At 67.5% G+C, this 114034-nt stretch carries 93 protein-coding genes and 3 tRNA genes (1 of these 96 cut by a window edge); 39 read left to right on the top strand and 57 right to left on the bottom strand.

All coding sequences use genetic code 11. From position 1 onward, the window contains the following. Window positions 1-1008: the 3' portion of a 5-demethoxyubiquinol-8 5-hydroxylase UbiM gene (ubiM, locus tag DX03_RS13560; RefSeq protein WP_244880122.1), read on the top strand. Its footprint begins 213 nt before the window's first position; only the last 1008 of its 1221 coding nucleotides appear in the window; the start codon falls outside the window, past its left edge; the stop codon is at window positions 1006-1008. Between the two features lie 6 nt (window positions 1009-1014). Here the strand turns inward: ubiM and DX03_RS13555 are convergent, their stop codons facing one another. Beyond that, window positions 1015-1245, bottom strand: a complete 231-nt coding sequence (locus DX03_RS13555) for an RNA-binding S4 domain-containing protein (RefSeq protein ID WP_038689530.1) — start codon at window positions 1243-1245, stop codon at window positions 1015-1017. Window positions 1246-1510: 265 nt separating this feature from the next. On the opposite strand from DX03_RS13555, the gene DX03_RS13550 reads away from it, so the two are divergent. From DX03_RS13550 to DX03_RS13530, 5 genes are all read left to right on the top strand, one after another. After that, entirely contained in the window at window positions 1511-3484 is a 1974-nt protein-coding gene (locus DX03_RS13550; protein WP_038689528.1) for a DEAD/DEAH box helicase, read from the top strand. 175 nt (window positions 3485-3659) lie between these two features. Continuing rightward, window positions 3660-6089: a putative bifunctional diguanylate cyclase/phosphodiesterase gene (locus tag DX03_RS13545; protein WP_038689526.1), complete on the top strand. Its 2430-nt coding sequence runs from the start codon at window positions 3660-3662 to the stop codon at window positions 6087-6089. A 141-nt stretch (window positions 6090-6230) separates the two neighbouring features. After that, window positions 6231-7895 carry a sensor domain-containing diguanylate cyclase gene (locus DX03_RS13540; protein WP_038689525.1) on the top strand — a complete coding sequence of 555 codons (1665 nt, stop codon included), beginning with the start codon at window positions 6231-6233 and terminating at the stop codon, window positions 7893-7895. Between the two features lie 45 nt (window positions 7896-7940). Continuing rightward, window positions 7941-8663 (top strand): pseudouridine synthase, encoded by a 723-nt coding sequence (locus DX03_RS13535; RefSeq protein ID WP_038689523.1) that lies wholly within the window; start codon window positions 7941-7943, stop codon window positions 8661-8663. Between the two features lie 70 nt (window positions 8664-8733). Beyond that, the gene (locus DX03_RS13530; RefSeq protein ID WP_038689521.1) at window positions 8734-9804 is read left to right on the top strand and encodes a sensor domain-containing diguanylate cyclase; all 1071 of its coding nucleotides are present in this window, start codon (window positions 8734-8736) and stop codon (window positions 9802-9804) included. Between the two features lie 40 nt (window positions 9805-9844). Here DX03_RS13530 and DX03_RS13525 read toward each other — a convergent pair whose 3' ends face one another. Next, the gene (locus DX03_RS13525) at window positions 9845-10792 is read right to left on the bottom strand and encodes a DMT family transporter (RefSeq protein WP_038689519.1); all 948 of its coding nucleotides are present in this window, start codon (window positions 10790-10792) and stop codon (window positions 9845-9847) included. A gap of 70 nt (window positions 10793-10862) precedes the next feature. Between DX03_RS13525 and DX03_RS13520 the strand changes: the two genes are divergently transcribed. Beyond that, complete coding sequence (locus DX03_RS13520; protein ID WP_051598865.1) at window positions 10863-11543, top strand: Pr6Pr family membrane protein; 681 nt, start codon at window positions 10863-10865, stop codon at window positions 11541-11543. Between the two features lie 64 nt (window positions 11544-11607). Here the strand turns inward: DX03_RS13520 and DX03_RS13515 are convergent, their stop codons facing one another. Beyond that, a complete protein-coding gene (locus DX03_RS13515; protein WP_038689517.1) occupies window positions 11608-12423 on the bottom strand; it encodes a DUF72 domain-containing protein in 816 nt (271 codons plus the stop codon). After that, a complete protein-coding gene (locus tag DX03_RS13510; RefSeq protein ID WP_038689515.1) occupies window positions 12420-12860 on the bottom strand; it encodes a VOC family protein in 441 nt (146 codons plus the stop codon). The genes DX03_RS13515 and DX03_RS13510 overlap by 4 nt, the downstream gene beginning before the upstream one ends. Window positions 12861-12992: 132 nt before the next feature. On the opposite strand from DX03_RS13510, the gene DX03_RS13505 reads away from it, so the two are divergent. Both DX03_RS13505 and smrA read left to right on the top strand, forming a co-directional pair. Then, window positions 12993-14570 carry a serine hydrolase gene (locus tag DX03_RS13505; RefSeq protein ID WP_038689514.1) on the top strand — a complete coding sequence of 526 codons (1578 nt, stop codon included), beginning with the start codon at window positions 12993-12995 and terminating at the stop codon, window positions 14568-14570. A gap of 87 nt (window positions 14571-14657) precedes the next feature. Next, window positions 14658-16490 carry a multidrug efflux ABC transporter SmrA gene (gene smrA, locus DX03_RS13500; protein WP_038689512.1) on the top strand — a complete coding sequence of 611 codons (1833 nt, stop codon included), beginning with the start codon at window positions 14658-14660 and terminating at the stop codon, window positions 16488-16490. A 128-nt stretch (window positions 16491-16618) separates the two neighbouring features. Here the strand turns inward: smrA and DX03_RS13495 are convergent, their stop codons facing one another. Beyond that, on the bottom strand, window positions 16619-18430 hold the full coding sequence (locus tag DX03_RS13495) for a DUF885 domain-containing protein (RefSeq protein WP_038689511.1): 1812 nt from the start codon (window positions 18428-18430) through the stop codon (window positions 16619-16621). Between the two features lie 103 nt (window positions 18431-18533). On the opposite strand from DX03_RS13495, the gene DX03_RS13490 reads away from it, so the two are divergent. Next, on the top strand, window positions 18534-18890 hold the full coding sequence (locus DX03_RS13490; RefSeq protein WP_038689509.1) for a GFA family protein: 357 nt from the start codon (window positions 18534-18536) through the stop codon (window positions 18888-18890). Next, window positions 18891-19703 (top strand): DUF4349 domain-containing protein, encoded by an 813-nt coding sequence (locus DX03_RS13485; protein WP_425598279.1) that lies wholly within the window; start codon window positions 18891-18893, stop codon window positions 19701-19703. It begins immediately after the preceding gene. A gap of 44 nt (window positions 19704-19747) precedes the next feature. Here the strand turns inward: DX03_RS13485 and DX03_RS13480 are convergent, their stop codons facing one another. After that, on the bottom strand, window positions 19748-20041 hold the full coding sequence (locus DX03_RS13480; RefSeq protein ID WP_038689504.1) for a hypothetical protein: 294 nt from the start codon (window positions 20039-20041) through the stop codon (window positions 19748-19750). 69 nt (window positions 20042-20110) lie between these two features. Further along, window positions 20111-21058, bottom strand: a complete 948-nt coding sequence (locus DX03_RS13475) for a LysR substrate-binding domain-containing protein (protein ID WP_038689501.1) — start codon at window positions 21056-21058, stop codon at window positions 20111-20113. Window positions 21059-21219: 161 nt separating this feature from the next. On the opposite strand from DX03_RS13475, the gene DX03_RS13470 reads away from it, so the two are divergent. Further along, entirely contained in the window at window positions 21220-22101 is an 882-nt protein-coding gene (locus DX03_RS13470) for a DMT family transporter (protein ID WP_038689499.1), read from the top strand. Between the two features lie 89 nt (window positions 22102-22190). Here DX03_RS13470 and DX03_RS13465 read toward each other — a convergent pair whose 3' ends face one another. Further along, window positions 22191-23090, bottom strand: a complete 900-nt coding sequence (locus DX03_RS13465; protein WP_038689497.1) for a peptidylprolyl isomerase — start codon at window positions 23088-23090, stop codon at window positions 22191-22193. Window positions 23091-23244: 154 nt separating this feature from the next. On the opposite strand from DX03_RS13465, the gene DX03_RS13460 reads away from it, so the two are divergent. Together DX03_RS13460 and DX03_RS13455 are read left to right on the top strand one after the other, a co-directional pair. Then, window positions 23245-23610 carry a PadR family transcriptional regulator gene (locus DX03_RS13460; protein ID WP_038689494.1) on the top strand — a complete coding sequence of 122 codons (366 nt, stop codon included), beginning with the start codon at window positions 23245-23247 and terminating at the stop codon, window positions 23608-23610. After that, window positions 23607-24608, top strand: a complete 1002-nt coding sequence (locus DX03_RS13455) for a sensor domain-containing protein (RefSeq protein ID WP_038689492.1) — start codon at window positions 23607-23609, stop codon at window positions 24606-24608. The genes DX03_RS13460 and DX03_RS13455 overlap by 4 nt, the downstream gene beginning before the upstream one ends. A 330-nt stretch (window positions 24609-24938) precedes the next feature. Here DX03_RS13455 and DX03_RS13450 read toward each other — a convergent pair whose 3' ends face one another. Both DX03_RS13450 and DX03_RS13445 read right to left on the bottom strand, forming a co-directional pair. Then, window positions 24939-26255: a polyhydroxyalkanoate depolymerase gene (locus DX03_RS13450; protein ID WP_038689490.1), complete on the bottom strand. Its 1317-nt coding sequence runs from the start codon at window positions 26253-26255 to the stop codon at window positions 24939-24941. A gap of 97 nt (window positions 26256-26352) precedes the next feature. After that, window positions 26353-26949 (bottom strand): class I SAM-dependent DNA methyltransferase, encoded by a 597-nt coding sequence (locus DX03_RS13445; protein WP_038692386.1) that lies wholly within the window; start codon window positions 26947-26949, stop codon window positions 26353-26355. A gap of 162 nt (window positions 26950-27111) precedes the next feature. On the opposite strand from DX03_RS13445, the gene DX03_RS13440 reads away from it, so the two are divergent. Next, window positions 27112-27567 carry a CopD family protein gene (locus tag DX03_RS13440; protein WP_038689489.1) on the top strand — a complete coding sequence of 152 codons (456 nt, stop codon included), beginning with the start codon at window positions 27112-27114 and terminating at the stop codon, window positions 27565-27567. A 200-nt stretch (window positions 27568-27767) separates the two neighbouring features. On the opposite strand, the gene DX03_RS13435 is transcribed toward DX03_RS13440, so the two are convergent. The 17 genes from DX03_RS13435 to DX03_RS13350 all read right to left on the bottom strand — a co-directional run bounded on the left by DX03_RS13435 (window position 27768) and on the right by DX03_RS13350 (window position 49708). Next, window positions 27768-29002 (bottom strand): IS3 family transposase gene (locus tag DX03_RS13435; RefSeq protein WP_244880121.1). Its coding sequence is split into 2 segments (ribosomal slippage): window positions 27768-28651 and window positions 28651-29002, totalling 1236 coding nucleotides; the frame shifts between segments, so codons are not numbered across the junction. 119 nt (window positions 29003-29121) lie between these two features. Beyond that, window positions 29122-30081 (bottom strand): acetyl-CoA carboxylase carboxyltransferase subunit alpha, encoded by a 960-nt coding sequence (locus DX03_RS13425; protein ID WP_038689484.1) that lies wholly within the window; start codon window positions 30079-30081, stop codon window positions 29122-29124. A gap of 113 nt (window positions 30082-30194) precedes the next feature. Beyond that, a complete protein-coding gene (locus DX03_RS13420) occupies window positions 30195-31067 on the bottom strand; it encodes a hypothetical protein (protein WP_038689483.1) in 873 nt (290 codons plus the stop codon). A gap of 56 nt (window positions 31068-31123) precedes the next feature. Further along, window positions 31124-34705 (bottom strand): DNA polymerase III subunit alpha, encoded by a 3582-nt coding sequence (gene dnaE, locus DX03_RS13415; RefSeq protein WP_038689481.1) that lies wholly within the window; start codon window positions 34703-34705, stop codon window positions 31124-31126. Window positions 34706-35248: 543 nt separating this feature from the next. Continuing rightward, complete coding sequence (locus DX03_RS13410) at window positions 35249-35893, bottom strand: ribonuclease HII (RefSeq protein ID WP_038689479.1); 645 nt, start codon at window positions 35891-35893, stop codon at window positions 35249-35251. After that, on the bottom strand, window positions 35890-37158 hold the full coding sequence (gene lpxB, locus DX03_RS13405) for a lipid-A-disaccharide synthase (RefSeq protein WP_038689478.1): 1269 nt from the start codon (window positions 37156-37158) through the stop codon (window positions 35890-35892). The genes DX03_RS13410 and lpxB overlap by 4 nt, the downstream gene beginning before the upstream one ends. After that, entirely contained in the window at window positions 37155-37946 is a 792-nt protein-coding gene (gene lpxA / locus DX03_RS13400) for an acyl-ACP--UDP-N-acetylglucosamine O-acyltransferase (RefSeq protein ID WP_038689477.1), read from the bottom strand. The genes lpxB and lpxA overlap by 4 nt, the downstream gene beginning before the upstream one ends. A gap of 18 nt (window positions 37947-37964) precedes the next feature. Beyond that, entirely contained in the window at window positions 37965-38423 is a 459-nt protein-coding gene (gene fabZ, locus DX03_RS13395) for a 3-hydroxyacyl-ACP dehydratase FabZ (RefSeq protein WP_038689474.1), read from the bottom strand. Further along, a complete protein-coding gene (lpxD, locus tag DX03_RS13390; RefSeq protein WP_038689472.1) occupies window positions 38420-39442 on the bottom strand; it encodes a UDP-3-O-(3-hydroxymyristoyl)glucosamine N-acyltransferase in 1023 nt (340 codons plus the stop codon). Before lpxD ends, fabZ begins: the two co-directional genes overlap by 4 nt. 525 nt (window positions 39443-39967) lie before the next feature. After that, entirely contained in the window at window positions 39968-42388 is a 2421-nt protein-coding gene (gene bamA / locus DX03_RS13385) for an outer membrane protein assembly factor BamA (protein ID WP_038689471.1), read from the bottom strand. 73 nt (window positions 42389-42461) lie between these two features. Beyond that, window positions 42462-43820, bottom strand: a complete 1359-nt coding sequence (gene rseP, locus DX03_RS13380; protein ID WP_038689469.1) for an RIP metalloprotease RseP — start codon at window positions 43818-43820, stop codon at window positions 42462-42464. A 34-nt stretch (window positions 43821-43854) separates the two neighbouring features. Further along, window positions 43855-45045: a 1-deoxy-D-xylulose-5-phosphate reductoisomerase gene (gene dxr / locus DX03_RS13375; RefSeq protein ID WP_038689467.1), complete on the bottom strand. Its 1191-nt coding sequence runs from the start codon at window positions 45043-45045 to the stop codon at window positions 43855-43857. A gap of 2 nt (window positions 45046-45047) precedes the next feature. Next, window positions 45048-45872, bottom strand: coding sequence for a phosphatidate cytidylyltransferase (locus DX03_RS13370; RefSeq protein WP_038689465.1), 825 nt, complete (start codon window positions 45870-45872; stop codon window positions 45048-45050). Then, window positions 45869-46639: a polyprenyl diphosphate synthase gene (gene uppS, locus DX03_RS13365; RefSeq protein ID WP_038689463.1), complete on the bottom strand. Its 771-nt coding sequence runs from the start codon at window positions 46637-46639 to the stop codon at window positions 45869-45871. The genes DX03_RS13370 and uppS overlap by 4 nt, the downstream gene beginning before the upstream one ends. Before the next feature lie 5 nt (window positions 46640-46644). Then, window positions 46645-47202: a ribosome recycling factor gene (gene frr / locus DX03_RS13360; protein ID WP_038689461.1), complete on the bottom strand. Its 558-nt coding sequence runs from the start codon at window positions 47200-47202 to the stop codon at window positions 46645-46647. A 151-nt stretch (window positions 47203-47353) separates the two neighbouring features. Beyond that, a complete protein-coding gene (gene pyrH / locus DX03_RS13355) occupies window positions 47354-48085 on the bottom strand; it encodes a UMP kinase (protein WP_038689459.1) in 732 nt (243 codons plus the stop codon). A gap of 123 nt (window positions 48086-48208) precedes the next feature. Next, entirely contained in the window at window positions 48209-49708 is a 1500-nt protein-coding gene (locus tag DX03_RS13350; RefSeq protein ID WP_038689457.1) for a GGDEF domain-containing protein, read from the bottom strand. Window positions 49709-49945: 237 nt separating this feature from the next. On the opposite strand from DX03_RS13350, the gene DX03_RS13345 reads away from it, so the two are divergent. Continuing rightward, on the top strand, window positions 49946-50641 hold the full coding sequence (locus DX03_RS13345; protein ID WP_038692384.1) for an AIM24 family protein: 696 nt from the start codon (window positions 49946-49948) through the stop codon (window positions 50639-50641). An 822-nt stretch (window positions 50642-51463) separates the two neighbouring features. Here the strand turns inward: DX03_RS13345 and tsf are convergent. The 7 genes from tsf to DX03_RS13310 form a co-directional block, all read right to left on the bottom strand. Further along, complete coding sequence (tsf, locus tag DX03_RS13340; RefSeq protein WP_038689454.1) at window positions 51464-52342, bottom strand: translation elongation factor Ts; 879 nt, start codon at window positions 52340-52342, stop codon at window positions 51464-51466. Between the two features lie 126 nt (window positions 52343-52468). Then, window positions 52469-53311, bottom strand: coding sequence for a 30S ribosomal protein S2 (rpsB, locus tag DX03_RS13335; RefSeq protein WP_038689452.1), 843 nt, complete (start codon window positions 53309-53311; stop codon window positions 52469-52471). A gap of 211 nt (window positions 53312-53522) precedes the next feature. Beyond that, window positions 53523-54221, bottom strand: coding sequence for a fimbrial biogenesis chaperone (locus tag DX03_RS13330; RefSeq protein WP_102100634.1), 699 nt, complete (start codon window positions 54219-54221; stop codon window positions 53523-53525). A 361-nt stretch (window positions 54222-54582) separates the two neighbouring features. Then, window positions 54583-55632: a Csu type fimbrial protein gene (locus tag DX03_RS13325; RefSeq protein WP_038689450.1), complete on the bottom strand. Its 1050-nt coding sequence runs from the start codon at window positions 55630-55632 to the stop codon at window positions 54583-54585. Next, on the bottom strand, window positions 55629-57977 hold the full coding sequence (locus DX03_RS13320) for a fimbria/pilus outer membrane usher protein (protein ID WP_038689448.1): 2349 nt from the start codon (window positions 57975-57977) through the stop codon (window positions 55629-55631). Before DX03_RS13320 ends, DX03_RS13325 begins: the two co-directional genes overlap by 4 nt. A 7-nt stretch (window positions 57978-57984) precedes the next feature. Beyond that, entirely contained in the window at window positions 57985-58731 is a 747-nt protein-coding gene (locus DX03_RS13315) for a fimbrial biogenesis chaperone (protein ID WP_038689445.1), read from the bottom strand. A 9-nt stretch (window positions 58732-58740) separates the two neighbouring features. After that, the gene (locus DX03_RS13310) at window positions 58741-59265 is read right to left on the bottom strand and encodes a Csu type fimbrial protein (RefSeq protein WP_038689443.1); all 525 of its coding nucleotides are present in this window, start codon (window positions 59263-59265) and stop codon (window positions 58741-58743) included. 264 nt (window positions 59266-59529) lie between these two features. On the opposite strand from DX03_RS13310, the gene map reads away from it, so the two are divergent. Genes map through dapE form a run of 5 tightly spaced genes read left to right on the top strand, consistent with a single transcriptional unit; the run spans window position 59530 to window position 65510 of the window. Beyond that, the gene (map, locus tag DX03_RS13305; RefSeq protein WP_038692380.1) at window positions 59530-60303 is read left to right on the top strand and encodes a type I methionyl aminopeptidase; all 774 of its coding nucleotides are present in this window, start codon (window positions 59530-59532) and stop codon (window positions 60301-60303) included. 20 nt (window positions 60304-60323) lie between these two features. Beyond that, complete coding sequence (locus DX03_RS13300) at window positions 60324-62942, top strand: [protein-PII] uridylyltransferase (RefSeq protein WP_038692378.1); 2619 nt, start codon at window positions 60324-60326, stop codon at window positions 62940-62942. Further along, a complete protein-coding gene (gene dapD, locus DX03_RS13295; RefSeq protein WP_038689441.1) occupies window positions 62942-64015 on the top strand; it encodes a 2,3,4,5-tetrahydropyridine-2,6-dicarboxylate N-succinyltransferase in 1074 nt (357 codons plus the stop codon). Before DX03_RS13300 ends, dapD begins: the two co-directional genes overlap by 1 nt. Before the next feature lie 8 nt (window positions 64016-64023). Beyond that, window positions 64024-64386 carry a Spx/MgsR family RNA polymerase-binding regulatory protein gene (locus tag DX03_RS13290; protein ID WP_038689439.1) on the top strand — a complete coding sequence of 121 codons (363 nt, stop codon included), beginning with the start codon at window positions 64024-64026 and terminating at the stop codon, window positions 64384-64386. Further along, entirely contained in the window at window positions 64383-65510 is a 1128-nt protein-coding gene (dapE, locus tag DX03_RS13285; RefSeq protein WP_038689437.1) for a succinyl-diaminopimelate desuccinylase, read from the top strand. The genes DX03_RS13290 and dapE overlap by 4 nt, the downstream gene beginning before the upstream one ends. A 196-nt stretch (window positions 65511-65706) precedes the next feature. On the opposite strand, the gene DX03_RS13280 is transcribed toward dapE, so the two are convergent. Together DX03_RS13280 and DX03_RS13275 are read right to left on the bottom strand one after the other, a co-directional pair. Beyond that, window positions 65707-66390 (bottom strand): pentapeptide repeat-containing protein, encoded by a 684-nt coding sequence (locus tag DX03_RS13280; RefSeq protein WP_038689435.1) that lies wholly within the window; start codon window positions 66388-66390, stop codon window positions 65707-65709. Between the two features lie 359 nt (window positions 66391-66749). Then, window positions 66750-67628 (bottom strand): tetratricopeptide repeat protein, encoded by an 879-nt coding sequence (locus tag DX03_RS13275; RefSeq protein WP_038689433.1) that lies wholly within the window; start codon window positions 67626-67628, stop codon window positions 66750-66752. A gap of 338 nt (window positions 67629-67966) precedes the next feature. On the opposite strand from DX03_RS13275, the gene asnB reads away from it, so the two are divergent. Together asnB and DX03_RS13265 are read left to right on the top strand one after the other, a co-directional pair. Further along, on the top strand, window positions 67967-69658 hold the full coding sequence (gene asnB / locus DX03_RS13270; RefSeq protein WP_038689431.1) for an asparagine synthase B: 1692 nt from the start codon (window positions 67967-67969) through the stop codon (window positions 69656-69658). 71 nt (window positions 69659-69729) lie between these two features. Continuing rightward, on the top strand, window positions 69730-71112 hold the full coding sequence (locus DX03_RS13265) for a cation:proton antiporter (protein ID WP_051598861.1): 1383 nt from the start codon (window positions 69730-69732) through the stop codon (window positions 71110-71112). Between the two features lie 210 nt (window positions 71113-71322). On the opposite strand, the gene DX03_RS13260 is transcribed toward DX03_RS13265, so the two are convergent. Continuing rightward, the gene (locus DX03_RS13260; RefSeq protein ID WP_038689429.1) at window positions 71323-73680 is read right to left on the bottom strand and encodes a penicillin acylase family protein; all 2358 of its coding nucleotides are present in this window, start codon (window positions 73678-73680) and stop codon (window positions 71323-71325) included. A 154-nt stretch (window positions 73681-73834) separates the two neighbouring features. Here DX03_RS13260 and bfr point away from each other — a divergent pair, with 154 nt between their 5' ends. Continuing rightward, entirely contained in the window at window positions 73835-74323 is a 489-nt protein-coding gene (bfr, locus tag DX03_RS13255) for a bacterioferritin (protein WP_038689427.1), read from the top strand. Window positions 74324-74751: 428 nt separating this feature from the next. Here the strand turns inward: bfr and parC are convergent, their stop codons facing one another. Together parC and DX03_RS13245 are read right to left on the bottom strand one after the other, a co-directional pair. After that, on the bottom strand, window positions 74752-76995 hold the full coding sequence (parC, locus tag DX03_RS13250) for a DNA topoisomerase IV subunit A (protein WP_038689425.1): 2244 nt from the start codon (window positions 76993-76995) through the stop codon (window positions 74752-74754). 58 nt (window positions 76996-77053) lie between these two features. Then, entirely contained in the window at window positions 77054-77932 is an 879-nt protein-coding gene (locus tag DX03_RS13245; protein WP_038689423.1) for an AraC family transcriptional regulator, read from the bottom strand. Window positions 77933-78079: 147 nt separating this feature from the next. On the opposite strand from DX03_RS13245, the gene DX03_RS13240 reads away from it, so the two are divergent. From DX03_RS13240 to emrB, 4 genes are read left to right on the top strand one after another with little or no spacing between them, the layout of a single operon-like run. Then, complete coding sequence (locus DX03_RS13240) at window positions 78080-78523, top strand: MarR family winged helix-turn-helix transcriptional regulator (RefSeq protein ID WP_038692375.1); 444 nt, start codon at window positions 78080-78082, stop codon at window positions 78521-78523. Beyond that, window positions 78520-80013 (top strand): efflux transporter outer membrane subunit, encoded by a 1494-nt coding sequence (locus tag DX03_RS13235; protein WP_038689421.1) that lies wholly within the window; start codon window positions 78520-78522, stop codon window positions 80011-80013. Before DX03_RS13240 ends, DX03_RS13235 begins: the two co-directional genes overlap by 4 nt. A 10-nt stretch (window positions 80014-80023) precedes the next feature. Next, the gene (gene emrA / locus DX03_RS13230) at window positions 80024-81205 is read left to right on the top strand and encodes a multidrug efflux MFS transporter periplasmic adaptor subunit EmrA (protein ID WP_038689419.1); all 1182 of its coding nucleotides are present in this window, start codon (window positions 80024-80026) and stop codon (window positions 81203-81205) included. 7 nt (window positions 81206-81212) lie between these two features. Further along, window positions 81213-82799 carry a multidrug efflux MFS transporter permease subunit EmrB gene (emrB, locus tag DX03_RS13225; protein ID WP_038689417.1) on the top strand — a complete coding sequence of 529 codons (1587 nt, stop codon included), beginning with the start codon at window positions 81213-81215 and terminating at the stop codon, window positions 82797-82799. A 671-nt stretch (window positions 82800-83470) separates the two neighbouring features. On the opposite strand, the gene DX03_RS13220 is transcribed toward emrB, so the two are convergent. Both DX03_RS13220 and DX03_RS13215 read right to left on the bottom strand, forming a co-directional pair. After that, window positions 83471-83557, bottom strand: a tRNA-Leu gene (locus DX03_RS13220). Between the two features lie 187 nt (window positions 83558-83744). After that, window positions 83745-83831, bottom strand: a tRNA-Leu gene (locus DX03_RS13215). 154 nt (window positions 83832-83985) lie between these two features. Here DX03_RS13215 and DX03_RS13210 point away from each other — a divergent pair. Next, entirely contained in the window at window positions 83986-84672 is a 687-nt protein-coding gene (locus DX03_RS13210) for a glutathione S-transferase family protein (RefSeq protein WP_038689415.1), read from the top strand. Between the two features lie 75 nt (window positions 84673-84747). Here DX03_RS13210 and DX03_RS13205 read toward each other — a convergent pair. Beyond that, window positions 84748-84834 (bottom strand) — tRNA-Leu (locus DX03_RS13205). An 86-nt stretch (window positions 84835-84920) separates the two neighbouring features. Here DX03_RS13205 and rnr point away from each other — a divergent pair. The 3 genes from rnr to rlmB all read left to right on the top strand — a co-directional run bounded on the left by rnr (window position 84921) and on the right by rlmB (window position 88914). Further along, entirely contained in the window at window positions 84921-87431 is a 2511-nt protein-coding gene (rnr, locus tag DX03_RS13200; protein ID WP_425598278.1) for a ribonuclease R, read from the top strand. Window positions 87432-87603: 172 nt separating this feature from the next. Further along, the gene (locus tag DX03_RS13195; RefSeq protein ID WP_038689411.1) at window positions 87604-88062 is read left to right on the top strand and encodes a GFA family protein; all 459 of its coding nucleotides are present in this window, start codon (window positions 87604-87606) and stop codon (window positions 88060-88062) included. Window positions 88063-88167: 105 nt separating this feature from the next. Beyond that, the gene (gene rlmB / locus DX03_RS13190; RefSeq protein WP_038689409.1) at window positions 88168-88914 is read left to right on the top strand and encodes a 23S rRNA (guanosine(2251)-2'-O)-methyltransferase RlmB; all 747 of its coding nucleotides are present in this window, start codon (window positions 88168-88170) and stop codon (window positions 88912-88914) included. A 133-nt stretch (window positions 88915-89047) separates the two neighbouring features. Here the strand turns inward: rlmB and DX03_RS13185 are convergent, their stop codons facing one another. From DX03_RS13185 to DX03_RS13175, 3 genes are read right to left on the bottom strand one after another with little or no spacing between them, the layout of a single operon-like run. Continuing rightward, entirely contained in the window at window positions 89048-90487 is a 1440-nt protein-coding gene (locus tag DX03_RS13185) for a TolC family protein (protein WP_038689407.1), read from the bottom strand. Further along, window positions 90484-92454, bottom strand: coding sequence for a MacB family efflux pump subunit (locus DX03_RS13180; protein ID WP_038689405.1), 1971 nt, complete (start codon window positions 92452-92454; stop codon window positions 90484-90486). Before DX03_RS13180 ends, DX03_RS13185 begins: the two co-directional genes overlap by 4 nt. Next, on the bottom strand, window positions 92451-93692 hold the full coding sequence (locus DX03_RS13175) for an efflux RND transporter periplasmic adaptor subunit (RefSeq protein WP_038689403.1): 1242 nt from the start codon (window positions 93690-93692) through the stop codon (window positions 92451-92453). The genes DX03_RS13180 and DX03_RS13175 overlap by 4 nt, the downstream gene beginning before the upstream one ends. Before the next feature lie 201 nt (window positions 93693-93893). Between DX03_RS13175 and DX03_RS13170 the strand changes: the two genes are divergently transcribed. From DX03_RS13170 to DX03_RS13160, 3 genes are all read left to right on the top strand, one after another. Next, complete coding sequence (locus DX03_RS13170; RefSeq protein WP_038689401.1) at window positions 93894-94622, top strand: response regulator; 729 nt, start codon at window positions 93894-93896, stop codon at window positions 94620-94622. Then, window positions 94619-96022, top strand: a complete 1404-nt coding sequence (locus DX03_RS13165; RefSeq protein ID WP_038689399.1) for an ATP-binding protein — start codon at window positions 94619-94621, stop codon at window positions 96020-96022. Before DX03_RS13170 ends, DX03_RS13165 begins: the two co-directional genes overlap by 4 nt. Before the next feature lie 153 nt (window positions 96023-96175). After that, window positions 96176-99199: a ligand-binding sensor domain-containing diguanylate cyclase gene (locus tag DX03_RS13160; protein WP_051598860.1), complete on the top strand. Its 3024-nt coding sequence runs from the start codon at window positions 96176-96178 to the stop codon at window positions 99197-99199. Between the two features lie 148 nt (window positions 99200-99347). Here DX03_RS13160 and rnt read toward each other — a convergent pair whose 3' ends face one another. The 11 genes from rnt to pstS (DX03_RS13105) all read right to left on the bottom strand — a co-directional run bounded on the left by rnt (window position 99348) and on the right by pstS (DX03_RS13105) (window position 109701). After that, the gene (gene rnt / locus DX03_RS13155) at window positions 99348-99998 is read right to left on the bottom strand and encodes a ribonuclease T (RefSeq protein WP_425598277.1); all 651 of its coding nucleotides are present in this window, start codon (window positions 99996-99998) and stop codon (window positions 99348-99350) included. Window positions 99999-100038: 40 nt separating this feature from the next. After that, the gene (locus DX03_RS13150) at window positions 100039-100548 is read right to left on the bottom strand and encodes an HvfX family Cu-binding RiPP maturation protein (RefSeq protein WP_038689397.1); all 510 of its coding nucleotides are present in this window, start codon (window positions 100546-100548) and stop codon (window positions 100039-100041) included. A 22-nt stretch (window positions 100549-100570) separates the two neighbouring features. Further along, window positions 100571-101326, bottom strand: coding sequence for an HvfC family RiPP maturation protein (locus tag DX03_RS13145; protein WP_038689395.1), 756 nt, complete (start codon window positions 101324-101326; stop codon window positions 100571-100573). Beyond that, complete coding sequence (locus DX03_RS13140; protein ID WP_038689393.1) at window positions 101319-102191, bottom strand: HvfB family MNIO-type RiPP peptide maturase; 873 nt, start codon at window positions 102189-102191, stop codon at window positions 101319-101321. The genes DX03_RS13145 and DX03_RS13140 overlap by 8 nt, the downstream gene beginning before the upstream one ends. Then, window positions 102178-102555, bottom strand: coding sequence for an HvfA family oxazolone/thioamide-modified RiPP metallophore (locus DX03_RS13135; protein ID WP_038689391.1), 378 nt, complete (start codon window positions 102553-102555; stop codon window positions 102178-102180). Before DX03_RS13135 ends, DX03_RS13140 begins: the two co-directional genes overlap by 14 nt. A gap of 653 nt (window positions 102556-103208) precedes the next feature. Further along, the gene (gene phoU / locus DX03_RS13130) at window positions 103209-103916 is read right to left on the bottom strand and encodes a phosphate signaling complex protein PhoU (protein WP_038689389.1); all 708 of its coding nucleotides are present in this window, start codon (window positions 103914-103916) and stop codon (window positions 103209-103211) included. 31 nt (window positions 103917-103947) lie between these two features. Further along, on the bottom strand, window positions 103948-104778 hold the full coding sequence (gene pstB, locus DX03_RS13125) for a phosphate ABC transporter ATP-binding protein PstB (protein ID WP_038689387.1): 831 nt from the start codon (window positions 104776-104778) through the stop codon (window positions 103948-103950). A gap of 19 nt (window positions 104779-104797) precedes the next feature. Beyond that, entirely contained in the window at window positions 104798-105673 is an 876-nt protein-coding gene (gene pstA / locus DX03_RS13120) for a phosphate ABC transporter permease PstA (protein WP_038689386.1), read from the bottom strand. Then, the gene (gene pstC / locus DX03_RS13115) at window positions 105673-106641 is read right to left on the bottom strand and encodes a phosphate ABC transporter permease subunit PstC (RefSeq protein ID WP_038689384.1); all 969 of its coding nucleotides are present in this window, start codon (window positions 106639-106641) and stop codon (window positions 105673-105675) included. Before pstC ends, pstA begins: the two co-directional genes overlap by 1 nt. Before the next feature lie 109 nt (window positions 106642-106750). After that, window positions 106751-107842: a phosphate ABC transporter substrate-binding protein PstS gene (gene pstS, locus DX03_RS13110; protein ID WP_038689381.1), complete on the bottom strand. Its 1092-nt coding sequence runs from the start codon at window positions 107840-107842 to the stop codon at window positions 106751-106753. Between the two features lie 839 nt (window positions 107843-108681). Beyond that, the gene (gene pstS / locus DX03_RS13105; protein WP_038689379.1) at window positions 108682-109701 is read right to left on the bottom strand and encodes a phosphate ABC transporter substrate-binding protein PstS; all 1020 of its coding nucleotides are present in this window, start codon (window positions 109699-109701) and stop codon (window positions 108682-108684) included. Between the two features lie 362 nt (window positions 109702-110063). Here pstS (DX03_RS13105) and DX03_RS20730 point away from each other — a divergent pair, with 362 nt between their 5' ends. Genes DX03_RS20730 through DX03_RS13095 form a run of 4 tightly spaced genes read left to right on the top strand, consistent with a single transcriptional unit; the run spans window position 110064 to window position 112908 of the window. Further along, window positions 110064-110162 (top strand): pantocin A family RiPP, encoded by a 99-nt coding sequence (locus tag DX03_RS20730; RefSeq protein WP_185753352.1) that lies wholly within the window; start codon window positions 110064-110066, stop codon window positions 110160-110162. Window positions 110163-110220: 58 nt separating this feature from the next. Beyond that, on the top strand, window positions 110221-111348 hold the full coding sequence (locus tag DX03_RS13100; RefSeq protein WP_038689377.1) for a HesA/MoeB/ThiF family protein: 1128 nt from the start codon (window positions 110221-110223) through the stop codon (window positions 111346-111348). Continuing rightward, window positions 111332-112015 carry a 2OG-Fe(II) oxygenase gene (locus DX03_RS21195; protein ID WP_185753351.1) on the top strand — a complete coding sequence of 228 codons (684 nt, stop codon included), beginning with the start codon at window positions 111332-111334 and terminating at the stop codon, window positions 112013-112015. The genes DX03_RS13100 and DX03_RS21195 overlap by 17 nt, the downstream gene beginning before the upstream one ends. Then, window positions 112012-112908 (top strand): DMT family transporter, encoded by an 897-nt coding sequence (locus DX03_RS13095; protein WP_038689375.1) that lies wholly within the window; start codon window positions 112012-112014, stop codon window positions 112906-112908. The genes DX03_RS21195 and DX03_RS13095 overlap by 4 nt, the downstream gene beginning before the upstream one ends. Before the next feature lie 30 nt (window positions 112909-112938). On the opposite strand, the gene DX03_RS13090 is transcribed toward DX03_RS13095, so the two are convergent. Further along, window positions 112939-113715 (bottom strand): PA3715 family protein, encoded by a 777-nt coding sequence (locus DX03_RS13090; RefSeq protein ID WP_051598859.1) that lies wholly within the window; start codon window positions 113713-113715, stop codon window positions 112939-112941. Window positions 113716-114034: the final 319 nt, after the last annotated feature.

The following is a 114034-nucleotide window of genomic DNA, read 5'->3' as shown; positions in this document are numbered from 1 at the left end:
CTGGAGACGCTGGGCATCTGGCAGCGGCTGGACCCGGCCGAGATCTCCCCGCTGCGCGACGCCAAGGTGATGGACGGCAGCTCGCCGTTCGCGCTGACCTTTGCCGCCACCCAGCGCGATACGCAGGATCTGGGCTGGCTGGTACCCAACCATCTGATCCGCCGCGCCGCCTGGGCCAGCGTGCAGGACCAGCCGGGCCTGCAGATCCTGGATGAAACGCGCGTGGCCGGCATCGTGCCGGGGGCAGGGCGCAGCGTGGTCACCCTGGCCGATGGTCGCCGCCTGGCCGCGCGCCTGGTGGTGGCCGCCGACAGCCGCTTCTCCAGTACCCGGCGCATGCTCGGGATCGGGGCGCGCATGCGCGACTTCGGCAAGTCGATGCTGGTCTGCCGCATGCAGATCGAGGTGCCGCACCAGCACACCGCGTGGGAGTGGTTCGGGTACGGGCGCACGATGGCGCTGCTGCCGCTCAATGGCGACCAGGCCTCGGCGGTGATCACCCTGCCGCCGCGCCAGATCGAGGCCTTGATGGCGCAGGAGCCGGCCCGCTTCGGGCACAGCATCAGTGGCTTGTTCGAGCAGCGGCTGGGGGCGATGGTGCCCAGCGCGGCCCCGGTGGCCTACCCGCTGGTGGGGGTATATGCCCATGCGTTCGTGGGCGATCGCTGCGCGTTGATCGGCGATGCGGCGGTGGGCATGCACCCGGTCACCGCGCATGGGTTCAACCTGGGGCTGGCCGGCGCGCACCGGCTGGCCCGCGTGCTGAACCAGGCGGCGGCCCGCGGCGGCGACATCGGCGCACCGGCCGGGTTGGCCAGTTTTGAGCGCGGCCACCGGCTGGCCTCGCGCCCGCTGTACGAGGCCACCAATGCCATTGCCACGCTGTACACCGATGACCGCCTGCCCGCGCGGATGCTGCGCCGGGCCGGGTTGCGCCTGGCGCACGGGGTGGCCCCGTTCCGCCAGTTGATCGCCGCCCACCTGACCCAGCGCGACGCGCGGGTCTGAGGTGGGTCAGGGGGCGTCGCTGTCGGCCAGTACGTTGATGGTGGTGTCGCCGAACTGCACCACCTGGCCGCCGCGGATCTTGCAGGCCTTGCGCAGCTCGACCTCGCCGTCGACCAGGACCTGGCCGTCGCCGATCACGGTCTTGGCCTCGCCGCCGCTGGTGACCAGGTCGGCCAGCTTGAGCAGCTGCTTGAGCTCGACGTAGTCGCGGTCCAGTTCAAATTCGAGGGTCTGCATGGAACGGGTATCCTGGGAAGGGGCGCGGACGTGGGACCGGGCCGGGAGAGGGCGCGTATTGTGCGCCAGCAGGCGGCAGAACGGCATCCATGCGGAAATCTGTACGCGTTGTTCAGGAACGATGGAGTATCATCGCGGCCTGAGCGAGTGAATTCTCCTCCGACCGAGCAGCGCTAGGGCACGCGATAAGAAAGGGCGCCCAAAGCGCGGACCATCCCCTTTTTTATCTCACTGCCTCCTCAACGGCAGTGCTTTGGAGTTCCCCATGTCCCAAGAAACCTCCGCGCCGCTGCTGTTCGCAGACCTCGGCCTGTCCGACGCTGTGATGCAGGCCGTCGCCACCGTCGGTTACGAAACCCCGTCGCCCATCCAGGCTGCCACGATCCCGGCGATGCTGGAAGGCCGCGACGTGCTCGGCCAGGCCCAGACCGGTACCGGCAAGACCGCCGCCTTCGCGCTGCCGGTGCTGTCCAACCTCGATTTCAACCAGACCAAGCCGCAGGTGCTGGTGCTGGCGCCCACCCGCGAACTGGCCATCCAGGTCGCCGAGGCGTTCCAGACCTATTCGTCGGGCATTCCCGGTTTCCGCGTTCTGCCGGTGTACGGCGGCCAGCCCTACGGCCAGCAGCTGCAGGCCCTGCGCCGTGGCGTGCACGTCATCGTCGGCACCCCGGGCCGCGTGATCGATCACCTCGAGCGCGGCACCCTGGACCTGTCCGAGCTGAAGACGCTGGTGCTGGACGAAGCCGATGAAATGCTGCGCATGGGCTTCATCGACGACGTCGAAGCCGTGCTGAAGAAGCTGCCGGAGACCCGCCAGGTCGCCCTGTTCTCGGCCACCATGCCGTCGCAGATCCGCCGCATCGCGCAGACCTACCTGAAGAACCCGGCCGAAGTGACCATCGTCAGCAAGACGACGACCTCGGCCAACATCCGCCAGCGCTACTGGTGGGTGAGCGGCATGCACAAGCTGGACGCGCTGACCCGCATCCTGGAAGTGGAACCGTTCGACGCGATGATCATCTTCTCGCGTACCAAGGCGGCCACCGAAGAGCTGGCCGAGAAGCTGCAGGCCCGTGGCCTGGCCGCGGCCGCCATCAACGGCGACATGCAGCAGGCCCAGCGCGAGCGCACCATCGGCATGCTGAAGGAAGGCAAGCTGGACATCCTGGTGGCCACCGACGTGGCCGCCCGTGGTCTGGACGTGGAGCGCATCAGCCACGTGCTGAACTACGACATCCCGTACGACACCGAAAGCTACGTGCATCGCATCGGCCGTACCGGTCGTGCCGGCCGCACCGGTGACGCGATTCTGTTCGCCACCCCGCGTGAAAAGGGCATGCTGCGTGCCATCGAGCGCGCCACCCGCCAGCCCATCGAAGAGATGCAGCTGCCGAGCGTGGACGCGGTCAACGACACCCGCATCACCAAGTTCATGAGCCGCATCAGCGATGTACTCGATGCCGGCGGCACCGAGTTCTACCGCGACCTGCTGCAGCGCCTGGAAGGCGAGAAGAACGTGCCGGCCATCGAGATCGCCGCCGCGCTGGCCAAGCTGCTGCAGGGCGATTCGCCGTTCCTGCTGACCCCGCCGGTCCGTGGTGCCCGTGAAGAGCGTGCCCCGCACCAGCGCAACGAGCGCAGCAACGACCGTGGCGAGCGTCCGGCCCGTTTCGAGCCGCGCTTCGAGCGTGGCCCGCGTCGTGAAGACGACCGCGGCCCGCGTCCGCCGCGTCCGGAAGGCGACTTCGGCAACAGCGACGGCGGCTTCGAACGCGCCCCGCGCCGTGACATCGCCCCGCGCGGTGCCGCCGAGCCGGGCATGGAAACCTTCCGCATCGAAGTGGGCCATGTGCACGGCGTCAAGCCGGGCAACATCGTCGGCGCGATCGCCAATGAAGCCGGGCTGGAAAGCCGCTTCATCGGCCGCATCGACATCCACGACGACTTCTCGGTGCTGGACCTGCCGGCCGAAATGCCGCAGGACCTGCTGACCCACCTCAAGAAGGTGTGGGTCTCGGGCCAGCAGCTTCAGATGCGCAAGGTCGAGCCGGGTGAAGACCTGACCCCGTCGGCGCGCCCGGCCTTCAAGCCGAAGTTCGGTGGCAAGCCGCGTGGTCCGGGTGGTCCGGGTGGTCCGGGTGGCCCGGGTGGCCATCGTGGTCCGGGCGGCCCGGGCGGCAATGATCGCCCGCCGCGTCGCGACGGCTTCAAGCCGCGCGGTCCGCGCAACGGCTGATCGCCCACGCGATCCAGACAACGCCAGCCTTCGGGCTGGCGTTGTCGTTTCCGGGGGGCGGAAATGCCGCAACGCGCCGCCGCTCGGTTTCGCACCGTTTCAACATCCCCCGATCTAGCCTGAAGGTTGATGGGCTCGATACACCACCCACTCCACGGCTCCGGGGGGATCCGCGATGCTGGCAACTGGCAGGGATGTTGGTGCAACAGCGGTACCGTATCTCACGCGGGGATTGACCCTGCGCTTCGTCCTGCTGACCGGCATGGCGATTGGCCTGGTGGGCATTTCCGCGCTGATCCAGGAGCTGCAGGCCGCGTCCACCGCGTGGATCGTCGGCCAGAGCCACTGGTCGCGGAGCCAGCAGCAGGCCAGCTTCGCGCTCAGCCGCTATATCAACCACGGTCGACCGCGTGACTTGGCTGAAGCCCGCCAGGCGCTGACCGTGCCGTTGGGCGACCTGGACGCGCGGCGCGCGCTGGAGCAGGACGACGCCGACCTGGCCCGGGCCCGGCGCGGGTTCCTGGCCGGCGGCAACGCGCCGGGTGACATCAACCGCCTGATCCTGTCGTTCCGGTACCTGGGCCACCTGGGCTATTTCAAGGACGCGGTGCGGCTGTGGCGACAGACCGACGCCCCGTTGCTGGAGCTGGCCGGCCTGGTCGGCGCGGCGCAGGTCCTGCACGCCCGCCGCGACGTGGAACCGGTGACCCAGGCGCTGTTGCTGGACCAGCTGCAGGCCCTGGATCGTGACCTGCAGGCCCGTGCCAAGGCCTTTTCGATGTCGCTGCAGCGCACGGCCTCGATCGTGCGCATCACCACCTTGCTGGTGGGCGGATTGTCGGTGCTGTTGATCACCCTCGTGGCCGTGATGCTGTCGCGACGGGTGCGGCACGATCTGCTGGAACAGGAAAGCCGCTTCCGTGCGGCCTTCTACCAGGCCACGGTGGGCATGCTCAAATTCGACCAGACCGGTGGTGTCATGGAGGTCAACCAGGCCATGGCCGACATCCTGGGCTACTCGCGCGATGCGCTGCTCGGGCTGTCCATCCAGGACCTGGTGGCCGAGGGCGAACTGGTGCTCGACGACGCGGGCCAGATCGACTGGGGGCGCCAACTGCGCCCGGCCGAGCTGCGCTTCCGGCGCGCCGATGGCGGGCTGATGTGGGGCCGCTGGAGCGGCACGCTGGTGCGCACGGCCGGCCGCGAGGTGTCGGTGTTCGCCATCGTGGAAGACGTGTCGCAGAACCATGCGCTGGCCCGCGAGGTGGAACACCACGCCAGCCACGATCCGTTGACCGGGCTGATCAACCGGCGCGAGATCGAACGCCTGCTGGAGCAGGCCCTGATCGACGTGCGCAACCATGGCGGCGTGCACAGCCTGTGCTACATCGACCTGGACTATTTCAAGCTGGTCAACGACGGGCTGGGCCACGCCGCGGGCGACCAGTTGCTGCGCAACTTCGCCGATTACCTGGTGGGGTCGGTGCGCGAGGGTGACTGGGTAGGGCGGCTGGGCGGCGACGAGTTCGCGCTGTTCCTGGCCAATGCGGCCCAGGAAGAGGCCAAGCAGGTGCTGCAGCGGATCGTGCGTTCGCTGGGCCAGGCCAACTTCCAGCATGGCGACGGCAGCCTGCGGGTCAGTTGCAGCGTCGGCGTGGTGGAGGTCACCCGCGAGGCGGTGGACGTCAACTGGCTGATGAGTGCGGCCGACAGTGCCTGCTATGCCGCCAAGGAAGCCGGGCGCAACCGCGTGCACTGCTACAACGAAAGCCGCATGGCGCTGGACGAGCGCCGGCAGGAAGCCGAACGCCTGGCGCGGGTGACCAGTGCCATCGCCGAGAACCGCATGCTGTTGTATGCGCAGCGCATCGAGCGCGTCGGCGATCCGGGCTTCCTGCATTACGAAGTGCTGGTACGCATGCGCAACCCCGACGGGGTACTGCAGGCCCCCGGTGAGTTCATGCCGGCCGTGGAGCGCTATGGCATGGGCATGGCACTGGACCGGCACGTGCTGGGGCTGCTGTTCCGCCACCTGCAGGTGTGCCCGGCGCACGTGCAGCGGCTGGGCCTGTGCAACGTCAACGTGTCGGCGCAGTCGATTGCCGAGCCGAGTTTCCTGGCCTTCGTCTGCGACCTGCTGGAACGCAACCGCGGGCTGGCGCGCAAGCTCTGCTTCGAGGTCACCGAAACCGCCGCCATCAGCAGCCTGGCCCAGGCGCGCAGCTTCATCGAAGCGGTCAAGGCGCGGGGCTGCCAGGTAGCGCTGGATGACTTCGGCTCGGGGCTGTCCTCGTTTGGCTACCTGCGCCAGCTGCCGGCGGACATGCTCAAGATCGACGGTGTATTCGTGCGCGACATGGACATCGATCCGGTCAGCCGCGCCGCGGTGCGCGCGATCACCGAGATTGGCCGTGAGCTGCACATGACCGTGATTGCCGAATGGGTGGAATCGACCGAGGTGGCCGAACAGCTGCAGGTGCTGGGGGTGGACGGGCTGCAGGGGTATGCGATCGAGCGACCGATGGCGCTGGAGCGGATGACCCAGCCGGCGCTGTGGCCAGGGCGCAGCGCGCTGCCTTCGGAGGGCCGGCCGGGCCTGCCATGAGACCAATGGCCCGCGCCGCCCGCCGCGATGGGCTGCGTGAAAGCGCCAGGTTCGGGCGATAATCCCCGCCAGGGGCGGCACGCGACCTGCGTGGCGGCATCGAGGTTGGGGCAGGGTGTGAGGGGATGGCGCGGCAGGTGGATGGAATGGGGCGCAGTGCAGGTACTGCTGGCCCTGCTGTTGCTGCCGGCCTGGGCGGCCGCCGACACCGTGCTCGCCGCCACCACCCGGGTGGGCACCGACGTGCTGCTGCTGGGCGCCGCTACGGCTGAACGCACCCCCCAGCGCGCCTGCACTGCCGAAGTGCTGGCCCGCCACCAGCAGGTGCTGCACGTGCCCGCGCCCGCGGGCGGCTGGTCCGGTGAGCCGCAGGCGGTGGACGTGTTCGGGGTGCTCGCCGGCGAGGTGCGGATCAGCCACGGCGACCGCCAGATCTGCGGCAGCATGCATGATGCGCGCACCCGTGATTCCCGCTTCCGGGCCGGGGTGGGCATGGTGGTGGTGCCCACTGCCGGCGATCACGAACCGATCGTGGTGTCCTGGGCCGCGCCGATCAAACCCCGCTGGATTCCCACCGTACAGCTGGGCGCGCCCAGCCCGGTGCAGCAGGACGACACCGCCCGGCTGCTGGTGCGCGCGGCCTGCGTGGCGGTGGCCATTGCCTTGGCGCTGTCGGCGCTGATGGGCTATGTGACCACCAAGGACCGCTCGTTCCTGATCTACGTGGCCATCTGCCTGCTGCTGGTGCTGTGGCAGGCCGTGCTGGGCGGGTTGAGCGGGTATCCCGAGCCGTGGTTGCCGGTCGAGAACCGGGCCTCGTGGTGGCTGGTGTCGCTGACCGCGTTCACCGAGGCAGTGCTGCTGCCGGTGCTGTGGCGCCTGTGTGGCGGCGACCGCCGCTGGCCAGGGTCACGGCCGGCCCAGCATGTGCTGCTGTGGGGCTTGTTCGCGCTGGGTCTGGGCGTGCCCTGGATGCACTTTGCGGTGTTGCCGGGCGTGGCCGCCGGACTGGAAGCGTTGTTCGTGCTGGGCTGCGTAGCCTGCCTGGCGGCCGGCAGCTGGGGCGTGCTGCACCGCGACCGCTACGCGCTGGCCGGGCTGAGCGCGCTGCTGCCGTGGTGGATCATGATCATGGCCGATGCGCTGCACGCGCAGTGGCTGGTGGCCTACCGGATCGAGTCGCTGCAGCTGGGCACGACCTGGTTCCTGATGATGGCCGCCTACGCGCTCAACCTGCGCCTGGGCCGGCTGCGCCAGCAGCGCGACGAACTGCGCCAGCTGGCGGATACCGATGCCCTGACCGGCCTGCCGAACCGACGCGCCGGCCTGCGCAAGCTGGCCCACTACCTGGAACGTGCCGTCCAGGACGAACAACCGCTGGCGATCGGGTTCCTGGACATCGACCTGTTCAAGGACATCAACGACCAGTTCGGCCATGCCGTGGGCGACCAGGTGCTGGTGGCGGTGGCGCGCCAGCTGCGCGATTCGGTGCGCAACCACGACGATGTGATCCGCATGGGCGGTGAGGAGTTCCTGGTGCTGCTACCGGGCGCCAACCGGGCCAGCGCCTTCGCCCGCCTGGAAACCGTGCGCCAGCAGGTGCAGGCGGTGACCCGGGTGCTGGCCGTGCCGGGGTTGGAGGTGTCGGGCAGCATCGGCCTGGCCGTGCTGCGCGGGGACGGCGACGACCTGACCTCGCTGCTGCGCCGCGCCGACCACGCCATGTACTGCGCCAAGCGGGCCGGCCGCAACCAGGTATTCGACGCCGACCAGGCCGCCCCGGCCGACGCGCCGCTGCGTGTGTGAACAGCCGGCGCCCTGCGCGGGCCGGGTTTGCCGGATAATGGGCCGATGACAATCCGACTCAACAAACATATCGCCGAAACCGGCTTCTGTTCCCGGCGTGAAGCCGACCGCCTGATCGGCGAACGCCGCGTCACCGTCAACGGCCACCCGGCCGGCACCGGTGCGGTGGTCGGCGAGGGTGACGTGGTGCTGGTCGACGGCCAGCCGCTGCGTGCCCGCGAAGCCAAAAAGGCCGGCGGCCGCAAACACGTCTACATCGCGCTGAACAAGCCGGTCGGCATCACCTGCACCACCGAAAGCACGGTCAAGGGCAACATCGTCGAGTTCGTCGGCCACGAGCAGCGGATCTTCCCGATCGGCCGCCTGGACAAGGATTCCGAAGGCCTGATCCTGCTGACCAGCAACGGCAACATCGTCAACCAGATCCTGCGCGCCGAGAACGGCCACCAGAAGGAATACATGGTGGCGGTCAACAAGCCGGTCACCGACGAGTTCCTGCGTGGCATGGCCCGCGGTGTCCGTATCCACGATGAAACCACGCTGCCGTGCCGCACCAGCAAGCTGGCCAAGTTCGGCTTCCGGATCACCCTGCAGCAGGGCCTGAACCGGCAGATCCGCCTGATGGCCGCGGCCTTCGGCTTCCGCGTCACCCAGCTGCGTCGCGTGCGCATCGACAACATCAAGCTGGGCGCGCTCAAGCCGGGCCAGTGGCGCAACCTGACCGACGCCGAGCTCAAGGGCCTGCTGCCCAAACAGCTGGAATGGTAAGGACGCGCATCACGCGGTGAGCTGGCCGTCCGGCTAGACTGCGCAGGCACAACCCGCCTGCCTGCCGCCGATGATCAAGCCGTCCCTGCCGGACAACGAAGAGCAGCGCCTGCTGGCGCTGCAGCGCTACCAGATCCTGGATACCGCCAAAGAGCGGTCCTTCGAGGATCTGGTCACCATTGCCACGGCATTGTGCGGCACCCGCATGGGGGCGGTGACCCTGGTCGACCGCGACCGCCAGTGGTTCAAGGCGCGCCAGGCGCTGGATGCCACCGAAACCTCGCGCGACATCTCCTTCTGCGGCCATGCGATCCTGCAGCCCGACCAGGTCATGGTGGTGGAAGACGCGCAACAGGACCCGCGGTTCTTCGACAACCCGGTGGTGGTCGACGACCCGCATATCCGCTTCTATGCCGGCGCGCCGCTGCTCAGTTTCGATGGCCTGCCGCTGGGCACGCTGTGCGTGTTCGACGCCAACCCGGGGCACCTGCGGCCCGACCAGGCCCAGGCGCTGGTGGCGCTGTCGCGCCAGGTGTCGCTGGTGATGGAGCTGCGCCGCTACGCGTATGAGATCCAGCAGCACATGCGTGACCGGGCCTGGTACGAACAACGCCTGTCCGAATACAACGCCCTGCTCGAACAGCAGAACGCCGACCTGGCCGAGCAGAGCCGCACCGATCCACTGACCGGGCTGCCCAACCGGCGGGCGATGAGCCTGGCGCTGGAAGCGGCGGTCACCGATGCGGACGGACAGCCGCGGCAGACCGCGGTGGCACTGCTGGACATCGACCATTTCAAGAACGTCAACGACCTGTACGGCCACGCCACCGGCGACCACGTGCTGGCCGAACTGTCGCGCCTGCTGCGCGCGCATTTCGCCGGGCAGGGCCTGGCGGCACGTTACGGGGGCGAAGAGTTCGTGGTGCTGATGCCCGACACCACGCTCGGCACCGCCGAGCTGCAGTGCGACTTCCTGCGCATGGCCGTGGCCGACCTGCCGCTGGGCATTCCCTTGACGATCAGCATCGGGGTGGCCGCGCATCGCCATGGCGACGGCGTGGACCAGACCCTGGCACGTGCCGACGCGGCGCTGTACCGGGCCAAGCATGAAGGCCGCAACCGGGTGGTGCGCGCGGAGTAGGCGCGCGTCATGCGCCGGCCAACGGCCGGGCCACGCCGGTTCAGTCGATGATGTTGCGTGCTTCGGCGGTGGCCAGCAGTTCGGGGTGTTCCACCTTCCTGCGCCGGTTCAACAACGGGTGCAGGAACACCGCGCCGACGATGATGGCCACGCCGACGTAGAACACCGGGGTCAGTTCACGCTGCTCGCTGAGCAGCACCATCGCCAGCAGGATCGCGTACACCGGCTCCAGGTTGGTCACCAGCTGCGAGGTGTAGGCGCTGATATGGCGCAGCGCGACCAGGGCCAGCGCAAACGGCAGCAGGGTGCAGACCCCGGCCAGCACCAGCAGCAGCACGCCGTCGTGCAGGCTGGGCACTACCCACAACGGGCCGGCCAGTGGCGGCAGCAGGAAGGGCAGCAGCGGTGCCAACAGGGTCAGGGTGACGGTACCGGCACCCAGTTCCAGCGCCGTCACCGTGAGCGGGTCGGCATGGCTCACAAGACGCTTGTTGAGCGACCCGAACACCGCCACCAGCAGCGCCGACAGCGCCCCGATCAAGACGCCCAGGCGCATGCCATGCGGCACGCCACCCACCACCAGCGCCACGCCCGGCAGCACGGCGATGCCGAAGGCCAGTTCGCGCAGCTGGAACGGCCGCTTGGCCACCCACGGTTCGATCACTGCGGTGAACACCGGGGCCAGCGCGATGCAGGTGGCGGCCACCGATGCGTTGGCCAGCTTCACCGCGCCATAGAAGGTCAGCCAGTGCAGCGCGACCAGCGCGCCGACCCCGCAGTAGCCAGCAAACAGCGCCGGTGACAACTGGCGCAGGCCACGCCAGACCCGCGGCAGCACGGCCAGCATCGCCACCACCAGCAGCATCCGCCACCACACCAGTGGCAGCGCGGGCAGGGTGATCAGCTTGCCGAGGATGGCGGTAATGCCCCACAGCAGCACACAGAAATGGATTTGCAGCAGCGCGCGGCGGGTATCGGTCATCGGCATCGCGATATTGTGCGGCAAGCCGCGGCCGACCGCGACAACCGCGCGGCAGCTGGCATGGCATCCTGCGCACATGCAGCCCCATGTCCACGCCCCGCGTCCGCCCGCCGCCGCACCTGCCGTGCCGTCCGCCAGGGCGCGCGCGTGGGCCGGCCTGACCGCCGTCGTCGCCGTCGCCGCGATCACGCTGCAGTACGCGGTGCTGCTGGCCTCGGTGGGGGCCACCGCCGGCAGCGGTCAGGCACTGCTGCGGCTGCTGGGCTACTTCACCATTCTCAGCAACATCGGCGTGGCTGCCGTCTGTCTGGCGCGCCTGCGGGGACGCACCGGCGGCATGGCCGCCCCGGCACCCAGCGCCGCGGTGGCGGTGTACATCGGCATCACCGGCCTGGTCTACGTGCTGGTGCTGCGCACGCTGTGGCACCCGCAGGGCCTGCACTGGTGGGCCGACACCGGGCTGCACTATGTGGTGCCCGTGCTGTACCTGCTGGGCTGGCTGGCCGGCCCGCATGGGCAGCTGCGCTGGCGCCAGCTGGGCGGCGTGCTGCTGTTCCCGGCGCTCTACCTCGGCTGGGCGCTGCTGGTGGGGCGATGGAGCGGGCAGTACCCGTATCCATTCCTGGATCTGGCGGCGCTGGGTGCGGTGGGCGTGGCACGCAACGCGGCCGTGGTGGGGCTGGCCTTCGTGGCCCTGGCCGCGTTGCTGTGGCGGATCGACATGCGGATGGGCGCGCGATCACGCACCGTGCGGTAGGTATCGACCGTTGGTCGATACGGGTTTGACGCAGGGCGCAAAGGCAGCCGACCAACGGTCGGCTCTACGTGGCGCCTACGCGCGCCAACTGGTCGCGCAACGCCATCGCCGCGCCGGGATTGCGCTGCTTGGCCGCACCAATGAACAGCATGTACACCGCGCGCGGGCCCGAGGTCGGCGCTTCGGCGGCTACATGCGGCAGGTCCGGATTGTCCTCGCCGCGGGCCCAGCGCATCGCACGCAGGCACCACTGTTCCAATGCGCGCTCCGGGTAGCCCGCACGCAGGTTCGCGCGCGCATGCATCAGCCGCGCGTAGACGAAGTCCGCGGTGGGGTCGGCAAAGCTCGGGTAGTCGTTGGAGCCGCTGAACACCAGCGCGGCGTTGTGCGCGCGCGCCACCGCCACCAGTTCCGCGCTCCACGCGGCCGGGTTGCGCACCTCCAGCGCGTGCTGCAACGCGCGCCCGTCGGCCGTGCGCGGCAGCTGCGCCAGGAACCGGTCGAACTCCTGCGCGCCCGCCGGATGGGTGTCGCCGAACTGCCACACCAGCGGTCCCAGCCGATCGCCCAGCGCGACGATGCCGTCGATGAAGGCCTCCGCACGCGCGCCTACCGTCGTCAGGTCATGGGTCTGGGTGACGGTGCGGGGCGCCTTGGCCGAAAAACGGAACCCGGGCGGCGTCTGCTCGCGCCACTGCGTGTAGATGGCCGGCTTCTGCGCCCGGTAGAACGTGCTGTTGATCTCGATGCAGCCCAGCGCCCGGCTGGCGTGCGCCAGCTCTTCGCGTTGCGCCAGGCCGGCCGGATAGAACGTTCCGCCGCGCCAACCCGGAAACACCCAGCCGCCGATGCCGGTACGGATGCGTCCTGCCGCCGTCATGCGTCGCCCGCGTGGGCGCGCCACGGGTCGTAACTGCCGAACCACCACAGGTAGCCTTCCAGGTCGCGGCACGCGTAGCCGCGGCCGCCATAGGCCTGGTCGGCGATGTCCATCACCACCTGCGCGCCGGCGGCCACGGCGCGCGCGTAGTGCGCATCCGGGTCGGCCACGATCACGCAGGCACTCTGGGTCTGGCGCCCGTCCACCTCGTCGGGGTGCACGCTGTAGCGCCCCCACTCGCTGGCGTTGTCGACCGAGCCGAGCATGATCATGCCGTGGCCGTACACCAGCTGCGCGTGGTGAACGACCTCGCCATCGGCATACACCGCCTGCGGCTCGAAGCCGAACGCGCGCTGCAGCCAGCCAATGGCGGCGTGCGCATCGCGATAGCGCAGGCAGGGAATGACGGTGGATATGGTGTCGGCAGGCGCGGTCATACAGGGCTCCGGGGCGGTCCGCCTTCTGGCACAGGCGAGCCTGAGCGCCCCCGCGTTACCATCGTGCGAAACCCGGCCCAAGGCGCGCCTGCGCGCCTCAACGCCCCCGCGACACGCAACTGGAGACACTGCTTGAACACATCCTGGATCGGAGGCGTTGTGCTGCTTGCATGCGCACCTTTGGCATCGGCGGCGGTGCCGGCCGAACTGCAGCGGCTGGACGCCACGGTCGAGCGTGCGCGCAGCACATTCGACGTACCCGGCATCGCGGTGGCGGTGGTCAAGGATGGCCAGGTGGTGTTCGAGCGCGGCTACGGCGTACGCGAGCTGGGCAAGCCGGCACCGGTGCAGGCCGATACTCTGTTCGCCATCGCCTCCAACACCAAGGCGTTCACCGCCACCGCGCTGAACCTGCTGGCCGAGCAGGGCAAGCTGAAGATGGACGACCGGGTGATCGACCACCTGCCCGGGTTCCGCATGTCCGACGCCTACGTCACCGGTGAGATGCGCATCCGCGACCTGCTCTCGCACCGCAGCGGGCTCAGCCTGGGCGCGGGCGACCTGCTGTTCTGGCCGACCACCACCTACAGCAACCAGGAGGTGGTCGCGCGCCTGGCCAAGGTGCCGCTGAAGGCCGGTTTCCGTGACCGCTACGCGTACGACAACATCCTGTACGCGGTGGCCCAGCAGGTGATCGAGCAGGTGTCCGGGCAGTCCTACGCCGATTTCCTGCAGCAGCACATCTTCACCCCGGTTGGCATGGCCGGCACCCGCTACAACGCCGACCACCTGCAGCCGGGCGACAACGCCGCCGTTGGCCATGCCAAGTACGACTTCAAGGCCCTGCGCACGGTGGCGCCGCTGACCTGGTCCAACAATGCCGGTGCGGGCGGCATCTATTCCAGCGTGCATGACATGGCGCGCTGGATGAACGTGCAGCTGGCCCACGGCACGCTGGAAAACGGCACGGCGCTGTTCAGCGCAAAAAGCCAGCAGGGCATGTGGCAGATGATCACCCCCCAGGTGGTACCCGAACCGAGCGTGCCGCAGCTGGCGGCCGCGCGTCCGAACTTCGCCGGCTATGGCGAAGGCTGGAGCCTGAGCGACTACCGGGGCCAGAAACTGGTCTGGCATACCGGCGGCTGGCCGGGCATGGTGTCGCGGGTGACGCTGGTGCCCGAACAGAAGCTGGGCATCGTGGTGCTGACCAACCAGGAAGTGGGCGCGGCCTTCAACGCCATCACCATGGACGTGCTGGACGCCTACCTGAGTGCACCGCAGACCGACTGGGTGGCGGCCTATGCCGCGGCCGTGGCCAAGGCGCAGGACAAGGCCGATGAAGGCTGGGCCACCCACCAGGCCGCACGCGACGCGAAATCCACGCCCTCGCTGCCGCTCGCAAGCTACGCGGGCGGCTACCGCGACGCGTGGTATGGCGACGTCTTCGTCGAGCAGAGCGCGGGCAAACTGCGCCTGCGCTTCGGCAAGACCGCGCAGCTGGTGGGCAAACTGGAGCACTGGCAGCACGACACCTTCATCGTGCGCTGGGACGACCGCTCGCTCAACGCCGATGCCTTCGTCACCTTCAGCCTGGACCCGGACGGCAAGGTTCGCGATGTGCGCATGCAGGCCATCTCGTCGTTGACCGATTTCAGCTTCGATTTCCAGGATCTGCTGCTGGTGCCGATCAAGACCGACGTCAAGGGCTGAACCGCACGCGCGGCGTGAGCTGCAGGTAAAGGCATGCAGCAGGCCGCGGTGGGATAATCGCGGCCTGCTTTGCTTCGGGGTAATGGAATGTTCCGCTGGTTCGAGTCGCTGATTCCGGTTTTTCCGCCCATCGATGGGCGCATGCCACCGCGCAAGGTCGTGCCGTTCTACATCCACTACCTGCGCCCGGTGTGGCCGGTGCTGCTGGCCACGCTGATTGCCGGGCTGCTGCTGGCGCTGGTGGAAGTGGCGATGTTCGACTTCCTCGGCCGCATCGTGGACATGGTGGCCGAACAACCCGGTGCCGGGTTCTTCCAGCGCCACGCCAACGAGTTGCTGTGGATGGTGGTCATCACCGTGCTGCTGCGCCCGGTGCTGGTGGGGCTGCACAACCTGCTGGTCAACCAGGCCATCGTGCCGGGGCTGAGCAACCGCTCGCGCTGGCTGATGCACAACTACGTGGTGCGGCAGAGCCTGAGCTTCTTCCAGAACGATTTCGCCGGCAGCATGGCCAACCGGGTGATGCAGACCGGTACCTCGCTGCGCGAATCGGCCGTGCAGATGGTCGATTCGCTCTGGTACATCGTGGTGTACACCGGCACGGCGCTGTACCTGTTCGCGCAGGCCGACTGGCGGCTGATGATTCCGCTGCTGCTGTGGATGGTCGCCTACGTGGTGATCATGTGGTACTTCGTGCCGCGTGCGAAGGAACGCGCCTGGATCGCCTCCGAAGCGCGTTCCAAGGCGATGGGCCGGATCGTGGACGGCTACACCAACATCCCCACGTTGAAGCTGTTCGCCCACGGCGGGCGCGAGCAGGCGTATGTGGCCGAGGCGATCGACGAGCTGGCGGCCAAGCACCGCCGACAGACCCGGGTGACCACCGGCATGGACCTGACCATCGCCATCGTCAACGGCTTCCTGATCGCCGGCACCTGCGGCCTGGCGCTGTGGCTGTGGAATGGCGGGCACATCAGCGTGGGCGCCATCACCCTGGCAACGGGGCTGGTGATCCGCATCCACAACATGTCCGGCTGGATCATGTGGACCATCAACGGGATCTTCGAGGACATCGGCACGGTGCAGGACGGCATCACCACCATTTCCCAGCCGTTGACCGTGCAGGATCGCGATGACGCGACCGCGCTGCAGGTGACGCAGGGTGGGGTGCATTTCGACCACATCCACTTCCACTACGGCAAGACCGGCGGGGTGATCGCCGGGCTGGACCTGGACGTGAAGCCGGGCGAGAAGATCGGCCTGGTCGGGCCATCGGGTGCGGGCAAGTCCACGTTGGTGAACGTGCTGCTGCGTCTGTATGACCTGGAAAGCGGGCAGATCCGCATCGACGGCCAGGACATCGCCAGCGTCACCCAGGAAAGCCTGCGCCGACAGATCGGCGTGGTCACCCAGGACACCTCGCTGCTGCATCGTTCGATCCGCGACAACCTGCTGTACGGCCGCCCCGACGCCACCGACGCGCAGCTGCGCGCCGCCGTGGCCAAGGCGCGTGCGGAAGCGTTCATCGACACCCTGCGTGATGGCGAAGGCCGCCAGGGCTACGACGCGCACGTGGGCGAGCGCGGGGTGAAGCTGTCCGGTGGCCAGCGCCAGCGCATCGCAATCGCGCGCGTGCTGCTCAAGGACGCGCCGATCCTGGTGCTGGACGAGGCGACCTCGGCGCTGGACTCGGAAGTGGAAGCGGCCATCCAGGACAATCTGGACGAGCTGATGGCGGGCAAGACGGTGATTGCCATCGCACACCGGCTGTCCACCATCGCGCGCATGGACCGGCTGGTGGTGATGGACCAGGGCCGCATCGTGGAAACCGGCACGCACGCCGAGTTGATCGCGGCCGGCGGCCTGTACGCGCGCTTGTGGGCGCGCCAGACCGGCGGCTTCGTCGCCGCCGACGCCTAACCGACGCCGACGCTGCCGGGGGGGGTAGAGCCGACTGTCAGTCGGCTGCTCCGGCTCTACGAAACCACACAAAAAAACGGCCCGGTTCGCACCGGGCCGTTGCCTGTCTGACGAGGAACCAGGCGGGTTTACTCGATCGGCTGGTCCAGCATCAGCTGGCGCGCGAAGCGCACCGGCGGGGCGCCGTAGGACAGCATCTGGTCGTGGTAGGCCTTCAGGTTGAACTTCGCGCCCTGCTTGTCCTGCACGGCCTTGCGGGTGTCGAAGTGTTCCTGCGCACCGACGAAGTAGGTCGGCAGCTGCGCGGAGGTCAGCTGCGCGCGCACCCACTTGCCCGACGCTTCGCTTTCCTGCTGGAAGGCATCGTGGGTCATCAGCTGCATCGCCTGCTCACGCGTCCAGTTGTCCACGTGCACGCCCTGGTCCAGGATCGCGTTGGAAATGGTGCGCAGGTAGAACTTCAGCTGCACCAGGTGGAACAGCGGATCGTTGTCCAGGTAACCCTGCTCCTGCATCATCCGCTCGGTGTACACCGCCCAGCCTTCGGCGAACAGGCCCGAACGCAGCACCGCGCGCAGCGTGGAGGGGAACTTGCCCGAATGCCAGCCTTCCAGGTAATGGCCCGGCGTGCCTTCGTGGATGCTCAGCAGGTGGATCATGCGGCTGTTGTATTCGCGCAGGAACGAGTCGACCTGCTTGTCGTTCCAGTCGTCGGGAATCGGCGAGACCGCGTAGAAGGTCTTCAGGTTCTTGTCCAGCGGGCCCGGCGAATCGCAGTAGGCCACGGCCACGCCGCGCTGGAACTCCGGCATCAGGATGATGTCCACCGGCGAATCGGGCAGGGTCATCAGGTCATGCTTGCGCACGAACTCGGTGGACTGCGCCAGCGCGGCCTTGGCATCGTCGACCACCTTGTCGCGGGCCGGCTTGTCGGCGTAGGCCAGTTCCAGCGCCGCTTCGATCGCGGCCTGCTGCTGTTCATCGCTCGGGTTGGCCGGCAGTGCCGGAGCACCCGGCTTGTCCTTGAGCACGGTCTGCGCGATGCCGTACATGTCCTGGCGCACGCGCTTGAGTTCGGCGCGCGCGCGCTCGCCGATCTCGGCGCGCGACAGCGACGAGTTCAAGGCGAACTTCAGCTTCTGGTCGTACAGCTCCGCACCGATGCGGAAGTCGCCCTTGGCATTCGGCACCAGGGTCTTGTCCAGCCAGGTCTGCTGTTCTTCAACGGCCTTCTTCAAGCCATCGATGGCCGCCTGCAGGCGCTTGCCATCTTCGGCCGGCAGCTCGCCGATGTGCGGGGTGATGAAGGTATCGACGATGCTCAGGATGCCGCGGTTCTGCTTGGCCACGGTCTCGGCATGGATCTTCGGCACGCGGGCCGGGTCCAGGTTCTCACGGGCCTGGGCAAAGATCTGCGGCAGCTTCTCCATGCGCGCGGTGGCCGACTTCAGGCGCTCGGGCAGCGGTGCGAACTCGCGTGCCATCAGGCCGTAGATCGCGCTGCCGGCCACGCCGTTGTAGATCTGCGGGTCCCACTTGGACGACTGCAGCACCTCGGCGCTCCAGATTTCCGACTGCAGCTGGTTGCGCAGGATCGCCGCGTCCACCTGGTTCTCGCGCGAAAGCTTGCTGACGTCGATGCGGTCCAGGTCGGCGACAAGGCCCTTGTAGGCCGTCAACATCTTCTGCTGGCCGGCGGCGCTCAGGTCGTCGATCTCCGCATCGTAGCGGTGGTCGCCGATCTGGGTGGCGCTGATCGGCGACAGCTGCATCCAGGTATCCAGCGCGCGCTTGGACAGGTCGGCGAAGGCGGCGTCCACGGCGGCGTCGCCAGCGGGGGCAGCGGCGGCCGGCGTACCGGGTGCCGCGGGCGGGGCGTCGGCCTGCTGGCAGCCGCCGAGGGCGGCGATCAGGGCGAGGGCGAGAAGATGCTGGCGCATCGGCGATCCTGTGCTGTGGTCAATCGCCGAGCATAGGCCCCCGCGCCCGGCCGCGCCCGTGCCATTGGATTACCATGGCCCTTTCCCAGCCGGAGGGTGCGCCATGCAGTACGAAGGGAGCTGCCATTGCGGGCAGATCGCGTTCGTGGTCGAGGCGGCCGAGCCGATCACCGAGGCCCTGGACTGCAACTGTTCGCTGTGCCGTCGCCGCGGTGGCCTGCTGTGGTTCGGCCCGCGCGAGGCGCTGCGGCTGACCACCGATCCGGCCGACGTGGCCACCTACCAGTTCAACCAGCACCACCTGGAACACCACCATTGCCGTACCTGTGGCACCGCCCCGTTCAGCGAGGGCGTGGACCCCCGCAGTGGAAGCAGGATGGTGGCGGTGAACGTACGTTGCCTGCCCGGGGTGGACCTGGACGGGCTCACGATCAATCGCTTCGACGGAGCAAGCAAATAAATGAAACGGACGATGTGGCACCCCAAGGGTGCATGGGCAGGGATGCTGGTGCTCGGGCTGGCCGGCTGTGCGGCCCAGAATCACGGCGAAGCGGCCGCCGACGCGGGCGCCGGTGCACTGGCGTCGCCGGAAGGGGCGATGTTGGCCTACGAACACGATCTGGACATCACCCTGGACGCGGCCGGTATCGCCCCGCGCGTGAAGCAGATCGCCGAGGCGTGCCAGTCCGCGCGATTCGGTGACTGCGCGGTCCTGCAGGTGGGCCAGCAGGGCGGCGAATACCCCAGCGGTTCGGTCAAGGTGCGGATCGCGCCCAAGGGGGTGGAGCCGCTGATCGGGCTGGCCGGGCAGGGCGGTGAGGTGGCCTCGCGCAACACCCATGCCGAAGACCTCGCCCAGCAGGTGGCCGACACCGCGCTGACCAAGGCGCGCCTGCAGAAGGAACATGAACGGCTGCTGGCCTACCAGGACAGCAAGGACATCAAGCTCGCCGACCTGCTCACCATCACCCAGCGCCTGTCGGAAATCGAGGCCGGGGTGGAGCAGGCCAACAAGGAGGCGGCCCAGCAGCACCGCCGTATCGACACGCAGCTGGTGACGATGCAGTTCCACACCCCGTCCGGGCAGCGCAGCCGCAGCCAGATCGGTGAAGCGCTGAGCGAGTCCGGCGCCGTGCTGACCACCAGCGTGGCCTTCCTTATCCGCGCCCTGTCGGCGTTGCTGCCGTGGGCCGTGGTGGCCTGGGTGTTCGCCTGGATCGGCAGCGTGCTGTGGCGCCGCCGCAAGCGCCGCCTGGCCGCACGGGCCAGCTGACGCGGCAAGGCGCGGTGCCGGTCAAACCCGGCACCGCGCAGCCATCAGCCTTCGTCGTGTTCGTATTCCACGAACACGTCCAGCTCCAACGCCAGTTCCTGCACCGCATCGCGCACGCGCTGGGCGGCAAGCGCATTGCCCACCTCCACTTCCAGCTCGTGGATGCCCGGGCCGATGTCGTCGGACAGGCCGGCCGAACTGGAATCGTCATCGTCCATGTGCGGCATCAGGTCGTCGGTTTCTTCGACATGCTCGATGCCTTCGATGCTCTGCAGCAGGTCGGTGATGGCACGCGCGTCGTCATCGCTGCCGGTAATTCTGAGTCGCAACAGGGCCATGGAACACGCCTTGGGGGAAAGGAACTCCAGCCTAGCCAGCGCGTGGACAAGGCCGGGTGAGGATGGGCGCTACCGCGCACCGGACAATGCGGGCCGGCCCAGCAGTTCATCCGGCAGCGCCGGTATCGGTGTGCGCTCATCCAGCGCTTCGCGTTTGAGCCAATCCATGAAGGCCACCGCGGTAGGGCTGAGCGGGCGGTGTTCGGCGTGCACCACGTAATAGGCATAGCGCGCCTTCAGGGCCGGGCCGGGCAACCGCACCAGTTCATAGCGTTGCAGATACGGCTGGGCGATGTGCTTGCGCGCCAGCACCGCGCCGATGCCATACACCGCCGCGCGCATCGCGTCGGTGCTGTCGCTGAATGAATGCACCGACGGCAGTTCCAGACCGCGCACCCCGGCGGCGCGGAACCAGTCGCGCCAGCCCTGCGGCGACATGTCGCTGATCAGGGGCAACGCCGCGATCTGCGCCGGTTCGCGCAGGGCCGCCACGCCGGCCAACGCGGGCGACGCGACCGGGCACAGCTCGTCGTCCATCAGGTGATGCGCGCGCAGGCCGGGCCATTGCCCCAGCCCGTAGCGGATGCCCAGTTCCGGCCCGGTGTCGTCGAAGCGCACCAGCTCGGTACTGGTCTGCAGTTCGATGCGCACCTGCGGGTACTGGGCGGTGAAGCGGGCCAACCGGGGCACCAGCCAGCAGTACGACAGCGAGCGGATGGTGGTCACCCGCAGCGGCACGATGTCGGCCTGGGGATGCAGGTTGCCGGCCACCGCATTGAGATCGCTCAACGCCGCGGCGGCGGCATCGGCCAGCTGGCGGCCTTCGGCGGTCAACCGCACCCCGCGCGCGTGGCGCTGGAACAGCACCGTGCCCAGCAGCACTTCCAGCTTGCGCACGTGGTGGCTGACCGCACTGGCGGTCAGGTGCAGCTCTTCGGCGGCATGGGCGAAATTCTGGTGGCGCGCGGCGACCGCGAAGACCCCCAGCGCTGGCAGCAGGGAAGGGCGCAGGATCATGGACAAGACCCAAATAAGATTTGTGGCTTGCCCGGATACTACGCGCTTGTGGGCCCCTTCCGGTAGGCGGATGCTGTGCCCCTGTCCCCTGGAGCCGCCCCCATGTTGCCGTCCGCGACCGCCATTCAGCCACGCATCTGCCTGTTGTCCGGGGTGCGTCCATGAGCGGCGCACCGCTGGCCAGCGCCGTGGTCGAACGCGACTGGCGCACCCCGCTGGAACTGACCGTGTTGGGCGCGATCTGGGGCTGCTCGTTCCTGTTCATGCGCGTGGCGGTGCCCAGCTTCGGCCCCTATGCGCTGGTGGAAGTGCGGCTGCTGCTGGGCGCGTTGGTGCTGCTGCCGTTCCTGTGGCAAGCCCGCGCGCAGTTCCCGGCGCGGCGCTGGTTGTGGCTGGCGCCCATCGGCGTGATCAACTCCGCGATCCCGTTCGTGCTGTTCGCCTGGGCCGCGCAACACGCCCCGGCTGCGATCGGGGCGATCTGCAATGCCATGACCGTGCTGTTCGCCGCGCTGATTGCCTTCCTGTTCTTCGGCGAAAAGATCGGCATGCGCCGCGCCATCGCGCTGCTGGTCGGCTTCGCTGGCGTGGTGGTGCTGGCCACCGCCAAGGTGTCGGGGCTGAGCATCGGCGCGGCGGTCATCGCCGGCGTTTTGGCCGCGCTGCTGTACGGCTTGGGGGTGAACCTGGTGAAGCGGCACATGACCGGCTTGCCGCCCGCCGCATCCGCGGGGGCCACCCTCGGCTGCGCCGCCATCGCGCTGCTGCCGATGGCGCTTACCCACTGGCCCACCGGCCCGATCCCGACGGTGTCCTGGGTTTGCGCCATCGCCTTGGGCGTGGTGTGCACTGGCCTGGCGTTCCTGATGTTCTACCGCCTCATCGCCCGCATCGGCCCGGCCCGCGCCTCGACCGTCACCTACCTGGTCCCGATGTTCGGCGCGCTGTTTGCGTGGTTGTTCCTGGGCGAAGCGGTGACCGGGGCGATGGTGATTGCCGGTGCGTTGATCCTGGGTAGCGTGGCCGCGTCGCAGAAGCGGTAGGTCGTGCGGTCGCGGGCAGGGGCAGCCGACCAACGGTCGGCTCTACCCGGCCGCGCGCGCAGACAATCAAAACGCCAACGCGTGTGCCGTTACCGCACCGGCACCGCGATATTGCACAGGTCGATGTGCCCCGCCGGGCGCTTGTAGAAATCATCCACCCGGTTGCGGCGTGCCTCCACCACATCGGCGAACGTCTTCGACTCGGTGCGCAGCACCTCCAGCTTCGGCCGTTGCGCCGCCGGCACATCGCTGGCGCGCTGGATCGACTGGATCGCCGTGCGCTGCGCGGCGTCGGCATAGAAGCCCATCGGCGCCGGACCACGCGGCAGCGCACTCAGCAGCTCCATGCCCTGCAGCACCCGTCCCACCACCGTGATGTTGCGGTCCAGCTGGCGCGGCGACTGCCCCGTCACCACGTACAGCTCCGCCCCGATGCTGCTGTCTTCCTCGTTGCTGCGGCCCGCACCCAGCGCGCCGTAACAATGCGCCAGCCAGGTCTTCCCGTCCTGCCGGTCCTGGCCCACCGGGAAGCCATCGACGAAGCCGGTCTGGTCGGCCCAGCCGTCACGGTCGGGCAGCATGCTCACCTTCAACCCCTTGCTGTCGCGCTGGAACTCGGCCGGGAGCGTGCGCTTGGCACTGCCCAGGGGCTTGGCCTTGGCCGCATCGTCGGCATCGGCGTCGCCGAACTGCACCACGAAGTTGTCCTGCGCCCGGTAGATGCTCTCGCCATCCCAGAAATGTTCGTGCGCCAGCGTCTGGATGTTGGCCACGTGCTGGGGCGCGAACGCCGGGGCCAGTTCGATCGTGACGCGCCCGGCCGGCAGGTTCATGTACAGCACGTTGGCCGGCTCCGGCGTGCGCCAATCGCTGGCCGGGGAGGCATCCAGAATCTGCTGGGGGCTGCGGTAGGGCGTGGCCGCGCCAGCGGTGGCGGGCAGCGCGCAGGCAAGGGCGAGGGCAAGCAGGGCAGTGCGGCAAGGCGACATGGCGAACCCGTTCAGGAAGTGTCTGCCGATTGTGCGCGAAGCGCGGCCGCTGCGACCAGCGGCGGCGCGGTGACCAACCGGCACGGTGACTAAGGGCACATTCGCTATACCGGACTTCACACTAGTGTTGACTCCACGCTAGTTGGAGAACGCGATGAGCGACCACGATGCCTACCTGAAGAAGTTCCAGAAGGAGCTCAGCTCCGGCACGGTCTCGCTGGCCTTGCTGGCGGTGCTGGCCAAGGCCGGCGAGCCGCTGTACGGCTACCTGATCGCCAAGGAGCTGGAGCGGGTCGGCGAGGGCGTGCTGAGCGGCAAGCAGAGCGCGCTGTACCCGGTGCTGCGCAACCTGGAAGGGGCCGGGTTGCTGGAAAGCCATGTTGAACCGTCGATGGCCGGTCCGCCGCGACGCTACTACCGCATCAATGACACGGGCCGTGAGGTGCTCCGGCAATGGACCGCCGCGTGGCGCGCTACCCGTGATTCCGTCGATTCCGTCCTGGAAGGGGTAATTGAATGAACATCGCGTCCGTGGCCGGTCGGGCCTTGCCGACCACCATTCCCGAGTACCTGGCGCAGCTGCGCGCCGCCCTGCATGACGCCGACCCGGCAATGGTGCAGGACGCGTTGTACGACGCCGAGGAGTACCTGCGTTCCGAACTGGCGGCCCAGCCCGGCCGCAGCGAGGCCGAGGTGATCGCCGACGTCGCCAGCAGCTACGGCGCACCGGAAGAAGTGGCCGACATCTACCGCGAAACCGAAATCACCGTGAACCGCGCGCTGCGGACGCCCAGCGCGGGTGCCGCGCCGCTGCGCCGGGCCGTTGTGGCCACTGGCACTGTCGGTGGGGCGGCGGCTGCGGCAAGCATCGGCACGCCGCCGGCTGCCACGCCCAAGCCGCGTTCGGCGCTGGCCCGGTTCTTCGGCGTAGCGCTGGAAGCACGCACTTATGGGGCGCTGTTCTACATGCTGCTGTCGCTGGCTACCGGCACGTTCTTCTTCACCTGGGTGGTAACCGGGTTGTCGCTGTCGCTGGGGTTGATGGTGCTGATCATCGGCATTCCGATCACCGTGCTGTTCTTCGGATCGGTCCGCGGCCTGTCGCTGCTGGAAGGGCGGCTGGTGGAAGCGCTGCTGGGCGAGCGCATGCCGCGCCGGCCGACCTATTCCGACCGCAGCCGCAGCTGGCTGCAGCGGGTGGGCGACATGTTCACCGATGGCCGCACCTGGCTGACGCTGCTGTACTTCGTGCTGATGCTGCCGCTGGGCATCGTGTACTTCACCATGGCGGTGACCTTGCTGTCGATCTCGCTGAGCTTCATCTGGGCGCCGGTGGCGGCGTTGTTCACCGGTGAGATACCGGGCATCTACATCGAAGGCGAGCAGATGCTGTCGATGTGGGCCACGCCGCTGCTGGCGGTGGCCGGGGTGCTGCTGCTGTTCGTCACCCTGCACCTGGCACGCGGCATCGGCCGCCTGCACGGGATGATGGCCAAGCACCTGCTGGTGCGGCTGTAGATCCCGACGGTTGCCCGGTGAACGAAACCCGGTAGTGCCGGCCGCTGGCCGGCTCCAGGCAATGCAGAACGAAACCAGGTAGTGCCGGCCGCTGGCCGGCTCCAGGCAACGCAGAACGAAACCAGGTAGTGCCGGCCGCTGGCCGGCTCCAGGCAACGCAGAACGAAACCCGGTAGTGCCGGCCGCTGGCCGGCTCCAGGCAACGCAGAACGAAACCCGGTACTGCCGGCCGCTGGCCGGCTCCAGGCAATGCAGGATGTACGAGGAGCCGGCCAGCGGCCGGCACTACCGGATGCGATGCGGCTGCGCCGCACGCATGGCAAGGCGGTCTTAGCCCGCCTTGCGCCGCAACGGGGTGACGTTGCTGGTGATCTTGGCGGCCTTCTTCGGCTTGGTCGCGGCGGTCTGCGCATGGGCCGCGAAGAAATCACGCACCTTCGGGTACACCGTTTCGCGCCAGCGACGGCCGCTGAAGATGCCGTAATGGCCGGCGCCTTCCACGATGAAATGCTCACGGTGCTCGGCCGGAATGCCGCTGCACAGCGCCTGCGCCGCTTCGGTCTGGCCCAGCCCGGCGATGTCGTCCAGCTCGCCCTCGATGCTCAGCAGGGCCGTCCCGGTGATCGCCGCCGGGTTCACGTGTTCGCCGTTGACGTACCACTCGCCACGCGGCAGCAGGAACTGCTGGAACACCACCTCGATGGTGTCCAGGTAGTACTTGGCCGGCATGTCCAGCACCGCGTTGTACTCGTCGTAGAAACGACGGTGCGCGTCGGCGTCTTCCATGTCGCCCTTGACCAGGTCGGCGTAGAAATCCCAGTGCGAACTGAAGTGCCGGCTCGGGTTCATCGACAGGAACCCGGCATGCTGCAGGAAGCCGGGGTACACGCGGCGACCGGCGCCGGGGTAGGTGCCCGGGACGGTATGGATGACGTTGTTCTCGAACCACGACAACGGGTTCTGCGTGGCCAGGTTGTTCACCGCGGTGGGGCTGCAGCGGGCATCGATCGGGCCCCCCATCATCACCAGCGTGCGCGGCGTCGGTTCGCCACGGCTGGCCATCAGCGATACCGCCGCCAGCACCGGCACGGTCGGCTGGCACACACTCACCACGTGCAGCTTGTCCGCGCCCAGGTGGCGGATGAATTCCTGCACGTAGGCGATGTAATCGTCCAGGCCGAACTCGCCTTCGCTGCCCGGCACCATGCGCGCGTCCACCCAGTCGGTGACATACACGCGGTGGTCGCGCAGCAGCGTGCGCACGGTGTCGCGCAGCAGCGTGGCGTGGTGGCCCGACAGCGGCGCCACCACCAGCACGAACGGCTGGTTGAGCATGGTGTGCAGCTGGTCGGCTTCGTTGCTGTGGCGCTTGAAGCGCAGCAGCTTGCAGAACGGCTTGCTGACTTCCTCGTGCACCACGATCGGCACGCGCTCGCCATCGACCTCGATTTCGTTGATGCCCCACTCGGGCTTCTCGTAATCCTTGCCGATGCGATGGAACAGCTCGTTGACCGCCGACAGGCGATCGGCACCGGGCATCTGCGACCACCAGTGACCCTGGTTGGCGAAGAACTTGGCGTTGGCCTGGGCCTGGTGAACCCACGGGGCGAGCATGTTGCGGGTCAACTCATGCAGTTGATAGAGCATGGCGTCCGAATATGTATGGTCTTATGTTGCCGCGCAGCATAGCCTACCGGCGGGATCGGCGCGTTAATACGGGGTCAGTCTCAGTTGTTATCGAGATTCAGCGGTCGGCACGTTCCAGCGCGGCGGCATGCCCGGCCAGGGCCGGAGACAGCCAGCAGTGCGAGCCCAGCGCGGTGAAGCCGGCGTTCTTCAGGCCGCTGCGGTACCAGCGCGCCGGACGCGCCTGGAAGCCCTCATGGTCGCCGTCGAATTCGTCCTCGGCGCTGAACGCCTCCAGGAACGCCACGCCGCCCGTGAGTTCGGCAAAACCGTCCAGCGCCGGGCGCAGCTCGCGGCTGGGCACGTAATGCATCACGTCAGAACAGACCAGCAGGTCGACCGGCGCACACGGGCGCAACCAGGCGAAGTCGCCGACCTTGGCCATGTGCAGGTTGCGGCTGCGGCCATAGCGCTGGATGGCGTACGCGCTGCTGTCGAAGCCCAGGTACTGCACGCGCGGACGCAGCTTGAGCAGCGGTGCGCGCCAGGCGCCTTCGCCGCAGCCGATGTCGAGCACGCTGCGGATCGGGCGTTCCAGGTAGTACTCGGCGCTGGCCACGGCCAAGGCCACCTTGCGCGCCAGGCGCGCGGCGCCACCGGCCTGGTCGGCCTGGTACCAGCGCTTGAAGTAGTCGGCGTCGTAGGTCTTGTCCATGGCGATCATGCGAAGTCGTGAAAACGGCGCCTATCGTACGGTGTCGCGCGGCGGCCTGCGTGGCGGTGGTGTGGCGATTGGTCGCGCCAGCCACGCATGGGGCGGCTGTACCCGGGCATGCGAGAATGCCCGACAACCTACGCCAGCCGCTGGAGCGAGCGCATGCAGAGCTATTACTGGGTCAAAACCTTCCATCTGCTGTTCGTGGTGGCCTGGATGGCGGCGGTGTTCTACCTGCCGCGGATCCTGGTGAACCTGAGCGAGACCGCCGGCCAGCTGCCGGTGACCGAGCGGCTGCAGCTGATGGGCCTGCGCCTGTACAAGTTTGGCCACATGATGTTCGGCTTCGCGCTGATCCTGGGCCTGGTGCTGTGGCTGGGTTACAAGGTGATCCCCGATTTCCCGACCATGGTGGCCCCGGGTGCGGCCGGCTGGTTGCACGCCAAGCTGGGCCTGGTGGTGCTGCTGCTGGTGTATTACTCCTGGACCGGCCGGTTGCTGAAGGGCAACGTGCGCGGCAAGCCGCTGCCGACCTCGCGCGCGCTGCGCTGGTTCAACGAACTGCCGCTGGTGCTGTTCATCGGGGTGGTGTGGTTGGTGTTGGCCAAGCCGTTCTGAGGGGCGTGATGAGGCCGGGGGCGATTGCAACGGTGCGGCAATGGCAACGGCAACGGCAGCCGACCAACGGTCGGCTCTACCGGTAGTGCCGGCCGCTGGCCGGCTCTCGACCTCGATAGCCGACCAACGGTCGGCTCTACCCGGTGGGGGTGACCCGTCCTGCCATAGGTTGACACCTGTGGTGGATGAACCGGCCGCCGTCAGGCGGCCAAGGACGCCCGATGCACTGCATCGGGCGTCTGCATTTTAAGGGACAGGTGCGGGCGTTCGGCGTTATAGATCGCCACCGCCTCGGCCACCATCTGGCGCGCCTGCGCCAGGTCTCGAGGCCGATACAGCAGGAACTCACCTTTCAAGATCCCATTCACCCGTTCGGCCAGCGCATTCTGGTAGCAGTCGTAGCCGTCAGTCATCGAGCAGGTCACGCCGTGCTTGGCGTGGATCTTTTGGTAGTAGTCCGAGCAATATTGGATGCCACGGTCGGAGTGATGGACCAGACGTTGGCGCGTTTTTCGCCCCTTCAACGCCATTTGCAGGGCTTGGGCGACCTGCTCTGTCTGCAAGGTGTCGTGCACGCTCCAGCCAACGATCTTGCGTGACCAAGCATCCGTAATCAGGCTCAGATAGACGAATTTCCCTTGCGTTGGCAGGTAGGTGATGTCGGCGACCCACACCTGCTCGCAGCCGGTGGGTACCACGCGCCCCTCGCCAGCTTTGAGCAGGTTGGGGTGCCGCCGGAAGCGGTGATGGCTGTTGGTTGTCTTGTGATATGCGCGCCGCATGGACACCAGGAGCCGGGCATCACGAAGGACACCAAACAGGCGGTCCCGCCCCATCGCTATCCCCGATTCCTGCAGTGCCGGCCTGATCAGACCGTGGAGCTTGCGGGTGCCGATGCGTGGCTGACGGGCCCGATAGCCACCCACCAAGGCGATCGCCCGCGCGCCCTCGACCAGCTGCTGTTGTTGGCGATGGCCGGCTTTGTAGTACGCCTGCCGACTAATGCCGAAATGTCGGCAAGCCCTTGCCACGCTTAGGCCTTGGAGGCGCCCTTGCGTGAGGACTTGCCGGAAGGCTTTTTTACGATCCGCACCCCGTAGTCCTCTTTGAGAACATCGACGATGGCTTCGAAAAGCTGCGCTTTCTCGTTGGCTTCCCGCAGTTGCACCTGCAAGGCCTTGATCTGTTGTTCCGGCGTCAGCGGCTTGCCCGCCCCGCTTTTGGGTGAAGTGGTCATGGGGGCAGATGATGCACCACCCGACCAATCCTGCCGACCATGACGGCGAAGCCAGCCAAGCACGGTGCTCCGTCCTTGGATACCGTATCGCTCCTGGGCCTTTTTGTAGGTCAGTTCCCCGCGCTCGACCTGGTCGACCACCGACAATTTGAAGGCCAGCGAGTAATCCCGCTGGCTGCGCCTGAGTGTTGAATCCATTGAACATTCCTCTTCCTGTGGGAAAAGGTGTCAACTCAATTCAGGACGGGTCAGGGGCATGAAAAAAGCCGGGCGCTTTCGCGTCCGGCTTTTTTCGTTCCATCGCAACGGCAATCCGCTTAGATGGTCTCGTAGGTGCCGTAGCTGCGCAGGCGCTCGTAGCGCCGGGCCAGCAGCTGGTCCACCGACAGCTTCTGCAGGGCGTCCAGTTCGTTGAGCAGCACGGCCTTCAGGCGCTTGCCCATCTGGTTCGGGTTGCGGTGGGCGCCGCCGGTGGGCTCGCGCACCATCTTGTCGATGAGGCCCAGGCTCTTCAGGCGCGGGGCGGTCATCCCCAGCTGCTCGGCCGCTTCCTTGGCCTTGCCGGCGTCCTTCCACAGGATCGAGGCGCAGCCTTCCGGGGTGATGGTCGAGTACACGCTGTACTCCAGCATCACGGTACGGTCGCCGACGCCCAGCGCCAGCGCGCCACCCGAGCCGCCTTCGCCGATCACGGTGCAGATCACCGGGACCTTCAGCTCGGCCATTTCCATCAGGTTGCGGGCGATCGCCTCGGACTGGCCGCGCGATTCGGCGTCAATGCCCGGCCAGGCGCCTGCGGTGTCGATCAGGGTCAGCACCGGCAGGCCGAAGCGCTCGGCCATCTTCATCAGGCGCAGCGCCTTGCGGTAGCCCTCCGGCTTGGGCATGCCGAAGTTGCGCTTGATCTTTTCCTTGGTGTCGCGGCCTTTCTGGTGGCCGATCAGCATGACCGAGCGGCCGCCGATGCGGGCCAGGCCACCCATGATGGCCTTGTCGTCGGCGAAGGCGCGATCGCCTGCCAGCTCCTGGAACTCGTCACAGAAGATGCGGATGTAGTCGGCGGTGTACGGGCGCGAGGGATGGCGGGCCAGCTGCAGGACCTGCCACGACGTCAGGTTGCGGAAGATCTGCGCGGTACGCACCCGCAGCTTGTCCTGCAGGGCGTTCACCTCGGCCTCGACATTGACCGCAGGCCCGGCGCTGGCGCTGCGCAGGTCCTGGATCTTCGCCTCCAGATCAGCGATGGGTTGCTCGAAGTCGAGGTAGTTCGGATTCATCGGAAACCGTCGTGAAGTAAAGAGGGAAAGTGTAGCCGAATGCGCCGAAAAGCCCCGTACGCCGTCGTCTGGAAACCGACGGTAGCGCAGCGGGGCGGGTCGCGCCAGTCAGCTCAGGGCACAACCAGCGCGGCACTGCCCATCAGGCTGCCGCGGGTCTGCACGAAGGTGTTGTAGGCCTCGTTGGCCTCCACCGGCAGGCCTGAGCCGAGCGCGGCGGTGGCGGCGGTGAAGGCCATCTGCGCCTGGAAGGCCTCCTGCTGCAGCTGCAGCTGGGCGTCGGCGGTGGTGGCCTTCAGGTAGCGCGCATATAGCTCGCGCAGGGGCGCGGCATGCCGTTCGAAGGCCGGGTCCAGCGCGGGCAGGGCGGTCGGCGCCGGCTCCAGCGTGTAGGTCGGGGCCTGGTAACCGGCCGGCTGCTGCCGCCGGTAGGCGCCGGGCTGGCCGCTGCGCGCCTCGGCGTAATCGATGAAGTCGGCGGCGGTGAAGATCTTGGTGTTGATCCGGCCACCGGTCTCGTCCACGTGGGCCACGGTCTGTTCGTCGGGGAACGGCTCGCGCACGCCGAAGGTCCAGGCGTGGTCGATGAACAGCGCGTGGGTCGTGCTGTACGGGCCATCAAAGCCGACCCCGCCCAGCGCGATGTGGTTGTCCACGGTGCCGAAGTGGCGCAGCTTGTCTTCGCCGGTGACGTAGACCTCGCTGGCAATCACATACTCGCCCAGCGTCGGGTTGATCAGGCCGCCCTTGCCGCGGGCGTAGACGATGAACCGCACATCGCCCAGGGCCGGGGTCTGCAGGTGGTGCTCGCCGGGCTTGAGCTTCACAGGCCGCGAGGCGTGCGCGGCGATCGGCAGTTCGTTGCCGTCGATGCGCAGGGTCAGCGGGGTGTCGCCCGGGTTGTCGATCTCGAAGGTCTGGGACGGGCTGGTGCAGCCGCTGAGGGCAAGGGCGGCAAGCAGCAGCCCGGCAAAACGTGTGATCAAAACCGGTTACCTGTCGTGTAGCGGAAGAACGGTGGGACGTGGAACGGTGGAGCGGATCAGTTCGCCCAGGGCGGGCTGTAGCGGACCTTCACGGTGCGCACGGCGGGGTCGGCGCGCAGCGCGTCCACCAGCTGGCTGTCCACCCGCACGGCGATGTCGCCGCCGACGTCGAGCATGCCGGCCACCGGACCCTGCTCGGACCCCAGCAGCAGGTCCATGCGCAGCGGCGTGCGGCCGGGGCGGTGACGGTCGAGCAGGGCGTTCACGCGCTCCCACACCGGGCCGTCCTGGCGCAGGTCCAGGCGCAGCGACAGGCGGGTGGCGTAGTTGGCGCACACCTCTTCGTAATCCCAGCACTGGCGGATGCGCAGCGCGTAGCCGCCGTTGAATTCGTCCTCGCGCAGGCCGCCCTTGACGATCAGGATGCGGTCCTTGGTCATCAGGTGGCCGAACTCGGCCAGGCCGTCGGTGAAGGCACTGCACTCCACGCGGCCCTTGCTGTCTTCCAGCTGCATGAACACCTGGCTTTCGCCCTTGCGCCGCACGCCCACCACCTGGCCGGCCAGGATCACCGGGGTTTCCTGGCGCCACGCGCGCTTCTCGCCGTCCTTGCTGGGACGGGCCGGGGGAATCAGGCGTTCGAGCATGCCCAGGTCGGTGCCGACCAGTTCCTTGACGTCGTCGGCATACGGATCGAACGGATGCCCGCTCAGGTAGAAACCGAGCGTGTCGCGCTCGCCATCGAGCAGCTGGTTCAGCGCCCATTCCTTGGCTTCGGGCAGATCCAGCTGCTGCGCGGTGGCCTGCGGGCTGGGGGCACCGAACAGCGAGTTCTGCCCGGACGCCTTCTCGCGGGTGATCTGGTCGGTGGCCTTGAGCACTTCGGGCAGCTGCAGCATCAACGAGGCGCGGTTCTTGCCCAGGCCGTCCATCGCGCCGCAGTTGATCATGGCTTCCAGGGTGCGCCGGTTGAGCTTGCCCGACTCGGCGCGCATGCAGAAATCCAGCAGCGATTCGTAACGGCCGCCACGCGCGCGTTCCTCCACCACCGCTTCGCATGCGCCCTGACCCACGCCCTTGATCGCGCCCAGGCCGTACACGATGGTGTCGGCACTGGAGGCTTCGAACATGTAGGCCGATTCGTTCACGCGCGGCGGCAGTACGGTCAGGCCGAGGTTGCGCACTTCGGCCAGGAAGCCCACCACCTTGTCGGTGTTGTCCATGTCCGAGGACAGCGTGGCCGCCATGAACTCGGCCGGGTAATGGCGCTTGAGCCAGGCGGTCTGGTAGCTGACCAGCGCGTAGGCGGCGGCGTGCGACTTGTTGAAGCCGTAGCCGGCGAACTTCTCCATCAGGTCGAAGATGGCGTCGGCCTTGGCCTCGCCCACCCCGTCCTTGGCCGCGCCCTCGCGGAAGATCTCGCGGTGCTTGGCCATTTCGGCCGGCACCTTCTTGCCCATCGCGCGGCGCAGCAGGTCGGCGCCGCCGAGCGAGTAACCGCCCACGATCTGCGCCATCTGCATCACCTGCTCCTGGTACACCATGATGCCGTAGGTGTCTTTCAGGATCGCTTCGGTGCGCGGATCGGGGTAGATGATTTCTTCCTGCCCGTGCTTACGCGCGTTGAAGGAGGGAATCAGGTCCATCGGGCCGGGGCGGTACAGCGACACCAGTGCGATGAGGTCTTCGAAGCGATCGGGGCGCGCGTCCTTGAGCAGGCGGCGCATGCCCGAGGATTCGAACTGGAACACCGCGCCGGTGTTGCCGTTGGCGAAGATGTCCTTGTAGGTGGCCACGTCGTCCAGCGGCAGCGCGGTGATGTCCACCGGCGGAATGCCCGCGCGTTCGTGGCGCTTGTTGATCGCCTTGACCGCCCAGTCGATGATCGTCAGCGTGCGCAGGCCGAGGAAGTCGAACTTCACCAGGCCGATTTCTTCGACGTCGTTCTTGTCGAACTGGGTAACCGGGTTGCGGCCGCGGCCGCCTTCGTCGTGTTCGGCGAACAGCGGGCAGAACTCGGCCAGCGGCTCGGGCGCGATCACCACGCCACCGGCGTGCTTGCCGGCGTTGCGGGTGAGGTCTTCGAGCTGGCGGGCCAGGTCGATCAGGTCGCGGACGTCGTCTTCGTTCTGGTAGCGCTGGATCAGCTCCGGCGACGCCATCTCCGAATCCTTGCCTTCGCCCATGGCGTCCTTGAGCGAGATGCCCAGGATGTTGGGGATCAGCTTGGAGACGCCGTCGACCAGGCCATACGGGAAGCCGAGCACGCGCCCGGAGTCGCGCACCACCGCCTTGGCGGCCATGGTGCCGTAGGTGATGATCTGGCTGACGCGTTCGCGGCCGTACTTGCGCGCGACGTAGTCGATGACTTCGTCGCGGCGGTCCATGCAGAAGTCGATGTCGAAGTCGGGCATCGACACGCGTTCGGGGTTGAGGAACCGCTCGAACAGCAGGTTGTACGGGATCGGGTCCAGATCGGTGATCTGCAGCGCCCAGGCGACCAGCGAGCCGGCACCGGAACCACGGCCGGGGCCGATCGGGATGCCCTGGTTCTTTCCCCACTGGATGAAGTCGGCCACGATCAGGAAGTAGCCGGGGAAGCCCATCTTGATGATGGTGGCCAGCTCGAATTCCAGGCGCTCGAAGTAGTCGGCGCGGGTCTTGCCTTCGGCCAGCGGGTTCTTTTCCAGGCGCGCTTCCAAGCCCTTGCGCGATTCGCTGCAGATCCAGCTGTCGAGCGTTTCGTCTTCGGGCACCGGGTAGTTGGGCAGGAAGTAGGTGCCCAGGCGCATTTCGATGTTGCAGCGTTCGGCCAGCGCGAGGGTGTTGTCGATCGCGTCGGGAATATCGGCGAACAGCGCGCACATGTCGTCGGCCGACTTGAGGTACTGCTGGTCGCTGTAATCGCGGGGACGCTTGGGATCGTCGAGCACGCGCCCGGAGGAGATGCACACGCGCGCTTCGTGGGCGGCGAAATCCTCCGGCTGCAGGAAGCGCACGTCGTTGCTGGCCACCACGGGCAGGCCGCGCTGGCCTGCGGCGAGCAGGGCAAACTGGTTGAAGGCTTCTTCGCCCTCGCGCCCGGTGCGGGTGAGCTCCAGGTGCAGGCCGTCGCCGAACACGCGCTGCCAGTCGGCGAGCTGCTGCTCGGCCAGGTCGTGTCGGCCTTCGCCGGCGAGGCGGCCGGCCAGGCTGTCGCGGCCGGCCAGGGCAAACAGGTTGTGGCAGCCGGCCTTGAGCCAGTCCGGATGCACGGCGACGCCGCCTTCGGGGCGGTGGCCTTCCATCCAGGCGCGGGTGAGCAGGCGCGAGAGGCTGAGGTAGCCCTCACGGTCGCGGCACAGCAGGGTCATGCGCCAGGGGGTCATGCCCTCTTCGGCGATCATGATGTCGGCGCCGGCGATGGGCTTGATGCCCACGGTTTCGGCGGCCTTGTAGAACTTGACCAGGGCGAACAGGTTGTTCAGGTCGGTCACTGCCAGGGCAGGCAGCTTGAGTTCCACCGCGCGGCTGAGCAGGTTGGCCTGCTTGGCTTTCTTCGGGTCAGCCTGATCCGGCTTCGCCGGGACACGGATGGTCGAATCCGCCAGCGAAAACTCGGTGTGGACGTGGAGATGTACGAAACGGGAAGTGGACATGCCGGGCCAATGTAATGCCCGGTCAGGGTAGCGGCGCGAGCCTGAGCGAACAAGGCTTGACAGGGGTGTTACAGGGGGCGGGGTGGGTTGCGGGGTTCAGGTTGGTTTTTGTTTTTTTCGAAGCTGAGGTCAAGTTCAAGTTCAACGGCAACGGCAACGGCAACGGCAACGGCTACAAGCCCGGTGTGCGGGTGCCAAAGGGCTGGGGCGGGGGAGGCAGGGGCGCGGGACACGCCGCAAGTCCCGCTCCGCGGCCCGGCCCAGCCGCTGGCGGCTGTGCGTTCGGGCGCATGCGAGGCAGTGCCTCGCAAGCAATGCGCCCTCACCCGTGTAGCAACTGTGTTGCTGGAGGGGCCGAAGCCTCCTCCAGCAACACAGTTGCTACACGGACGTACTTGCGGCGTGTCCCGCCAACCCAACCGTACCGCCCCAACAGTGAGCCACCGGGCCCCCGGCTGTGGCAGTTGCATTTGCATTTGCATTTGAAGTGGCTCCAGCTCCAGCTCCGGCTCCCGCCTCGGCCATGCGCAGCATAAAAAAAACCTACACCACCTCAAAACAAGCGCGAACCGGCGCAAAGCTGCGGCGATGCTGCGGGCAGGGCCCGTGACTGCGCAGTGCCGCCAGATGCGCCGGCGTCCCATAGCCCTTGTGCTGATCGAACCCGTATTCCGGGTGTTCCTCGTGCAACGCCAGCATGAAACGATCGCGCGTCACCTTGGCCAGAATCGACGCCGCCATGATCGCCCGGTCCAGCGCGTCCCCGCCCACCAGCGCCTGCGCCGGACAGGGCAGCCCCTTCGGCACCACGTTCCCGTCGATCCGCGCGAACTGCGCCACGTGCGACACCCCCTCCACCGCACGCCGCATCCCCAGCATCGTCGCCTGGTAGATATTCAGCGCATCGATCTCGCCCACCTCCACCATCACCACGTGGAAGGCCAGCGCACGGTCCTGGATCTTGTCGAACAACTGGTCACGACGCAGCGCCGTCAACTGCTTGGAATCGTCCAGCCCGTTCAACCGCGGCCGGTCCGGGCAGAACACCACCGCCGCCACCGCCACCGGCCCGGCCAGCGGACCGCGACCCGCCTCGTCCACCCCGGCCACGTAACGCGGTGCCACCGTGGCCAGCGCGGCCCCGTCGAACAGCGCCATCGACGCCGCCGCCGCGTGCCGCCGGCTCACGCCGTCGCCTTGCGCGCCAGCAGCTCGGCCACCGCATCGGCCGCACGCGCCGACGCATCCTGGCGCAGTTGCAGGTGCAGCTGCTGGTAGGTGTCCTGCAGGTCGATCGCGCGCTGCGGATGATCGAACCACTGCAGAATCGCCGCGGCCAGCTTGTCCGGCACGCAGTCGTGCTGGATCAACTCCGGCGCCAGGTCCTTGCCCGCCAGAATGTTCGGCAGCGCGAACCGGTCCACCTTGATCAGCCCCAGCGCCTTCACGATCCGGTACGTCAGCTCGGCCACGCGGTAGCCCACCACCATCGGCCGCTTCACCAGCATCGTTTCCAATGTCGCCGTGCCCGACGCCAGCACCACCACGTCGGCGGCGATCATCGCGTTGCGTGCATCACCATCGAGCAGGTGCGAATAGGCCACCGGCAACGCCGAGCGCGACAACTGCTCGCTGATCAACTGGCGGCAGGCCGGGTTGGCGGCCGGCACCACCACGTGCAGGCCCGGAATGCGCTCGGACACCTGCCAGGCGGCTTCGAAGAAGGCTTCGCCCAGCTTGCCGATCTCGCCCAGGCGGCTGCCTGGCAGCACCGCCAGTACTTTTGCATTCGACGGCAGGCCCAACGCCACGCGCGCCTGCTCACGGTCGCTGTGCAGCGGAATATCGTCGGCCATCGGGTGGCCCACGAAGCGCGCATCGATGCCGTGCTTTGCGTAGATCGGCGGTTCCATCGGGAACAGGCACAGCACCAGGTCGGCGCTGGCCCCGATCTTCTCGGCCCGCTTCTCGCGCCAGGCCCACACCGACGGGCTCACGTAGTGCACCGTGGTGATGCCGCGTTCCTTCAGCCAGCGCTCCACGCCCAGATTGAAATCGGGGGCGTCGATGCCGATGAAGACATCCGGCTGCCAGTCGAGTGCACGGCGACGGAACTCGCCGCGCAGTTTCAGCAGCCGGGGCAGGTGGCGCAGGATCTCGGTCAGGCCCATCACCGCCAGCTCGCTGGCGTCGAACCAGGTCTGGCAGCCGGCGCTGCGCATCGCGTCACCGCCGATACCGGCGAACTCGGCATGCGGGAAGCGCGCCTTCAGCTCGCGCACCAGCCCGGCACCGAGCAGGTCGCCGGAGGCTTCGCCGGCCACCAGCGCGATCCGCACCGGCCGGTTCGACGTTGCCGACGGAACCGCGTTGTCCAGTGCGCCCATCACCGCCGCCAGTTCGATGACCTGGGCGGTGGTGCCCGCTGGAGTGTGCCCGCCAGAGGCCGTCATCGCAGCAGTGGCCTCTCGGCGTGCTCGATGAAGTCCAGCAGGTCCTTGACGTCGGCACTGTGCGCGGCCTGTTCGGCCAGCTGCACCTTGGCTTCGGCCAGCGGCAGCCCGGCCACGTACAGGGTGCGGTAGGCGCGCTTGATGCTGGCGATGCGCTCGGCATCGAAACCACGACGCTTCAGCCCTTCGCTGTTGATGCCGCGCGGGCGGCCGAGCGAGTCGCTGCCCACCATGGTGAACGGCGGCACGTCGCCATTGGTCAGCGCGCCCATGCCCAGGAAGGCGTGCGCGCCGATCCGGCAGAACTGGTGCGCGCCGGCGAAGCCGCTGATGATCACGTAGTCGCCCACGCTCACGTGGCCGGCCAGCGTGGTGTTGTTGGAGAACACGCAATGGCTGCCGACGTGGCAGTCGTGGGCCACGTGGGTGTAGGCCAGCATCCAGTTGTCGTCGCCGACGGTGGTGATGCCGCCGCCGCCTTCGGTGCCGCGGTTGATGGTGACGAACTCGCGGATGACGTTGCCGTCGCCGATCACCAGTTCGGTGCGTTCGGCGCGGTACTTCTTGTCCTGCGGTTCGCCGCCGATCGCGGCATGGCCGATGAAACGGTTGTTGCGGCCGATGCGGGTCGGGCCGTGGATCGAGCAGTGCGGACCGATCACGGTGCCGGCGCCGATCTCGACATCGGCACCGATCAGGGTGAAGGCGCCGACCTGGACGTCGTCGGCCAGGCGCGCGCCTTCTTCGATCACTGCCGTGGGATGGATCCGTGGTGCGTTGTCAGTCATTCCTGCCTCCGTGGTGGCTCAGCCCTTGGCGCCGGCGCACATGACTTCCGCGCTGGCCACGACTTCGCCGTTGACCCGGGCTTCGCCGTAGTACCAGCCCATGTTGCGGATCAGGCGCTTCATCTGCACATGCAGCATGAGCACGTCGCCGGGAACCACCTGCTTGTTGAAACGGGCGTTTTCGACCTTGACCATGTAGAACAGCTTGGACTGCGCGTCACGCCCCAGGGTCAACTGGGTCATCACGCCACCGGCCTGGGCCAGCGCTTCGATGATCAGCACGCCGGGCATGATCGGGCGACCCGGGAAGTGGCCCTGGAAGTACGGTTCGTTGTAGCTGACGTTCTTCTGGCACACGATCTGCTTGGTCTCGACGTCGAGTTCGACGACCCTGTCCACCAGCAGGAACGGGTAGCGGTGGGGGATCAGCTCCTGGATCTGGGTGATGTCGATCGGGAGCTGCAGCGTGTCGTTCATTCTTTCTCCTTGCCAGCAGCCAGGACCCGACGTGCGAGGGCGTCCAGCTGCTTGAAGCGCGCGGCGTTCTTGCGCCACGTGCGGTTGTCGGTCAATGGGGTGCCGGAGGAGTACTCACCCGGCTCGTGGATGGAGTTGCGCACCACCGACTTGCCGGTGATGACGACCTTGTCGCAGATTTCGAGGTGGCCGACCACGCCCACATGCCCGCCAAGCAGGCAGTAGCGGCCGATCTTGGCGCTGCCGGCGATGCCGGTGCAGCCAGCGATGGCCGAATGGGCGCCGATCTGGACGTTGTGGGCGATCTGCACCAGGTTGTCCAGGCGCACGTCCTCGTCGAGGATGGTGTCTTCCAGGGCGCCGCGGTCGACGCAGGTGTTGGCGCCGATCTCGCAGTCGTCGCCGATGCGTACGCCGCCCAGCTGCGGCACCTTGATCCACTTGCCGGCATCCATGGCCAGGCCGAAGCCGTCGGCGCCCAGCACGGCGCCGGGATGGATGCGCACGCGCTTGCCAAGCTTGACGCGGGTGACCAGGGTGACGCGGGCGATCAGTTCGCAGCCGCTGTCCAGGGTGCAGTTCTCACCGATGATGCTGCCGGTGCCGATGATGCAGTTCTCGCCCACGACGCTGCCGGCGCCGATGCTGACGAACGGGCCGATGTGGGCACTGGCGGCGACCTGGGCGGTCGGGTCGATGACGGCGCTGGGATGGATGCCGGGCGGTCGCGCGGGGGCGATGTCGAACAGCGCACCGATCTTGGCGAAGGTGGTGTACGGGTCCTTGGCGATCAGGGCGCTGCCGGGGGTAGCCTCGGCGTCCTCGGCGCGCAGCACCACAATGCCGGCCTGGCTGTCGGCCAGTTGGGCCCGGTAGCGCGGGTTGGCAAGGAAGGTGAGCTGGCCGGGGCCGGCATGGGCAAGCGTGGCCACGCCATGGATGGCGGTGCTGCCGTCGCCATGGACCTGCAGGCCGAACTGCTCGGCGAGTTGCTGGGCGGTGTAGGTAGGAGTATTCACGGCGGAAGTTTACCGTGTGGCGCAGGTTCGGTCATGCGGGGTGGGGCCTTGCCTACCGGCGGGCTATCGGCTTCTGCCCAGACAGTGGGTCGCAAGCGCGGCGGTAGTGCCGGCCGCTGGCCGGCTCCGCGCGGTGGTTGAACGGCCGTGCCGACCAACGGTCGGCAGCGACCGGCGTGTCGGATCGGGTTTTCGTGGCGCCGGCCAGCGGCCGGCACTACCGCTGTCAGGCGGATCGGCCGCGCCGCCAGTGGTGTCGGCCGCTGGCCGGCTCCCCAGCAGATCCGATCCCACGCGGCGGTAGGTGCCGACCGTTGGTCGGCACGGCATTCCCACCATCCCGCGCAGCCGGCCAATGGCCGATACCCCAAAAACGAAAACGCCGGGCAAAGCCCGGCGTCTCGTAGCGCATCTGGTGGAAAGGCCCCCTTCTGTTAAGGGGGCCGCGCCAACGGCGCGGGGGATAGGAAGCATCGTGGGCCCCAAGGTTTGCAACGCAAACCTTGGGCAATTTAGCTTCGTCGATCAGAACTGACCACCGAACGTGAACTGCAGGCGCTCGATTTCGTCGCCGTCCTTCTTCTTCAGCGGGAACGCATAGCTGATCGAGATCGGGCCGACCGGGGCGCGCCACAGCAGGGCCACACCGGTGGACACACGCAGTTCGTTGGCCTTGAAGTTGTCGGTGCCGTTGTACACGTTGCCGAAATCGACGAAGGCCGAGATGCGGGCCGACGGGCTGTCGAACAGGCGCGGGAAGTAGGCTTCAACCGAACCGACGGTCTTCAGCGAACCGCCCAGCGGCTGGCCATCAGGATAGCCTCGCGTGGCTTCACGCGGACCCAGGGTGTTGTCCTCGAAGCCGCGCACCGAGTTGGTACCGCCGGCGTAGAAGTTCTCGTAGAACGGCAGGCCGGTGGCGGTGACGGTCTTCACGTAATCGGCCGAGGCGGAGTTGCAGTCCACCGTCTGGGTCGGACTCGGGTTGGCCGCGGTCGGTGCGGTGTAGCAGAGGTCGCGGGTGATGTCCTTGCCATAGCTGTCGCCGTAGCCGATTTCGGCACGGGTGTTGATGACCAGCGACGGGATGATCGGCCAGTACTTGGAGAACTGGTAGTTCAGCTTGTAGTACTCGATCGTCGAGCCCGGCAGGGTGGTTTCCAGGCCGATACGCTGGTAGGTACCGCGGGTCGGCATGAAGTAATCGTTGCGGGTATCGCGGGCCCAGCCCAGTTCGGTGCGCCAGGAGTGGAACGTCTTGGTGCCGATGGCATCGATGTAATCGATGATCGACTGCGGCGTCGAGCCCTGGTAGGTGTTGATCTGGTTGCTGTCGATACCGACCATCAGCGAGACCGTGTCGTTCTCGGTGATCGGCACGCCGAACACCATCTGCGCCGAACGGTTGGTGCTGTTGTACTGGGCGGTGTTGAAGTCGGAGTAATCCAGTTCGCGCCAGGACAGGTTGTAGCCCAGCGACACGCCGTCATCGGTGAAGTACGGGTTGGTGTAGCTGAAGCCGTAACGCTGCAGGTAGCTGCTGCGCGACGCTTCAACCGACACGCGGTTGCCGCCGCCGAGGAAGTTGTTCTGCGACAGCTGCACCGAGGTGGTCATGCCGTAGGACTGCGAATAGCCCAGGCCGAACACGAAGCTGCCCGACGTGGTTTCCTTGACGTTGTAGACCACGTCGACCTGGTCGTTGCTGCCGGTGACCGGCGGGGTCTCGACGTCGACCGATTCGAAGTAGCCCAGGCGCTGCAGGCGGATCTTGGAACGATCGATCGCGGCCTGCGAGTACCAGCTGTTCTCGAACTGGCGCATTTCACGACGCAGCACTTCGTCGGAGGTGCGGGTGTTGCCCTTGAAGGTGATGCGACGCACCTGCACGCGCGGGCCCGGCACGACCTGCATGTTGATCGCCACGGTACGGTCGGCGCGGTTGCTGGTCGGGATCGGGTTCACCTTGGCGAAGGCGTAACCGATGTTGGACAGCGAATTGGTGATCGCGTCCGAGCTGAATTCCAGCAGCGCACGCGAGAACGTGTCGCCGGACTTCTGGATCACCATGCGCTCGACATCTTCCTGCGGCAGGATGGTGTCGCCGGTGACCTTGATGTCGGAGATCTTGTACTGCTCACCTTCGGTCACGCCGGCAGTGATGAACATGTCGCGCTTGTCGGGGCTGATCGAGACCTGGGTGGAATCGATGCTGAAGTCCACGTAGCCGCGGTCCAGGTACCAGGAATTGAGCTTTTCCAGGTCGCCGGACAGCTTTTCCTTGGAGTACTGATCATCGCGGCGGTACCACGAGGCCCAGTTGTGCTCCTTGGACTCCCAGGTTTCCAGGATGTCTTCGGAGGCGAACTTCTCGGTGCCCACCAGATTGACGTGCTGGATCTTGGCGGCCTTGCCTTCCTTGATCGCGATGGTGATGTCCACGCGATTGCGGTCCAGCGGGCTCACCGTGGGGGTGATGTCCACGTTGTATTTGCCGCGGTCGTTGTACTGGCGGCGAAGTTCCTGGGTCACGCGGTCCAGGCTCAGGCGGTCGAAGGTGCCGCCCTCGGTCAGGCCGATGTCGCTCAGGCCCTTGAGCAGCTGGTCGCTCTTGATGTCCTTGTTGCCGGTGACGGTCAACTTGTTGATCGCCGGGCGCTCCTTGACCGTGACCACCAGGATGTCGCCCTGGCGATCCAGCTGCACGTCTTCGAAGAAGCCGGTCTTGTACAGCGCACGGATGCTCTCGCCGACCTTGTTGTCGGTCAGGGTTTCGCCACGTTCCACCGGCAGGTAGGTGAACACGGTACCGGAGGTGATGCGCTGCAGACCATCGACACGGATGTCGCTGACGGTGAAGGGCTCGGCTGCCTGGGCCAGGGCGGGCGCGCCGAAACCGGCGGCGAGTGCAAGGGCAAGCAGGCGGCGATTGGGGAGTCGCGTCATGTCACGTCCGGTTGGAGTCGAATGCAATGTTGCGGGATGCCGGCGCATAAGACGACGACAAAAGGGAAAAAGTTCATCGCGCGGCCAGGCCGAGGATGTCGTTGTAGAACGCCAACCCCATCAGCCCGGCCAGCAGCGCCAGCCCGACGTACTGGCCGGCAGCCATGGCGCGCTCGCTCAGCGGGCTGCCCTTGACCAACTCAATAAGGTAATACAGCAGGTGCCCGCCGTCCAAGATGGGGATGGGCAACAGGTTGATGATGCACAGGCTCAGCGACAGCAGGGCCAGGAAGAACAGGAACCAGTCCAGCCCCCGCTGGGCGGACACATTGGCCACGCGGGCAATGGTGACCGGGCCGGAAATGTTCTGCAGCGAGGCGTTGCCGGTGACGATCCGGCGCATCATGCCCAGCGAATCACCGGCCATGCGGGCGGTTTCACGCAGGGCCACCGGCAGTGCCGCAAGGGGCCCGTACTTGAGTTCGGCGTCGTAGGCCGGGGCGCTGGACTGGGCAAAACCGATCCCGATCTGCCAGGTGGGCTGGCCACGGCCGTCCTTGCCTTGGCGCGGGGTGATTTCCAGCGCCAGGCGTTCGCCGCCGCGCAGCACTTCGATCATGCCCGGGCCGCCGCGCTTGCCCAGGGTGTGGATTTCGGTGAACACCTGGTCGATGGCGTCGATGCGCTGGCCGTCCACGGCCACGATCAGGTCGCCCGGCAGCAGCACGCCCTGGGCGGCCGAGTCGGGCACGACTTTTTCGACCAGCGCCGGCTGCAGCCAGAACTGCCAGGTCAGCCCGGCCAGCACCGGCACGCGGCGCTCGTCGAAGCCTTGCGGCAGCTGCGACAGCGGCAGCACACGGGTCTGTACCCGGTCCTGCGCGTCAAGCACTTCCAGGCGGGCGTCGTGGCGGTCCATGGCGGCGGTGGTCAGCGCCATGCTGGCCTGCCCGGCGGTGACCACGCTGCGCGCGTCCACGCTGATCAGCCGGTCGCCCGACTGCAGCCCGGCGGCCTGGGCCATGCCGCTGGTGCGGCCGATGGTGGGGGAGTAGTCCTGCTTGCCCAGCACGAACATCGCCCACAGCAGGGCGATGCACAGCAGCAGGTTGGCGGCCGGGCCGGCGGCCACGATCGCGATGCGCTGCCACACGCTCTTGTGGTTGAAGGCCTGGTCACGCTCGTGCGGGTGCACCTCGACTTCGCGCTCGTCGAGCATCTTCACGTAGCCGCCGAGCGGGATGGCCGCGATGGCGAACTCGGTGCCGGCGCGGTTGCGCCGCATCCACAGCGGGCGGCCGAAGCCGACCGAGAACCGCAGTACCTTCACCCCACAGCGGCGCGCCACCCAGTAGTGGCCGAATTCATGGAACGTCACCAGCACGCCGAGGCTGACGATCATCCACCAGACAGATCCGATGAATTCACCCATGGTGGACAGTACTGGAGAGAGGCGGGAAGGGCATTCAGGCGTGGTCGATGGCGGCTTGGGTGATCAGGCGGGCACGCTGGTCGGCAGCCAGCAGGACCGCCAGTGTATCGGCGGACTCGACCGACAGTGTTGACAGAGCGTTAGCCACCAGCGCCGGAATGGCAAGGAAAGCGACTTTTCCCTGAAGAAATGCTGAAACAGCCACTTCATTGGCGGCATTGAGGATCGCCGGTGCGGTACCGCCGGCCGCCATGGCCTGCCAGGCCAGGCCCAGGCAGGGGAAGGCGTCGGTGTCGGGCGCCTCGAAATCCAGCCGTCCCTGGGTCAGCAGGTCCAGCCCGCCGACCCCGGATTCGATCCGCTGCGGCCAGCCCAGGCCCACGGCCAGGGTGGTGCGCATGTCCGGCAGGCCCATCTGGGCCAGGGTGGAGCCGTCGACGAATTCGACCAGCGAATGCACCAGGCTCTGCGGGTGCACCAGCACCTCGATGCGCTCGCCCGGGACGCCGAACAGGTGGTGGGCCTCGATGACTTCAAGGCCCTTGTTCATCAACGTCGCCGAATCGACCGAGATCTTCGGCCCCATCGACCACTTCGGGTGCGCCACGGCCTGCGCCGGGGTGACCTGGCCCAGTTCGGCGCGGCTGCGCCCACGGAAGGGGCCGCCCGAGGCGGTCAGCAGGATCCGGCGGACGCCGGCGCCCTCCAGGCTGGCATCGCGCGAGCGCAGGCACTGGAAGATCGCGCTGTGTTCGCTGTCGATCGGGATGATCTCGGCCCCGGCGGCGGCCGCCTGGCGCATCAACAGCTCGCCGGCCAGCACCAGCGACTCCTTGTTGGCCAGCAGGATGCGCTTGCCCGCCGTGGCGGCGGCCAGGGTCGAAGACAGCCCGGCGGCGCCGACGATGGCGGCGACCAAGGTGTCGCATTCGGCACTGGCGGCGAGCTGGTCCAGCGCGGCTGCGCCGGCGTGGGCCTGGGTAGGCAGCCCGGCGTCGCGCAGACCGTCACGCAGCGCGGCGAACAGGGTGTCGTCGGCGATCACGGCATGGTCGGGTCGATGCTGCACGCACAGCGCCACCAGCGCCTCCACCTGCCGCCCGGCCGCCAGCACGCTGGCGCGGTAGCGGTCAGGATGACGCGCGATCACATCCAGCGCCGATGCGCCGATCGAGCCGGTGGCGCCGAACACGGCGACCCGGCGGGGAGCGGTAACGCTGACCATGTTCAGAATCCGAAGATTTCCTTGCCCAGTGCGAACACGGGCAGGGCGGCAAGCACGCCGTCGATGCGATCCAGCACGCCACCGTGGCCGGGAATGATGTGGCCCGAGTCCTTGGCGCCGGCGTGGCGCTTGATCAGGCTCTCGTACAGGTCACCCAGCACCGAGGCGAACACGGTCACCACGGCGGTGATGATCAGGCCCAGCACGTGGGCGTTGTCGATGCCGGCCATGTAGCCAAAGCCCAGCGCGACCGCCAGCCCGGCCACCATGCCGCCGCCCAGACCTTCCCAGGTCTTGTTGGGGCTGATCCGCGGGGCCAGCTTGGTGCGGCCGAAGGTGCGGCCGGCGAAGTAGGCGCCCGAATCGGCCGCCCAGACCACGGCCAGTGCCGTCAGCAGCCACAGGTGGCCGTTGCTGCCGCTGGCATGGATGAGCACCAGCGAGGCCCACGCCGGCACGATGGCCAGGGTGCCGGCCAGCAGCTTCAGCGCACGCGCCGGGCTGCTCGGGCTGGCCCCGAAGGTGAAGAAGCGCAGCCACAGCAGCGCCATCAGCCACCAGGCGATGCCGACCAGCGCGGCGATCTGGTACAGCACCAGCGAGCCGTCGCCGGCCCACACCATCAGCACCATCAGCAGCAGGTTCAGCACCAGCAGCACGGTGCGGGCGAGGGTGTCGTCCACGTCGGCCAGCTTCAGCCATTCCCACAGGCCGATCAGGAACACGGCGGCGGCAGCGGCGGCCAGCCATTGGGTCGGCAGCAGCAGGATGGCCGCGATGGCGACCGGCGCCATGATCAGCGCGGCGATGACTCGGGTCTTGGTCATGGGGTGGACGTCTCGGTGGCCAGGGCGGCGATCTGGGCGCTGGTCAGGCCGAAGCGGCGTTCACGGGCGGCATAGGCGTCCAGCGCCTGCTGCAGGACGGCGGCGTCGAACTCGGGCCACAGCACGTCGGTGAACCACAATTCGGTATACGCCAGCTGCCACAGCAGGAAATTGCTGATGCGGGTGTCGCCGCCGGTGCGGATGAACAGGTCCGGTGGCGGCAGGTCGGCCAGGGCGACCCGGCTGGACAGCATCGCTTCGTCGATCTGTTCGGGCAGCAGGCGGCCGGCGGCCACCTCTGCGGCTAGTTCGCGCGCCGCGCGGGCGATGTCCTGGCGGCCGCCATAGCTGGCGGCGATGTTCAGGGTCATCGCGCGGTTGTCGGCGGTGCGCTGTTCGGCCAGCTGCATGCGGCTGACCAGCCCGGCGCCGAAGCGCTCGCGTTCGCCAATGAAACGCACGCGCACGCCACGCCGATGCAGCTCGTCCACTTCACGGTCGAGCGCATTGAGGAACAGTTTCATCAGCGCGTCGACCTCGTCGGTTGGCCGGCCCCAGTTCTCACTGGAGAAGGCAAACAGGGTCAACGCGGCGATGCCGCGTTCCAGGCAGAAATCGATGGTGCGGTTGACCGCGCGCGCGCCGGCGCGATGGCCGATCAGGCGCGGGCGGCGTCGCTTCTGCGCCCACCGCCCGTTGCCATCCATGATGATGGCAACGTGGCGCGGGATGGCCGCAGGGGTGCTGGAGGTCGGGGCCTGGGACATGGGGCTCAGACCGACATCAGTTCCTTTTCTTTTTCGGCCACGACACTATCGACGTCCTTGATCGACTTGTCGGTCAACTTCTGGATGTCGTCTTCGCCGCGCTTCTTGTCGTCTTCGCTGATCGCCTTGTCCTTGATCAGGGTGGCGATGGCCTTGTTGGCGTCCTGGCGGATGTTGCGGATGGCGATCTTGGCGCCTTCGCCTTCCTTCTGCACCTGCTTGCCCAGCTCCTTGCGGCGCTCTTCGGTCGGCGGCGGCAGGTTGAGGCGGATCACGGTGCCGGCCACGTTCGGGGTCAGGCCGAGGTCGGAGGCGTAGATCGCCTTCTCGACGTCCTTGATCATGCCCTTGTCGAACAGGGTGATGACCAGGGAATGGCCTTCGGACACGCTGATCGAGGCGACCTGGTTCAGCGGGGTGTCGGTGCCGTAAGCCTTGACCGTGATGCGGTCCAGCAGCGCCGGCGAGGCGCGGCCGGTGCGGATGGAGGTCAGGGTGTGCTTCAGAGCATCGATGCTCTTGGCCATGCGCGTCTGCGCGTCCTGCTTGATATCGTTGAGCATCGCCCGAATCCTGGATGTAGCTGGTAATCGGACGATTATAGGCGAATAAGGGGGCAGCCCGCCTTATCGGGGCCGGCCGTTGGCCGACGCCCGCAGGTACCTGCACCCGGCAGGCGCGGCTACAGGCCGGCTGCCGGGATGACTACGTCGTTCAGGCAGCCTGGTCGCGACCGCGCACCAGGGTGCCGATGTTGTCGCCGTGCAGGATCTTCAGCAGTTCGCCCGGCTGGCCCATGTCGAACACGCGCAGCGGCAGGTCGCTGTCGCGCGCCAGGGCGAAGGCGGCGGTGTCCATCACTTCCAGGCCGCGGCGGATCACTTCGTCGTAGGTCAGGCTGTCGAAGCGGACCGCATCGCTGTACTTGTTGGGGTCCTTGTCGTACACGCCGTCGACCTTGGTGGCCTTCAGCAGCAGGTCCGCGCCGATCTCGATGGCGCGCAGGGCAGCGCCGGAATCGGTGGTGAAGAACGGGCTGCCGACGCCGGCCGCGAAGATCACCAGCCGGCCCTTCTCCAGGTGGCGGATGGCGCGGCGGCGGATGTAGTCCTCGCACACGTCGTTGATCTTGATGGCGCTCATCACGCGCGCCTTGGCGCCGAGCTTTTCCAGCGCGTCCTGCATGGCCAGCGCGTTGATCACGGTGGCCAGCATGCCCATCTGGTCGCCGGTGACGCGGTCCATGCCGCCGGCCGCCAGGCCGGCGCCGCGGAAGATGTTGCCGCCGCCGATGACCAGGGCCACTTCCGCGCCGGCCTGCTGGGCTTCGATGACCTCACGGGCCAGGCGGTTGATGACCTTGGGGTCGATGCCGTAGTCCTCGTCTCCCATCAGCGCCTCCCCGGAAACTTTCAGCAGGATGCGGCGATAGGCAAGACTGGACATGGTGACCTCTGGATGCGTGGAAAACGCGGGAATTCTACTGGAAGCCGGGTCTGCCCGTGCGTTTATTTTGCTGCGCTGCGGCGCAGGCCCGGGGCCCGTCCCCTGCGGGAAGGGGCGTCCGGTTCACGCCGGCGCCGTTCCCGGAGAGCGCGCGATGACACGGTTGCGGCCCAGGTTCTTGGAGCGGTAGAGCACGTCGTCGGCGGCCTTCAGCAGGTCCTGAACATCGGCGAAACGCTCGTAGCCGCCCTGGGTGGCTACGCCGGCCGAGAAGGTCACGAACAGGGGGCCGTCGGGCACCTCGGCCATCGGCGTATTGACGATGTTGGCCAGCACCCGGCGGACCACCTCGAGTGCAACCAGTTCGGTGGTGTTGGGCAGCAGCGCGATGAATTCCTCGCCGCCGAAGCGGGCCACGGTATCGCTGGTGCGCAGCTGCTCCTGCAGCTTGCCGGCGAACACGCGCAGTACCTGGTCGCCCATCAGGTGGCCGTGGGCGTCGTTGATCTTCTTGAAGTCATCCAGGTCGATGAACGCCACCGACAGGGGCCAGCCGTGACGGGTGGCACGCAGGAATTCCTGTTCCAGCACCGCCTCCAGCTGGCGCCGGTTGAGCACGCCGGTCAGTGCGTCGCGGTGGGCCTGTTCGGCCAACCGGTTGGCACGCGCTTCGAACTCGTCGGCGCGCTGGCGGGCCTGGGCGGCATCCTGCATTTCGCGCAGGTTGCGCAGGGTCGCCAGTTCCTGGGCGTGGTCGATCAGCTGCTGCACGCGCGAGGGCGACAGCAACGGCGTCTCGAACAGGGCGCTGATGTCGGGCAGGGCGTCGCTGATGCGGGCCAGCACCTGGTCGAACTGGGCACTGTCCAGCTGCAGCGTTTCGTGGACCAGGTGCAGGGCGTGCTCGCGCGCAGCGTCGGCGTCGGCGCTGAGCCAGATATCGGCGACGGCACCGGACAGGGCCACGCAGGTCTGGAAGTTGTCTTCGGCCGCGGCAGGCGATTCGCTGCGGGCGATGCTGTCCACCAGGTAGCGCGGCAGGTCCCATTGCTCGGCCATCAGGGCGCCGACGTCGGCATGGGTGCACTGCAGGTGTTCGCGCTCAAGCGCCACCAGCGCGTCGTTGTCCGCGGCCTGGCGCAGCAGCGGCAGGTAGGTGTCGGGCTGGGCCTGGGCCAGCACCAGGATGCCGAGGTCCTGCAGCAGGCCGGCCAGCATCAGTTCTTCGGCCTTGCGCAGGCCGCGCGCCTGGCCCAGCAGGCTGGCGGCCAGGGCGCTGAGAATGCTGCGCCGCCACGCACGTTCGCGCAGGTCCTGGCCGTCGCCGGGCGCGGTGAGGCCCTGGGTGACGGTGAAGCCGAGCGCGAGGCTGACGGTGGCATTCAAGCCGAGCATGGTCAGTGCCTGGCCGAGGTTTTCGATGCGGCGGCGGCTGGCATACAACGGCGAGTTGGCGATGCGCAGCATGCGCGCGCTCAGCGCCATGTCGATGGCGATGATGTCGGCGGCGGTGGTGATGTCCGCTTCCGGGTCCTGGGCCAGTTCGATGATGCGCAGGGCAATACCGGGCGGCGAGGGCAGGTTGCGGCAGAGCGCCAGGGCGGCTGTCAGCTCGGGAGGCATGGCATGACTGATGGTGTGTTGGGGCAAGAATACATGGAGTGCGTCACAGATTTTGGCGTTGATACTTGCGTTGGCGGGTCGGTTGGCGTCGGCACTGCGTTTGCCGATGCGCCACGTACTGCAAAACCAACGGGCAGATCGCGGCGGGCGGGGTCATCGCGCCCTTGGTAACACATTCCCCGGCGGAGGGGGAGGGGCGCTACCATTCGTGCTCCCTTTGCATGGATGACGCACGACATGGCCGTAAAGACGTTGCAGGAGTTTTTGTCCACCACCCAGGAGAAGGATGTCAGCGCGGATGCGTTCGAGCTGGAAAGCCCGCACATGCTGGAGGTCCGGGTGGATGGGATGGTCTGGGCAAAGGCCGGTTCGATGGTGGCGCGCAAGGGCGGGGTGAAGTTCACCCGGCAGGGGCTGCTGGAGCAGGGGCTGGGCACGCTGCTGAAGAAGATGGTGACCGGGGAGGGTCTGCAGTTGATGAAGGTGGAGGGCCAGGGGCGGGTGTACCTGGCCGACGCGGGCAAGCAGGTGACGTTGCTGCGGCTGGCGGGGGAGTCGATTTTCGTGAACGGCAATGATGTGCTGGCCTTCGAGACGGGGATCGCGTCGAAGATCACGATGATGAAGAAGGTGGCGGGGATGCTGTCGGGCGGTCTGTTCAACATTCAGTTGAGCGGGCACGGGATCGTGGCGATGACGTCGCACTACGAGCCGATGACGCTGCCGGTGAACGCGCAGACGGGTCCGGTGTTCACCGATCCGAACGCGACGGTGGCCTGGTCGGGGTCGCTGGTGCCGGAGATCGTGGCGGACATTTCGTTGGGCACGCTGGTGGGGCGCGGGTCGGGCGAGAGCCTGCAGATGCGGTTTGCCGGCGAGGGCTGGGTGGTGGTGCAGCCGTACGAGGAAGTGTCGTTCCAGTCCAAGGGGTGAGGGTGGGTTGATGGTTGTGCGCTGGCGCGCGGCTTTTTTACGGCGACGTCAAGGTCAACTGCAACTGCAACTGCAACGTCAACTGCGGCGCCGCGGTGCTGTGGGCTGGGTCGGTGCGGGTGGGTTGGCGGGACACGCCGTGAATCCATCCCTGGAGGCTCGTGGGCGCCATCCATGGCGCCCAACGGTCCCGCCAACCCACCCGCACCAACCCCCGACAGAGTGCGGGTGCGGTTGGGAGGGCAGCAGCCGGCGGCCAGTGGGGTGTCGGTTTGCTGATGGTTGGTGGCTGGTTAGTGGCCGGCAGTTGGCCGGCCGTCGGGGAGGTAGATGGGTGGGTGGATAGGTAGGAAGATTGGGTGGTGAATTCATTGGGAGATTGGGGGGTAGAGCCGACCGTTGGTCGGCTGCTCCAAACCACCTAATACCCACCCCAAATCAAAAACCATCCAAACCATCAAATCCAACCAACCGCACCGACAGCCCAACCAGCCCAATCAACAGCAAAAACACAGCCCCGCTGTTCCCCATCCATCCGTTAGCGACACAACGTCGGGGCTGGCAGGCTTACCCCCTGCCGGGACCGTTGGGCGCCATGGATGGCGCCCACGAGCCCCCAGGGATGGGTTCACGGCGTGTCCCGGCAGGGGGTAAGCCTGCCAGCCCGCACGGAACCGCAAACAGCAAGGAAACCAGCTCTGCGCTTTTGCCCTACGCTTTACGCTTCGAAAAAAACAACCACCCACAAAAAAACCCGACCGAAGCCGGGTTTTTTCGTAGAAGCAGATCAACCCGCCATCACCGAAGCGACAGCGTAGTGGATCAGGCCAGACCGGCCTGCTTCATCACTTCGGCGGCGTAGTCTTCCACCACCTTCTCGATGCCTTCGCCAACGGCCAGGCGCTTGAAGCCCACCACGTCCGCGCCGGCAGCCTTCAGCACCTGCTCGACCGACTGGTTGGTGTCCAGCACGTACGGCTGGCCGTACAGCGTCACTTCGTTCACGATCTTGGCGATCTTGCCGCTGATGATCTTTTCCAGGATGTCGGCCGGCTTGGACTTGTCCTTGTCGGTCATCTTGGCCAGCTCGATTTCCTTTTCCTTCGCAACGAACTCGGCCGGCACATCGGCCGCCTTGTTGTGCGGCGGGTTCATCGCAGCCACGTGCATGGCCAGGCCACGGGCCAGCTCGGCGTCGCCGCCGGCCAGTTCCACCAGCACGCCGATGCGGCCGCCGTGCACGTAGGCAGCAACGTTGTTGGTCGATTCCAGACGCACGATGCGACGCACGTCGACCTTCTCGCCGACCTTGGCAATCACCGCGGCGCGGGCTTCTTCGATCGTCTCACCGGTCGGCAGCTTGGCGGCCTTCAGTGCGTCGATGTCGGCAGCACCGGAGCTCAGCGCGGTAGCGCCGACAGCCTTGGTGAAGTCCAGGAAGTTGCTGTCCTTGGCGACGAAGTCGGTTTCCGAGTTGACTTCCACCAGCACGGCCTTGTTGCCGTCCTGTGCAGCCACGATGATGCCTTCGGCAGCCACGCGGTCAGCCTTCTTGTCGGCCTTGGCCAGGCCGGACTTGCGCAGCCATTCGGCCGAGGCGTCGATGTTGCCGCCGTTTTCGACGAGTGCCTTCTTGCACTCCATCATGCCGGCGCCAGTGCGCTCGCGCAGTTCCTTGACCAGGGAAGCAGTGATTTCCACGGGATTTCCTCACGAAAGAAAGGGGTTGGGCCGGCATGGTGGCCGGCCCGTGTGACAGTGTCCTGTCGTCGCGCCATCGGCAGCGGACAGGAACGGTGGGCGCGTGGCGCCCACCGTGGGCCTGGATCAGGCCTGGGCTTCGCCAGCCGCCGGAGCGTCGGCAGCCGGAGCTTCAGCGGCCGGAGCGGCAGCAGCCTTCTTGGCCGGAGCGCGGCGGGCCGGCTTGGCTTCTTCGCCAGCAGCGGCTTCGCTGAACTCTTCTTCGCGGACGGTGGCAGCGTGCGGCGCAGCAGCCTTGCCTTCCAGCACGGCGTCGGCAGCGGCGCGGGCGTACAGCTGCACGGCACGGATGGCGTCGTCGTTGCCCGGGATCGCGTAGTCGACCAGTTCCGGGTTGTAGTTGGTATCAACCACGGCGATCACCGGGATGCCGAGCTTCTTGGCTTCCTTGATGGCGATGTCTTCGTGGCCGATATCGATGACGAAGATCGCGTCGGGCAGACGGTTCATGTCCTTGATGCCGCCCAGCGAGGCTTCCAGCTTGTCGCGCTCGCGACGCAGGCCCAGCACTTCGTGCTTGACCAGCTTCTCGAAGCTGCCGTCGGTTTCGCCGGCTTCCAGTTCCTTCAGGCGGGCAACCGACTGCTTCACGGTACGGAAGTTGGTCAGGGTGCCGCCCAGCCAACGCTGGTTCATGAAGGGCATGCCGCAACGCTCGGCTTCTTCACGGATCGACTCGCGGGCGCTGCGCTTGGTGCCCAGGAACAGGATGGTGCCGCGCTTCTGCGCAACGCTGGAAATGAAGTTCATCGCGTCATTGAAGAGCGGAACGGTCTTTTCCAGGTTGATGATGTGGATCTTGCCGCGGGCGCCGAAGATGTACTGGCCCATCTTGGGGTTCCAGTAACGGGTCTGGTGGCCGAAGTGGACGCCGGCTTCCAGCATCTGACGCATGGTGACCTGAGGCATTGCAGTAACTCCTGATAGGGAACCGGCCGCCACGGGTAATAGAGGGCGGTCCGCCGCGAGGCGGGTGGTTCCGGGGTTTGGCTTCCCTGTCGCTTCCGTGACCGAACTCCTTGCGGAGCACCCCGGCACGGATATGGGCGGCAGGTGTGAATTCACCGGTGACGTCCGGTGTTGACGTATTCCCGCGCCAAGGCGGCAGGGATCCGGTCGATTATAGCCCGGTGCCGGGCGCAGGCGCAATCGCGGGAGCAAGCGGAGCGTCGGCGGCATCGTTGAGCCGGGCCCGGAACTGGCCGCCGGCGTAGCCATCCGGCCGCGGCGGCAGGTCCCAGCTGCGGGCACTGCGCGGCAGCACATAGCCGGCCAGGCCCTCGATCAGCGGGTGGCGACGCCCGTGGGCGTCCACGAAGACGAGATCTTCCAGGTGGGCATGGCCGTCGCCGTCATTATAGAGGCGCAGGCGCGGCGCCGACGGGTTGCCATCGGTGCCGACCCGCACCCGTGGCAGCGGCACCCCCGGCCTGTCGGGCTCCACGAACACCGGCAGTGAGTACCGTGCAACGCCGGCGCCCGGGTCCGGGCTGATCACCAGCCGGTAGCCGTGCTGGACGGCGTCGGGCACGGCGCCGAGGCGGACCACGCGGACCCGCTGGCGCTGGCCCGGCGCGATCTCCAGCCGGGTCGGGCTCACCGCCAGGTCCGCGGCGGGCACCAGCCGTTCCTGGTCGCCCGCCTGTTCCCAGCGGTACAGCCGGGCCTGGCCAGACCAGGCTGCGCCGTCGGGGTTGGCCAGCCACAGCTCGGCATGGGCCGGGCCGGCCGGTACCGACACGCGGACCGGGCTGATCTGCAGGGCGTGCACAGGCAGCGCCGCCAGCGCACCGAGCACGAGTGCCGCGGCGGGTCGCATCAGTAAGTGACCGTGACCACGTCCGGCTGCCCGGGGCGCGATGTCGCGGGCGCCGGGCTCAGGGCCGTCACCTGGGCGGGGACCGGCTGGCGACCGTCGCTGCGCTGCTGTGCGGGTCGGCAGGCCGGTTCGTGGGACGTGCCGGGGCGGCTGCAGTCCGCGGCGATCCGCACCCCGATCCGCAGCCCGGCGCTGCCGCCCGCGGCGGGGCGGGCGGTGGCGGGCGATGCGGCGGCACAGAGCGCCAGCAGGCTGGCCAGGACGACGGAAGGCGATCGCGGGGGCATCGAACATCGCACGGCGGGGGATGCGACCGTTAACGGCCGGGATCGCACCCGCTTGAGTCGATGTGTGGACTAGTTCAATAAGTGATGGTGACGGTTATCACGTCGTTATAGCTGCCCTGCGCAGGTATCGCGCCAGTGGTAGGCGGGGCCCGGCCGTACACCGTCAGCGTCTGCGCCGCGCCGTTGCCGGTGCCGGACTGGGTGTCGGTGTTGAGGGTGTTGCCCCAGCGCTGCGAGCGTGCCGGGTCGCGGTACAGCTCGTAGGGAATGTAGTAGACGCTGCTGTCCGGTGCGGTGAAGCGCATGCGCCGGGTGGTGCCCTGCGCACTCTGCCCGTTGTCCAGGCCGATGCTGTAGGCGGTGCGGTTGATGCAGGTCAGGCCGATGGTGGAGGTGCGGTCCCGGTTGGCAGTGATCGCCCCGGCATTGCTGCCGAAATCCATGTCCGTGGTGACGTAGGTGCTGCACTGGGGCAGCACGTTGGCGCTGACGGTGAACGGGAAGGCGCTGTCGGCGGTCTTGTGGCCGCTGACGCCACTGGCCGTGGTGCACAGCGCCGGCGGCTGCGCGGTACCGATGACGCTCTCGTTGTACGCGTATTCCAGGCTGACGTTGGCGGCGGTGAACGTGCTGGCGAAGCTGCCGGCCGACAGCACCTGCGCGGCCGGCACCTGCCCGTACACGGTGATGGTCTGGGCGCCGCTGCCGCCGGTGAGCAGGGGTACGGCGTAGCTGAGCGTGACCACCGCAGCGGGCGGGGTCCCGGCGGGTACCGTGCCCCACACCGTGGTGCGCCCCGCATTGGTGTACAGCTGGAAGGCCATCGGGTCGGCGCTGGCGTTGGTCATGCTGCGGGTGGGCAGCAGGGTGCTGCCGGTACTGCCGGTGCCGATCTTCAGGCAGGCGCGCACGCTGGCGCTGCCGAGGACGCTCAGTGCGGCGGTGGTGCAGGTGATGGTGAAGCTGGTCACGGCGTTGGTCGCGGTGGCTGCACCGTTGGTGATGGTGCCGAACGCCAGTGCGGTCGGCGCGGTGGCCGTGCAGGTGGTAGCCGCACGCGCCGGGGCGATATGGCAGGCCAGCGCCAGTACCAGCAGCACGGCGATCAACCGCACGGCGTTCATCGCGCGGGCACCGGCAGGCAGCGCAGCGGGCCGATCCGCGTGGTGCCGGGCGAGGTGGGGGCCACGGCCGGGGCCAGCCGTACGCTGCAGCGGCCGTCCGGCAGTTGTACCTGCAGGTCGGCCGGCAAGGCCACGTCTTCCAGGTAGGTCTCGCCGTCGTAGCCCACCGTGGCGGTACGCCCGCCGGGCAGCAGCACGGTGCTGCCCACCGGCAGCGGCAGGCCGGCGGCATCCTGCAGCACCACGCTCCAGGCCAGGGTGCGGCGCAGGCCGAAGTTCACGCCCAGCCCGGCGCTCTGGCGCGGAGTGACCCAGGCATCCACGCGGTCGGCGCGCATGTCCGCGGGCAGGTCCAGGGTGTCGATCGAGAGCCGGTTGCGCTGCCAGGACAGCAGCGAGGTCACCAGCAGCAGGCCGTTACGGTCGGTACTGCCGATCAGGCGGTTTTCCAGCCGCACCGGAATGCCGGGGTGGCCATCGGTGGAGACCAGCGCGAACGCATCGGTTACTTCGCGCGCGGCAAACAGATGCCCGCCCATCCACACCAGGCTGCCGCTGGCGTTGGCATAGCCGTAGTCGAAATCGCCCTGCCGTGAATAGCCCAGCGCGTAGCGGCCTACCTGGTTGAGCCAGCCCAGTTCGGCCAGCCCGCCGGCGCCGTCATCGCCACCGCGCGCCTGCACGCGCCAGCCGTATCCGCCCTGGCTGCCATCGCCTGGCACCGGTTGGGAGACGTCGGCCACGTAGGTCACGCGCTCGCCGTTGCGCTGCGCCGACACGCTGCTCTGGCGGGTGCGGCCGAGCGCGGCCGACACCGACAGGTAGGCGCTGCGGTCGTCGCTGTCGGACAGGTTCTGGTTGAACGACAGGTAGGCCGACCAGCGCTCGCCGAAGCTGCGCGACCAGAACAGGCTGGCGTAGCGGTTGTCATCGCCGTCGGGATAGCGCAGCCGCAGGTAGCTGGCGCTGAGCGAGCCGGCGCGTGCCAGGTTGAGGCCCACGGTGGCCTGTTCGCTGATGTCCGGCGGCAGCGTGTTCTGCAGCGCGCCCAGGTCGCGGTAGTCGCCATGGGTGCGCCGGGTGAGCAGGTTGAGGTTGAAGCGCCGGTTGTTCCAGCTGTACCCCAGCGAATACTGGCCGCCCTGCAGACCGTCCAGGCGGCTGTGCGCGTAGGCGGCGTTGAGCACGCCGGCGCCGCCAAGCAGCCACCAGCCACCGGCCCCGCCATTGAGCACCCCGCCGCCGCCTTCCAGGTGCGTCTCGGCGGTGAAGCTGTCGCTGGCGCCGTAGCGCCAGGTCGCGCTGCCGATCACCGGCGCTTCGTAGCCGAACGAGCGGATGCCGTAGTCGCGGCGCATCCGGCCCACGCCGGCCGACCAGTCCGACAACCCCTTGGCCAGCAGTTGCTGGGCGCCGTAGAACGCGAAGTCCAGGGTCTGCATGCGGCCGAACGCGTCGGTGATGACCACCTGGGCGTTGCCGATGCCGCTGATGCCGGGTTGCGCGGCCAGCTGGAACGGCCCGACCGGGACCTCGCCGTTGTACTGGCGCAGGCCGTCCACATACAGCTCCACATTGGAGGGCACCACCGCCTCGCCGAGGAAGGTGGGGGTGGGGGTCAGTACGCGATAGGGTTGCAGGCCGTAGTTGCGCCCGATCTGCACGCCGCCCATGCGCACCGGGCGGCTCCAGTCGACGAAGCCGCTGTAGAAGTCGCCCACCGTGAGGGTGACGGCCGAATCGGGGAAATCCAGCCGCCACGCGGTATCCAGGCGCACGCTTTCACCCCGCCACTGGCGGTCTTCCGGATCCTGGTAGGTGCGCAGCAGTGCACTGGATTCGAACACGCCGCGACCCAGCCCGAACAGGCGCAGTTCGGTGGTCAGGGCGAGGTTGCCGCCGCCTTCGGTGTGGCTGCCGTACACGTCGTAGTTGAGCAGCGCGCCGGGCGATGCCGCCGCTGTCGGTGCGGTTTCGGCCGGGCGCTCCAGCCGTGTGGTCGGCAACGACAGCTGCTCCAGCGGCACGTCCAGGGCCAGCGTCTGCAGGCTCGCGTCGTAGCGCACCACTACGCCGCTGAGCAGGTCCAGCGCGACCGGTTCCTCGCCCCGTGCCGAAAAGCCGAGCTGGCGCAGGGTCGCGGGCGAGGCCATCAGCCGGCCCTGCAGCTCGGTGAAGGGCAGCAGGCCGCGCGGTGCCTGGTTGAGGGTCACCTCCAGGTACAGTGTCTGCCCGGCGGTCAGTGGCGTCGGGGGCGGAAGCAGGGCTTCGCCGGACACCCCGATGTCCGCGTCGGCCGCCATCGCCGCGCACGGTGCCAGCGTCGCGGTGAGCAGCATCCGCATGCAGGCCTCAGCGAGCCGCAGGCGCGACGGGCAGCGGCGTCTGGGCCGACTCGCCATTGATCTTCGCCGAGAACGTGGCGCCTGCCAGGCGGGCCGCCGGAACATCCAGCGGCCAGCGCATGGTCTGTCCGCCCAGGACATAGCCGAGCAGGCCGGGGTGCACGATCTGCGGCCGATCCGCACTGCCCAGGCCGATATCGGCCAGTTGCGCATAGCTGTTGCCGCTGTTGTGTACCTCCAGGGCCGGCCGCCCGTCATCAAGCCGCAGCAGGCGGGCCTGCAGCGCGTGTTTGAGCGGGGCCTCGCCCGCGGGCTGGATGAACACCGGCATGGAATAACGCAGCACGAACTGCATGCCGGTGCCCTGTGGCACCGCGCTGGGCAGTTCATCCACCACCACCCGGTAGGCGCGTTGGGCGGCGGGCGGGGCGGGGTCGCTGCGCACCACCCGGATCAGCTGCTGCTGGCCGGCGGCCAGCGCCTGCATGGGTGGGCTCACCTGCAGCTCGGTGGTGGGCAGAAGCTGGTCCTGGCCGCCGTCCTGGCGCCATTCGAACACCCTCACCTGCACCTGGACTGGTGCGGTGCCGCTGTTGGTGAGCCACAGCGCGTCGGCGTTCTGGCGCGGCGTGAGCTGCAACGAAGTAGGGGCGACCTGCAGGCTCGCGGCGGTGGCGCTCCCCATCAGCAGCCACAGCCAGCCAAGGGCCGCGTACCCGAACCGCCACGGGCGTCGCCCTGCGGAAATCGGCATGGCGGACCCTCAGTAGGTGATGGTGGCGGTGATGGTGTCCTGGTAGTTGCCCGCAGCGGCGTTGTTGACGCTGGGGTTGGCGATCTGGCCGTAGACGTTGAGCGTCTGTGCCAGGCCGGTGCCGATGCCGGCGGCGGTGTTGGTGCCGGTGGTGGTGCCCCACACGTCGGTATGCGCGGCATCGCGGTACAGCTGGTAGCCGACGAAGTTGTTGGCGGTCACGCTGACGTCGGTGTTCTTCATGCGCCGGGTGGTCACGTCATTGGCCGTGCCGGCATTGGCGCCTGCGTTGAGGGCAACCGTATACGGGGTCAGCGCCGAGCACTGGGCGGTGATCGTGCCCTGCGCGTTCGACGGAGTGGTGGCGGTGGACAGGGCCGAACCGAAGTCCACGTCGGTGGCGGCCGCGGCGGTGATCGTGCACGCCTTGGTGATGATGATCTTGACGTTGAAGGTGGTGGTATCGGCCGCCAGGGCGGGCGCGGCCAGGCTGGCGACGGCCAGGCTGAGTACGGTAGTGCGGAGAAATCGCATGGGCATGCTCCTTGGACGACGGTCCTTGCTGAACAACACGATGCTGCCGGACTTCTACTGCGGTCTTGTCCCGGTTATAGGTTCGGCCCTGTATGGGAGCCGTGAGATCCGGGGAAATCGATGGCCGTTTTCGGCATGGGGGCGCGTTTTGCGATGCAGATCACGCTGGTTCAGCTATCTGACCAAGGCCCAGCCCCAATCCCGGCTGTCAGCGTTCCACCCGATCCCGTTCAGATTGGTCCCGGATCGGCGATAATGGGCGCCATGAGCGTGAATCTGAAAACCCCCCAGGAAATCGAACTGATGCGCATCGCCGGCCGCCTGGCCAGCGAGGTGCTCGACATCGTCACCCCGTATGTAAAGCCCGGCGTGACGACCGAAGAGCTGGACCGCATCTGCCACGACCACATCATCAACGTGCAGAAGGCCACGCCGGCCAACGTCGGCTACCGTGGCTTCCCCAAGACGGTCTGCACGTCGGTCAACAACGTGATCTGCCACGGCATTCCCAGCGAAGCCAAGGTCCTCAAGGACGGCGACATCGTCAACATCGATGTCACCGTGATCAAGGACGGCTGGCACGGCGACACCAGCCGCATGTACTACGCCGGTACGCCGTCGACGATGGCCAAGCGTCTGGTCGACACCACCTACCAGGCCATGTGGGCCGGCATCCGTGCGGTCAAGCCGGGCGCCACCCTGGGCGACATCGGCCATGCCATCCAGAGCCTGGCCGAAGGCGAGCGTTTCAGCGTGGTGCGCGAGTACTGCGGCCACGGCATCGGCAAGGTCTACCACGATGAGCCGCAGGTGGTGCATTACGGCCGCCCGGGCCAGGGTCTGGTGCTGCAGCCGGGCATGACCTTCACCATCGAACCGATGATCAACGAGGGCACCCGCTACAACAAGGTGCTGCCCGATGGCTGGACCGTGGTGACCAAGGACCGCAAGTTGTCGGCACAGTGGGAGCACATGATCGCGGTCACCGAGACCGGCGTGGACGTGCTGACCCTCTCGCCCGGCGAATCGCAGGTCTGAGCATGTTGCCGGCGAGCCCGATGCTGGACGCGCCGGCAGCGTCCGTCACCGACCTGGAATGGTCGGCGCTGGCGCGGCAATCGCTGCAGCAGACCGACGCGCGGCTGTACCGCCGCTTCGACCAGGGCGACAACATCGAGCGCCTGCTGGCGTTGCGCGCGCGTGCGGCCGACCACCTGATCCGGCTGGCCTGGCAGCGTTGCCTGCCGGCCGGTAGCGGCCTGGCGCTGTTTGCCGTGGGCGGTTACGGACGCGGCGAACTGTTCCCGCGCTCGGACATCGACCTGCTGGTCTTCGGCGAGCCCGGTCACCAGCGCCAGCACGAACCCAGCCTGGCGCGGCTGTTCGCGCTGCTCTGGGACTGCGGGCTGCCGGTCAGCCACGCGGTGCGCTCGGCGGCCGAATGCATCGAGGCCAGTGCGGATCAAACCGTGATGACCGCGCTGATCGAGTCGCGGCCGCTGCTGGCCGACGAGGCGGCACGCCTCGCGCTGAAGGCGGCAGTCAACACCGACGGCCTGTGGCCGCCGCGCGAATTCTTCCTGGCCAAGCGCGAAGAGCTGCTTGCCCGCCACCAGCGCTTCGGCGACACCGCCGACAACCTGGAACCGGACATCAAGGACGGCCCGGGTGGGCTGCGTGATCTCAATACGCTGGGCTGGATGGCCCTGCGTGCGTTCGGCGTGCGCGACCTTGAAGCGCTGGTCGGGTTGGGCCATCTGGGCGCCGACGAAGCGGCCGCGCTGAAGCGCGAACGCTGCGCGCTGGCGCGGCTGCGCTTCGGCCTGCATCTGGTGGCCAACCGCCCCGAAGAACGCCTGCGCTTCGACTACCAGAAAACCCTGGCCGCGCGATTGGGCTTCGAGGATGACCTTGAAAGCCTGGCCGTGGAAAAGATGATGCAGGGCTTCTACCGCAGCGCCAGCGTGGTGCGGCGGATCAGCGACCGGCTGCTGCAGCGCTTCGAGGAACAGTTCGACGGCGAAGCGGTGCCCGAGCCGGTCAGCGTGGGCTTCTCGCTGCGCCGCGGCTACCTGGCCGCCAACGACGCGCGCTGGCCGCAGGGCGACATCGAACAAGTGTTCGCGCTGTTCTCCAGCTGGGCCTACAACCCCGATGTGCGCGGCCTGCATTCGCTCACCGCGCGTGCGCTGGCCGAAGCGCTGCCGGAGCTGCCGGCCTACACCGATGCCAGCGTCGCGGCGCGCGAACAGTTCATGGCGCTGCTGCGCAGCCCGCGCGCGGTCGATACGCTGGCACGGATGGCGCGGCTGGGCGTGCTGGGCCAGTGGGTACCAGCCTTCGCGCAGGTGTCCGGGCGCATGCAGTTCGACCTGTTCCATGTATACACCGTGGACCAGCACACGCTGATGGTGCTGCGGAACATCGGCCTGTTCGCCAGCAGCCGCGCCGACGACCGTTTCTCGATCGCCCACGAAGTGTGGCCGCGCCTGCGCAAGCCCGAACTGCTGCTGCTCGCTGGGCTGTTCCATGACATCGCCAAGGGCCGCGGTGGCGACCACTCCGAACTGGGCGCGGTGGATGCGCGCGCGTTCTGCCAGGCGCATGCGCTGAGCACGTCGGACACCGAACTGGTGGCATGGCTGGTGGAACAGCACCTGCGCATGTCGGTGACCGCGCAGAAGCAGGACATCTCCGACCCGGAGGTGATCCACCGTTTCGCCACGCTGGTGGGCAGCCGCGACCGCCTGGACTACCTGTACCTGCTGACCTGTGCCGACATCGCCGGCACCAGCCCCAAGCTGTGGAATGCGTGGAAGGACCGGCTGCTGGCGGACCTGTATTTCGCCGCACGGCGCGCGCTGCGCGACGGCCTGGAAAACCAGATGCCGGCCGCCGAGCGCGTCGCCGAAGCGCGGGATTCGGTGCGTGCGCTGGTGCGCGAGCGCGGCTACGACGACGCCACCATCGATCGCCAGTTCGCGGTGATGCCCGACGAAAGTTTCATCCGCCTGCGCCCGGAGCAGCTGGCCTGGCAGGCCGCCGCACTCGTGCCGGTGAAGCCTGGCCAGACGTTGGTCAAGGTGCGCCGGATCACCCCGGACGACCACGCACTGGAAGTGTTCGTGCAGTCGCCGGACCGCGATGGCCTGTTCGCCGCGATCGTGATGACACTGGACCGCAAGGGCTACGGCATTCACCGTGCGCGCGTGCTGGACGGCCCGGTCGACACCATTTTCGATACCTTCGAAGTGACCCCGGCCGACAGCTTCGCCGACGGTGACGCGCCACGCCTGGAAGCCGCGCTGCGCGATGCGCTGGCCGGCGACCTGACCCGCCTGCGACCTTCGCGGCGGGTGATCCCGCGCCAGCTGCGGCATTTCCGTTTCGCGCCGCGCATCGAGTTCCGCGACGGCAGCGATGGCAGCCCCGGCACCCGTTTCAGCCTGATCGCCCCTGATCGCCCCGGCCTGCTGGCCGACGTGGCGTTCGTGCTGCGCAACCAGCGACTGCGCGTGCACGACGCGCGCATCGCCACCTTCGGCGAGCGCGCCGAAGACATGTTCGTGATCAGCGATGAGCACGACCACCCCCTTACCGAATCTGCCAGGCAGCAGCTGCACGACGCGATGCTCGCGTGCCTGGACCCCGATCGAAACGCCGGAGACCCCCACTGATGGCCACCAAGCCCGCCAAGAAGACTGCCGCCAAGACCGCGGCAGCCAAGAAGACCGCTGCCGCACCGGCCGCCGTGAAGAAGCCCGTTGCCGCCGCCAAGGTGCCGGCGGTGAAGAAGCCCGCTGCGAAGAAGGCCCCGGCCAGCAAGACCGCCACCCCGGCCGAGAGCGCGGCCAAGCGCAGCGCCAGCCGCGATGCCACCATTGCCCGCAAGTCGCTGCGCAAGCCGGCCACGCCGGGCGTGGAAGAGCTGAAGTTCGGCATCGAGAGCGCCTTCGAGCGCCGTGCCACGCTGACCCTGCATGAGCTGGAAGGCTCGACCAAGCCGCTGGTCGGGCGCGTCATCGACGGCCTGGAAACCGGTGAGTTCCGCGTGGCCGAGCCCGATGGCCACGGCGGCTGGAAGGTCAACGAGTGGCTGAAGAAGGCGGTGCTGCTGTACTTCCGCGTCAACGACATGGCCGTGGTCGACGCGCGTCCCGCACCGTTCTGGGACAAGGTGGAATCGCGCTTTGCCGGTTTCGACGAGGCCAAGTTCCGCCGCGCCGGCGTGCGCGTGGTGCCCGGTGCGATTGCCCGTCGCGGGACGTATTTCGGCAAGGACGTGGTGCTGATGCCGAGCTTCACCAACATCGGCGCCTACGTCGGCGAAGGCACCATGGTGGACACCTGGGCCACGGTGGGTTCGTGCGCGCAGATCGGCAAGCATTGCCACCTGTCCGGCGGCGCCGGCATCGGTGGCGTGCTCGAGCCGCTGCAGGCCAGCCCGACCATCATCGAAGACCATTGCTTCATCGGCGCCCGTTCGGAAGTGGTGGAAGGCTTCGTGGTCGGCCACCACAGCGTGATCGGCATGGGCGTGTTCCTGGGCCAGAGCACGCGCGTGTACAACCGTGCCACCGGCGAAATCAGCTACGGCTCGGTGCCGCCGTACAGCGTGGTGGTGTCCGGCCAGCTGCCGTCCAAGGACGGCTCGCACTCGCTGTACTGCGCGGTGATTGTCAAGCAGGTGGACGCCAAGACCCGCAGCAAGACCAGCGTCAACGACCTGCTGCGCGGTCTGGCGGACTGAGTCCTGCCATGACCACCACCGTGTATGGGTTGAAGAACTGCGACACCTGCAAGAAGGCCACCAAGTGGCTGGATCGTTTCGCGGTGCCGTATGCGTTTGTCGACTACCGCGAAGCGAAGCCGACACCGGAAACGCTGGTCGACTGGGCCGGGCAGGCGGGCGGCTTCGCTGCCCTGGTCAACAAATCGTCGACCACCTGGCGGCAGTTGCCGGACAACCGCAAGGCGGCCGCGTCCGATGCCGAGTGGAAGCTGCTGTTGCGGGAGCACCCGCAGTTGATCAAGCGCCCGGTGGTGGTCACCGCCGATGGCGTGATGACCCAGGGCTTCACCGACAACGGCTTCAAGCAGCGTTTCGGGGTGGGCGCGTGAGCGATGTGCTTGCGCTGACCTGCGACCTGATCGCACGGCGGTCGGTCACCCCCGACGACGCCGGGTGCCAGCCGTTGCTGGCCGCGCGGCTGGCGGCTGCCGGCTTCCACTGCGAACACCTGCGCCTGGGCGAGGTCGACAACCTGTGGGCCACCCATGGCCAAGGCGCGCCGGTGCTGGTGCTGCTCGGGCATACCGACGTGGTGCCGACCGGCCCGGTCGAGGCCTGGACCAGCGATCCGTTCGATCCGCAGATCCGTGATGGCGTGCTGTACGGGCGCGGTGCGGCGGACATGAAAGGCAGCGTGGCCGCGTTCGTGGTGGCCGCCGAGCAGTTCGTGGCTGCCCATCCCGAGCATCCCGGCACGTTGGCCGTGCTGCTGACCAGCGACGAGGAAGGCGATGCCATCGACGGCGTGCGTCGCGTGGCCGACATCTTCCGCGAACGCGGCCAGGCCATCGACTGGTGCATCACCGGTGAGCCGTCCTCCACCGCGGTGCTGGGCGACCTGCTGCGTGTGGGCCGCCGCGGCAGCCTGTCAGCGACGCTGACGGTGAAGGGTGTGCAGGGCCATGTGGCGTATCCGGACAAGGCGCGCAATCCGATCCATCTGGCCGCTGCAGCACTGGCCGAGCTCACCGCACGGCACTGGGACGATGGCTTCGAGAGTTTCCCGCCGACCAGCCTGCAGGTGTCCAACATCCATGCCGGTACCGGGGCCAACAATGTGATTCCGGGCGAGCTGCAGGTGCTGTTCAACCTGCGCTACAACCCGCACTGGAACGCGCCGACGCTGGAGCAGGCCACCGGCGCGCTGCTGGATGCGCATGGCCTGGACTACACGCTGAAGTGGCATCGCAGCGGCGAGCCGTTCTACACCCCGGAAGGCACCCTGCGCCGCGTGGCGCGTGAGGTGCTGGGCGAATTCGCCGGCGCACCGCCGGAAGAAAGCACCGGCGGCGGCACCTCCGACGCGCGCTTCATCGCACCGCTGGGCGCGCAATGCATCGAAGTGGGGCCGGTGAATGCCAGCATCCACCAGGTGGACGAGAACGTGCGGGTCGCGGATCTGGAGGCGCTGCCGGCGTTGTACCAGCGGTTGATAGAGCGTTTGCTCGCCTGACGCCATCGGGTTGAATCAACCGCCGCTCGATTAGTGCCGGCCGCTGGCCGGCTCTCCTTTTCGTCTGGCAATCACGAGAGCCGGCCAGCGGCCGGCACTACCGGGTTTACGTGCTGCGCCGACCAACGGTCGGCGCCTACCGCGTCACTGACGAACGACCGGGTCAGGTAGGAACCGACCGTTGGTCGGTTCGCCCTTACGCCACGATCAACCCGAACGCGGCCAGCGCGGCGGCCGCCTGCTGCTGCGAAATCACCGCCTTCTTGAACAGCTTGGCGTCCATCACGTTGAGCCCGCTGATGTCGGTGCCGCGCAGGTCGGCGCCCTCGAACCGGGTCAGCCGGGTCTGTGCGTTGCGCAGGCTGCCGCCGCTGAATACCGCATCGCGGAAATCAAAGCCGGACAGCTCCGCATCGGAAAAATCCATGCCCTGCAGGTCTGCCTTGCGGAACGAAAGGCCGCGCAGGTCGGCACTGACCAGCAGGCAATCGCGGAATTCCAGTGCCCAGCCGGTCACTTCCTGCAGGTGCACGCCGGTGAGCTTGCAGTCGTGGAACTGCACCGAGGACAGGGTGGCGCGGCGCCAGTGACTGTTGTTCAGATCACAATGCGAGAAGCGCGCATCGCTGAGCAGCGCCGAACTGAAGTCGCACTGCCCGCCCCGGCACTTCAGCCACTGGCTTTCTTCCAGCGACGCGGCCAGCCAGTTCGCACCGGCCACCGAGCACTGGTTGAACTGGAAGCCGTCCATGTCCAGTCGCGAAAAGTCGCCCTGGTCGAAGTTGCAGCCCTCGAAGACGGCGGCACGCGGATGCGCGGCGATGATCGTCTGCATGCGCGCGCGGGTGATGGTGTCGTCGCGGAAAATGGCGGTGGTCATGCGGCCATTCTGGGTGATGTGTGGCGTGGGCGGGAGTCTTGAAGGTGGGTGCGGAGTGTGTACAAAGCTTTCCCGCGCGCAGGAAGTCGTTCAATCCGATATTCGATCCGATGCGATATCCGACGTTCAATCCGGGGTAGAGCCGACCGTTGGTCGGCTGCCGTTGACGCTGGCACGTGCAGCCGACCAACGGTCGGCTCTACCGGGTTGGTTGGACGTGCAGCCGACCAACGGTCGGCTCTACCGGGTTGGGTGGACGTGTAGCCGACCAACGGTCGGCTCTACCCGGGTCGGGTGGGTAGGTAGCCGACCAACGGTCGGCTCTACCGGGGTGGGCGGGCAGCCGATCACCGGGGGCGTCAATCGAAGGTCCAGAAGGGCGGTTTGATCCGCTCGCGCCAGTACGATTCGCCGGCCAGGTAGAACCGCTGCGCCTCGGCCCTGGCAAACCAGCCGGCGGCGGCGTCCAGGTCGCGGGTCACGCCGGCGCGGCCACGGCCGAGCAGCAGACCGCTGAAGTACTGCCCGTAGACATTGCCCTGGTCGCCTGCCTGGCGGTACCAGCGCAGCGCCTGGTTGCCATCGCGGGGCAGGCCGCCCATCCCGGTTTCATACAGCGTGCCCAGGTCCACTTGGGCGTCGGCGTCGCCGCGCCGGGCGCGTTTCTGGATGTCCAGCACGAGCGGGTGCAGTGCGTCGTCCTGCGGCGCGATGGCCTGCGGCAGCCGCGACGATTCGGAGGGCATGTGGTTGTAGATCGTCGCGCGCAGGTCCCAGCGCAAAGCGCTGGCGGCTTCGCCACGCTCGCGATGGAACCGGGCCAGCATCAGCATGGCCATCGGGTTGCCGTGCTCGGCGGCGGCGCGGTACCAGCGCTCGGCCCGGCGCGGCGAGGGGCGCAGCGCGGCGCCCTGGACCACGTGCGGGCCGTCGCCGTGCAGCAGCTGGCCGTCGGTCCAGATCCGGCCCAGCGCCTCTTCGGCCTGGGGATTGTGGAACGTCCACGGCGTGGCTTTGGCGGCGCGCTCGTACCAGCCCACTGCACGTGGGTCGTTGAACCGTTCATAGGTGCGGGCCGCCTCCCAGGCGCTGTCGAAGCGGCCGTCGACGGCCTTGGCCTCCACCGCCTGGACCAGCGCAGCGGGGGTGCGTGACGGCGCGCTGGCGCAGGCGGCCAGGGCAAGGGTGAGGGCGATGCCGCCCACGCGGGGGGCGGTGCGTCCGATGCGAAGGGTCATTCCAGCCGGGTCGTGCAGAGGGGGGCGTGATTATCGCCCCGGTCGGCTGTACCCCTGCGGTGCCGGCGGCCGCATGGTTGCCATCGCAACAGTTGCACGGCCGCCAAAACCCGGTTACGGTCGATCCATGCCCTCGTTCCTGGCCACCGCCGTCACCAATACCAACCGCAGCAATCTGCGCGCGAATAATCGTGCGCGGCCGATGCGGGACTGCGACCAGGGCTAGTACAAGCAACACGCCCGGACTCCAGAAAACCCGCATCGACCGATGCGGGTTTTTTTATGGCCGCTCGAACGCATGCACCACGTGTAATCCCCCATCATCAGGAGCTGTTCCCATGTGTTCGATCTTCGGTATTTTCGGCCTGCAGGCTGGCGACGACCTTCCCGCTCTGCGCCGCCATGCGCTGGACCTGTCCCAGCGCCAGCGCCATCGCGGCCCGGACTGGAGCGGGGTGTACGTCGATGCCGGCGCCATCCTGGTCCACGAACGCCTGGCGATCGTCGATCCCGCCGGTGGCTCGCAGCCGCTGCTGTCGCAGGACGGCGGCTTGGCCCTGGCCGTCAACGGCGAGATCTACAACCACACCGAACTGAAGGCCGAACTGGCCCAGCCCTACGCGTTCCAGACCGGCTCGGACTGCGAAGTCATCAACGCGTTGTACCGCGAAGACAGCCCGGCCTCCGTCCTCAACCGCCTCAACGGCATCTTCGCCTTCGCGCTGTGGGACCGCGACCAGCAGCGCGTGCTGATCGCGCGTGATCCGATCGGCGTGGTGCCGCTGTACTGGGGCCACGACAAGGACGGTCGCCTGGTGGTCGCCTCGGAACTGAAGTCGCTGGTGGACATCTGCGCCGATGCCGCGCAGTTCCCGCCGGGCCACTGGTACGACAGCGCCACCGATACGCTCACCCGCTACTACGTGCGGCCGTGGCGTGACTACGACGCGGTGGAAGGGGTGGAGGCCGACCGGGTGGAACTGCGCGAAGCCTTCGAGCGTGCGGTGCACCGCCAGTTGATGACCGACGTGCCGTACGGCGTGCTGTTGTCCGGCGGGCTGGATTCCTCGCTGGTGGCAGCGGTCGCCGCGCGCTACGCACGGCACCGCATCGAGGATGGCGACCAGAGCGAAGCGTGGTGGCCGCGGCTGCATTCGTTCGCCATCGGCCTGAAGGGCTCGCCCGACCTGGCCGCCGCAGCCATCGCCGCCGAGGCGCTGGGCACCGTGCACCACGGCTTCGAGTACACCTTCGAAGAAGGCCTTGACGCGCTGCCGGAGGTGATCCGCCACGTGGAAACCTACGACGTCACCACCATTCGCGCCTCCACGCCGATGTTCCTGCTGGCGCGGCGGATCAAGGCGATGGGGGTGAAGATGGTGCTGTCCGGCGAGGGCAGCGACGAGATCTTCGGCGGCTACCTGTACTTCCACAAGGCGCCCAACGCACGCGAGTTCCACGAAGAGCTGGTGCGCAAGCTGGATGCACTCAACAACTACGATTGCCTGCGCGCCAACAAGTCGATGATGGCCTGGGGCGTGGAGCCGCGCGTGCCGTTCCTGGACCGTGAGTTCCTCGACGTGGCGATGCGCATCGATGCAAAGCACAAGATGGTCGGGCAGGGGCCGCAGGGCGCCCGCCGGATCGAAAAAGCCGTGCTGCGCGAAGCGTTCGAAGGGTACCTGCCCGAGTCGATCCTCTGGCGGCAGAAGGAGCAGTTCAGCGATGGGGTCGGCTATGGCTGGATCGACGGGCTGAAGGCGCATGCCGAGGCGCAGATCAGCGACCGGGTGATGGCCGCGGCCGACAAGCGCTTCGTGCACAACCCGCCGCAGACCAAGGAGGCGTACTACTACCGCCACGTGTTCGAGCAGTACTTCCCGACCCAGGCGGCGGCGGAAACCGTGCCGGGCGGCAAGTCGATCGCGTGCTCCTCGCCGGCGGCGATCGCCTGGGACGCCAGCTTCGCCAGCATGGCCGATCCGTCCGGGCGCGCGGTGGCCGGCGTGCACGAGCAGGCCCTGGCCTGATCGCATGTGGCAGGGCTGGCGGGAATACCGCCAGCCCGTAGAATCGCTCCCTCAATCGATGGGGATCGGGAATGGAAGCAGATACCACCGGCGGCATGCGCCGTAGCGGGCTGGCGTGGCGTTACCTGGGCTGGGTGGCGCTGCCGTTGCTGGTGGGCCTGGGCCTGGCGCGATATGCCGGCCCCACCGTGGCGGTGCAGGTGGAACGGGCGCAATCGTCGCTGGGCGCCGACTGGGCCGCGCACCTGCATGCCCCGCTGGGCCTGTTCCTGATGCAGCTGCTGGTGCTGCTGCTGGTGGCCAAGGGCGCCGGCTGGCTGTTCCGGCGCTTCGGCCAACCGGGCGTGATCGGTGAGATGGCCGCCGGGCTGATGATGGGCCCGCTGGTGCTGGGGGCGCTGTTGCCCCAGGTGCACGGCGCGCTGTTCCCGGCCGCGTCGTTGGGCTCGCTGGGGCTGCTGAGCCAGTTGGGCGTGCTGATGTTCCTGCTGGTGGCCGGTGCCGAACTGGACCTGGGCGGATTGCGCGGTCGCCGCCGATTTGCGTTCGTGGTCAGCCATGCCGGTATCGCAGTGCCGTTCGTGCTGGGCGTGGCCTTGGCGATCTGGCTGTACGCGGCGCACGCGCCTCGCGGGATCGGGTTTACCGGGTTCGCCTTGTTCGTGGGCATTTCATTGAGCATCACCGCGTTCCCGGTGCTGCTGCGCATCCTGGCCGACCGTGGCATGACCAGCACACCGCTGGGCCAGACCGCCATCGCCTGCGCCGCGCTCGGCGATGCCACCGCGTGGTGCCTGCTGGCGCTGATCGTGGCGGCCGCGCAGGCGCAGGGCTGGGTGCCGGCCGCGCTCAACCTGGTCTGCGTGGTGGTGTTTGTCGGGGTGATGCTGGGCCTGGTGCGGCCGTGGTTCTCGCGGCGGGTGATTGCAGCCGGGCAGGAAGGCCGTTGGCTGCTGGTGATGCTGCTGATGGCCCTGGGCTGCGCACTGGTCACCGAAATGCTGGGCATCCATGCGCTGTTTGGCGCGTTCGCCGCTGGCGTGGCGGTGTCGGGCAACGCCACCCTGCGGCATACCGTGGCCACCCGGGTCGAACCGTTCGCGGTCACGCTGCTGCTGCCGTTGTTCTTTGCCATGACCGGCCTGCGCATGCGCGCCGACGCCCTGCAGGCCAGCGACCTGCTGTTGTGCGTGGTGGTGATCGCCGTGGCCACGGTGGGCAAGCTGTTCGGTACGTGGAGCGCGGCGCGCAGCGCCGGCATGGGCAACCACGAGGCGTGGAAGCTGGGCGCGTTGATGAACACCCGCGGCCTGATGGAGCTGATCGTGCTGAACCTGGGCTACGAGTTGGGCTTCCTGGGCGACCGCCTGTTCGCCGTGCTGGTGATCATGGCGCTGGTGACCACGGCGATGACCGGGCCGTTGTTGAGCCTGATCGAACGTTGCCGACGTTGAATTCGGCGGTGTACCGACCAACGGTCGGTACCTACCGGTGGGGCGTATCGGCCGACCGTCGGCAGGCTCGGGTGCGGTGTACCGACCCACGGTCGTTACGTACCGGTCTGGCGTACCGACCCACCTTCGGTACGTCCGGGTGGGGGTTGGACCCCACATCGCGGTAGAGCCGACCGTTGGTCGGCTGCTCCGTCACCGTCCGTCACCCCGTCATTCCCGCGTCGGCACCAACCGGAGCGTATGCACCGTCGCACCGGGCAGGAATGGTGTCGGCGTGCCGTTGACCCAGTCCTCGTGCCCGGCCCCCCAGAACGGTGACAGGGGGTGCCCGCTCTGGCCGCCGGGCATGTGGATGATGCCGTCGGCTTCATGCCCGGGCGACACCACCATGCGCTGGGACGCGCCAAACGCCGGGCCTTGCACGCGGGGCATGTCGCGGTCGCCTGGCAGGCGGTCGGCCGGCATGCACAGCCATGACCGGGCGAAGGCGGGCAGGGCGCGGCTGACCGGGTGGCAGATCGCCGCGGTGTTGCGCTCGCCCCAGCTGCGCTCGGCGAGGTTGGGCCCCTGCGCGGCCAGGTCGGCCTCCAGGCGCCGGGCGGCGTCTGCCAGCAGCGCGTCCCAACTGGCATACGGCGGCGGCAGCAGGTGCGCGGGGCGTTCGTTGACCAGCGGCCACAGCACGCCTTCGATCTGCGCCAGGCGCGGCTCCAGGTAGGCATCGCCCAGGCGCTGCTTCGCCGGTGCCAGCAGGCCCGCCGATACGCTGTCCAGCACCATGCCGCGGAAGCCGCGCGTCATCCGGTAGCTCACCGAATCGGCGGCGGCGCGCCCGTCCCAGTGCCGGCTGGCCCGCTCCAGTCGCTGCAGCGCCGGGTCGTCGCTGTGTTCGACCACCTGCCGCAGCAGCGTCCACCAGCGCTGCAGGTACACGGCGCGATCGTCGAGCTGGATGGCCAGCAGGTCGCGTTCGTCGAAGCGTTCCTTCGCCAACAGGCCATCGCGGATCTGCTGCCCACGCGCGCCCAGGTCATAGCCGCCGTTGCCCGCCACCGCCAGCGCGCTGCCATCGAGCACGCGGCCGTTGGCAGTCCATAAACGGTGGTTGGCCGGATCGATCAGCGCCGGCGAGGCGTCGCTGCGGATCGGCCAGGGCGCGCAGTGCGCGGCCACCGGCGTGGCCGCGCCGGCCGGCGGGCAGTCCGCGCTGCGGTCCGGGCGGGCGCCGATCAGTCGCCAGGCGATGCGGCCCTGGCGGTCGGCCAGCAGCAGGTTCTGGGTCGGGATGCCGGCGCGGTCGGCGATCTGCAGCGCGTCGTCCAGGTTGGCCGCCCGCGCCATGTCGGCGAAGTCCAAGCGCACCGCGCCGGGCAGCTGTGCGGTCCAGCGCAGCGCCTCGCCACTGCCGTCGGGACGCTCGTGCAGGATCGGGCCCCAGGCCGTCTCGCGCACGCGCAGCATGGTGTCCGGCTGGCCGGCCACACGGATGCGCTCGGTGTGGGTGGTGATGCCGTCGAGGGTGCCGGGCGCGTGTGCGGGCACGGGGACGTAATCGGCGTTGTCGATGTAGCTGTTGGTGAAGCCCCATGCCACGTGGCCATTGCTGCCCACCACGATCGCGGGCAGCCCGGGCAGCGAGAAGCCGCTCACGTCGACCGTGCCGCCCGGCGCCTGGGCGTCGGGGTAGCGCAGCCGCACCCGGAACCACAGGGCCGGTGCACGCAGCCCCAGGTGCATGTCATCGGCCAGGATCGCGCGGCCATCGGCGGTCAGTGCACCGGCCACGGCGAAGTTGTTGCTGCCATGCACATCCGGGTCGGCGTGTCCGGCGGCGCTGGCCGAGCGCGCGGTAGCGGGCGCGCGCAGATTCACCGCGTCCGGTCCCGGCAGCACCGCATTGCCGCGTGGCGCGCCGAACAGCGGTGCATCCCACTCGCTGCCGTCGTGGCTGAGCAGGGCGTACAGCGCGGGCGGCACCACCGCGCGTATGCGCGCCATGGCCAGTTCGGTCTGGTTGGTGGGGTCCTGCAGGTCGGCGTACATCGCCAGCCCGGTCAGCACGCTGTCCTCGGCCAGCCAGGGCGTGGGCCGCTGGCGCAGCAGCAGGTAGGGCCAGGGGCGTACGCGCAGGTCGGTCAGGCCCTGGTTGACCCCGGCCACGTAGGCCTGCAGGGGCAGGGGGTCGGTGCCGACGGCCGCGGCCAGGTGGGCGTGGGTGCGGGCGCGCAGGCGATGCACGCGCATGCGCTGGTCGACCGGCACGGCGGCCGGGCCAAACAGCTCGGCCAGCTCCCCGGCGGCGCTGCGCCGCATCAGGTCCATCTCGAAGTAGCGTTCCTGCGCATGCACCAGCCCCAGCGCCCGCATCGCATCGGCCTGGCTGGCCGCGTCGATGGTGACCACCCCGCGCGCATCGCGGCTGATGCTGGCCGGTGCCTGCAGGCCATCCACCGGCAGCGCGCCGTCCAGGTGCGCCAGGCTGCCGCGCAGCAGCCACCACAGGGTGGCGATGAGCACGGCGCCGAGCAACAGCGACACCCACAGCAACCGCGTAAGCCAACGACGCATGCAGCATCCCCCGATGGTGGTATGCGTTGGATTGTAGGGGCTGTGAACGCCACGTGGAGGCCGCTGCAAGCGCAACTGCAACTGATTCCGATTAGATCATTGGAATTCTGGATGGGGCACCATGCGCGCATTGATTCATCAGGAGCACCCCCACATGAAAGGCAATCCGGACGTCATCGCGTGCCTGAAGGAACTGCTGCGCGGCGAACTGGCTGCGCGTGACCAGTACTTCATCCATTCGCGCCGCTACGAAGACCAGGGCCTGATGGCGCTGTACGAGCGCCTCAACCACGAGATGGAAGAAGAGACCCAGCACGCCGATGCGCTGCTGCGCCGGATCCTGTTCCTCGGTGGCACCCCGGACATGCGTCCGCATGGCTTCGAGCCGGGCGTGACCGTGGAGGAGATGCTGCAGAAGGACCTGGACACCGAATACAGCGTGCGCAACAACCTGGCCGCCGGCATGAAGCTGTGCGAGCAGCACCAGGACTTCGTGAGCCGCGACATGCTGCTGGTGCAGTTGAAGGACACCGAAGAAGACCATGCCTGGTGGCTGGAACAGCAGCTGGGCCTGATCAAGCGGATCGGGCTGGCGCTGTACCAGACCAGCAAGATGGATGCGAAGGGTACGCCTGCGCACTGACCTGCCTTCGGGCATCGCGTCGAGCCGGCCAGCGGCCGGCACTACCGGTGCCTTTGTTCCGCTTCTGCACGCCAGCCAGCCTTCGCCAGCACGCTGCAGAAGCCATCGTCCGCCCGCCAGCATCCGCCAGCCAGCGACGAACGAAAAAGCCGGGGATTTCCCGGCTTTTTCCTTTTCCGGACACGTTCGCCAGCAATGCGTAGTGCCGGGCTCTGCCCGGCAACCGCGCAACGTGCGGCGGATGCAGCCGGGCAGAGCCCGGCTCTGCGGGGATCGTGCAACGCGCGGCAAGTGCAGCCGGGCAGAGCCCGGCTCTACGGGGATCGTGCAGCCGACCAACGGTCGGCTCTACGCGCGGTGGGGCCGTGTGGGAACGCAAACGGCCGGGTTTCCCCGGCCGTTTTTTCATCTGCGCTGTTTGCTTTCGGTTATTCCACCGCCAGCCCTTCCACCTTCTGCCAGCCACGCGGCAGTAGGTGGCCACGCGTGGCGCGCGTGCCCAGGTAGGTTTCCAGGTCCTTGAAGGACAGGTTCATGGTGCGCGTGCCGCTGCGTACCAGCAGGGTGTTGCCCGGGCCCACCGATACCACGGCGACCACGCGCTCGGTAGCGAGCTTGGCCTTGGGGATGTCGATGATCTTGTTGCCCTTGCCCTTGTCCAGTTCCGGCAGGTCGCCGGCGGCGATCGCCAGCAGGTTGCCCGAGCTGGTCACCGCCACGATGCGATCGGTTTCCGGGTTGGCCACCACGGCCGGGGTCAGCACCTTGGAGCCGGAGGTCAGGTTGAGCATCGCCTTGCCGGCCTTGTTGCGCCCGGTCAGGTTCTCGAAGCGGGTCACGAAGCCGTAGCCGTGGGTGGAGGCCAGCACGAAGCGGGTGTTGTTTTCCCCGCTGGCCAGGGTCAGGAACTGGCTGCCGGCGGCTGGCGAGAAGCGGCCGGTCAGCGGTTCGCCGTTGCCACGGGCCGAGGGCAGGGTGTGGATCAGCGTGGAGTACGCACGGCCCTCGCTGTCCAGGAACGCCACCTGCTGGGTACTGCGCGCCCGCACCGAGCCGAGCAGGGCATCGCCGTCGCGGTAAGACAGCGTGGACGGGTCCATGTCGTGGCCCTTGGCCGCGCGGATCCAACCCTTCTCCGACAGCACCACGGTCATCGGCTCGCTCGGCACCAGCTCGGTTTCGTCGATGGCCTGGGCCGCACCGCGCTGCACCAGCGGCGAGCGACGGTCGTCGCCGAACTTCTTGGCATCGGCGGTCAGTTCGTCGCGGATCAGCTTCTTCAGCTTGGCCTTGCTGTCCAGGATGGCCAGGATCTTGTCGCGCTCCTTGGCCAGCTCGTCCTGCTCGCCGCGGATCTTCATCTCTTCCAGGCGGGCCAGCTGCTTCAGGCGGGTGTCCAGGATGTACTCGGCCTGTTCCTCGCTCAGGCTGAAGCGCGCGATCAGCGCCGGCTTGGCCTCGTCCTCGGTGCGGATGATGCGGATCACTTCATCCAGGTTGAGGAAGGCCACCAGCAAGCCGTCCAACAGGTGCAGGCGGCGCTCGACTTTCTGCAGGCGGTGGGTGAGGCGGCGGGTGACGGTGGTGGCGCGGAACTGCAGCCATTCGCTGAGCAGCATCTTCAGGTTCTTCACCTGCGGACGCCCGTCCAGGCCGATCACGTTGAGGTTGACCCGGTAGCTGCGCTCCAGGTCGGTGGTGGCGAACAGGTGGCCCATCAGCTGGTCGGCATCGACGCGGTTGGAGCGCGGCACCAGCACCACCCGCACCGGGTTGGCATGGTCGGACTCGTCGCGGATGTCTTCCAGCCACGGCAGCTTCTTGGCGCGCATCTGCGCGGCGATCTGCTCGATCACCTTCGACGGCGATACCTGGAAGGGCAGCGCGTTGATGACGATGTTGGTCGATTCCTTGAAGTACGTCGCGCGCGCACGCACGCTGCCGTAGCCGGTTTCGTACATGTTCCGCAGGTCGGCCGGGGCGGTGATGATCTCGGCGAAGCTGGGGTAGTCCGGGCCCTTTACGTGCTCGCACAGGTCGGCAACGGTCGCGTCCGGGTCGTCCAGCAGGTGCAGCAGCGCGCTGACGATCTCGTTGAGGTTGTGCGGCGGCACGTCGGTGGCCATGCCCACGGCGATGCCGGTGGTGCCGTTGAGCAGCAGGTGCGGCAGGCGCGCCGGCATCCAGGTCGGCTCTTCCAGGGTGCCGTCGAAGTTCGGGGTCCAGTCGGTGGTGCCCTGGTTGATTTCGCCCAGCAGCACCTCGGCGATCGGGGTCAGCTTGGATTCGGTGTAACGCATCGCCGCGAACGACTTGGGATCGTCGGTGGAACCGAAGTTGCCCTGGCCTTCGATCAGCGGGTAGCGGTAGGAGAACGGCTGGGCCATCAGCACCAGGGCTTCGTAGCACGCGCTGTCGCCATGCGGGTGGTACTTACCGATCACATCACCCACGGTACGCGCGGACTTCTTCGGCTTGGAGGCGGCATTCAGGCCCAGCTCGCTCATCGAATAGATGATGCGGCGCTGCACCGGCTTCAGGCCGTCGCCGATGAACGGCAGTGCGCGATCGAGCACCACGTACATCGAATAGTCCAGGTACGCCCGTTCGGCGTACTCGCGCAGGGGCAGCTGTTCAAAGCCGTGGAAGGCGGGGCGGGCAAGATCGGTCATGCGGGATTGTTACCTGTGGCAAGGGACGGCGACGGCTGTCGCCCTCGCAGGCGGTCGATTATCCGGATGCGGCCGGGGATGCCAAGCCGCGTGTTGGATTCAGGGGCTGGCCGCTGCGCGCCAGGTAGCGCCCGGGCGGGCAGCCGAAGTGCCGGCGGAACACGGTAACGAACGCGCTGGGGCTGCTGAAGCCCAGTTCGTGGGCGATATCGGACACGCTGTGGCCGTCGGACAAGCGGCGCAGGCCGTCGGCCAGGCGGGCCTGCTGGCGCCACTGGGCGAAGCTGAGCGTGGTTTCGTCGCGGAAGTGGCGGGTGAGGGTGCGCGGTGACAACCCGGCCCACTGCGCCCACTGTTCCAGGCTGCGGCCGTCGGCCGGGTCGGCGATCAGCTGCGAGGCGATCCGCAGCAGGCGCCGGTCCTGTGGCATCGGCAGGTGCATGCGCTGGCGCGGCGCGTTGCGGATTTCGTCCAGCAGCACCTCGATCATGTGCTGCTGGCGCAGGTCGGCCGCCGCAGCGGGCGTCCAGCGGGTCACCCGCATGGCCAGGGCCTGCAGCAGGTCGGAGATGGCGACCACGCAAGGTTCGCTCGGCAGGTCGTGGGCCAGCGCCGGGCTGATGATCAGGCCCCAGCCGCGCAATGGGCCGGAGATGTCCACCGTGTGCGGCTCGCCGGGCGGCATCCAGCCGGCACAGCCGGGCGGCAGCGACCAGTTGCCGTGGCGGGTGCGGGTGTTGAGCAGGCCGGCCTCCACGCAGATCAGCTGGGCGCGGTGGTGCTGGTGCCAATCGATCTCGCGTTCCAGCCCGCGCGGGCTGTCGACCTGGAAGCCCAGCACGCCCAGCCCGTCGTCGCGCTCGAACCAGTCGAGCACCTCGTTGCGGATCATCTGGGTGGCGGCTGAAGCCGGGTCTGGCCTGAATGTGTTATCCATTGTCCAAATTGTAATACCCGGCCAGCTGAAGCGGCCATTAAGGTAGCCATCCCCGCATTGTTCCGGTTGTTGCAACACAGCATTTGGTTCCAGATTGAATATTTCCATTGAGAAATATATTTTCTGGAAGTAAAGTGCCGCCCCATGATGATCTGCCCTGAAACCACTCCTCCCAGCTTCGGGCTGCTGTTGCGCCAGGTGCGCGACGGCCTTGTCCGTCAGCTCGACACGTCGATGGCCGAGGAAAACCTTGGCATTGGTTTCACCCACTACCTCGGATTGAAGGTGCTCGCGGCCAAGGCCCCGTGTACCGCCAACGAGTTGGCCCAGGCCCTGGACCAGGTGCCCAGCGCGGTGACCCGCCTGCTGGACAAGCTGGAAGCCATGGGCTGCGTGCGGCGCGAGCCGCATGCCCAGGACCGGCGGGCGTTGCAGATCGTACTGACCGATGAAGGCCGCCAGTTGTGGGCCCGGCTGAAGCAGCGCGGCGACCAGACCATCGATGACGCCATGCGCGACCTGTCCACCGACGAGCGCGCCCAGCTGCTTTCCCTCATGACCCGTGTACGTGACTCGTTGATTACGCCATGACCTCCTCCCTTGATCGCACTTCTTCGCTGCGTCCGCTGCGCCCGGTGCTGGTATCGGTGCTTGCGCTGGCGCTGGCCGCCTGTGCCAGCAGCCGCGGCCTGCAGCCGCAGGCCACGCTGCTGGATGCCGACAGCCTGCAGACCCAGCGCACCCTGTCTGCCGCTGGCCTGAGCCAACCCGGCTGGCCGGCCGCCGACTGGTGGCGCGCACTGGGCGACCCGCAACTGGACGCCCTGATCGCCGAAGGCCTGCAGCGCAACCCCGGCCTGGACGCGGCCGATGCGCGCCTTCGCCAGGCCCGCGCCCGGATCGGTACCGCCCACGCCGAGCGCCTGCCCAGCGTGTCCGCCTCCGGTGGCTACACCGGCGTGCGCCTGCCCGAATCGATGGTCGGCGATGAGCTCGGTGGCAGCTATGCCGGCAGCGGCCAGGCCTACCTCAGCTTCAGCTACGGCATCGACCTGTGGGGCGGCAAGCGCGCCGCCTGGGAAGCGGCCGTGGACAGTGGCCATGCCGCCGAAGTGGACGCGCAGGCCGCACGCCTGAACCTGTCGGCGGCCATTGCCGAGGCGTATGCGCAGTTGGGCTACGCCTACAAACTGCACGACGTGGCCAGCGAAGAGCTGGCGCGCTCGCAGAAGACCCTGGACCTGACCGCCCAGCGCCGCCGCGCCGGGATCGACAGCGACCTGCAGACCCGCCAGGCCGAAGCGCGCATTCCGGCCGCGCAGCAGCAGCAACAGGCCGCCCAGCAGCAGATCGACGAGGCCCGCACCGCGCTGGCCGCGCTGGTCGGGCAGGGCCCGGACCGCGGCCTGCAGATCGAGCGCCCGCAGGTGCTCAATCCGCTGGCCCTGCAGCTGCCCGGCGTGTTGCCGAGCGCGCTGCTGGGCCGCCGCCCGGACATCGTGGCCGCGCGCTGGCGCGTGGAAGCGGCCCACCGCGAGATCCATGCCGCGAAGGCCCAGTTCTATCCCAGCCTCAACCTGACCGCGCTGGGCGGGGTGGTGTCCAGTGAAGTGGACCAGCTGCTCAAGAGCGGCTCCACCTTCGCCTTCCTCGGCCCGGCGCTGAGCCTGCCGATCTTCGATGGCGGCCGCCTGCGCGCCAACCTGGACAAGACCGACGCCCAGTACGACCTGGCCGTGGCCGACTACAACCAGTCGGTGGTGAACGCTTTGCGCGATGTGGCCGACCAGGTCAACGCGGTGCGCTCGCTGGCCAGCCAGGCCGCCGCGCAGCAGCAGGCGGTGGACACCGCCCGCGCAGCGCATGACCTGGCCGAGCAGCGCTACCGCGCCGGCATCGGCAGCTACCTGGAGGTTCTGGTGGTCGAAGAGCAGTTGCTGGTGTCCCAGCAGCGGCTGGCCGAACTGCAGTCCCGGCAGATCCTTGTTTCGGTGCGGCTGAGCCAGTCGCTGGGCGGTGGGTTCACCCCGTCCGGCGACACCGCCACGCTCGCCACCGCCCCTGATTCCACGCATTCCTGAGACACATCCCATGAGCCAGACATCCGCTCCCGCTGCCGCCCCGGCAGCTCCGTCCCGTCGCGGCAAGCTGCTGCGCGGCCTGTTGGTCATCGTGCTGCTGCTGCTGGCGGCGCTGGCGCTGTGGTACTTCATGTTCGGCCGCTGGTTCGAAGACACCGACGACGCCTACGTGCAGGGCAACCAGGTCCAGATCACCCCGTTGGTGAGCGGTACCGTGGTGGCGATCAACGCCGATGACGGCATGCGCGTGGAGCGTGGCCAGCTGCTGGTGCAGCTGGACCCGGCCGACACCGAAGTGGCGCTGCAGCAGGCCGAAGCCAACCTGGCCAAGACCGTGCGCCAGACCCGCGGCCTGTACCGCAGCGTGGAAGGCGCCCAGGCGGACTTGAATGCCCGCCAGGTGACCCTGAAGCGCGTCCGCGACGACTTCAACCGCCGCAAGGGCCTGGCCGCCAGCGGTGCGATCTCCAACGAAGAACTGGCCCACGCGCGTGACGAGCTGGCTGCCGCCGAAGCGGCCGTGGCTGGGTCGCGCGAGACCTTCGAGCGCAACAACGCGTTGGTCGATGACACCGTGATCGCCACCCAGCCGGACGTGCAGGCCGCCGCCGCGCAGCTGCGCCAGGCGTACCTCAACAATGCCCGCGCCGGTATCGTCGCGCCGGTGGCCGGCTATGTTGCCCGTCGTTCGGTGCAGGTTGGCCAGCGCGTGCAGCCGGGCAACGCCCTGATGGCCGTGGTGCCGACCGAACAGATGTGGGTGGAAGCCAACTTCAAGGAAACCCAGCTGCGCCACATGCGCCTGGGCCAGGAAGTGGAGCTGCGCTCGGACCTGTACGGTGGTGATGTGACCTACAAGGGCCGCATCGACAGCCTGGGCCTGGGCACCGGTTCGGCGTTCTCGCTGCTGCCGGCGCAGAACGCCAGCGGCAACTGGATCAAGATCGTGCAGCGCGTGCCGGTGCGCATCGCCATCGACGCCAAGCAGCTGGCCGAACACCCGTTGCGCATCGGTCTGTCGATCAAGGCCGAAGTGAGCCTGCGCGACCAGAAGGGCACGGTGCTGCCGACCCAGGCCGCCAAGGGCCAGGTGTTCGACACCGACGTCTACGCCAAGCAGCTGCACAGCGCCGATGATGCGATCCACGCCATCATCCAGCGCAACCTGCCGCAGCAGGCCAAGGCGAGCTGAGGTCACCATGTCCGCCCAAGCTCCAGCCGCGCCCGGCAATCCGGGCGCACCGGCGGCGCCCAGTGCGGCCGCCGGCTTCCTGCCACCGAGCGTGGCCCTGTGCACCGTGGGCCTGGCGATGGCCTCGTTCATGCAGGTGCTCGACACCACTATTGCCAATGTGTCGCTGCCCACCATCGCCGGTAACCTCGGTGCCAGTTCGCAGCAGGCCACCTGGGTGATCACCTCGTTCGCGGTGAGCACCGCGATCGCGCTGCCCCTGACCGGTTGGCTCAGCCGCCGCTTCGGCGAACGCAAGCTGTTCGTCTGGGCGACGCTGGCGTTCGTGATCACCTCGCTGCTGTGTGGCCTGGCCCAGAGCATGGGCATGCTGGTGCTGTCGCGCGCGCTGCAGGGCTTCGTGGCCGGTCCGATGTACCCGATCACGCAGTCGTTGCTGGTCTCGATCTACCCACGCGAGAAACGCGGGCAGGCGCTGGCGCTGCTGGCGATGATCACGGTGGTGGCGCCGATCTGCGGCCCGATCCTGGGCGGCTGGATCACCGACAACTACAGTTGGGAATGGATCTTCCTGATCAACGTGCCGTTGGGCATCTTTGCGGCGATGGTGGTAGGCAGCCAGTTGAAGGGCCGGCCGGAGCAGACCGAAAAGCCGAAGATGGATTACGTCGGCCTGATCACCCTGGTGATCGGCGTGGGCGCGCTGCAGCTGGTGCTCGACCTGGGCAACGACGAGGACTGGTTCGCCTCGACCAAGATCGTGGTGCTGGCCTGCGTGGCGGTGGTGGCGCTGGCGGTGTTCCTGATCTGGGAGCTGACCGACAAGGACCCGATCGTCGACCTGAAGCTGTTCCGGCACCGCAATTTCCGCGCCGGCACGCTGGCGATGGTGGTGGCGTATGCGGCGTTCTTCAGTGTGTCGCTGCTGATTCCACAGTGGTTGCAGCGCGACATGGGCTACACGGCGATCTGGGCGGGCCTGGCGACGGCGCCGATCGGCATTCTGCCGGTGATCATGACGCCGTTCGTGGGCAAGTACGCCTCGCGGTTCGACATGCGCATGATCGCGTCGTTCGCGTTCGTGTTCCTGTCCTTCACCAGTTTCATGCGTTCGGACTTCAACCTGCAGGTGGACTATGCCCACGTGGCAGGCGTGCAGTTGATCATGGGCATTGGCGTGGCACTGTTCTTCATGCCGGTGCTGCAGATTCTGCTGTCGGACCTGGACGGCCGCGAGATCGCGGCGGGGTCGGGGCTGGCAACGTTCCTGCGTACGCTGGGCGGCAGTTTCGCGGCATCGTTGACGACGTGGCTGTGGGCACGCCGGACGCAGGTGCACCACGCGGATCTGACCGAGCACATTTCGGCATATCAGCCGGGCATGCAGGATCAGGTAGCGGCGATGGGGCAGGGCAACCTGCAACACGGGGCGGCAGCGCTGAACAACATGATCAACCACCAGGCATCGCAGATGGGCTTCAACGACATCTTCTTCCTGCTGGGCTGGATCTTCCTGGCGATCATCGCCTTCCTGTGGCTGGCCAAGCCGCCGTTCGGTGCAGGGGCGGGTGCAGCATCGGCCGGCGGGCATTGATCCGCGTCTGATCTGAAACGAAAAAACCCCGTCGAAAGGCGGGGTTTTTTTTCATGTTGGCTGGGAAGAGCACGTGCAGAGCAGAGCAACAGCAGAGCAACAGCGCATCGTCTGTATGTCTCTTGGCTTGGTCGGGTACGGGTGGATTGTCGGGACACGCCGCAAGTACGTCCCTGTAGGCTCGTTCGCGCCATCCATGGCGCTCTACGGTCCCGCCAACCCACCCGTACCCGCCCTTGAAAGTGAGTCGGTGCGTGGCGAAGAGCCCACAGCCCAACAACCCAACAGCCCAACAGCTCAACAGCTCAACAGCTCAACAGCTCAACAGCCGAGAGGCTGTGAAGCCGAGAGGCAGAGCAGCCGACCAACGGTCGGCTCTACCGCGGCGTTGCGTTGTTGTTCCATGGGCACCGGCCCACTGTCTGGGGCGGGGGTGTGTGGGTTCGCGGGACCGTTGGGCGCCATGGATGGCGCTCACGAGCCTCCAGGGATGGATTCACGGCGTGTCCCGCGAACCCACACGCCCCCGCCCAACCCGTCGCAGGCGCAGAACCAACGCTCTGGCTCCAGCTCTGGCTCTGGCTTTCGCTTCTAAAAAAAAAGAACCCCCCCCAAAAAAACCCCAGACATGAAAAAACCCGCTTGCGCGGGTTTGATCATTGTCTGAGTCATGGTGCCCAGGAGAGGACTCGAACCTCCACGAAGTTGCCCCCGCTAGCACCTGAAGCTAGTGCGTCTACCAATTCCGCCACCTGGGCGACTCAGGAGGAGAATTCTGCGGGAGAACCACGAATGTGTCAACAGCATGTCGCGGAAAATTTCGCTCGTCGCGCACTGCTGGATCATCGCCCTGCATGTCGGACGCAGCGTGCATGCGACACGCAGAACATCGCACCGCAGAAACGAAAAAACCCGCTTGCGCGGGTTTGATCATTTACCGAGTCGTGGTGCCCAGGAGAGGACTCGAACCTCCACGAAGTTGCCCCCGCTAGCACCTGAAGCTAGTGCGTCTACCAATTCCGCCACCTGGGCGACTCAGGAGGCGAATTATGCGGAAGCATGACAGGGCTGTCAATGCATCCTGCCGGCATATCCGCACAGAGTGCATCGGCCGGTGGCGCGGCGCGGCTTGACCCGGGCGGGGGACGCTGAAAATACTCATCCCACCCGGCAGCAAGGCGTTCCCATGGAAACCCCGATCCTGCACTTCCATCCGCTGTCTTCCTGCTGCCAGAAGGTGCTCATCGCCGCCCACGTCCTGGACGTGGCGCTGGACGCGCGGCTGTTGAACCTCGGCGACCCGGCCGAGCGCGCGGCGTTCCGGGCGCTGTGGCCGCTGGGCAAAATGCCGCTGCTGGTCGAGCAGGGCAGGCCCATCGGCGAAACCAGCATCATCATCGAGCACCTGCAGCGCCATCATGCCGCCGACGGGCCGTGGCTCATTCCGCAGGATCCGGCGCAGGCGCTGGAGGTGCGGTTCTGGGACCGGGTCTGCGACCTGTATGTGATGACGCCGATGCAGGCGCTCACCGCCGCCTTGCTGCAGCCCGCCAGCGACGCCGGTGGCGCGGCGACCGCCGCCGCCCGCGCGACGCTGCTGAACAGCTATGCGCTGTTGGACCGGCAGGTGGACGGGCGACGCTGGTTGGCGGGCGAGGCGTTCACCCTGGCCGATTGCGCTGCGGCACCGGCGCTGTTCTATGCGGTGGCCTACGTGCCGGTGCCGGATGCGCACGCGGCACTGTCTGCCTATGTGGAGCGGCTGATGGCGCACACGGCGGTGGCCGCAGTGATCGACGCGGCCCGGCCGTGGTTCAAGCACTTTCCCGGGCGGGCGGGGCTGGCGCGCCGCTACTACGATCCGGATGCCTGACACGCCCCGTCTGTGACGAGCAAACCCCGGAAACGAAAAAACCCGCTTGCGCGGGTTTGATCATTGTCTGAGTCATGGTGCCCAGGAGAGGACTCGAACCTCCACGAAGTTGCCCCCGCTAGCACCTGAAGCTAGTGCGTCTACCAATTCCGCCACCTGGGCGACTCAGGAGGCGAATTGTGAAGATGCCGCCGGGGCTTGTCAACGGTTTTGTTAAATTTCTTCACAAACCTGCATATGCCGCGCCCATGACCGGTTCTGCACACTGTCAGCGGTTACCATGGAGGCCAATGAAACCAAAGAAACCGACCCAGGGCGCGAAAGCCCCCAAGTCCCCGGCGCCCAAGCAGGCTGCCGGTCCGTCGGGCAAGCCCCGCGCTGCCGCCAAGAAGGCCGGCAAGCTGCCACCGTGGATGCCCGAATCAATGAACACCCCAGCGCCGTCGCGCGGTGGCAAGCGGTCCGGCCCCAAGCCGGATGCCGGCGCGCCGATCCCGACCCGTCGCCGCCCGCATCCCACTGCTACCGACATGAATGTGATCGATCCCCATGCCGAGCGTGAGGCAGAGCGCTATGCGCAGCCGATCGCCAGCCGCGAAGCCATCCTGCAGCTGCTTGACCGCTGTGATGGCCCGCAGACCGCCGAGGAAATCGGCATCCACCTGGGCCTGACCGAACCTGACCGCGCCGACGCGCTGGGCAAGCGCCTGGGCGCGATGGTGCGCGATGGCCAGCTGGTGCAGAACCGCCGCGGCGGTTTCGCCCCGGTGCAGGCCACCAACCTGATCACCGGCGTGGTCATCGCCAACCCGGAAGGCTTCGGCTTCCTGCGTCCGGTGGAGGGCGGGGACGACCTGTTCCTGCCGCCGTATGAAATGCGCAAGGTCATGCACGGCGACCGCGTGCTGGCCAACGTGACCGGTATCGATCGCCGCGGCCGCCGCGAGGGCAGCATCGCCCGCGTGCTCGAGCGCGGCATGACCCGCCTGATCGGCCGCTTCAGCGTCGAGTTCGGCATCAATTACGTGGTGCCCGACGACAAGCGCGTGCAGCGCAACGTCCAGATCCCGCCGGACCAGACCGGCGAGGCCCGCGACGGCCAGCTGGTGGTCTGCGAGCTGACCCAGGCCCCGGATACCCGCCGCCCGCCGATCGGCCGCATCATCGCGGTGCTCGGCGACAAGCTGACCGCCTCGCTGATCGTGGAAACCGCCATCCACGGCCATGAACTGCCGTTCGAGTTCCCGCAGGAGGTGCTCAACGAGGCCGCTTCAGTACCGCTGGTGGTCGAGCCGGCCATGCTGGGCAACCGCGTGGACCTGCGCAGCACGCCGCTGGTGACCATCGACGGTGAGGACGCCAAGGACTTCGATGACGCGGTGTTCTGCGAACCGAATGCCGAAGGCTTCCGCCTGGTGGTGGCCATCGCCGACGTGTCCAACTACGTCCGCCCTGGCACGCCGCTGGATGACGAAGCGCAGAAGCGCGCCACCTCGGTGTATTTCCCGGGTTTCGTGGTGCCGATGCTGCCCGAGACCCTGTCCAACGGTATCTGCTCGCTGATGCCCAAGGTCGACCGCATGTGCTTCGTCTGCGACATGCAGGTGAACCGCGACGGTGAGGTGATCCATTCGCGCTTCTACGAAGCGGTGATGAATTCGCATGCCCGCCTGACCTACAACCAGGTCTGGCAGGCGGTCGGTGAAAACGACCCGGCGGTGCGCAAGGAGATCGCTGCGGTGCTGCCGCAGGTCGAGCGCCTGCACCAGCTGTACAAGGTGCTGGCCAAGGCCCGTACCAAGCGCGGCGCGATCGAGTTTGAATCGTCAGAAGTGCGCTTCGTGCTGGACAACACCGGCGAAGTGACCCAGGCCGGCATGCTGGTGCGCAACGACGCGCACAAGCTGATCGAAGAATGCATGATCGCCGCCAACGTGCAGGCCGCGCGCTACCTGCTGCACAAGCAGGTGCCGGCGCCGTTCCGCGACCACGCCAAGCCGCCGGAAGCCAAGTACGACGACCTGCTGGAGTTCCTGAAGGAATTCAAGCTGAGCCTGCCGCCGTGGTCGAAGGTGCAGCCGGGCGATTACACCAAGCTGCTCAAGAAGGTGCGCGAGCGCCCCGACGCGGCCCTGCTGGAATCGGTGCTGCTGCGCAGCCAGAGCCTGGCGGTGTATTCGCCGGACAACCAGGGTCACTTCGGTCTGTCGCTGGATGCGTACGCGCATTTCACCTCGCCGATCCGCCGCTATCCCGATCTGCTGGTGCACCGTGCGATCAAGCATGCGCTCAGCGGCGCACCGGCAGAGAAGTACACCTACTCGCCGCGTGAGATGGCCGCGCTGGCGCTGCAGTGCTCCGAACGCGAGCGCCGGGCCGACGAGGCCGAGCGCGAAGTGGACGAACGCTACCGCGCCGCGTGGATGGAAAAGCACGTGGGCGGCCAGTTCGAGGGCGTGATCAGCGGCGTGACCAGCTTCGGCCTGTTCGTGGAACTGGACGAATCCAAGGTCAACGGCCTGGTGCACGTGACCCAGCTGCCGCACGACTATTACCAGTTTGACGCCACCCGCAAGACGCTCAGCGGCGAACGCCGTGGCAAGGCCTACCGCCTGGGCGACCGCGTGCGGATTCTGGTGCTCAAGGCCAGCATGGAAGAGCGCAAGATCGACTTCCGCCTGGTCGAAGAGCAGGGCGACGAGGTGGCCGAACTGCCGCCGCGCGGCCAGCCGGCCAAGCGCAAGAAGCAGAAGTACTGAAAGACGGGCGTACCGGCCACCGGCCGGTACGCCGCGGCCGCCCTGCCGGTGCGGCCACACCAAAACGGGGGTGCCGACCGTTACCCGGTAGGTGCCGACCGTCACCCGGTGGGTACCGACCGTTGGTCGGTACGCGTTGATCGGCCCCGCATTCCCGATTCGGAGCGCGCCCATGTCCGACCTCCCCGAATACAGCGGCGGCTGCCAGTGCGGCGCCATCCGCTTCCACGTCCGCGGCGAACTCACCGACAGTTCGATCTGCCATTGCCGGATGTGCCAGAAAGCCTTCGGTGCCTATTACGCCCCCTTGGTCTCCGTGCGCACCGTCGACTTCACCTGGACCCGGGGCGAGCCACGCCGCTTTGCCTCTTCAAACCTGGTCCAGCGCGGCTTCTGCCCCGACTGCGGCACCCCGCTCACCTACGAAGCGCCCGACGGCATGGCCATTGCTGCCGGTACCTTCGACGAACCCGCGCGCCTGCCGCCCACCGTGCAGTACGGCACCGAGGCCAAGCTGCTGTTCGTGGACACCCTGGCGTCGCTGCGCGTGATCCGTGACCAGGATGACCCCGAGATGGCCCTGCTGCAGGGCCTGGTCAGCCATCAGCACCCCGACCACGACACCCCCTGAAGGTGCCGCACCCCGGGGTCGGCCCCCCGGCGTGAACGCCCGGCGGGGCAAGCGGGGCCTTGATGCTCTACCATTACCACCCCCTGTACCGGTCGTGCCCCCGCAATGAGCAAGCAAAGCCAGTGGATCGTCGGCGTCAACGCTGTCGCCTCTTCGATCGAGAACGATGCCGAGAACGTCCGCGAGGTGCTGATCGAAGCCAGCGCGAAGAATCCGCGGCTGGTGGAGATTGAAGAGAACGCGCGCCGCAAGGGCATCGACGTGCGCAAGGTCAACACCCAGGCGCTCGACGGCGTGGGCGGCTCGGTACGCCACCAGGGCGTGGCCGCGCGCTACCAGGCGGCACGCACCTACGGTGAGAACGAACTGGAAGGCCTGGTCGAGGCGGCCGAGGGCAAGGCCCTGCTGCTGATCCTCGACGAGGTGCAGGACCCGCACAACCTGGGCGCCTGCCTGCGCAGCGCGGCGGCCGCCGGTGCCACCGCAGTGATCATTCCCAAGGACAAGTCGGCCACGGTCAACGCGACCGTGCGCAAGACCTCGGCCGGTGCGGCCGACCGCATTCCGGTGGTGGCGGTGACCAACCTGTCGCGCTGCCTGAAGGACCTGCAGAAGCTGGGCGTCTGGATCTACGGCCTGGCCGGTGAAGCCACCGCGTCGCTGTACTCCATCGACCTGAAGGGCAACGTGGCGCTGGTGCTGGGCGGTGAAGCCGACGGCCTGCGTCGTTTGACCCGCGAAAACTGCGATGGCCTGGTCAAGATCCCGATGCCGGGCGACATCGAAAGCCTCAACGTCTCCGTCGCCACCGGCGTGAGCCTGTTCGAGGCCGTCCGCCAGCGCGGCCTGTAACCCACCCGCGCGAGGGGGTAGAGCCGACCGTTGGTCGGCTGCTCTATGCGGCGTACGAAAGCCGACCAACGGTCGGCTCTACGCGGTGGGGTCACCGCGTGCTTCTGTGTCATCGCGATCCCGAATCGGTGGGTTACCCTGCGCTGCCACCCAATGCCTTGAACAACGTTACGTCGTTGATCAACTGCCGCTGCCTCACCGAGGCCAGCGACAGTTCGGCATCGCGCCGGGTCTGCTGCGCTTCCAGCCAGGTGCGCAGGTCGGTGGCGCCTACCCGGTAGCGCACCTCGTACATCCGTTCGATCGCGACGGCTTCGTCGTAGGACGCTTGTGAGGCCGCCACCTGCGTGGCGAACTGCGTGCGTGCCGACAGGGCGTTGTCCACCTCCGACAGCGCGGTGTACAGCGTGCGGCGGAAGCCGTTGGCGGCGATCTGGTAATCGGTACCGGCCAGCCGGGTGTTCAACTGGGCCTGGCGCACATTGAGGAACGGCAGCGACAGCCCCGCGCCCAAAGTGGCCACCGGGTTCTTCAGCACGTCCGACAGCGAGGTGGCGCCGGTACCAACGCTGCCGGTCAGGCTGAGCGCCGGGTAGTACTGGGTGGCGGTCACCTTGATGGTCTTCAGGCTGTTGCGCAGGCGCAGTTCGGCCGCGCGCAGGTCCGGGCGCCGGCCGAGCAGGTCGGCTGGCAGGCCTTCGGCGACCACCGGGCTGCCCACACGGGCCAGTTGCTGCGGTTCATCGGCCAGTGCCAGCGGCTGCCCATCCAGCAGCACCGTCAACGCATTGCGGGCGGCAACGCGCTGCTGCTCCAGTGCACTCTGCGCGGCGCGCTGGGCTTCCAGGCTCTGGGCAGCCTGGCGCACTTCCAACCGCGACACCGCACCGGCATCAAAGCGGGCCTGGACCAGCTCGCGGGTGCGCTGCAGCCGTTCCAGGTTGGCCTGGCCGGCGGCAATGGACTGGTTGAGGAACGCCAGCGTCCAGTACTGCGTGGCCACGTCGCTGATCACCAGCAGGGCGGTGTTCTGCAGGTCTTCCTGGCTGGCCTGGGCTTCCCACTGGGCGATGTCGCGCTGGGTGCGCAGGCGCCCCCACAGGTCGATCTCCCATTGCAGGGATACGCCGGCCGAGCTGCCGCGGTTCCAGTCCGCGCGCTGGTCGATCGGGCGGTTACCGCTGCTGCTGACACTGCCCGAGGGCTGCGGCCACAGCGCGTTGTCGGCCAGCCCGGCCTGCAGGCGCGCGCGCTGCACGGCCAGCCCGGCAGAGGCCAGGTCTGTGTTGGCGGCTAGGGCGCGATCAATTACGCGGTCCAGGCCGGGGTCACCAAACTGGGTCCACCAGGCATCGCTGCGGACATCGGCGGTCGCCGCATGCGGCTGTTCGGTGACCGCCTCGGTGGGGGTGTTCAAGGCGGCATCGCCACGGCCGTAGCTGGCCGGGACCGCCGGTGCATCGATCGGGTAGCGGCCGGTGCTGACACAGGCCGACAAAGCCAGCGCGGTCACGCAGGCCAGGGCCAACGGACGCAGCGAAGCAGGGTGCAACAGGGCAGGAGAAATCTTCATTCGCGCGCCAGCGCCTCCACGGGATCAAGTTGGGCGGCATTGCGCGCCGGAAGGAAACCGAACGCCACGCCGATCAGGCTGGAGCAGGCAAACGCGGCCACGATGGATGCGGTCGAGAACAGCATCTGGAAGTCCGGCGCGAATTTGCCGAACAGCCAGCCGACCACCAGTGACAGACCGACGCCAAGCAGGCCACCGAGCAGACAGACCAGCACCGCCTCGATCAGGAACTGCTGGCGGATGTCGCTCTGCCGCGCGCCGACCGCCATGCGCACACCGATCTCGCGGGTGCGCTCGGTCACCGACACCAGCATGATGTTCATCACGCCGATGCCACCCACCAGCAGCGCGATCGCGGCGATCGCACTGATCAGCAGCGTCATCGTGCGGGTGGTCTGCTCGATGGTCTGGCGGATCTCGGCGCTGTTGCTGAGGAAGAAGTCCTCGGTGCCATGCCGCATGATCAGCAGCTTGGAAATCGCCGATTGCGCGGCATCCATCGGGGTGGCGTCATCCACGCGCACGGTGATGCTGGAGACATGGCTCTGGCCCAGCATGCGCGACATCACCGTGGTGTAGGGCACCCACACGCTCAAGCTGGTACTGCCACCAAAGCCGAAGCTCTGCCGCTGGGCCACGCCGACCACGCGGACCGGCACGTTGCCCAGCAGGATCACCTGGCCCACCGGGTCTTCGCCGTTGGGGAAGAACTGGGTGCGGGTGTTCTCATCGATGATCGCCACCTGGGCCAGGCTGCGTACCGCATCGGTGTCGAAGAAGCTGCCGGCGATCAGGGTGACGCCCTTGACCCGGAAGAACTGCTCGCCCACGCCGCTGACCTGCGCGGTGGCCGACTGGTTGCGGTAGCGCGCGGTTACCGAGGACGACACGCTGGGCGTGGCACTGTCGATGTAGCTCTGCCGCGCCAGCGCATCGGCATCGCTGGCCTTGAGGGTCTGCACCCGCGCCGAGCGCATGTCGCCGAAACCGCGTCCGGGATAGACGTCGATGGTGTTGGTGCCCAGCGCGCTGATGTTCTGCAGGATCTGCTGCTGCGAGCCATTGCCCATTGCCACCACCGAGACCACCGAGGCGATGCCGATGATGATGCCGAGCATGGTCAGGAAGGTACGCAGGCGGTGGGCATTCATCGCCAGCAGGGCCATGCGGAAGGCTTCGGTGAAACGATCGCGCGCGGCCCGCCAGCTGTGGCCCTTGCCGGCGGCCACGGTCGGCTGGCGCTGCGCGCGGTAGCGCGGCGCATTCGGATTGAGACGGTCGGCGATGATCTCGCCGTCGCGGATCTCGATGATGCGCTGGGCGTGTTCGGCCACGCTCATGTCGTGGGTGACGATGATGATGGTGTGCCCCTCGGCATGCAGCTCGCCGAGGATGCCCATCACTTCTTCGCCGGATTTGGTGTCCAGTGCGCCGGTCGGCTCATCGGCGAGGATCACCTCGCCGCCGTTCATCAGTGCCCGCGCAATGGACACGCGCTGCTGCTGGCCGCCGGAGAGCTGGCCGGGCTTGTGGTTCATGCGGTCGCCCAGCCCGAGCCGCTGCAGCAGCTGCTCGGCACGCGCGGTACGCACCGGCCCCGGGCTGCCCGCATACACCGCCGGCACGGCCACGTTGCCGCGTGCGTCCAGATCACCGAGCAGGTGGTAGCGCTGGAAAATGAAGCCGAAATGCTCGCGGCGCAGCTCGGCCAGTTCGTCCGGTTCCATGCTGCCGGTCTCGCGGCCGGCCACCTGGTAGCTGCCACGGGTAGGGCGATCCAGGCAGCCGAGGATGTTCATCAGCGTGGACTTGCCCGAGCCGGACTGGCCGACGATGGCGACGATCTCGCCGGCGGCGATGTCCAGGTTGACGTCGCGCAGCACCGCGATGGTGTCATCGCCCGCGGGAAATTCGCGGCGCAGGTCGCGCAGCCGCAGCAGCGGCGTGCCGGTGGAAGCCGGGGTCATCGACGCGGTCCGCCCATGCCCGGGCCACCGATCCGCACCTGCGCACCGCCGCGGCCACCACTGCCGCTGCCGCCGGCGGCAGCGCCACCTTCACCCACCACCACTTTCTCGCCTTCCTTCAGCCCGGACAGCACTTCGGCCGTGGCGCCGTTGTTGATGCCGATCTTGACCTTGCGCGGCGTGGGCATGCCGTCGGCATCGGCCACGCGCACCATGTACTGGCCATCGCGGGTCTTCGGGCCCAGGGCCACGGCCGGAATGGTCAGCACGCCCTTGGCCTGCTTGAGCATCACCGACACCTGCGCGGTCATGTCGATGCGCAGCGTGCCGTCGGGGTTTTCCACGTCGAACAGTGCGTTGTAGTACACCGCGCTGCTGGCGCTGGAGCTGGACGAACTGGAACTGGACGAACTGTCGTTGGCGATCGACGACGGCGCCGGGTTCACCTGGCGCAGGGTGGCGTGGTACTTGCGGTCCGGCTCGCCCAGCGTGGTGAAGTACACCGGCATGCCGGCCTTGATCTTCACCACGTCCGCCTCCGACACCTCGGCATTGACCGTGACCAGGTCCAGCCGCGCCAGCATCACGATGGTCGGTGCGGTCTGGTTGGCGTTGACGGTGCGGCCTTCCTCGGCCACCACCGCGACCACGGTGCCGTCCATCGGCGCGATGATGCGGGTATAGGCCAGGTTGGCGCGGGCGGTGCCCAGTTCGGTTTCGCGGCCCTTGATCTGCGCGTCGTAGGACTGGATCTGGGCACGCGCGGTTTTCAGCTTGGCATCGGCGGCGTCGTACTCGGCGCGCGAGGTGGCCTCGGCGGCGAGCATCTGCTGCTGGCGGGCGAATTCCAGTTCTGCTTCACGCAGGCTGGCCTGCTGCACCGAGCGCTGGGCCTTGACCTGGTCCAGCGTGGCCTGCGCGTTGAGCACCTGGTTCTGCTGGGTGGTGGCGTCGATCTCGGCAATCAGGTCGCCCTGCTTGACGCTATCGCCCAGCTGCACCTTCAGCGACTTGATCTGGCCCGAGGCCTGCGCGCCGACGCTGACCAGCTTGTAGGCGTCGATCACCCCGGTGGCTTCCACGGTCTGTTCGATGTCCCCGCGGCTGACCGGCGTGGTGGCCAGGGCCGGTGCGGCCGGCTTGCGCAGGGTCCATGCGACAATCGCACCCAGCACGGCAATCACGATGATCAACAGCAGCACACGGCCGCGACGGGTGGTGGGCAGGCGGGGCTTCACGATGATCGTCTACTCGGCAGGCCGGCGTGCGGCGTTGTCAGCATTGTGAAGACCGCTCGGCGAAGGCTCAACACTCGCCATGTGTCGCGGCGTAACCAGACCGGGGCCGGTGTGTGTCGTTGTGTGTCTGTGGCGGCCCTTGAAACACGTGTACGTAAACCACTGGATGCGGTTCAGCTCCCGACAGGGGATCATGGCCGCATGGAGACTCCCAACCCGATGCATCGACTGCTGATCGTCGACGACGACAACGACATCCGCCAGCTGCTGGCCGAACAACTGGGCCGTGCCGGCTACCAGGTGAGCACCGCCGGCGATGGCCATGGCATGCGCCAGGTACTCGAGCGCGAGCACGTGGACCTGATCGTGCTCGACCTCAACCTGCCGCGCGAAGACGGTCTTACCCTGTGCCGCGACCTGCGTGCGCGCTCCAACACGCCGGTGATCATGCTCACCGCGCGCAGCGAGCCGATCGACCGCGTGCTGGGCCTTGAGATGGGTGCCGACGACTACCTGGGCAAGCCCTTCGAGCCCCGCGAACTGCTGGCGCGCATCCGCAACGTGCTGCGCCGTACCGAAGCGCTGCCGGCCAACCTGGAGCCGCTGGCCATTCGCCGTGCCCGGTTCTCGCACTGGATCTTCGACCTGGAGCATCGCCACCTGCTCGATCCCGATGGCCGTGTGGTGGTGCTGTCCGGCGCGGAGTTCCGGCTGCTGCGGGTGTTTGTCGGGCACGCCAACAAGGTGTTGTCGCGCGAGCAGCTGGTGGCGCTCAGCAGCGGCCGCACCTATGAATCGCAGGACCGCGCGATCGACCTGCAGGTGAGCCGGCTGCGCAACAAGCTGGCCGACGATGGCGGCAGCGACGGATTGATCAAGACCGTGCGCAACGAAGGGTATGTGCTGGCCACGGCAGTGACGCTGGAATGAATCGCCTGCGCCGGTTCTTCGCCTCCATGGTGGGGCGCCTGTTCGTGATCCTGCTGCTGGGCATGAGCGTGGCCGCGATCGGCGCGACGATGCTGGCCAGTTCCAAGCGCCAGCAGGAGTTCGAGCGGCAGAACCTCAACCGCATCGCCGACCGGCTGCAGGGCTACGTGAACCTGCTCGATGGCAACCCCGAGCTGCGTGAGCGCCTGCTCGACAGCGGTGGCCCCAGCGTGCGGCGACTGCCGCCCGGTGCCCGGGTAGGGCGCCCGGACGCGGCCTTGATGGAAGTGCTGGACGATCGCCCCGGGCCGGTGTCGAGCAGCCAGGTGGCCTTCACCTGGTTCCGTTCCTGCCTGCCCACGTTGCCGGAGCTGCCGCACCCGAAGAAGCCGCGCAACGGCCCGCCGCGCGAGCGCGACCCGGCCTTCATTCCGCCCCGCTGCCGCATGGTGTCGCTGCGCCTGAGCGACGGCACGCCGCTGCAGCTGGCGCTGGACTCGCCGGCGGTGGCCCACAACGGCATCCTGGCCGTGGACCCGCTGTTTCTGACCCTGCTGGTGCTGGCCATCGCGGTGCTGGCCTATATCGTGGCGCGCATGGCCAGCGCGCCGCTGCAACGCCTGGCCGCGGCCGCCGCGGCACTGGGCGATGACCTGCAGGGCGCGCCGATGCCGGTGACCGGACCGCTGGAAGTGCGCCGCGCCGCAGAAGCGTTCAATGCCATGCAGAAGCGGCTGCAGCGCCACCTTGGCGAGCGCACCCAGATGCTGGCGGCAATCACCCATGACCTGCAGACCCCGGTTACCCGGCTGCGCCTGCGGCTGGAGAATGTCGCCGATGAAGCGCTGCGCGAGCGCCTGGTGGGCGACCTCGCCGCGATGCAGGCGCTGATCCGCGAAGGCCTGGAACTGGCGCGCAGTGCCGAAAGCGCCGAGCAACGCGCGGCCCTTGACCTGGACTCGCTGCTGGAGAGCATCGTGGAAGACGCCGGCGAAGCCGGTGCCGACGTGCGCTTCGAACACCCCAGCGGGGCGGTGCTGATGCTGCGCCCGTTGGCGATGCACCGGTTGTTTTCCAACCTGGTCGACAACGCGGTCACCTATGGGCACTCGGCACGGGTCAGCGTGGAGCAGGATGCCGAGCGGGTGGTCGTGCGGATCCGTGACAGCGGCCCCGGCCTGCCGGAAGAAGAGCTGGAGGCGGTGTTTGATCCGTTCGTGCGGCTGGAAACCTCGCGCTCGCGCGAGACCGGTGGCGCCGGGCTGGGCCTGACCATCGCGCGTGCCCTGGCCGAAAAAGACGGGGCGCGGTTGCTGTTGCGCAACCATCCGCAGGGTGGGCTGGAGGCGGTGGTGGAATGGCCGGCCACGTTGCGCGTGGGGACCTGGCGCCCGGGCTGAGCATTCTCGCCACACACACGCGCGGTTTTGCCTACTATGGGCAACTCCCCCCGCGTTATCCCGCATGAGCGTGCCTTTCTTCGTCGGTTGCCCCATTGGTGCATCGCCGCTTGCCGCGCGGCGCCCAGGCTGTTTCCCGGCCGGTTCCCACGGATGAACCCAGGGGGGCGCGGGAGCCGGTGGCGGCCGGTACATCGACAGTTTGCCCGGTGTCTTGGCACTGCCCTGGTGTGGTTGTGCCTGCTGTGCGCGCTGCCGTCCACGGTGGGGGCGCAGGACGGGCCACCGCCGCTGCGCGACTACGCCATCGACGTGTGGACCTCGCGCAATGGCCTGCCGCACAACTCGCTGCGCGACATCGCCCAGACCCCCGAAGGCCACCTCTGGTTCGCCACCTGGGAAGGGCTGGTGCGCTACAACGGCCTGGATTTCACTGTCTTCGACCGCAGCACCCGGCCGGGCCTGCGCGACAACGGCGTGGGCGCGTTGCTGGTGGACCGCAGCGGTGGGCTGTGGATCAGTGATTCACGCGGCAACGTGACCCGGCGCGGCAGCGACGGGCGCTGGCAGGTCTACGAACACCAGCCCGGTACGCCGCAGGTGCTGATCCAGGCCATGCAGATGGACAGCCACGGCCGCCTGTGGCTGCTTTACGAAGGGCAGGGCATCGGCAGCCTCGCCCCGGACGGTCGCATCGAGTACCAGAAACCGCCGGCCGGTGTGCCGATGGCCATGAGCTTCACCAAACTGGTGGTGGACGCGCAGGACCGGGTCTGGGTGGGCACCCTGGACGGGCTGGTGGTGCGCGACACCGACGGCGTGCTGCGCCGTGCGCCCGAGCGTTTCGGGCTCGGGCACGGCCTGGTGTGGCCCTACCGCGGGCCGGACGGCGTGGTCTGGATCGTGGCCGGCGAACGCATCTACCGCATGCAGGATGGCGTGCCGCAGCTGCAGCACCGCCTGCCCGGGGTGATGCACATCACCGCGATGCTGCAGGATCGCCATGGCGACCTGTGGCTGGGCACCGAGAACCAGGGCCTGCTGCGGCTGTCGCGGCATGGCCTGGAGCGCCTGCCCACCGGGCTGTCGCTGCCCGGCGGGCGCGTGGTGAGCCTGCGCGAGGACGCCGAAGGCAGCATCTGGGTGGGCGCCAACGGCGGCCTGTACCGGCTGCGCGAAACCTTGTTCAGCAGCTTCACCGAGCGCGACGGGCTCAGCGGCGACTACATCCGCACGGTGCTGGAGGACCAGCAGCGGCAGCTGTGGATCGGCAGTGCCAGCGGTCTGGACCGGCGCGATGCACAGGGCCGTTTCTCGCCGGTGGCGTTGCGCAACAGCGGCGGCAAGACCCCCTCGGTGCTCAGCCTGGCCCAGGACCACGAGAATGATCTGTGGGTCGGCACGTTCGGCGACGGGGTGTTCCGGCTGGATGCCCAGGGCCGCACCCTGCGCAACTACGGCACCGCCGATGGCCTGCCCGGCGGCAACATCCGCGCCATCAGCGTGGACCGCGCCGGCGTGGTCTGGGCCGGCACCCAGAAGGGCGTGGTGCGCATCGATGACCACGGCGTGGAAGTGCCGCGTGCGCCGGGCATGCCGGGCGGCCTGATTACCGCCCTGGCCCACGACGCCGACGGCGCCTTGTGGATCGGCACCATCGAGGGCATCCGCGTGCTGCGCGGCAACCGCGTGCAGAGCATCGACCTGGCCCCGCTGGGCGGCGGTCGCAGCGTGTTCGGCTTCCAGCAGGTGGGCGATGCGATGTGGGTCAGCAGCGACCGCGGCCTGTACCGCTGGCAGGACGGCCGCCTGGCACGGGTCGGGCTGGAGCAGGGCATGCCGGTGGACACCGTGTTCCAGCTGGTGCCCGACCGCATCGGCAACGTCTGGATCAGCAGCAACCGCGGCGTGCTGCGCACCGACATGGCGATGCTCAACGAGGTAGCCGATGGCCGCGCACCGCGGGTCGAGGTGGAGCATTACAACGAGATCGACGGCATGGCCAATTCGCAGGCCAACGGCAGTTCCGGCCCATCGGCCCTCCTGCGCCAGGACGGCACGTTCTGGGTGGTTACCGCGGGCGGCCTGAGCATGGTCGACCCACTGCGCCTGCAGCGCTTCCGCGAGCGGCTGGCCCCGCCGGCGGTGATCGAAAGCGTACAGGTCGATGGCAAGCCGCTGCACTGGCAGGGCGAGAACCACAACAGCATCCCCGGTGGACGCCGGCTCAGCGTGAGCTATGTGGGCCTGAGCTACCTGATGTCCGAGCGGATCCGCTACCGCACCCGCTTGGCCGGCCTGGACAAGGGCTGGATCGAGCGCGGCCAGCAGCGCAGCGTGGAGTTCATCGGCCTGCCGCCGGGCGACTACACCCTGCATGTGTCCGCCGCGCATCCCGGTGGCAGCTGGGGCGACAGCGAGGCGGTGTGGGAATTCACCGTTGAACCGTTCCTGTGGCAGCGCCGCAGTGTGCAGGTGGTGGCCGCGCTGCTGCTGTTGGGCGGTCTGATCGCGTTGTACCTGTATCTGATCCATCGCTACAAGGCCAGCAACGTGCGCCTGGCGCGGATGGTGGATGAAGCCACCCGCGACCTGCAGGCGCAGACGGTGAACCTGCAGGCGTTGAACCAGGAAAAGACCGAACTGGCCGACCGGCTGGCGGTGCAGGCCGAGCAGTTCGGCCGGCAGGCACGCGAGGATGCGTTGACCGGTCTGCCCAACCGGCGCGCCTTCGATGAGGCACTGGCGCGCGACTTCGCCCGGTCCCAGCGCAGCGGCCACCCGCTGTGCCTGGTGGTGCTGGACATCGACCACTTCAAGGAGGTCAACGACCAGCACAGCCACAGCGTGGGTGATGTGGTGCTGGTGGAAGTGGCGCGCGTGATCGCCTCGGCCTGCCGCGATTCGGACATGCCCGCGCGGACCGGCGGCGAGGAGTTCACGCTGCTGCTCAACGACACTCGCCTGGCCGAAGCGGCGCAGGTGTGCGCGCGCCTGCGCGGGCTGTTCCATGACCACCCGGACTGGGCCGGCGTGCCGGGCCTGAAGGTGACCTTCAGCGCGGGACTGGTGGAACTGGACGCCGCCGACCGCACCCCGATGCTGCTCTACCAGCGCGCCGACCGCGCGCTGTACCGGGCCAAGAGCGAAGGCCGCGACCGCACCGCGATCGGGTAGAGCCGACCGTTGGTCGGCTGTTCGTGGTGCGTGGCATGCAGGCGGTTGGCGCGAACGGCAGCCGACCAACGGTCGGCTCTACCAGGCGAAGCGGCACATCGGGTGCAGCCGACCAACGGTCGGCTCTACCTTCGGGGGGCGTACCGGGTTACCGCGGCCAGGCGTTGGCGATGGTGCAGAACAGCTTGGCGGTCTGCTCGGTGTCGTACACCGCGCTGTGCGCTTCGTCGGCGTCCCAGCCCAGCCCGGCGGCAGCGGCGGCGCGGGCGAGGACGGTCTGGCCATAGGCGATGCCGGCCATGGTCACTGTGTCGAACACGCTGAAGGGGTGGAACGGGTTGCGCTTGTGGCCCACCCGGTTCACCGCGGCGTTGACGAAACCCAGGTCGAAGTGCGCGTTGTGCCCGACCAGGATCGCGCGCTGGCAGCCGTACTTCTTCACCGCCGCACGTACCGGCGCGAAGATGTGGTCCAGTGCATCCTTCTCGGACTTGGCCAGGCGGAACGGGTGGTCGAGGATGATGCCGGTGATTTCCAGCGACTTCGGGTCGATCTCCAAACCTTCGGCCGGGATCACGTGGGCGCTGGCGGTCTGGCCGGGGTACAGCAGCCCGTTTTCGTCCATTTCGATCGGCACGGCGGCGATTTCGAGCAGCGCATTGCGGTTGCAATCGAAGCCGCCGGTCTCCACGTCGATCACGACCGGCAGGAAGCCGCGGAAGCGCTGGGACATGGCCAGGTTCACTGCCGGGGCAGCAGGCGCCGGAGCGGCGGTGTGGGGCGAGGCGGCATCTGTCATGCGGCGATTCTAGCAGAGGGGGGCTGTACGCCCCCCGCGCTCAGGCCAGCGCAGGCGAGCGTGCCAGGCAGCGCTGCAGCAGCCGGTCCAGGCTCAACGGGCCAGCCCCCTGCAGGGCCAGCGGCAGCAGCATGGCCATGAACAGCACGGGCAGCTTGAAGTTGCCAAAGCCCTGGTCGGTGATGGCATAGCCCATCGCCAGCTCGCCCAGCCCGTCCCAGTGCATGGGCCAATGCACGGCGGCGGTGGCCACCACGGTCAGCACCAGCAGGCTGCTGGCGGCCATGCGCGTGCCCAGGCCGACCAGCAGGCAGGCCGCGCCCACCAGCTCGAACCACGTGGCCAGCTGCCAGTTGACGCTGGCCGGTATCTGGTCGAAGGGAAACGGAAATGCCTGCGGCAGGTCGCCGAACCAGTTGCTGCCGTGCAGTTTCTCGCGGCCGGATTCGAAATACTCCCAGGCCATCAGCAGGCGCAGGCCAAGCGGGGCAATCCACGGGCCGAGCGGGTCCAGCCGGCCGCGCAGGGCGGCCAGGTACGGTGTCTTCATCAACGGAATCCTTGGTGGGGGATCAGGAAGCGGGCGGGGCCGGGCCGACAACGCCGCTGCCGTGGAACTGGCGCAGCAATGCTGCTCCGGGGGCGAGCAGTGCATCGGCGGCCAGGCCGTGGGCCCGTGCAAGCTGCTGCAGGTGCCACGTGCCGGCATGGCCGGGCTGTTGGCCGATCTGTTCCAGCAACTGCGCGGCCATCGGGCTGATGGACGCAAAACGCACCTGCCCATCCGGGTCACGCCGCACCAGCAGCCCGGTGGGGGCGTCGCCAGGCGCGCCGGGCGCGTCGTCGCTGCCCAGCCGGTGCACCGGCCAGTGGTACAGCAGCGGCCACGCCAACGGCGAACGCTGCAAGGGGGCATGCATCGGGTCCAGCCCGGGCGTGGCCGGCAGTGGTTGGGCATCAAGCTGGTACAACGCGGTTTCCACCCACTCGTAGTGGGCCAGTTCGGCCAGCGCCGGGTGCGGCAGCATCGGCTGGGCCTGCAGCCACTGCACGAACTCGGCGGCCAGCTCGGTGAACAGCGGGGTCTGCGCACGGTGCTCGGCCACGAAGCGCCTTACCAGCACGGTCCACTCGGAATCACCCAGCAGCTGCACGCAGACCGGGAAGCCGGTGCCCAGCAGGCCCAGCAGGTTGTTGAACACCAGCCGCCGGTAAACCGCCACGCGCCGTGCGTCCAATCCGGCGGGCGAGGCTACCTGTGCCGGGTCGCGCAGGTGGGTGGTGAGTGCCCGCTGCTGGGCGTGCAGGCGGGCCGGCGCGTCAGTCACGGGTGGCTCCGGCGTATGCGGCCATCAGCTGGCGGATGGTGCGCAGTTCGTCGCGCAGTTCGGGGTAGGGCGGGAAGTTGAAATCGCGTTCGAGCAGGGTGGGGCGTGCACCGATGCGCGCGTAGGTGCGGGCCAGCAGGTTCCAGACCGGATCGATCACGGCGCTGCCGTGGGTGTCGATCTTGAGGTCCTCGGCCTCGTCCAGGTGCCCGGCCACGTGCAGGCAGACGATGCGCTCGGCGGGCAGCCCGGCGATGAACGCGTCGGCGTCGTAGCCGTGGTTGCAGGCGTTGACGTAGACGTTGTTGACGTCCAGCAGCAGGTCGCAATCGGCTTCGGCCAGCACGGCGTTGGTGAAGGCCAGTTCGTCCATGGCCGGTTCGGGGGCGAGGTAGTAGGAGACGTTTTCCACCGCGATGCGGCGGCCCAGGACATCCTGCACGCGGGCGATGCGCGCGGCGGTGTGGTGCACGGCTTCATCGGTGAAGGGGATGGGCAGCAGGTCGTAGAGGTGGCCATCGTCGCTGCAGTAGCTCAGGTGTTCGCTGTACAGCGGTACCCGGTGCTGGTCGAGGAACCGGCCCACCTGTTCAAGGAGTTGGGTATCCAGCGGCGCGGTGCTGCCGAGCGACAGGGACAGGCCGTGGCAGCTCAGGGGGTAGCGCTGGGCGAGGTCGGCCAGGGCCTCCCCGGCAGGGCCGCCCACGCCGATCCAGTTTTCCGGGGCGCATTCGAGGAAGTCGAGGTCGCCGGCCGGGGCATCACGCAGGGTCTGCAGCAGTGCGCGGCGCAGGCCCAGCCCGGTCGCCGCCGCAGGCAGCGGCGACCGGTGCATGCCCGGGGCGATGCGGTCAGTGCTTGGCACCGCACTTGCCTTCGCCGCACTTGCCTTCCGCGGCCTTCTTGTCGCCGGCGGCCTTGGTCTTGGCGCCGGTGCCCTTGCCCTTGTCGGCGCCGCACTTGCCTTCGCCACACTTGCCTTCGGCGGCCTTGGCGCCGGTTGCGGTGGCCGTTTTGTCAGCGGCCTTGGTGCCGGCCTTGTCGCCATGGGCGCCACACTTGCCTTCACCACATTTGCCTTCGGCGGCCTTGGTCGCGGCCTGCCCGGCAACGAGGTAGCCCTGGGCCAGGTCGGTCATGCTCAGCGCAGACGCCGACGCGGTGACGCCGAGGCCGGCGACGAGCGCGGTGGCGGCCAGCAGGGACAGCGAACGGGTGGGATTGCTCATCGGGTGGTGCTCCTTGGTATGGGCCGGGGCCCGGGATGGCTGCGTGGGGGCAGCAGGTGTGGCCATGGTGGGCCGGCCCGGCTCAACGAATCCTCACACAGGATTCAACGTTTCGTGAAGTGTGGGGGTGGTTGTTTTTCTTTTTAGAAGCGAAAAGCCAGAGCTGGAGCAACTGCAACTGCAACTGCAACAGCTGTTGGTGCGGGCGTGCCTGGCTTGGCGGGTACGGGTGGGCTGGCGGGACACGCCGTGAATCCATCCTTGGAGGCTCGTGGGCGCCATCCATGGCGCCCAACGGTCCCGCCAACCCACCCGTACCCACCTATGACAGTGAGTCGGATCGCAACGAAGAAGCAGAGCATTTAGATCCGTGCCGTTGCAGCTTTGCAGTGCTCTGCTTTGCTATGGCTGCCAGCTAACTGTCTAGGGTGGGGGTGTGTGGGTTCGCGGGACCCTGAGCCGCATGGATGCGGCGACGGAGCCTACACGGACGTACTTGCGGCGTGTCCTGCGAACCCGCACACCCCCGCCCAACTCAGGTCAACGAGAAGACTGCAGCTGTTGAGCTCCATTCTTGGGCGACATGGAAGCCCGAAACGAAAAAAAGCCGCCACCCGAAGGCAACGGCTTTTGCTTTTCTATAGTTCGGCAGTTCAGACGTGATCGGTGCTGCTGGTTTCGTCGCGCTTTTCGCGGGGGGGCAGGACCTGCTCGCCGTGTACCAGGAACCAGACGTTCTCGGCGATGTTGGTGGCGTGGTCGCCCACGCGTTCCAGGTTCTTGGCCATGAACAACAGGTGCGTGCACGGCGTGATGTTGCGCGGGTCTTCCATCATGTACGTGAGCAGCTCGCGGAACAGTGCGGTGTACTGTGCGTCCAGCCGTGCGTCGTCGTCGCGCAGTGCCAGCGCGGCGGCCGCGTCGTTGTCGCGGTAGGCCTCGATCGCGCGTCGTACCTGCTGCGCTGCCAGCCGGCCCAGCGAACGCAGGCCCTGGATCTGCGGCAGCGGCGGTACCTTGCTCAGGGCGATCGAACGCTTCGCCACGTTCGCGGCGTAATCACCGATGCGCTCGATATCGGCCGGAATGCGCAGGCCCGCCAGGATCTCGCGCAGGTCGCGCGCCATCGGTCCGCGCAGTGCAAGACGCATCACGTCGTGGCTGATCTGCTGCTCCAGGCCGTCAATCGCCTCGTCGTTGGCGATGATGCGCTGGGCGGCGTTCTCGTCGCGCTTCTCGATCACGTCCATCGACGCCTCGAGCTGTGCGACCGCCATCTCGCCCATGCGCACGATCTCGGCCACCAGCCGCTGCTGCTCTTCGTCGTAACTCTTGACGATATGGTCGTTGGGAATGCTCATGCGGGTGTCATCCAAAGGTTCGTGGCCGGGATCAGCCGAAACGGCCGGTGATGTAGTCTTCTGTCTGCTGCTTGTTGGGCTGCGAGAAGATCACTTCGGTGCGGTCGTGTTCGATCAGGTCGCCCAGGTACATGAAGGCGGTGTAGTCCGACACGCGCGCGGCCTGCTGCATGTTGTGGGTCACGATCACGATCGTGTAATCGTGCTTGAGCTCTTCCACCAGCTGCTCGATGCGGCTGGTGGAGATCGGGTCCAGCGCCGAGGTCGGCTCGTCCAGCAGCAGCACGTCCGGGCGCAGGGCCACGGCACGGGCAATGCACAGACGCTGCTGCTGGCCACCGGACAGGCCCAGCGCGCTCTGGTTGAGCTTGTCCTTCACCTCGTCCCACAGCGCACCCTGGCGCAGCGCCTGCTCGACGCGCACGGCCATGTCGGCCTTGGACAGCTTCTCGTGGTGGCGGATGCCGTAGGCCACGTTCTCGAAGATGGTCATCGGGAACGGCACCGGCTTCTGGAACACCATGCCCACCTTGCTGCGCAGGCGGTTCATCGGGTACTTCGGCGCCAGGATATTCTCGCCGTCCAGCAGCACCTCACCGCGCGCCTCCATTTTGGGGTACAGCGCGTAGATGCGGTTGAAGATGCGCAGCAGCGTGGACTTGCCGCAGCCGGACGGACCGATCAGGGCGGTGACGCGCTTTTCGGGGATCTCCAGCTCGATGTTCTTCAGCGCATGGAACTTGTCGTAGTAGAAGTCCAGTCCACGCGCGGCCAGCTTGATCGGCGCCGGGGTCTGCAGGTTTTCATGCGAGGCCGGGACCACGATGCGCTGCATCGGCACGGCGTTGGAAAGATCGTTCATGGCGATATCCGCGGAAAGGTCAGTCATGGGAGATACGGTTGCGCAGCAGGATGCCGCGCGCAGAGAGGCTGACCAGCAGCACGAACACGGTCAGCACCAGCGCGCCGGCCCAGGCCAGCACCTGCCAGGATTCATACGGGCTGCCGGCGAACTGGTTCATCACCACCGGGACCGAGGCCATCGGCTGGAACACGTTGCTGTTCCAGTACTGGTTGCCGAAGGCGGTGAACAGCAGCGGCGCGGTTTCACCGGAGATGCGGGCCAGCGCCAGCAGGATGCCGGTGACGATGCCGGCGGCGGCGCTGCGGTACAGCACCTGCACAGTCACCTTCCATTGCGGGATGCCCAGCGACAGCGCCGCTTCGCGCATCTGCGAGGGCACCAGGCGCAGCATCTCATCGGTGGTGCGCACCACCACCGGCAGCACGATGAAGGCCAGCGACAGCGCACCGGCGAAAGCGGAGAACTGCCCGCCGGTCTGCATCACGTACAGCGTGTAGACAAACAGGCCCAGCACGATCGACGGTGCCGACAGCAGGATGTCGTTGACGAAACGGACCACGGTGCCGGCCTTGCGGAAGTTGCCGTACTCGGCCAGCCAGGTGCCGGCCAGGACGCCCAGCGGCGTGCCGATGGCAATGGCCAGGCCGCACATCACCGCGCTGCCGAAGAACGCATTGGCCAGGCCGCCTTCCTGCATCGGCGGTGGGGTCATCTTGGTGAACAGGTCCAGGTTGATGCCCGCCAGGCCCTTGGAGGCCAGCGTCCACAGGATCCAGCCCAGGAAGAACAGGCCGAACAGCGCGGTCAGGCAGGACATCAGCAGCGCGACCACATTGACGATGCGGCGGCGCAGGTACAGCGGCTGGGAAGAGCTCTTGGCGACGGTGGACATCAGTTGCCCTCCTTGCGGGACAGACGCATCAGCATCAGGCGGGCGATTGCCAGCACCACGAAGGTGACGATGAACAGCACGAAGCCGAGCAGCAGGAGCGCCGAGCGATAGGTTTCGGTGGCTTCACCGAAGTCGTTGGCGATCAGCGCGGCAATGGTGGTGCCCGGTTCCAGCAGCGACGGCGACAGGCGCACGCTGTTGCCGATCACGAAGGCCACCGCCATGGTTTCGCCGAGCGCGCGGCCCAGGCCCAGGAAGATGCCGCCGATGACCGCCGAGCGGGTGTAGGGCAGCACGATGTCCCAGCTGACTTCCCACTTGGTGGAGCCCAGCGCGTACGCCGATTCCTTCAGGCGGGTCGGCACGGTGAGGAACACTTCGCGCATCACCGAGGAGATGAAGGGAATGACCATGATGGCCAGCACGAAGCCGGCGGTAAGCACGCCGATGCCCAGCGGCGGGCCCTGGAACAGCGGGCCGATGATCGGCAAGGTGCCCAGGTGGTCGTTGAGGAACGGGGTGACGTACTCGGTCATCACCGGCACCAGCACAAACAGGCCCCACATGCCGTAGATGATCGAGGGGATGCCGGCCAGCAGTTCGATGGCGGTACCGACCGGGCCACGCAGCCAGCGCGGCGCCACTTCGGTGAGGAAGAAGGCGATGCCGAAGCTCACCGGCACGGCGATGACCATCGCGATCAACGCGGTGACCAGGGTGCCGTAGATGGGCGCGAGGGCGCCGAATTTGTTTTCGACCGGATTCCATTCGGACGAATAGAAGAAGCTCAGGCCCTGCTCCTGCAGGGCATGGCGGCCGCCCCACAGCATCGAGAGTGCGGCGCAGGCCAGGGCCACCAGCACCAGGATGACGGTGGCGATCAGGACCCACCGGAACAGTTTGTCATTGCGGGCGTCACGCAGGTCGCGGGTGGACGGTGCGGGAACAGGCTGGGCGATGGCATTCATGGGAAAGGCGGGGGCCCAAAATTAGGTGGGGTAGTGCCAGGCCATGCCTGGCAGAACGGTGTCATGGCGCCACACTCCGGACCCGCGCAACGCGCGGGTCCGGTCTGGATCACTTGAATTCAGCCGCCCAGTACCCTTCGATCTGCGTCACCAGCTCGGCCGGCAGCGGCACGTAATGCAGTTCGTTGGCCTGCTTCTGGCCGTTTTCGAAGGCCCACTTGAAGAACGCCAGGGTTTCCTTGCTGCGCTTGGCATCCTTGGGCTGCTTGTGCATCAGCATGAAATTGGTGGCGGTGATCGGCCACGCCTGGTCGCCCGGGGCGTTGGTGATGACCAGGTTGAAGTCCTTGGCGCTGGCCCAGTCGGCGCTGGCGGCGGCAGCCGCGAAGGTTTCGGCGCTCGGCTGTACCCAGTTGCCGGCGGCATTCTGCATCGAGGCATACGGCATGCTGTTCTGCAGCGCGTAGGCCAGTTCGACGTAGCCGATGGAGCCCTTGATCTGCTTCACGTACGAGGCCACGCCTTCGTTGCCCTTGCCACCCACGCCGTCCGGCCACTGCACCGAGGTGCCTTCGCCGACCTTGCTCTTCCAGTCCGGGCTGACCTTGGACAGGTAGTTGGAGAAGTTGAAGGTGGTGCCCGAGCCGTCGGAGCGGTGGACCAGGGTGATCTTGCCGTCGGGCAGCTTGACGCCCGGGTTGGCGGCCACGATGGCCGGGTCGTTCCAGGTCTTGACCTTGCCCAGGAAGATGTCGGCCAGCAGCGCGCCGCTGAGGCGCAGCTTGCCTGCTTCCAGGCCGTCGATGTTGACCACCGGCACCACGCCGCCGATCGCCGACGGGAACTGGCCAAGACCGGCCTGGGCCAGTTCTTCGCTGCTCAGCGGCTTGTCGGAAGAACCGAAGTCGACGGTGCCGGCCTTGATCTGCGCGATGCCGCCGCCGGAGCCGATGGACTGGTAGTTGATCTTGGCGCCGGTGGCGTTGTTGTAGTCAGCCGACCACTTGGACACCAGCGGGAAGATGAAGGACGCGCCGGCGCCGGAAATTTCAGCGGTCAGGCGATCACCGGCAGCGGGCGCAGCCGCGGGAGCGTCGGTAGCCGGCGCGGCAGCCTGGCCTTCGGCGCCCGGCTTGCAGGCGGAAAGACCCAGCGCGATGGCCAGGGAAAGGGCGGTCAAGCCAGCCGTGTGCAGTTTCATCGGTCACTCCGTAGCGGGATAGGGGCCGGTCTCTCCGGCGACGCTGCTATGAAATGATGTTTTTGTTACAGCCGTATGACGGTGTGACCGGGTGCACGGGAAACGCCCGTGGGGCGGGGATTTAGCTCAAGTCTCAAGTGCTGGAAGTCAAAGGCGATATTGCCGCTTGCGCCTGATTGGGCGGGGGCGTGGGGGTTCACGGGGCACGCCGTAAATCCATCCATGGAGGCTCGTGAGCCGCTTGCTCGCGTACGCAATCCTGCGTACACGGCAAGACCTGGGTTGGGCGTCCTGCCCAACCCGCCCGACGCATGCGTCGGGCCCATGCGGCCCAACGGCCCCGCGAACCCCCACACCCCCGCCCCAGACAGTTGGCCGGAGGCCATGGATAAGCCAAAGACAAGACCCTCAACCTTCACCCCAGCATCCGAGCACCCAAATCCCAAATCCCAAATCCCAGACACCAGACCAAGGCAACTCAGATCAGATCCAACCGCATTGCCGCTTCATTGCGCAGGCGCTTTTGCTGACGGGCCAGGAAACTGTCGGGGGCTGGTGGGGGTGGGTAGCCGGGGCCCTCCATCGCATGGATGCGATGGCGGAGCTTACAAGGACGTACTTGCAGCGTGCCCCGGCTGCCCACCCCCACCAGCCCAGCCAGCAGAACCGACCCCGCACGTCGCCAGGCTCTGGCAATGGCTCCAGCTCCAGCTCTGGGCTTTTAAGCTTCTAAAAAAAACAAACCCCACAAAAAAGAAAAGGCGCGGATCTTTCGATCCGCGCCCGGCGGCGGCAGGGGGAGAGAGGACCTGCCGCCGCCATTGCCTCGTTGTTGCCGATCAGTACTTCAGATTCTGCGACCAGTAGGTCTCGATCTGCTTCACCAGCGTGTCCGGCAGCGGCACATAGTCCAGCTGCTTGGCCTGCGCATCACCGCTCTTGTAGATCCAGCGGAAGAACTCCTGGGTAGCCTTCGCGTTGGCCACGTTCTTCGGCTGCTTGCGCACCAGAATGAAGTTCGTCGCCGTGATCGGCCAGGCGTCCGCGCCCGGCGCGTTCGTCATCACCAGATAGAAGTCCTTCGAACTCGCCCAGTCAGCGCTGGCGGCGGCCGCGGCGAACGACGTATCGCTCGGCAGCACCACCTTGCCCGACGCGTTCTTCATCGCCGCGTACGACATCTTGTTCTGCAGCGCGTAGGACAGCTCCACGTAGCCGATGCCGCCCTTGATCTGCTTCACGTACGCAGCAACGCCTTCATTGCCCTTGCCGCCGATGCCAACCGGCCACTGCACCGAGGTGCCTTCGCCGACCTTGCTCTTCCACTCCGGGTTGACCTTGGACAGGTAGTTGACGAAGTTGAACGTCGTGCCCGAACCATCCGAACGGTGCACAACCGTGATCTTGCCGTCGGACAGCTTCACGCCGGGGTTCAGCGCCGCAATCGCCGGGTCGTTCCAGGTCTTGATCTTGCCCAGGAAAATGTTGGCCAGCGTCGGGCCGTCGAGCTTCAGTGCGCCCGGTGCGATACCGGCCACGTTGATCACCGGCACCACGCCGCCGATCACCGACGGGAACTGGGCCAGACCGGCCGCAGCCAGCTCTTCCGGCTTCAGCGGCGCATCGGACGAACCGAAGTCCACCGTGGCCGCCTTGATCTGGGCGATACCGCCACCGGAACCGATCGACTGGTAATTGACCTTCTTGCCGGTCGCGGTGTTGTAGTCGGCCGACCACTTGGACATGACCGGGTAGATGAACGAGGCGCCCGCGCCGGTCACATCGGCGGCATTGGCGGCGAACACGGACGACGCGGCGAGGACGGCAACGGCGGCGCGCGACTTGAAGGCGTGGATCACGGGGTGGCTCCTGGGATGGATGACGGTGCGGGGTGTCCCGCCCGGTGCTCATTCCATAACGGTTCGATGACAGCGCAGCGTCTGTCATATGACCGCACCGTGACATGTGTCACGGGTGAGGGTCGGCCATGCCCTGCACGCGCTGGACTGCGGCCGCTCGGGCCATCACGTACGTGTGCTCCGCCGGCCAGACGTGAGATTGCCTCCGCGCAGAAACGGATGCTCGCAAAGGGGTTACTAGGAAATATCCGAAATTGCTGTGCATCTCCAGTTGCTTGACCGAGACCTCCGAAAGTTGTCGCGATGAAACGTAGCTTCGAATGGCGTCGATGTCGGCGCGTGACGAAGCGGAAGGATTGAACATGTCCAGTCTTGTATTTGTCGATCTCAACGAACGCATCTCCGCGATCAGCGAAGAGGATGCGATGTACCGAGACGGTGAGCGCATTCATCTTGCCTGAAGGTCGAAAAGGGGGCGGGCTGCATGCCCGCCTCCTTCCATGCTGAGTGAGGTACGCAATGCGTTACGCCAAGCCGCTGTTGAAGCGCTCTCATCACGTCATGGTCTCCGAAGACGGTGATATCTGTATCGGAGAGATCCCTGGGAAGGCGAAGATCCTTCACCAACCGCCGCCATGGGCAACCGGCGTACTCTCCTTGCTCGACGGACAGCACACGTTGCCGCGAATCATCAAAGCAGCCTCGGCACAAGAGCTGGGTGCACAGGATAGTGAGATCGAGAGCTTCATCGAGGCGCTGGCTGGGTTCGGTTTACTGGAAGAGGGGGGGAGAGTCTCCGCTACGCTCAGCGTGGAAGAGATGGAGCGATACGACCGCCAGATTCTTCAGTTTTCTCTCATCGATGAGGAATGCGTATCGCACGGCTCGATCTACCAGGAGCGCTTGAAGGGCGCACGCGTTCTTGTCCTGGGGATGGGGGGGTGGGGCACATGGTGTTGCTTGAACCTCGCAAGGCTGGGAGTCGGGGTGCTACGAATCGTCGACGGTGATGATGTCGAGGTTTCGAATCTGAATAGACAGATTCTGTACGAATCGTCCGATGTCGGTCGGAAGAAAGTGGCTGCGGCCGTCGATAGCCTGGCGCGACACAATCCCAACGTATGCGTAGAGCCAGTGGCAGAGTTTGCAACCGAGCAGACGGACCGGCTTGAGCAGCTTCTTGAGGGCGTTGATCTGGTTGTGCTCGCTTGGGCAAGCCTGGGGTACTACCGAGCAAAAACGGTCGATCGCGAGGTCCACAGGCTGGCCCATGCGCGGAGCATTCCTGTCATCGAACTGGGAGGGGATCCGCTCGACATATCAGTAGGGCCGATTTTTCCCAACGACGGGCAGCACGCCTCCTATGAGTCAGTTCGGGAGGGGGCCAAGGGCGCCTTCTATAGCGCCGACCCGCTCATCAGGTCGTTTCAAGAGGCGCGTATGCGAAACGATTTCTGCAACGGAAATCGGCTCGTCAATGCTTGGCAGAGCGCTCCTTCATTGGCGGTGATGGCTGGGCTGGCGGCAGATCAGGTGGTAAAGCTGATCACTCGACACGACAGGTGCAGATTGGTCGGGCGTCGATTCCATTTGTCATTGCAGTCTTACGAAGTCCGGGAGGAGGTTGTCTTTGAGTACGCTGGATGAAATTCGGGGCTGCTTCGTGCGCGACGGGTTTGCATACTTCGATCTGGCGGCATATCTCCCGGATGTGCAGGAGGCTGCAGGCAACCTTGGGCGAATCCCGGAAGGCGCGTGGTCACACATCATCAGGAATCGCGAAGGAGAGTTCGAGTTTCCACATGATCGACTGAGTGAGATAGCTCGACATCAGCGCATGGCCGAGGAAGATCTGAAAGAGGGTAGATTCTCGTTCTCATTCGAGAGGTTGAACGACAGTATTGCCAATGCAGGCGTCTACGAATTCCACTCGATGAAACGGCTGTTGGGTTCAACGGCCATGTCAAACGTGTTGTGCAACGTCACCGCAAGGAGGCCGACAAGGATCGTCCAGTTTTATATAAGTCGATTCGGCAGAGGGCACTTCATATCTACTCACCGCGATCCGGGGCAGAGCTTTGGCGTCGCAGTGAATCTGACGCGCGGCTGGGACCCGAATCACGGGGGGCTCACGGTCATCTTGGACGGAGAGTGTCACACCGCAAGAGCATGCCTCGTACCGACTGCTTTCCAGATGCTGGTCTTTTACACCAGCAAGCGCTCGACACCGCATCTTGTTTCGATGGTGTCGGTTTCGCCGCCGCAGGCACGCATGGCGGCCATTGCCCGTTACGATGCGGTGCCTGCCGAATGAGCGGCACATCAACTGATCACCGCAGCCTCGCCTCAGCGCTGGTTGTCGTCATCATCTGGAGCACCAGTTTCTCGTTCGCCAAAGAGGCCATCGACCACCTCGGGCCGTGGCTGTTCCGCTGTTACAGCATGGCGATCGGGGTACTGCCGTTGCTGCCGTTCGTGCGCCGCAGTCTGGTCGATCTGCGCAAGATGGCGCCGCTGCAGCGCCGCTACCTGTTGTGGGCCGTGACCTTGACCGGCAGCGTGGTCGCTTCGCTCAACATGCTGGCATTGGCCTACTTTCCGGCGTCCAGCGTGCTGGCGATGATGTACACGATGCCGGCGTTCGCCAGCCTGATCGAGGCTGTCGCGCGCCGATCATGGTCCTGGCTGACACTGGTCGCGCCTGCCGCTGCGTTAGCGGGTGTGGGGGTCTACAGTGGCGATGCCAGCATGGGGGCGGGCGCCGTTCTGGTGCTGTGCAATGCGGTGGTGTGGGCAGTGGGGACGTGCTTGTCGGGCAGGGTCGGGCCGGGCCTGCAGCCGTTCACCGCCGTCACCGTGCAGATGCTGATCGCCCTCCTCGCCAGCCTGCCGATGCTGCTGGTGGCCGTGGTGGCCTTCGATCACCCCTTGCCCGTGCCGACGCCGTCGGACGGGGTCGGCATCCTGTATGCGGGGCTGCTCAACGGCGCCCTGGTGTTCTGGCTCTGGTATTACGCCATTCGCGGGCTGGGGTCATTGCGCGCGTCGTGGTTCACCTTGTTCGTGCCGATCCTGGGCGCTCTGTTCGCCGCCGCGTTTTTTTCCGAACGGCTGGGGCCGCGCGAGCTGCTTGGCATTGGTCTGATCAGCCTCAGCATGCTGGTCCAGCGCGCCGTATCACGCCGACACACCGCCCCGGCACGCTGAGCATCGACGAAGCGCGGGCGGGCTGCCCCGTTACAGCGGCCGCAGCGCCTCCGGCACCGCATACTGCTGCCCGTCATGGCGCAGCACGTGGCGTTCGCTATCCACCGGCGTGTCCTGGTCGCGGCACGTCTCGCCGTCCATCCAGCTGCGGCTGGTCACCCGGCGCTCGCTGACGATCAGCTCGGCCAAGCCATGCGACGGTTGCCGGCCCACCGAGAGCGTGCGTGTCACATCGATGGACTCGCCCGCACAGCGCGTGTCCCATTCGGCCTGGTAACGACGCGTCACCAGCGGCGGGCTGAGTTCGCGCAGGCCGGTGCCCTGCATCGCCAGCAGCCGCAGCTGTTCCTCGCTGAACGGGTTGGGGCCGGAGCCATTGCGTCGCTGCAGGCGCAGCCCGAATGCCAGCGTGTCGGCGGCCAGCTGGTAGCGCGCGGTATCCAGGCGCATGCCGTCGAAGAACACCGCGTCGCTGTCCAGCGCGCCCGCCAGCACCGTCCAGGCGCGCGGTGCCAGGGTGTCGGAGTCGATCACCATCACCTCTACGTCGCCATCGCGGGAGTCGTGGTCGCCGCCATCGCGCCAGACCGGCGTGGCCAGCAGGGTCAGCCCGGGGCGGGCCGGCCAGCGCCGGCAGACGCTGCCCGTGGTGTCCCGGGTGTAGCCGGCGCGGTCCGGCAGCACATTGCCTGCCCGCTCCAGGTACGCCTGTTGCGCCGCCGCCTGCGCATCGTGGCAGTCCTGCGCGCGGGCGGGCAGGGCGGTGCCGCACAGGGCAGCCAGCAACAACGACAGGGCGATACGCATCGGAACATCCACGGGCCAGGGGCGCCCAGCATACGCGCGCGGGCGCCCCGTCATTGCGTGACAACGCGACGCAACCGGGTAGAGCCACCCCATGGGTGGCTACGCAACCAACGACTCGGGTGGCTACGCAACCAACGCACGGGCGCCCACGCAAAAAAAAGGTTCTTCGCCCATCTGAGGGGCAGGCAGAAACGTGCCTTGGCGCTTTCCAGACGCGGCCGTCGGCGGGTCGGGCGCTGGGCCCCCATGCCCTTTCCGGCGAATGTCCTCCGGCGTCGGCCTGCGGCCGCCACCTCCTCCTTTATTTCACCTCCAAGGG

The organism is Stenotrophomonas rhizophila, from assembly GCF_000661955.1.
Lineage (GTDB): Bacteria > Pseudomonadota > Gammaproteobacteria > Xanthomonadales > Xanthomonadaceae > Stenotrophomonas > Stenotrophomonas rhizophila.
This window is presented reverse-complemented; position numbering and strand designations above follow the sequence as displayed.

What these genes read in the sequence shown, in the direction of transcription:
- DX03_RS13275 (WP_038689433.1), bottom strand. Translation starts at nt 67,628, where the DNA reads ATGACCCTTCGCATCGGACGCACCGCCCCCCGCGTGGGCGGCATCGCC.
- DX03_RS13330 (WP_102100634.1), bottom strand. Translation starts at nt 54,221, where the DNA reads ATGCGACCCGCCGCGGCACTCGTGCTCGGTGCGCTGGCGGCGCTGCCT.
- pyrH (WP_038689459.1), bottom strand. Translation starts at nt 48,085, where the DNA reads ATGTCCAGTCTTGCCTATCGCCGCATCCTGCTGAAAGTTTCCGGGGAG.
- DX03_RS13310 (WP_038689443.1), bottom strand. Translation starts at nt 59,265, where the DNA reads ATGCGATTTCTCCGCACTACCGTACTCAGCCTGGCCGTCGCCAGCCTG.
- DX03_RS13280 (WP_038689435.1), bottom strand. Translation starts at nt 66,390, where the DNA reads ATGACCACCGCCATTTTCCGCGACGACACCATCACCCGCGCGCGCATG.
- DX03_RS13160 (WP_051598860.1), top strand. Translation starts at nt 96,176, where the DNA reads ATGAACCCAGGGGGGCGCGGGAGCCGGTGGCGGCCGGTACATCGACAG.
- rlmB (WP_038689409.1), top strand. Translation starts at nt 88,168, where the DNA reads ATGAGCAAGCAAAGCCAGTGGATCGTCGGCGTCAACGCTGTCGCCTCT.
- DX03_RS13180 (WP_038689405.1), bottom strand. Translation starts at nt 92,454, where the DNA reads ATGACCCCGGCTTCCACCGGCACGCCGCTGCTGCGGCTGCGCGACCTG.
- emrA (WP_038689419.1), top strand. Translation starts at nt 80,024, where the DNA reads ATGAGCCAGACATCCGCTCCCGCTGCCGCCCCGGCAGCTCCGTCCCGT.
- DX03_RS13460 (WP_038689494.1), top strand. Translation starts at nt 23,245, where the DNA reads ATGAGCGACCACGATGCCTACCTGAAGAAGTTCCAGAAGGAGCTCAGC.
- DX03_RS13185 (WP_038689407.1), bottom strand. Translation starts at nt 90,487, where the DNA reads ATGAAGATTTCTCCTGCCCTGTTGCACCCTGCTTCGCTGCGTCCGTTG.
- smrA (WP_038689512.1), top strand. Translation starts at nt 14,658, where the DNA reads ATGTTCCGCTGGTTCGAGTCGCTGATTCCGGTTTTTCCGCCCATCGAT.
- DX03_RS13450 (WP_038689490.1), bottom strand. Translation starts at nt 26,255, where the DNA reads ATGCTCTATCAACTGCATGAGTTGACCCGCAACATGCTCGCCCCGTGG.
- phoU (WP_038689389.1), bottom strand. Translation starts at nt 103,916, where the DNA reads ATGAGCATTCCCAACGACCATATCGTCAAGAGTTACGACGAAGAGCAG.
- DX03_RS13245 (WP_038689423.1), bottom strand. Translation starts at nt 77,932, where the DNA reads ATGGATAACACATTCAGGCCAGACCCGGCTTCAGCCGCCACCCAGATG.
- DX03_RS13090 (WP_051598859.1), bottom strand. Translation starts at nt 113,715, where the DNA reads ATGCGTATCGCCCTGTCGTTGTTGCTGGCTGCCCTGTGCGGCACCGCC.
- DX03_RS13490 (WP_038689509.1), top strand. Translation starts at nt 18,534, where the DNA reads ATGCAGTACGAAGGGAGCTGCCATTGCGGGCAGATCGCGTTCGTGGTC.
- DX03_RS13300 (WP_038692378.1), top strand. Translation starts at nt 60,324, where the DNA reads ATGCTGGACGCGCCGGCAGCGTCCGTCACCGACCTGGAATGGTCGGCG.
- DX03_RS13480 (WP_038689504.1), bottom strand. Translation starts at nt 20,041, where the DNA reads ATGGCCCTGTTGCGACTCAGAATTACCGGCAGCGATGACGACGCGCGT.
- DX03_RS13195 (WP_038689411.1), top strand. Translation starts at nt 87,604, where the DNA reads ATGTCCGACCTCCCCGAATACAGCGGCGGCTGCCAGTGCGGCGCCATC.
- DX03_RS20730 (WP_185753352.1), top strand. Translation starts at nt 110,064, where the DNA reads ATGTCCAGTCTTGTATTTGTCGATCTCAACGAACGCATCTCCGCGATC.
- DX03_RS13475 (WP_038689501.1), bottom strand. Translation starts at nt 21,058, where the DNA reads ATGATCCTGCGCCCTTCCCTGCTGCCAGCGCTGGGGGTCTTCGCGGTC.
- DX03_RS13150 (WP_038689397.1), bottom strand. Translation starts at nt 100,548, where the DNA reads ATGAAGACACCGTACCTGGCCGCCCTGCGCGGCCGGCTGGACCCGCTC.
- dnaE (WP_038689481.1), bottom strand. Translation starts at nt 34,705, where the DNA reads ATGTCCACTTCCCGTTTCGTACATCTCCACGTCCACACCGAGTTTTCG.
- pstA (WP_038689386.1), bottom strand. Translation starts at nt 105,673, where the DNA reads ATGTCCACCGTCGCCAAGAGCTCTTCCCAGCCGCTGTACCTGCGCCGC.
- DX03_RS13350 (WP_038689457.1), bottom strand. Translation starts at nt 49,708, where the DNA reads ATGCCTCCCGAGCTGACAGCCGCCCTGGCGCTCTGCCGCAACCTGCCC.
- bfr (WP_038689427.1), top strand. Translation starts at nt 73,835, where the DNA reads ATGAAAGGCAATCCGGACGTCATCGCGTGCCTGAAGGAACTGCTGCGC.
- dxr (WP_038689467.1), bottom strand. Translation starts at nt 45,045, where the DNA reads ATGGTCAGCGTTACCGCTCCCCGCCGGGTCGCCGTGTTCGGCGCCACC.
- DX03_RS13265 (WP_051598861.1), top strand. Translation starts at nt 69,730, where the DNA reads ATGGAAGCAGATACCACCGGCGGCATGCGCCGTAGCGGGCTGGCGTGG.
- frr (WP_038689461.1), bottom strand. Translation starts at nt 47,202, where the DNA reads ATGCTCAACGATATCAAGCAGGACGCGCAGACGCGCATGGCCAAGAGC.
- DX03_RS13370 (WP_038689465.1), bottom strand. Translation starts at nt 45,872, where the DNA reads ATGACCAAGACCCGAGTCATCGCCGCGCTGATCATGGCGCCGGTCGCC.
- DX03_RS13510 (WP_038689515.1), bottom strand. Translation starts at nt 12,860, where the DNA reads ATGACCGCGCCTGCCGACACCATATCCACCGTCATTCCCTGCCTGCGC.
- DX03_RS13210 (WP_038689415.1), top strand. Translation starts at nt 83,986, where the DNA reads ATGGAAACCCCGATCCTGCACTTCCATCCGCTGTCTTCCTGCTGCCAG.
- DX03_RS13495 (WP_038689511.1), bottom strand. Translation starts at nt 18,430, where the DNA reads ATGCGCCAGCATCTTCTCGCCCTCGCCCTGATCGCCGCCCTCGGCGGC.
- DX03_RS13445 (WP_038692386.1), bottom strand. Translation starts at nt 26,949, where the DNA reads ATGGACAAGACCTACGACGCCGACTACTTCAAGCGCTGGTACCAGGCC.
- lpxA (WP_038689477.1), bottom strand. Translation starts at nt 37,946, where the DNA reads ATGACTGACAACGCACCACGGATCCATCCCACGGCAGTGATCGAAGAA.
- pstC (WP_038689384.1), bottom strand. Translation starts at nt 106,641, where the DNA reads ATGAATGCCATCGCCCAGCCTGTTCCCGCACCGTCCACCCGCGACCTG.
- map (WP_038692380.1), top strand. Translation starts at nt 59,530, where the DNA reads ATGAGCGTGAATCTGAAAACCCCCCAGGAAATCGAACTGATGCGCATC.
- bamA (WP_038689471.1), bottom strand. Translation starts at nt 42,388, where the DNA reads ATGACGCGACTCCCCAATCGCCGCCTGCTTGCCCTTGCACTCGCCGCC.
- asnB (WP_038689431.1), top strand. Translation starts at nt 67,967, where the DNA reads ATGTGTTCGATCTTCGGTATTTTCGGCCTGCAGGCTGGCGACGACCTT.
- DX03_RS13235 (WP_038689421.1), top strand. Translation starts at nt 78,520, where the DNA reads ATGACCTCCTCCCTTGATCGCACTTCTTCGCTGCGTCCGCTGCGCCCG.
- DX03_RS13170 (WP_038689401.1), top strand. Translation starts at nt 93,894, where the DNA reads ATGGAGACTCCCAACCCGATGCATCGACTGCTGATCGTCGACGACGAC.
- DX03_RS13095 (WP_038689375.1), top strand. Translation starts at nt 112,012, where the DNA reads ATGAGCGGCACATCAACTGATCACCGCAGCCTCGCCTCAGCGCTGGTT.
- DX03_RS13325 (WP_038689450.1), bottom strand. Translation starts at nt 55,632, where the DNA reads ATGAACGCCGTGCGGTTGATCGCCGTGCTGCTGGTACTGGCGCTGGCC.
- DX03_RS13320 (WP_038689448.1), bottom strand. Translation starts at nt 57,977, where the DNA reads ATGCGGATGCTGCTCACCGCGACGCTGGCACCGTGCGCGGCGATGGCG.
- parC (WP_038689425.1), bottom strand. Translation starts at nt 76,995, where the DNA reads ATGACCGATCTTGCCCGCCCCGCCTTCCACGGCTTTGAACAGCTGCCC.
- pstB (WP_038689387.1), bottom strand. Translation starts at nt 104,778, where the DNA reads ATGAACGATCTTTCCAACGCCGTGCCGATGCAGCGCATCGTGGTCCCG.
- DX03_RS13545 (WP_038689526.1), top strand. Translation starts at nt 3,660, where the DNA reads ATGCTGGCAACTGGCAGGGATGTTGGTGCAACAGCGGTACCGTATCTC.
- DX03_RS13260 (WP_038689429.1), bottom strand. Translation starts at nt 73,680, where the DNA reads ATGCGTCGTTGGCTTACGCGGTTGCTGTGGGTGTCGCTGTTGCTCGGC.
- DX03_RS13540 (WP_038689525.1), top strand. Translation starts at nt 6,231, where the DNA reads ATGGAATGGGGCGCAGTGCAGGTACTGCTGGCCCTGCTGTTGCTGCCG.
- DX03_RS13100 (WP_038689377.1), top strand. Translation starts at nt 110,221, where the DNA reads ATGCGTTACGCCAAGCCGCTGTTGAAGCGCTCTCATCACGTCATGGTC.
- uppS (WP_038689463.1), bottom strand. Translation starts at nt 46,639, where the DNA reads ATGTCCCAGGCCCCGACCTCCAGCACCCCTGCGGCCATCCCGCGCCAC.
- DX03_RS13240 (WP_038692375.1), top strand. Translation starts at nt 78,080, where the DNA reads ATGATCTGCCCTGAAACCACTCCTCCCAGCTTCGGGCTGCTGTTGCGC.
- DX03_RS13520 (WP_051598865.1), top strand. Translation starts at nt 10,863, where the DNA reads ATGCAGCCCCATGTCCACGCCCCGCGTCCGCCCGCCGCCGCACCTGCC.
- DX03_RS13440 (WP_038689489.1), top strand. Translation starts at nt 27,112, where the DNA reads ATGCAGAGCTATTACTGGGTCAAAACCTTCCATCTGCTGTTCGTGGTG.
- lpxB (WP_038689478.1), bottom strand. Translation starts at nt 37,158, where the DNA reads ATGACGGCCTCTGGCGGGCACACTCCAGCGGGCACCACCGCCCAGGTC.
- DX03_RS13290 (WP_038689439.1), top strand. Translation starts at nt 64,024, where the DNA reads ATGACCACCACCGTGTATGGGTTGAAGAACTGCGACACCTGCAAGAAG.
- DX03_RS13315 (WP_038689445.1), bottom strand. Translation starts at nt 58,731, where the DNA reads ATGCCGATTTCCGCAGGGCGACGCCCGTGGCGGTTCGGGTACGCGGCC.
- rnr (WP_425598278.1), top strand. Translation starts at nt 84,921, where the DNA reads ATGACCGGTTCTGCACACTGTCAGCGGTTACCATGGAGGCCAATGAAA.
- pstS (WP_038689381.1), bottom strand. Translation starts at nt 107,842, where the DNA reads ATGAAACTGCACACGGCTGGCTTGACCGCCCTTTCCCTGGCCATCGCG.
- DX03_RS13425 (WP_038689484.1), bottom strand. Translation starts at nt 30,081, where the DNA reads ATGAATCCGAACTACCTCGACTTCGAGCAACCCATCGCTGATCTGGAG.
- emrB (WP_038689417.1), top strand. Translation starts at nt 81,213, where the DNA reads ATGTCCGCCCAAGCTCCAGCCGCGCCCGGCAATCCGGGCGCACCGGCG.
- DX03_RS13470 (WP_038689499.1), top strand. Translation starts at nt 21,220, where the DNA reads ATGAGCGGCGCACCGCTGGCCAGCGCCGTGGTCGAACGCGACTGGCGC.
- DX03_RS13135 (WP_038689391.1), bottom strand. Translation starts at nt 102,555, where the DNA reads ATGAGCAATCCCACCCGTTCGCTGTCCCTGCTGGCCGCCACCGCGCTC.
- DX03_RS13485 (WP_425598279.1), top strand. Translation starts at nt 18,891, where the DNA reads ATGAAACGGACGATGTGGCACCCCAAGGGTGCATGGGCAGGGATGCTG.
- DX03_RS13345 (WP_038692384.1), top strand. Translation starts at nt 49,946, where the DNA reads ATGGCCGTAAAGACGTTGCAGGAGTTTTTGTCCACCACCCAGGAGAAG.
- dapD (WP_038689441.1), top strand. Translation starts at nt 62,942, where the DNA reads ATGGCCACCAAGCCCGCCAAGAAGACTGCCGCCAAGACCGCGGCAGCC.
- rnt (WP_425598277.1), bottom strand. Translation starts at nt 99,998, where the DNA reads ATGACAGATGCCGCCTCGCCCCACACCGCCGCTCCGGCGCCTGCTGCC.
- DX03_RS13455 (WP_038689492.1), top strand. Translation starts at nt 23,607, where the DNA reads ATGAACATCGCGTCCGTGGCCGGTCGGGCCTTGCCGACCACCATTCCC.
- DX03_RS13165 (WP_038689399.1), top strand. Translation starts at nt 94,619, where the DNA reads ATGAATCGCCTGCGCCGGTTCTTCGCCTCCATGGTGGGGCGCCTGTTC.
- DX03_RS13535 (WP_038689523.1), top strand. Translation starts at nt 7,941, where the DNA reads ATGACAATCCGACTCAACAAACATATCGCCGAAACCGGCTTCTGTTCC.
- rpsB (WP_038689452.1), bottom strand. Translation starts at nt 53,311, where the DNA reads ATGCCTCAGGTCACCATGCGTCAGATGCTGGAAGCCGGCGTCCACTTC.
- DX03_RS13515 (WP_038689517.1), bottom strand. Translation starts at nt 12,423, where the DNA reads ATGACGGCGGCAGGACGCATCCGTACCGGCATCGGCGGCTGGGTGTTT.
- fabZ (WP_038689474.1), bottom strand. Translation starts at nt 38,423, where the DNA reads ATGAACGACACGCTGCAGCTCCCGATCGACATCACCCAGATCCAGGAG.
- DX03_RS13525 (WP_038689519.1), bottom strand. Translation starts at nt 10,792, where the DNA reads ATGCCGATGACCGATACCCGCCGCGCGCTGCTGCAAATCCATTTCTGT.
- DX03_RS13465 (WP_038689497.1), bottom strand. Translation starts at nt 23,090, where the DNA reads ATGTCGCCTTGCCGCACTGCCCTGCTTGCCCTCGCCCTTGCCTGCGCG.
- DX03_RS13550 (WP_038689528.1), top strand. Translation starts at nt 1,511, where the DNA reads ATGTCCCAAGAAACCTCCGCGCCGCTGCTGTTCGCAGACCTCGGCCTG.
- rseP (WP_038689469.1), bottom strand. Translation starts at nt 43,820, where the DNA reads ATGGGTGAATTCATCGGATCTGTCTGGTGGATGATCGTCAGCCTCGGC.
- DX03_RS13530 (WP_038689521.1), top strand. Translation starts at nt 8,734, where the DNA reads ATGATCAAGCCGTCCCTGCCGGACAACGAAGAGCAGCGCCTGCTGGCG.
- DX03_RS13555 (WP_038689530.1), bottom strand. Translation starts at nt 1,245, where the DNA reads ATGCAGACCCTCGAATTTGAACTGGACCGCGACTACGTCGAGCTCAAG.